The organism is Acinetobacter sp. GQ146, from assembly GCF_059758585.1.
Genome location: NZ_JCAXDV010000011.1, coordinates 1 through 85,965 on the forward strand (window position 1 = coordinate 1; position 85,965 = coordinate 85,965).

General features: G+C 43.7%; 77 protein-coding genes, 4 tRNA genes, 1 pseudogene and 1 riboswitch. Of the genes and pseudogenes, 53 read left to right on the forward strand and 29 right to left on the reverse strand.

The annotated features are described in order from the left end of the window. The first annotated feature begins 490 nt into the window (after nt 1-490). Together AC6CHI_RS15035 and AC6CHI_RS15040 are read left to right on the forward strand one after the other, a co-directional pair. Nucleotides 491-1,840 carry an MFS transporter gene (locus AC6CHI_RS15035; protein ID WP_498122257.1) on the forward strand — a complete coding sequence of 450 codons (1,350 nt, stop codon included), beginning with the start codon at nt 491-493 and terminating at the stop codon, nt 1,838-1,840. Nucleotides 1,841-2,101: 261 nt separating this feature from the next. Then, entirely contained in the window at nt 2,102-2,686 is a 585-nt protein-coding gene (locus AC6CHI_RS15040; protein WP_498122258.1) for a hypothetical protein, read from the forward strand. 897 nt (nt 2,687-3,583) lie between these two features. Here the strand turns inward: AC6CHI_RS15040 and AC6CHI_RS15045 are convergent. Beyond that, nucleotides 3,584-4,128: pseudogene (locus tag AC6CHI_RS15045) on the reverse strand (NADPH-dependent FMN reductase). Between the two features lie 244 nt (nt 4,129-4,372). Between AC6CHI_RS15045 and AC6CHI_RS15050 the strand changes: the two are divergent. The 3 genes from AC6CHI_RS15050 (at nt 4,373) to AC6CHI_RS15060 (ending at nt 9,274) form a co-directional block, all read left to right on the forward strand. Beyond that, the gene (locus tag AC6CHI_RS15050; protein WP_498122260.1) at nt 4,373-5,740 is read left to right on the forward strand and encodes an MFS transporter; all 1,368 of its coding nucleotides are present in this window, start codon (nt 4,373-4,375) and stop codon (nt 5,738-5,740) included. 268 nt (nt 5,741-6,008) lie between these two features. Beyond that, complete coding sequence (locus AC6CHI_RS15055) at nt 6,009-8,408, forward strand: YgiQ family radical SAM protein (protein ID WP_498122261.1); 2,400 nt, start codon at nt 6,009-6,011, stop codon at nt 8,406-8,408. Between the two features lie 326 nt (nt 8,409-8,734). After that, complete coding sequence (locus AC6CHI_RS15060; RefSeq protein ID WP_498122263.1) at nt 8,735-9,274, forward strand: DUF2726 domain-containing protein; 540 nt, start codon at nt 8,735-8,737, stop codon at nt 9,272-9,274. A 39-nt stretch (nt 9,275-9,313) separates the two neighbouring features. Here the strand turns inward: AC6CHI_RS15060 and AC6CHI_RS15065 are convergent, their stop codons facing one another. The 4 genes from AC6CHI_RS15065 to mdtD form a co-directional block, all read right to left on the reverse strand. Beyond that, the gene (locus AC6CHI_RS15065; protein ID WP_100242609.1) at nt 9,314-9,670 is read right to left on the reverse strand and encodes a RidA family protein; all 357 of its coding nucleotides are present in this window, start codon (nt 9,668-9,670) and stop codon (nt 9,314-9,316) included. A gap of 401 nt (nt 9,671-10,071) precedes the next feature. Continuing rightward, nucleotides 10,072-11,127 carry a DNA polymerase IV gene (gene dinB, locus AC6CHI_RS15070; RefSeq protein ID WP_498122265.1) on the reverse strand — a complete coding sequence of 352 codons (1,056 nt, stop codon included), beginning with the start codon at nt 11,125-11,127 and terminating at the stop codon, nt 10,072-10,074. Nucleotides 11,128-11,250: 123 nt separating this feature from the next. After that, a complete protein-coding gene (locus tag AC6CHI_RS15075; protein ID WP_498122267.1) occupies nt 11,251-12,021 on the reverse strand; it encodes a glycoside hydrolase family 25 protein in 771 nt (256 codons plus the stop codon). Nucleotides 12,022-12,097: 76 nt separating this feature from the next. Then, on the reverse strand, nt 12,098-13,489 hold the full coding sequence (mdtD, locus tag AC6CHI_RS15080) for a multidrug transporter subunit MdtD (protein WP_498122268.1): 1,392 nt from the start codon (nt 13,487-13,489) through the stop codon (nt 12,098-12,100). A gap of 330 nt (nt 13,490-13,819) precedes the next feature. On the opposite strand from mdtD, the gene AC6CHI_RS15085 reads away from it, so the two are divergent. Next, nucleotides 13,820-14,785 carry a hypothetical protein gene (locus tag AC6CHI_RS15085; RefSeq protein WP_498122270.1) on the forward strand — a complete coding sequence of 322 codons (966 nt, stop codon included), beginning with the start codon at nt 13,820-13,822 and terminating at the stop codon, nt 14,783-14,785. Between the two features lie 66 nt (nt 14,786-14,851). On the opposite strand, the gene AC6CHI_RS15090 is transcribed toward AC6CHI_RS15085, so the two are convergent. Further along, nucleotides 14,852-15,472 carry an LOG family protein gene (locus tag AC6CHI_RS15090; RefSeq protein WP_498122344.1) on the reverse strand — a complete coding sequence of 207 codons (621 nt, stop codon included), beginning with the start codon at nt 15,470-15,472 and terminating at the stop codon, nt 14,852-14,854. Nucleotides 15,473-15,805: 333 nt separating this feature from the next. On the opposite strand from AC6CHI_RS15090, the gene AC6CHI_RS15095 reads away from it, so the two are divergent. The 6 genes from AC6CHI_RS15095 to AC6CHI_RS15120 all read left to right on the forward strand — a co-directional run bounded on the left by AC6CHI_RS15095 (nt 15,806) and on the right by AC6CHI_RS15120 (nt 24,481). Then, a complete protein-coding gene (locus AC6CHI_RS15095) occupies nt 15,806-17,389 on the forward strand; it encodes a TerC family protein (protein ID WP_498122271.1) in 1,584 nt (527 codons plus the stop codon). Between the two features lie 71 nt (nt 17,390-17,460). Then, nucleotides 17,461-17,928 (forward strand): YchJ family protein, encoded by a 468-nt coding sequence (locus AC6CHI_RS15100; RefSeq protein ID WP_498122272.1) that lies wholly within the window; start codon nt 17,461-17,463, stop codon nt 17,926-17,928. A gap of 63 nt (nt 17,929-17,991) precedes the next feature. Further along, nucleotides 17,992-18,636, forward strand: a complete 645-nt coding sequence (locus tag AC6CHI_RS15105; RefSeq protein WP_458893325.1) for a trimeric intracellular cation channel family protein — start codon at nt 17,992-17,994, stop codon at nt 18,634-18,636. 216 nt (nt 18,637-18,852) lie between these two features. Further along, nucleotides 18,853-20,172 carry a niacin transporter NiaP gene (gene niaP, locus AC6CHI_RS15110; protein ID WP_498122273.1) on the forward strand — a complete coding sequence of 440 codons (1,320 nt, stop codon included), beginning with the start codon at nt 18,853-18,855 and terminating at the stop codon, nt 20,170-20,172. A gap of 261 nt (nt 20,173-20,433) precedes the next feature. Then, nucleotides 20,434-22,653, forward strand: coding sequence for a DNA topoisomerase IV subunit A (gene parC / locus AC6CHI_RS15115; RefSeq protein WP_498122274.1), 2,220 nt, complete (start codon nt 20,434-20,436; stop codon nt 22,651-22,653). 151 nt (nt 22,654-22,804) lie between these two features. Next, on the forward strand, nt 22,805-24,481 hold the full coding sequence (locus tag AC6CHI_RS15120; RefSeq protein WP_498122275.1) for a long-chain-fatty-acid--CoA ligase: 1,677 nt from the start codon (nt 22,805-22,807) through the stop codon (nt 24,479-24,481). A gap of 49 nt (nt 24,482-24,530) precedes the next feature. Here the strand turns inward: AC6CHI_RS15120 and AC6CHI_RS15125 are convergent, their stop codons facing one another. Then, nucleotides 24,531-24,917 (reverse strand): hypothetical protein, encoded by a 387-nt coding sequence (locus tag AC6CHI_RS15125; RefSeq protein ID WP_498122276.1) that lies wholly within the window; start codon nt 24,915-24,917, stop codon nt 24,531-24,533. A gap of 107 nt (nt 24,918-25,024) precedes the next feature. On the opposite strand from AC6CHI_RS15125, the gene AC6CHI_RS15130 reads away from it, so the two are divergent. Both AC6CHI_RS15130 and ppa read left to right on the forward strand, forming a co-directional pair. Then, nucleotides 25,025-25,423, forward strand: a complete 399-nt coding sequence (locus AC6CHI_RS15130; RefSeq protein WP_458893330.1) for an MAPEG family protein — start codon at nt 25,025-25,027, stop codon at nt 25,421-25,423. Nucleotides 25,424-25,534: 111 nt separating this feature from the next. Next, nucleotides 25,535-26,059 (forward strand): inorganic diphosphatase, encoded by a 525-nt coding sequence (gene ppa / locus AC6CHI_RS15135; protein WP_498122278.1) that lies wholly within the window; start codon nt 25,535-25,537, stop codon nt 26,057-26,059. Between the two features lie 104 nt (nt 26,060-26,163). Here ppa and AC6CHI_RS15140 read toward each other — a convergent pair whose 3' ends face one another. Next, entirely contained in the window at nt 26,164-27,459 is a 1,296-nt protein-coding gene (locus AC6CHI_RS15140) for an OprD family outer membrane porin (protein ID WP_498122280.1), read from the reverse strand. 849 nt (nt 27,460-28,308) lie between these two features. On the opposite strand from AC6CHI_RS15140, the gene AC6CHI_RS15145 reads away from it, so the two are divergent. Further along, nucleotides 28,309-29,055, forward strand: coding sequence for a TorF family putative porin (locus AC6CHI_RS15145; protein ID WP_458893333.1), 747 nt, complete (start codon nt 28,309-28,311; stop codon nt 29,053-29,055). 38 nt (nt 29,056-29,093) lie between these two features. Here the strand turns inward: AC6CHI_RS15145 and AC6CHI_RS15150 are convergent, their stop codons facing one another. Then, entirely contained in the window at nt 29,094-30,578 is a 1,485-nt protein-coding gene (locus tag AC6CHI_RS15150; protein ID WP_498122281.1) for a YifB family Mg chelatase-like AAA ATPase, read from the reverse strand. Nucleotides 30,579-30,644: 66 nt separating this feature from the next. After that, entirely contained in the window at nt 30,645-30,872 is a 228-nt protein-coding gene (locus AC6CHI_RS15155; RefSeq protein ID WP_498122283.1) for an accessory factor UbiK family protein, read from the reverse strand. A gap of 278 nt (nt 30,873-31,150) precedes the next feature. Here AC6CHI_RS15155 and glnK point away from each other — a divergent pair, with 278 nt between their 5' ends. From glnK to AC6CHI_RS15190, 7 genes are all read left to right on the forward strand, one after another. Next, a complete protein-coding gene (gene glnK, locus AC6CHI_RS15160) occupies nt 31,151-31,489 on the forward strand; it encodes a P-II family nitrogen regulator (RefSeq protein ID WP_016168502.1) in 339 nt (112 codons plus the stop codon). A 58-nt stretch (nt 31,490-31,547) separates the two neighbouring features. Then, nucleotides 31,548-32,951, forward strand: coding sequence for an ammonium transporter (locus AC6CHI_RS15165; protein ID WP_498122285.1), 1,404 nt, complete (start codon nt 31,548-31,550; stop codon nt 32,949-32,951). Nucleotides 32,952-33,091: 140 nt separating this feature from the next. Continuing rightward, on the forward strand, nt 33,092-33,553 hold the full coding sequence (gene nrdR, locus AC6CHI_RS15170) for a transcriptional regulator NrdR (protein WP_116762406.1): 462 nt from the start codon (nt 33,092-33,094) through the stop codon (nt 33,551-33,553). An 8-nt stretch (nt 33,554-33,561) separates the two neighbouring features. Further along, a complete protein-coding gene (gene ribD / locus AC6CHI_RS15175; protein WP_498122287.1) occupies nt 33,562-34,647 on the forward strand; it encodes a bifunctional diaminohydroxyphosphoribosylaminopyrimidine deaminase/5-amino-6-(5-phosphoribosylamino)uracil reductase RibD in 1,086 nt (361 codons plus the stop codon). After that, a complete protein-coding gene (locus tag AC6CHI_RS15180; protein ID WP_458893338.1) occupies nt 34,644-35,933 on the forward strand; it encodes a DNA adenine methylase in 1,290 nt (429 codons plus the stop codon). Before ribD ends, AC6CHI_RS15180 begins: the two co-directional genes overlap by 4 nt. Nucleotides 35,934-35,959: 26 nt before the next feature. Then, a complete protein-coding gene (locus AC6CHI_RS15185) occupies nt 35,960-36,619 on the forward strand; it encodes a riboflavin synthase (protein WP_458893339.1) in 660 nt (219 codons plus the stop codon). Nucleotides 36,620-36,728: 109 nt separating this feature from the next. Beyond that, entirely contained in the window at nt 36,729-37,277 is a 549-nt protein-coding gene (locus AC6CHI_RS15190; protein WP_498122289.1) for a VTT domain-containing protein, read from the forward strand. 43 nt (nt 37,278-37,320) lie between these two features. Here the strand turns inward: AC6CHI_RS15190 and AC6CHI_RS15195 are convergent, their stop codons facing one another. The 4 genes from AC6CHI_RS15195 to AC6CHI_RS15210 all read right to left on the reverse strand — a co-directional run bounded on the left by AC6CHI_RS15195 (nt 37,321) and on the right by AC6CHI_RS15210 (nt 40,174). Next, nucleotides 37,321-37,539 (reverse strand): hypothetical protein, encoded by a 219-nt coding sequence (locus AC6CHI_RS15195; protein ID WP_458893341.1) that lies wholly within the window; start codon nt 37,537-37,539, stop codon nt 37,321-37,323. A gap of 130 nt (nt 37,540-37,669) precedes the next feature. Beyond that, nucleotides 37,670-38,302 (reverse strand): cell division protein BlhA, encoded by a 633-nt coding sequence (blhA, locus tag AC6CHI_RS15200; RefSeq protein ID WP_498122291.1) that lies wholly within the window; start codon nt 38,300-38,302, stop codon nt 37,670-37,672. A 23-nt stretch (nt 38,303-38,325) separates the two neighbouring features. Continuing rightward, nucleotides 38,326-38,733, reverse strand: coding sequence for a DNA polymerase III subunit chi (locus tag AC6CHI_RS15205; RefSeq protein ID WP_458893343.1), 408 nt, complete (start codon nt 38,731-38,733; stop codon nt 38,326-38,328). Then, a complete protein-coding gene (locus AC6CHI_RS15210) occupies nt 38,726-40,174 on the reverse strand; it encodes a leucyl aminopeptidase (protein ID WP_498122293.1) in 1,449 nt (482 codons plus the stop codon). The genes AC6CHI_RS15205 and AC6CHI_RS15210 overlap by 8 nt, the downstream gene beginning before the upstream one ends. A 159-nt stretch (nt 40,175-40,333) precedes the next feature. Between AC6CHI_RS15210 and lptF the strand changes: the two genes are divergently transcribed. The 4 genes from lptF to AC6CHI_RS15230 all read left to right on the forward strand — a co-directional run bounded on the left by lptF (nt 40,334) and on the right by AC6CHI_RS15230 (nt 45,367). Further along, a complete protein-coding gene (gene lptF, locus AC6CHI_RS15215; protein ID WP_498122295.1) occupies nt 40,334-41,434 on the forward strand; it encodes an LPS export ABC transporter permease LptF in 1,101 nt (366 codons plus the stop codon). Between the two features lie 2 nt (nt 41,435-41,436). Further along, nucleotides 41,437-42,507 carry an LPS export ABC transporter permease LptG gene (gene lptG, locus AC6CHI_RS15220; protein WP_498122296.1) on the forward strand — a complete coding sequence of 357 codons (1,071 nt, stop codon included), beginning with the start codon at nt 41,437-41,439 and terminating at the stop codon, nt 42,505-42,507. 122 nt (nt 42,508-42,629) lie between these two features. After that, nucleotides 42,630-44,177, forward strand: a complete 1,548-nt coding sequence (gene gpmI / locus AC6CHI_RS15225) for a 2,3-bisphosphoglycerate-independent phosphoglycerate mutase (RefSeq protein WP_498122298.1) — start codon at nt 42,630-42,632, stop codon at nt 44,175-44,177. Between the two features lie 23 nt (nt 44,178-44,200). Beyond that, complete coding sequence (locus AC6CHI_RS15230) at nt 44,201-45,367, forward strand: S41 family peptidase (RefSeq protein ID WP_458893348.1); 1,167 nt, start codon at nt 44,201-44,203, stop codon at nt 45,365-45,367. Here the strand turns inward: AC6CHI_RS15230 and AC6CHI_RS15235 are convergent, their stop codons facing one another. The 3 genes from AC6CHI_RS15235 to gacA are packed head-to-tail and all read right to left on the reverse strand — an operon-like array spanning nt 45,368 to nt 49,038. Further along, entirely contained in the window at nt 45,368-46,774 is a 1,407-nt protein-coding gene (locus AC6CHI_RS15235; protein ID WP_498122300.1) for a sigma-54-dependent transcriptional regulator, read from the reverse strand. A 22-nt stretch (nt 46,775-46,796) separates the two neighbouring features. Further along, complete coding sequence (locus tag AC6CHI_RS15240) at nt 46,797-48,359, reverse strand: sensor histidine kinase (protein ID WP_498122302.1); 1,563 nt, start codon at nt 48,357-48,359, stop codon at nt 46,797-46,799. 43 nt (nt 48,360-48,402) lie between these two features. After that, complete coding sequence (gene gacA, locus AC6CHI_RS15245) at nt 48,403-49,038, reverse strand: response regulator transcription factor GacA (protein WP_016168485.1); 636 nt, start codon at nt 49,036-49,038, stop codon at nt 48,403-48,405. 214 nt (nt 49,039-49,252) lie between these two features. On the opposite strand from gacA, the gene pbpG reads away from it, so the two are divergent. Further along, nucleotides 49,253-50,311 carry a D-alanyl-D-alanine endopeptidase PBP7/8 gene (gene pbpG / locus AC6CHI_RS15250; protein WP_458893351.1) on the forward strand — a complete coding sequence of 353 codons (1,059 nt, stop codon included), beginning with the start codon at nt 49,253-49,255 and terminating at the stop codon, nt 50,309-50,311. A gap of 148 nt (nt 50,312-50,459) precedes the next feature. Here the strand turns inward: pbpG and thrC are convergent, their stop codons facing one another. The 4 genes from thrC to xerD form a co-directional block, all read right to left on the reverse strand. Then, nucleotides 50,460-51,599, reverse strand: coding sequence for a threonine synthase (thrC, locus tag AC6CHI_RS15255; RefSeq protein WP_498122304.1), 1,140 nt, complete (start codon nt 51,597-51,599; stop codon nt 50,460-50,462). A gap of 57 nt (nt 51,600-51,656) precedes the next feature. Continuing rightward, nucleotides 51,657-52,961 carry a homoserine dehydrogenase gene (locus AC6CHI_RS15260; RefSeq protein ID WP_458893353.1) on the reverse strand — a complete coding sequence of 435 codons (1,305 nt, stop codon included), beginning with the start codon at nt 52,959-52,961 and terminating at the stop codon, nt 51,657-51,659. Between the two features lie 124 nt (nt 52,962-53,085). Beyond that, a complete protein-coding gene (locus AC6CHI_RS15265) occupies nt 53,086-53,901 on the reverse strand; it encodes a DsbC family protein (protein ID WP_498122306.1) in 816 nt (271 codons plus the stop codon). A gap of 115 nt (nt 53,902-54,016) precedes the next feature. Next, nucleotides 54,017-54,934 (reverse strand): site-specific tyrosine recombinase XerD, encoded by a 918-nt coding sequence (gene xerD / locus AC6CHI_RS15270; RefSeq protein ID WP_498122308.1) that lies wholly within the window; start codon nt 54,932-54,934, stop codon nt 54,017-54,019. Nucleotides 54,935-55,105: 171 nt separating this feature from the next. Between xerD and AC6CHI_RS15275 the strand changes: the two genes are divergently transcribed. From AC6CHI_RS15275 to ftsW, 5 genes are all read left to right on the forward strand, one after another. Next, on the forward strand, nt 55,106-55,369 hold the full coding sequence (locus AC6CHI_RS15275) for a FeoA family protein (RefSeq protein ID WP_498122346.1): 264 nt from the start codon (nt 55,106-55,108) through the stop codon (nt 55,367-55,369). Beyond that, a complete protein-coding gene (feoB, locus tag AC6CHI_RS15280; protein WP_458893356.1) occupies nt 55,366-57,222 on the forward strand; it encodes a ferrous iron transporter B in 1,857 nt (618 codons plus the stop codon). The genes AC6CHI_RS15275 and feoB overlap by 4 nt, the downstream gene beginning before the upstream one ends. 20 nt (nt 57,223-57,242) lie before the next feature. Next, nucleotides 57,243-57,497 carry a DUF6587 family protein gene (locus AC6CHI_RS15285; protein ID WP_498122310.1) on the forward strand — a complete coding sequence of 85 codons (255 nt, stop codon included), beginning with the start codon at nt 57,243-57,245 and terminating at the stop codon, nt 57,495-57,497. Between the two features lie 159 nt (nt 57,498-57,656). Continuing rightward, nucleotides 57,657-59,003 (forward strand): UDP-N-acetylmuramoyl-L-alanine--D-glutamate ligase, encoded by a 1,347-nt coding sequence (murD, locus tag AC6CHI_RS15290; RefSeq protein WP_498122312.1) that lies wholly within the window; start codon nt 57,657-57,659, stop codon nt 59,001-59,003. A 24-nt stretch (nt 59,004-59,027) separates the two neighbouring features. After that, on the forward strand, nt 59,028-60,224 hold the full coding sequence (gene ftsW, locus AC6CHI_RS15295) for a putative lipid II flippase FtsW (RefSeq protein ID WP_498122313.1): 1,197 nt from the start codon (nt 59,028-59,030) through the stop codon (nt 60,222-60,224). Nucleotides 60,225-60,327: 103 nt separating this feature from the next. On the opposite strand, the gene gluQRS is transcribed toward ftsW, so the two are convergent. The 6 genes from gluQRS to AC6CHI_RS15325 all read right to left on the reverse strand — a co-directional run bounded on the left by gluQRS (nt 60,328) and on the right by AC6CHI_RS15325 (nt 66,801). Beyond that, nucleotides 60,328-61,248, reverse strand: a complete 921-nt coding sequence (gluQRS, locus tag AC6CHI_RS15300; protein ID WP_498122315.1) for a tRNA glutamyl-Q(34) synthetase GluQRS — start codon at nt 61,246-61,248, stop codon at nt 60,328-60,330. A gap of 2 nt (nt 61,249-61,250) precedes the next feature. Next, entirely contained in the window at nt 61,251-61,778 is a 528-nt protein-coding gene (dksA, locus tag AC6CHI_RS15305; protein ID WP_016168471.1) for an RNA polymerase-binding protein DksA, read from the reverse strand. A gap of 211 nt (nt 61,779-61,989) precedes the next feature. Further along, the gene (gene cpdA / locus AC6CHI_RS15310; protein ID WP_498122317.1) at nt 61,990-62,796 is read right to left on the reverse strand and encodes a 3',5'-cyclic-AMP phosphodiesterase; all 807 of its coding nucleotides are present in this window, start codon (nt 62,794-62,796) and stop codon (nt 61,990-61,992) included. A 10-nt stretch (nt 62,797-62,806) separates the two neighbouring features. Continuing rightward, nucleotides 62,807-63,427: an NUDIX domain-containing protein gene (locus AC6CHI_RS15315; RefSeq protein ID WP_498122319.1), complete on the reverse strand. Its 621-nt coding sequence runs from the start codon at nt 63,425-63,427 to the stop codon at nt 62,807-62,809. 76 nt (nt 63,428-63,503) lie between these two features. Continuing rightward, the gene (gene thiC / locus AC6CHI_RS15320; RefSeq protein WP_498122321.1) at nt 63,504-65,399 is read right to left on the reverse strand and encodes a phosphomethylpyrimidine synthase ThiC; all 1,896 of its coding nucleotides are present in this window, start codon (nt 65,397-65,399) and stop codon (nt 63,504-63,506) included. A gap of 107 nt (nt 65,400-65,506) precedes the next feature. Next, a riboswitch (TPP riboswitch) is annotated at nt 65,507-65,625 on the reverse strand. Between the two features lie 117 nt (nt 65,626-65,742). Then, entirely contained in the window at nt 65,743-66,801 is a 1,059-nt protein-coding gene (locus AC6CHI_RS15325; protein WP_498122323.1) for a hypothetical protein, read from the reverse strand. 249 nt (nt 66,802-67,050) lie between these two features. Here AC6CHI_RS15325 and abuO point away from each other — a divergent pair, with 249 nt between their 5' ends. Together abuO and phoU are read left to right on the forward strand one after the other, a co-directional pair. After that, the gene (gene abuO / locus AC6CHI_RS15330) at nt 67,051-68,373 is read left to right on the forward strand and encodes a multidrug efflux outer membrane protein AbuO (RefSeq protein ID WP_498122325.1); all 1,323 of its coding nucleotides are present in this window, start codon (nt 67,051-67,053) and stop codon (nt 68,371-68,373) included. A gap of 112 nt (nt 68,374-68,485) precedes the next feature. Continuing rightward, nucleotides 68,486-69,208 carry a phosphate signaling complex protein PhoU gene (gene phoU / locus AC6CHI_RS15335; protein ID WP_016168465.1) on the forward strand — a complete coding sequence of 241 codons (723 nt, stop codon included), beginning with the start codon at nt 68,486-68,488 and terminating at the stop codon, nt 69,206-69,208. 439 nt (nt 69,209-69,647) lie between these two features. On the opposite strand, the gene AC6CHI_RS15340 is transcribed toward phoU, so the two are convergent. Continuing rightward, nucleotides 69,648-69,920, reverse strand: a complete 273-nt coding sequence (locus tag AC6CHI_RS15340; protein WP_458893367.1) for an oxidative damage protection protein — start codon at nt 69,918-69,920, stop codon at nt 69,648-69,650. 11 nt (nt 69,921-69,931) lie between these two features. Beyond that, nucleotides 69,932-71,362, reverse strand: a complete 1,431-nt coding sequence (gene argH, locus AC6CHI_RS15345; protein WP_498122327.1) for an argininosuccinate lyase — start codon at nt 71,360-71,362, stop codon at nt 69,932-69,934. On the opposite strand from argH, the gene AC6CHI_RS15350 reads away from it, so the two are divergent. The 19 genes from AC6CHI_RS15350 to AC6CHI_RS15440 form a co-directional block, all read left to right on the forward strand. Next, entirely contained in the window at nt 71,353-72,507 is a 1,155-nt protein-coding gene (locus AC6CHI_RS15350; RefSeq protein WP_498122329.1) for a sensor histidine kinase, read from the forward strand. The genes argH and AC6CHI_RS15350 overlap by 10 nt on opposite strands. A 56-nt stretch (nt 72,508-72,563) precedes the next feature. Beyond that, on the forward strand, nt 72,564-73,301 hold the full coding sequence (locus tag AC6CHI_RS15355; protein WP_458893370.1) for a LytR/AlgR family response regulator transcription factor: 738 nt from the start codon (nt 72,564-72,566) through the stop codon (nt 73,299-73,301). Nucleotides 73,302-73,406: 105 nt separating this feature from the next. Next, nucleotides 73,407-74,324 carry a hydroxymethylbilane synthase gene (gene hemC / locus AC6CHI_RS15360; protein ID WP_498122330.1) on the forward strand — a complete coding sequence of 306 codons (918 nt, stop codon included), beginning with the start codon at nt 73,407-73,409 and terminating at the stop codon, nt 74,322-74,324. Between the two features lie 3 nt (nt 74,325-74,327). Next, on the forward strand, nt 74,328-75,104 hold the full coding sequence (locus AC6CHI_RS15365; protein WP_498122331.1) for a uroporphyrinogen-III synthase: 777 nt from the start codon (nt 74,328-74,330) through the stop codon (nt 75,102-75,104). Continuing rightward, nucleotides 75,101-75,949 (forward strand): hypothetical protein, encoded by an 849-nt coding sequence (locus tag AC6CHI_RS15370; protein ID WP_498122333.1) that lies wholly within the window; start codon nt 75,101-75,103, stop codon nt 75,947-75,949. The genes AC6CHI_RS15365 and AC6CHI_RS15370 overlap by 4 nt, the downstream gene beginning before the upstream one ends. A 1-nt stretch (nt 75,950) precedes the next feature. Beyond that, nucleotides 75,951-77,144 (forward strand): heme biosynthesis protein HemY, encoded by a 1,194-nt coding sequence (locus AC6CHI_RS15375; protein WP_498122334.1) that lies wholly within the window; start codon nt 75,951-75,953, stop codon nt 77,142-77,144. 10 nt (nt 77,145-77,154) lie between these two features. Beyond that, the gene (locus AC6CHI_RS15380; RefSeq protein WP_498122335.1) at nt 77,155-77,583 is read left to right on the forward strand and encodes an acyl-CoA thioesterase; all 429 of its coding nucleotides are present in this window, start codon (nt 77,155-77,157) and stop codon (nt 77,581-77,583) included. Nucleotides 77,584-77,735: 152 nt separating this feature from the next. Next, entirely contained in the window at nt 77,736-78,062 is a 327-nt protein-coding gene (locus AC6CHI_RS15385; RefSeq protein ID WP_116763490.1) for an H-NS histone family protein, read from the forward strand. A gap of 165 nt (nt 78,063-78,227) precedes the next feature. Then, entirely contained in the window at nt 78,228-78,971 is a 744-nt protein-coding gene (gene gspN / locus AC6CHI_RS15390) for a type II secretion system protein N (RefSeq protein ID WP_498122336.1), read from the forward strand. After that, complete coding sequence (locus AC6CHI_RS15395) at nt 78,971-79,798, forward strand: type II secretion system protein N (protein WP_498122337.1); 828 nt, start codon at nt 78,971-78,973, stop codon at nt 79,796-79,798. The genes gspN and AC6CHI_RS15395 overlap by 1 nt, the downstream gene beginning before the upstream one ends. 43 nt (nt 79,799-79,841) lie before the next feature. Next, the gene (gspD, locus tag AC6CHI_RS15400) at nt 79,842-82,100 is read left to right on the forward strand and encodes a type II secretion system secretin GspD (protein WP_498122338.1); all 2,259 of its coding nucleotides are present in this window, start codon (nt 79,842-79,844) and stop codon (nt 82,098-82,100) included. A gap of 71 nt (nt 82,101-82,171) precedes the next feature. After that, nucleotides 82,172-82,849: an FHA domain-containing protein gene (locus AC6CHI_RS15405; protein WP_498122340.1), complete on the forward strand. Its 678-nt coding sequence runs from the start codon at nt 82,172-82,174 to the stop codon at nt 82,847-82,849. A gap of 72 nt (nt 82,850-82,921) precedes the next feature. Next, nucleotides 82,922-83,593 carry a phosphoglycolate phosphatase gene (locus AC6CHI_RS15410; protein WP_498122341.1) on the forward strand — a complete coding sequence of 224 codons (672 nt, stop codon included), beginning with the start codon at nt 82,922-82,924 and terminating at the stop codon, nt 83,591-83,593. Nucleotides 83,594-83,708: 115 nt separating this feature from the next. Continuing rightward, nucleotides 83,709-85,202 carry an anthranilate synthase component I gene (gene trpE, locus AC6CHI_RS15415; protein ID WP_498122343.1) on the forward strand — a complete coding sequence of 498 codons (1,494 nt, stop codon included), beginning with the start codon at nt 83,709-83,711 and terminating at the stop codon, nt 85,200-85,202. 98 nt (nt 85,203-85,300) lie between these two features. Next, a tRNA-Thr gene (locus tag AC6CHI_RS15420) sits at nt 85,301-85,376 on the forward strand. Between the two features lie 54 nt (nt 85,377-85,430). Then, a tRNA-Tyr gene (locus AC6CHI_RS15425) sits at nt 85,431-85,514 on the forward strand. A 36-nt stretch (nt 85,515-85,550) separates the two neighbouring features. Then, nucleotides 85,551-85,626, forward strand: a tRNA-Gly gene (locus AC6CHI_RS15430). Between the two features lie 12 nt (nt 85,627-85,638). Beyond that, nucleotides 85,639-85,713 (forward strand) — tRNA-Thr (locus tag AC6CHI_RS15435). 147 nt (nt 85,714-85,860) lie between these two features. Continuing rightward, nucleotides 85,861-85,965: GTP-binding protein (locus tag AC6CHI_RS15440; protein WP_017396788.1), on the forward strand; the 105-nt coding region annotated here is incomplete at its 3' end.

The following is an 85,965-nucleotide window of genomic DNA, read 5'->3' on the forward strand; positions in this document are numbered from 1 at the left end:
AGCGGAAATTAATAAATATAAGAAGGAATCGAATCAATATAAATAAAAAGCTCGGTTTTAAATAAAATAAGAACTTTAATTTGGTTATTATTCTTTTAAAAATTGATTATGTGGTTAGGTTCTAGCATATTTTAAGCATGTCTTGATTTATGGGTTTATCTTATTAATTTTTGGGTTTAATTTTTTTAAATTTTTATTTAAGTACTATTAAAATAATAGATTTAAATATCGTAAGTGGTGGATTATTTTTAAATAATTAAAATTTATTAAATCATTAAATATCAATATCTTAATAAAATGTATATTTCGTGGCTTATATTTATTTACGTTAATTAGACTAATGTTGAATTTTTATACTGGTATAAATTATGTGAATATTGCTTAAATTACTTTAGTGAATGACTTCTGTTTAAACTGGATTTTCAGATTATAAAAACCGAAGGGCGCTAGTTAAAGTGCAATGAAACAATCGATTCACAGGGGGTGGGTAATGTCAGCTAAAGCAGTTAATGTAAATGATATTATTGATCACGCAAAATTTAAGCCATTTCATTTTAATGTCGTAGCATGGTGTTTACTGATTATTTTATTTGATGGCTATGATTTAGCGATTAATGGGGTGGTTTTACCCTTATTGATGGATGAGTGGGGTTTAAGTGCTGTACAAGCAGGTATGCTCGCCAGTACTGCACTAGCAGGCATGATGTTTGGTGCAATGACCTTCGGTTCTTTGGCCGATAAAATTGGTCGTAAGAAAGTCATCATGATTTGTATCGTACTTTTTAGTGGTTTAACTTTTGCTGGCGGTTTTGCCTCGAATCCTACTGAATTTGCAATTTTACGCTTTTTAGCAGGCTTAGGGATTGGCGGGGTCATGCCTAACCTGGTTGCACTCACTTCAGAATATGCTCCAAAAACCATGCGTAGTACTCTGGTAACTACGATGTTCAGTGGTTATGCCGTTGGTGGGGTGATGGCAGCATTATTGGGAGCTGCTTTTACGCCAACTTTTGGCTGGGAGATTATGTTCTTTATCGCGGGGATTCCTTTATTCTTGCTGCCTGTGATCTGGAAATTCTTACCAGAATCTTTAACTTTTATTGTGAAAGAAAATAAGCAAGAACAAGCCCGCCCAATCGTGGCCCGTTTAGCACCAGAATTAACAATCACGAACGATACAATTTTTGCATTACATCAAACCAGTGAGCCAGAAGCGGCGAATGTGGTGAGCCTGTTTAAACGTGGTCGAGCGATGAACACGTTGTTGTTCTGGTTGGCGTTCTTTACCTGTTTACTCACCATGTATGCCCTAAGCAGTTGGTTGCCAAAACTGATGATGGCTGCGGGTTATTCTATGAGTAATAGCTTAATGTTCATGATGACGATGAATGTTGGTGCTGTAGTTGGCATTATTGGTGGTGGTGTACTGGCGGATCGTTTCCACTTAAAACCTGTGCTGATGTGTTTAGGCATTATGGGGGCGATTGTTATGAGCTTGATGGGCTTTCAAACAAATCAGTTCTTGCTCTACATGCTGGTATTTTTGGCGGGTGCAGCGTCGATTGGTTCGCAAATGTTGTTATATAGCTATGTGGCGCAATATTATCCATTGGCGGTACGCTCGACAGGCATCGGTTGGTCATCAGCGATTGGTCGTATGGGGGCAATTGTCGGTCCGATTTTAATTGGGGCTTTGCTTGGTATGAATTTGCCAGCTCATTTCAATTTCATGGCAGTTGGTTTACCAGTCTTGATTACTGCAATTGCTGTGGCATTGATTATGGATGAAACTGACATCGAGAAGATCAAAAATAGTGCTTCTGTGGCGGCGAAAGCTTAAGCCGTGCATTTGAATATGGATTCTGCCAAATTTGGTCTGGAGGTAAATAGAGCTTAGAGCACTAGAGCCTTTAGTTTGCGCCCTTAAGAATCCAGCAAAAAAGCACCCAAATCAAAAGATTTGGGTGTTTTTTTTTTGCAGTTGCCCATATGGGTGATATGCTGAATCAGATTGTTTTGGCTTGGAATATGGGCTAAGTTAAAGTTGTTAAAGAAGAAAAATAAGTGTTCATATAATTAAAGATATTTGGAGATTTTGCACGTGGAACTACAGTCCGCTGAATCTGCTTTTCGTGCCGTTTGGGTTGCCCCATCCATTATTTTGAGTTTGGGGATCACCCGGCTTTGTTCTGATACAACCCTATTGGTGAGATCACGACGGGATTCTTCCTTAGATTGGATACCACTCACTTGGGCTGCCTGTATTTTCATTTGGCAGATTCAATATTTGTGGGCCATTATTGAGCTTCCAAATTTAATTCGGATCTGGACTTTGCCCGAGTTTCTCGGTTTGCTTATTTTGTCATTGACGCTTTTTTTCGCTGGTTCCTTGGTTATTCCACATCAGGAGGGGGAAATCGGTGCACGTTATGACGAGCATCAGGGCTGGCATGGTCGTGGCGCACTAATTGCTGTAGCGATTTGGGGCTGGGTTGCAGTATTAATCGATTTATGGATGTTTTCTGAATCGTTATTATCTCAGGGGATTCTGTTAATGATGCTGGTGGGGATAGTGCCTTTAATTTTTTTAATGACAGTGAATAAGCGTAAGCGTGCGGTCATTACGCTGTTTAATTTAATATTAACGCTTTGGGCTGCTTGGGTTCAATCACCGAAATCGTATTGAAACCTCTTGCCGTTTGCCTATTGAAAGGTATCGGACTTTAATTTAGCTGGTGGCATCGTTTTATGCTGGTGCTTTACGCAAGCCTCAATCTGGGAGTTCGAGTTATTTTTTTCCAGACATGGTTCATTTCTTATTTAAACGGATCAAAGTGTAAACAAAGATATCAGCTTGCGCTTTAGAAGTTCATCTCAGTTCATACTTGCAGATGAAACCGGAAAATACGGCACACTCTGTCTCAAAATGTAGCAATTGTCTACGCTTGATTGTTGCTTGAGTCAGGCTTATATTGAGTGAAATTTATACAAAAATAGGGGTGTTGATATAGACGAATGCCTTGTTTTTTTCTTATTTCTATTTCATTCACCTCAGGAGATTTAACTGATTAAGCATGAATAATTCACGCAATTTAAGCGTGAAAAGGAGCGACAAGAGGATATCCTCATGGGAACAACAATAACCCTCAATTCACGACGGCTTTCCATCATTTGGCGAAGAATTCCAGCAATTTATAATGTCGTTATTCCTCATTATGATTGTCCACCAGCCCATCCATGGAAAATCAATCGATATTATTTATTGAACGGGTTTAAATCTACAATCGCCTCTACCACAAGTGTGGGGAAGGCTGCCTACATATAAATGGAGACGACGGGCATGATTAGCGTCAATTCAAAGCAGCAAGAGGGAGGACATTTTAACTGAAACATTCAATCGATTAAGCAAGGAGATCCAGCCCTAAACCTCAGGTATTGAGTGATCAATATCAGATTTTAGATCGAGATAGTAACAATAGGTCATTAGAGTCGAGTTAACAATTTTGCCAATAAGCATCAAATCAAGATAAGAAACGCTGTGGCACAGGGTTTCTTATCTTTAAAAGCATTAATACTCTGTGATTTAGCCTCGTGATGCATATTGAAGCAGCTTATCTAGCAGAGATGCCAGTGTTTGCACTTCAAATTCATTTGCTTCAAAACTTTGTTGTTCATTACATTTAACATATCGCGTATTGCTAATACGGCATTCGGATCAATCATGCCGAAGCTGGAAGTGATTGGACGGATTTGACTGACTGAGCGAGAACCATACATCGCACCATCACTGGTGAATGCAGCAGGCTTCGCTTGCCATTCTTTCCCTCCACATAGTCCAAAGCATTTTTCAGTACCAAGCTATAACCATGTTTATATTCAGGACTGATAAAAATATAGCCATCAACTAAGGCAATTTTATCTGCCTATTGTTGTTGTTTCGGTTGATCATAAGGGCCTGTCGCAGGCCGATGTGAACCTACAAAAAAGGGTAAGTCCGATGGTTTTAGATCCATTAACTTAATTAAGCTCATTGCATGCCAAGCGCGGGATACAGTCATTGACCCAGCTGGCTACTTTAATCGCAGTTCGGCCTTCATGAACACGGCCAACAATCATGCAAATAAGCATACGTATTCCAATCTTTTTCTTGTTGTTAAATTAAGCAGATGCAGCAGGTTTTCCGAGTGTAACTGGGTGAAGCATACCTAAGCATCGTATGCTTCATATCTTGAACATGATAAAAACGTGAATAATTAAGTAATTGCATACCTTTGCAGCATATCTATATATGTAATCGGTTTTGGACAATAAAGCAGCTTTACCGCATTGTGGAGGTCTAATTTTGGACGATTTCACAGCTTGGAGGTGAAGCATGGGTACGCAAAACTTGAATATCAATACGGTGGTTGATGAAGCCAAATTTACACCCTTTCATTGGAGTGTTTTGATTTGGTGTTTACTGATTATTATTTTTGATGGTTATGACTTGGTCATTTATGGCGTGGCCTTGCCTTTACTGATGCAGGAGTGGGGGCTGAGCTCGGTACAGGCGGGTTTACTTGCCAGTACGGCATTGTTTGGGATGATGTTTGGCGCCATGAGTTTCGGGACCCTGTCGGATAAATTGGGGCGGAAGAAAACCATTATGATCTGTGTCGCGATCTTTAGTGGTTTTACTTTTTTAGGGGCCTTTGCTTCATCGCCTGTTGAATTTGGCATCTTAAGATTTCTGGCTGGTTTAGGTATTGGCGGGGTGATGCCGAATGTAGTGGCCTTGATGACTGAATATGCGCCGAAACGTATTCGTAGTACTTTGGTGGCAGTGATGTTTAGTGGTTATGCGATTGGTGGCATGGCCTCAGCCTTATTGGGAGCATGGTTGGTCACAGATTATGGCTGGAAAATCATGTTCATCATTGCGGGCGTGCCTTTTTTAGCCTTACCTATCATTTGGAAATTTTTACCAGAATCCTTAATGTTCTTAACCAAAAAAGGTGCAACAGAACAAGTTCGTCACATTGTGCAAAAAATCAGCCCTGAACAAACAATCCATGCAGACACCCAGTTTGTGTTAAATGATGTGATTGCGGGCGATGAAGCCCCTTTACGTGCCTTGTTCCAGCAAGGTCGCCTGTTCAGTACCTTGATGTTTTGGGTGGCTTTCTTTATGTGCCTATTGATGGTGTATGCATTGGGTAGCTGGTTGCCAAAATTAATGATTCAGGCGGGTTATTCACTGGGTGCCAGTATGTTGTTCCTGTTTGCCTTGAATATTGGCGGTATGGTCGGTGCAATTGGCGGTGGGGCTTTGGCGGATCGTTTTCATCTTAAACCAGTGCTTAGCATTATGTTTACCGTAGGTGCTTTAGCCTTGATCCTACTGGGTTTTAATAGCCCGCAAGCGGTGTTGTATAGCTTGATTGCGATTGCTGGCGCTGCCACCATTGGTTCACAAATTTTACTGTATACCTTTGTGGCTCAGTTTTACCCAACAGCAGTTCGCTCTACAGGTATGGGCTGGGCATCGGGCATTGGCCGTATCGGTGCGATTGTCGGTCCCATCTTGACGGGTGCTTTGCTGACGTTACAGTTGCCGCATCAAATGAATTTTCTGGTGATTGCAATTCCAGGCGTGATTGCTGCATTGGCGGTGTTTATGGTGAATCTAAAAGCATCGGTGGATGGGGCTTCCCAAGAACAGGCTGCAATACAGACCTCTAAACGTTCAGTCGTGAATTAATCACACATTCTAGACTTACTCGAAAAAACAGACCACCTGCTAGATGCTTCGGCAATTGAAAGGGTGGTTTTTGTATGTGGATTAATCGTCAAGCGTGCTATGCATTGAATGCACAGGGCTTTAATTTTCAAAGTATGATTAATTTTTAGATGCTTGTTTTTGTATATATTTTAATCAAGCAAGATGAGTGGAATTCATGGTAAAATGATCGGCTTTCATCTTTGATCTATTTTTGGATCTTCCATCTGCCAGCCGAGAATTGCTAGCCATGTCTACTGCTTATACCATGCAGACTGCGCCAAAAGCGTTGTTTGATTACGACAAATATTGGGCGTCATGTTTTGAACCCGCACCATTTTTGCCGATGTCACGCGAGGAAATGGATCAACTCGGTTGGGATAGTTGCGACTTTATTTTGGTCTGTGGTGATGCCTATATTGATCACCCGTCATTCTGTTCCGGCATTATTGGCCGTACTTTAGAAGCACAAGGTTTCCGTGTCGGGATTATTGCACAACCCGACTGGACCAATGCGGATGCATTCCGTGTTTTGGGTAAACCGAATATTGCTTGGGGGGTGACGGCAGGCAACATGGACTCGATGATTAACCGTTACACGGCTGATCGTAAGATTCGTTCCGATGATGCCTATTCACCAGACAATGTTCCCAACAAGCGTCCAGACCGTGCCGCAACAGTCTATTGCCAACGTGTGCGTGAAGCGTTCCCGGATGTGCCTGTGTTACTCGGCGGGATTGAAGGCTCATTGCGTCGTATTGCGCACTATGACTACTGGTCAGATAAAGTTCGTCGTTCAATTTTGATGGATTCGAAAGCCGATTTATTGATGTATGGCAATGGTGAACGTTCAATTGTTGAAGTGATGCACCGTTTAGCCCGAGGTGAAAAAATCCACGAAATTACCGATGTTCGTGGGACTGCTTTTATTGTGAATAAACATAATCGTGCCTCTAAAGCGCAGTTTGTTGAAATTGCTTCAAATGATGTCGATGCGATTGGTCGTGTTGACCCGATCATCAACCCTTATGTGATGACCGAAGATATTGATGGCTGTGAAGTTGAAAAAGAAAAAGGCAACTCTTTAGCACAATATCAAGATTTTCAAAAAGAAATTGTCGCCAATCCGATCGTGCGTGAAGGCGACCAACTGGATGCCGATACGCAAATCGTCCAGCTCAGAGCGGCACCTTCGAAAGCAATTAAACACAAATTACCACCGCGTGAACTTGCAGTGATTCGTTTGCCATCGTTTGAAGAGGTGGCAAATGATCAGGTGTTGTATGCGCATGCCAACCGTATTTTGCATTTGGAAACCAACCCGGGTAATGCACGTGCCTTGGTTCAGCGTCATGGTGAGCGAGATGTCTGGATTAATCCACCGCCGATTCCGTTAACCACGGAAGAAATGGACTATGTGTTTGATTTACCGTATGCCCGTTTACCGCATCCTGCTTATGGCAATGCGCGTTTCCCTGCATTTGATATGATCAAATTCTCAGTCAACATTATGCGTGGCTGTTTTGGTGGCTGTACCTTCTGTTCAATTACCGAACATGAAGGGCGTATTATTCAGAACCGTTCGGAAGAATCGATTCTGCGCGAAATTGAAAAAATTCGCGATACTGCGCCGAACTTTACAGGGATTATTTCGGATTTGGGTGGTCCAACGGCCAACATGTATCGCCTGCATTGTAAAGACCCAGAAATTGAAAAGAACTGTCGTAAGCCGTCTTGTGTTTATCCAGGCGTATGTCAGAACTTACATACCGACCATGCACCTTTAGTCCAGTTGTATCGTAAAGCTCGTGAAATTAAAGGCGTGAAAAAGATTCTGATTGGTTCGGGTCTACGTTATGACTTGGCTGTACTTAACCCTGAATATGTGAAAGAACTGGTTCAGCATCACGTCGGTGGCTATCTCAAAATTGCGCCTGAGCATACCGAGAAAGGTCCATTGTCCAAGATGATGAAACCGGGAATCGGGACTTATGACCGTTTCAAACAGATGTTTGATCGTTTCAGTAAAGAAGCCGGTAAAGAGCAATATCTGATCCCTTACTTTATTGCAGCGCACCCAGGCACCACCGATTACGACATGATGAACCTTGCGGTGTGGTTAAAGAAAAATGGTTTCCGTGCCGATCAGGTTCAGACCTTCTATCCATCGCCAATGGCAACGGCAACCACCATGTATCATACGGGTAAAAACCCATTGGCCAAGGTGGCTCGCTACACCGAAGATGTTGACATTGTGAAAGGTGAAAAACGTCGTCGCTTGCATAAAGCCTTCTTACGTTACCATGATCCAAACAACTGGCCATTACTCCGTGAAGCATTGAAGGAGATGGGGCGTGCTGACCTAATTGGTAATTCAAAACAGCATTTGATTCCAACCTATCAACCACAGGGAACCGAGGGTGAATATAAATCGGCACGTAAGAAAAACTCTACGGTTGCGGGTGATTCACAGAAACGAACCAGCACGGTTGCGACACGCAATTCGAACTCTCAAGGTCAAAATAACCGTCCGAAAAAAGGACAAGTCTTGACCCAACATACGGGTTTACCGCCACGTGAAACAGGCGAGAAACGTCCGTTTAATGCCAATGCAGCCAAGAAAAGAAAAAATCCGAAAGCGAAAGCTTAAGATGGATTAAAAAAGACGCTTCGGCGTCTTTTTTTTTGGCTTCTATTCGTCGGAATTATTTAACCCAAGACTTAAGATGAATTGCATCTGGCAGGAAAATTAGGCTAAAGTGATTGGACTGAGGCTAGATGTGTCTAAACAGCATCTCCATAAGATATCTCTCGTCAAGTGATGTGTAGTCAGTTTTTTATAATAATTTCGTCAAGATGAATGTATTTTTTTCACTTGAACGTTTAAATAACAAAAGCGGCGTTATAATCGATGACTGGCAAAAAAAATCGATATAAAGCCACAGGATTATAAGAAAAGATTAAAGGAATAAATGTATGAGTATGTATTTACTGATTGGTCTCCTATTGTTGTTTAGTTTTATGGTGTTTAAAGGTCTGAATAACCAGTCAAAACAACAGGATAGTGTGCTTAAGCGGCGTGCAGTGTTCAGTTTGAATGAACAGCTGGCGTTTGCTCGTCTAAAAGAAACCTTGCCGACGCATACTATTTTGGCGCAGGTTTCCTATGATGCTTTAATCACCACTAAATACAGCCGTACTCGCAATAAGTATCGGAATTTATTGGCGGATTTTGTGGTGCTTGATGCATCACATCAAATTGTGGCGATTATTGGTTTGAATGACCCCAATGTTTTAAAGCGTTTGCAGCAGAAACAGTATAAAGATGCGTTGCTGGCCATGGCGGGTTATCGTGTGATTCGTTATGATGAAGTGCCAACGTATCAGCAAATTCGACGCGATTTTTTTGGTGAATTACGTAAAGACTGGCATGAGACAGAGGCACAAGAATTAGATACCTCATTAAAAAAATATAATTTTTATCATGAAAAGCGTAAGTTAAAAGTCTGGGGTTAAAACAAACGCGAATATCAATTCGCGTTTGTCGGTATCAGATTATTCGGGGCGTACAGCGACCACGGTCATTTCGACCAATACATCAGGCGTATACATTTTTGCTTCTACACAGGTTCGTGGTAGGGCTTGCATATCGGCACACCAAGCATCCCAGACTTCATTCATGCCTGCATAGTCATTTTCAATGTCTTTTAGAAAAATCATGACAGACAGAATATGACGTTTGTCTGTACCTGCATCGGCCAGAAAACGGTCAATAATGTCTAAAGTTTGTTGAGTCTGACCTTTAATATCCAGACTTGTATCTGCAGCCAATTGCCCTGCGAGATGAACCAAGTTGCCTGAAATAGCAATTTCAGAAAAACGCTTTTCGACATGTAAACGTTGAACCGTCATGTGATTTCCATGATGTAAAGAGAACAAGCAGTTTACGTGATTCGATCTCATCTGCAAATGGGGATTTATGGTCACAACCTAGCGGACATATTGATGTTTAGCGGGTTCTAAGCAAGAATTTCGAGTTTTAATGGGAAAAAAGAGCGGGATTTAAATGCGAGGAAGTTATCGGGGGAATAGACATAACCCATGTTGATGTTCAGAGTTGTCCTGTAATACGGGGATTGGATCGTCGCACTCATCACAGGACAATATGCTAAAAGTAAAGGTGATTTTCAGCATCTCAGCGTTTACATGGATAATGTATCGCGTGAACTAGGTTAACCTAAAAATAAAAAAAGTGTAGAGCTAATTGTTGTATTTTTATCCTTTTGCCTAAAAAAACAACAAAAATGCAGTGCCTACCACAGGCTCAATTGCGGTTGTGCATCATCAGGACTTAATTGATAGACCCCGACACCAATCAATCGGAACTCATAGTTGCTGGGAATATGCATTTCATTCAGTAACTTTACCAACACTTGCAGCAAGTCTTCCAAACGCTGTAAGGGGGTTTTAAAGCTCTTACTGTGCTGTAGAACCTGAAAATTTTTTAATTTCAATTTGACGGTCACGCCGCGTGCGAGTAGGTGTTTTTTATTCAAACTTTCCCAAACTTGTTGCGCCAGCTTAGCCCAATAAGGCTGGCACTGTGCCAAGCTAAAATCTTGATCGAAGGTGGTTTCTTTAGAAATTTGTTGCCGTTCACGTTCGGTCTGTACGGGACGCTCATCAATTCCTTGCGCATATAAAAACAGTTGTCGTCCATATTTGCCAAAGTGGTGAATCAGGGTATTTTCATCAATCTGTTGTAAATCTCCCAATGTTTTCAGTTGCATCTGCTTTAATTTTTCTTGGGTGACTTTACCGACGCCTGGAATTTTTTTTAAGGCTAGATTTTGAATAAAACTTTGTACTTGGCTGGGCTTGATCACACAGAGGCCATCAGGTTTGTTCCAGTCCGAGGCGATTTTCGCCAGAAACTTATTCGGTGCAACCCCAGCAGAAGCAGTCAAACCGGTCACCTGAAAAATTTCAGCACGAATCCGCTGCGCCACTTCGGTGGCACTGGGAAGCTGATATAGATTTTCTGTGACATCTAAATAGGCTTCATCTAAGGAGAGTGGCTCAATCAGCGTGGTATAGCGTTGAAAGATGGTGTGAATCTGAGCCGAAACGTCGCGATATTTATTAAAGTTGGGTTCGATGACCACGACCTGAGGACACAGCTTTTTGGCTTGGCTCATGGACATGGCGGAGCGCAGCCCAAATTGGCGGGCAGGGTAAGAGGCTGCAGCGATCACAGCGCGCGGATGATGTGATGAAATAACGACAGGCAAATGCTGGAGTTCGGGACGATCTCTTAACTCCACCGATGCAAAAAAGGCATCCATATCAATATGTATGATTTTTCTCATATCGTTTCAATCATGCTACCTCAGTCTGTGAGTATGCCATGATCTTCTGCGGCAGAATAGCTTAGGGCACAGCTGTACGACAGACGATGACGTCTAGAACGCAAGACGCCGTATTGGCCGTCATTATGGTGTAGTTGGGCGAACAGGTTGCAGTCCGTTTTTCTGTAAGAAGATGTCCCAGTCATAGACTGAACCATGAAAGACGTTCAGGTCGACTGGTTTAGTGATTCCCTGAATTTTGCCTTGATTGCTATGTTGCCAGAAGGTCCATTGGGGATTGCCTTTGAGTTCGGGTTGACCTTGATATTCACGAACCCAAAGTGGCGTATGTTTAAATTCACCTGCCAACACAATGTTATAGAACGTTTTGGAAATATAGAAAATCGGTTGTTTGCCATAATGCTGCTGCAACTGGTCATGCATGACCTGAATTTCAGCCAGTAGTTGCTCTTTGGTATAGGTATTAATACAGGCACTGTCATATTCCAGATCAATCACAGGCGGCAGTGCATCGGGTTTGTTGGGCACGGTTTCAATAAAATTTTGAGCTTGAATGTTGCCATCGCGACAGAGCCGATAAAAATGGTAAGCACCCACTAAAAATCCTTGCTCGCGGGCTTGCAGCCAATTGTCCTGAAATTTGCGGTCTTTAAAATCGCCCCCTTCTGTGGCTTTTAAATAAATAAACTGGAATTTTTTTCGTGGAATTTGTTTCCAGTTAATTTCGCCCTGATGATGTGAGACATCAAAGCCTTGGACTGGAAATTCTTGAGCAGAGGCAGGATTTTGATGAAAAATAAAAACATAAAGTACAACGGCAAGACCAAATGTAGCCAGTCCTAGGCAGGATGCAATCAAGGAGTTGGATTTTTTGCTGCGTGTCGGTTTACTCATATGTCTATTGATCTGATTCAGTGTTGCTATGATAACCCGATGCTTAGCACGACGATATCCCGATTTTAGTAAGGCATCATCCGTGATGATGTTTTGGAATTTGCCAGAAAATCGCTGCGGTAATGATATTGATGGCTCCCAAACAGATTAAGGTCAGATGGAATGCGCTGGTAACCTGTGCAACGCCATAGTGAGCCGTAAACAGATTTACCAAGGTTCCAGCCAGTGCAACGCCAATGGTCATCGAGAGCATCATAATCATAGACAGAAAGCTGTTGCCGCTGCTGGCATTTTGTGCTGAAAGATCTTTGAGTGTAAAGGTATTCATGGCAACGAATTGAGTCGAATTCAGTAAGCCAAACACAAAGAAATGTAGCGTGCGCAGCCACAATGGCGTGTCAGCGGTGGTGAGTGCAAAGCTGGCAATACAGCTCCCCACCAGCAGAGTATTGATAATCAGCACCCGCCGATAGCCCAATGTTTGAATCAGGGGGCGAACCAGAGGTTTAGAGGCTAAAGAACCGAGCACTGTAGGAATCATCAATAGACCTGTGATGAAAGGCTCAAACTGAAAGGCCACTTGCAGCATTAAGGGCATGAGAAAGGGTAAGGCATTGCCACCCAGACGGGCAAAGAAGTTGCCTAAGATCCCAATCGCATACATGCGATTTTGAAAGAGTTGACTGCGGAACAGGGCATTGCGATGGCTATGGGCATGATAGGCATAAATCAGGGTGCTGATGAGCCCCAGTCCGACCAGCCCCAGTCCTTGCCAATGTCCATGTGCTGTATTGGCGAAACTTTCAATGCCTAAGGAGAGTCCAACCATGGCCAGCACTAACCAAAGAAAACCACTAAAATCGAAAGCTTGTACACTCGGCTCAGTGGCATTCGGTAGTGCTTTTAAGGTCACCACAATACCTAATAGCCCCATGGGTAAATTAATCAGGAAAATCCAGTGCCAAGTGGTCACCTCGACGAGCCAACCGCCAAGAGTTGGTCCGATTAAGGGACCAATCAATCCTGCCAAACTCATGAGACTCATGGCCGATAAAAACTGTTCTCTGGGAATCAGTTTGAGCATGGCTAAACGCCCGACAGGGAGTAATAAGGCACCACCTATGCCTTGCAGAATGCGAAATCCGATCAGTTGATTGAGACTTTGCGAAAGCCCGCAACCCAGTGAAGCCAGAGTAAAGATGATAATTGCCGCCAGATAGGTATGGCGCACCCCAAAACGATCGGCCAACCAGCCACTGAGTGGAATACAGGCTGCGACGGCCAAGACATAAGCCACCACCACGCTGTGCATATTTAGCGGATCTTCTTGCAAATTGGCCGCCATCGCAGGAATGGCCGTATTCACAATGGTGGTGTCGAGGGCTTGCATGAAAAAGCCAATCGAGACCAACAGAACCAGCAAGCGGTATTCAGGTTGTAAGGCTTGATGTGCAGGTGACTGGCTCATAGATTGGATATGTGATTAATCAATGAAATTTGGAAGATCATCATAGCAAAGAGCGGTTTAAAAATGCTCAAAAAATCGCAGAGAACTTGGGTCAGGTCGCAGATTTGGTACTGAAGTTTGCGCTAATTCTTAGGTGGGTTGGCAATTGCTTCGCAATTTTATGGGCTTTAGATTAAAGACTAACAATATGAAAATTAAGGATAAAAAAATTCATATTGGTGGTGGTGATACGCTGGTCATGATAATGTCATTAAAATGAAATAAAAATGTCATAATTTATGAGCCTTCCCCATCAGGGGGCCTTTTTTTACTGACAAGGGTTAAGGTTTTATGACAATCGAGATTTTGATGATTGTAGGCTTCTGTTTAGCAGCTTACTCAATTGTCGGAAATGATGTGCCACAAACTTTGGGGACCTTTATTTCCTCCAATGCACACCGCCCTTGGTGGGTTCTTTGGTTATATACCAGCAGTATTCTGATCGTTGTATTGTTATATGGTTGGTATGCTTCAGGTACAGGGGATGCGTCTTATGGACGTTTGGAAACCATTCCATTCCCAGAAACCGGCATTACGTGGCTGTATATTGTCCCACCGATTTTATTGATTTTACTGACCCGTTATGGGATTCCAGTCAGTACCACTTTTTTAGTGCTGACGATCTTTTCTCCAAGCAGCTTAAGTTCAATGCTGACCAAATCCATGATGGGTTATGCGGTTGCCTTTATGGCTGCGATTGTGGTTTATCGCTTTGTTATAAAAGGGATTACCATTTATCTCAATAAAACCCGTCATAAGGAACCTTCAAATATTTGGGTGGGGTTACAGTGGGTATCGACTGCCTTTTTATGGAGTCAGTGGCTGATTCAAGATTTAGCCAACATTTTTGTCTATGTACCCCGTCAGGTTTCATTTGAATTCCTAATTTTCGGTATTCTGGTTTTTGTGGTGTTGCTGGGCTGGATTTTTTACCGCCGTGGTGGAGCCATTCAAAACATCATCGATACCAAAACTGGGGTTGCGGATATTCGTTCAGCTACGATTATCGACTTCATGTACGCTTTAATCTTGTTGGTCTTCAAAGAGTGGAGCAATATTCCAATGAGTACCACTTGGGTCTTCCTCGGTTTGCTCGCTGGTCGTGAATTTGCGATGTCGATGCATCTGGCTGAAGTCAATAAATACCGTACTTCGCGTAATGTCAGCAAAGACGCCATGAAGTTGATGTTTGGTTTGGCTGTCAGTGTGTTGTTGGCGACTGGTTTGCCGTGGCTGTATCAACAGATCTCGGGTTAAGCTTACAAAGCCTGTTTCATGTAAAAAGCGAGCAAGATGCTCGCTTTTTTTGTGGCTGGAATGAGTTTAAATTACGAAGTGCGCAGGGGATTTTAGGTTCTTTAAAGCATTTAAAATCTGGTCGGCATGGTTGCAGACAATCAGTTTGGCACGGTGTTGAGGGGGCAAAAAGCCTTCTTGTACTGCATGATCGAGCTGGGCAATCAAGGCATCATAAAAGCCATTGACATTATACAGCATCATGGGTTTTTGATGCTGATTGAGTTGACCCCATGTGGCAACTTCCAAAATTTCTTCAAAAGTGCCTAAGCCACCAGGTAGGGCAATAAAGGCACTGGCACGTTCCGCCATCATGGCTTTACGCTCATGCATGGTTCGAACCACATGTAATTCGGTCAGTTGATTATGTGCAATTTCATAGTCCAGCATAAATTCTGGAATTACCCCCACGGCTTCACCCCCGTGTGTAATCACGCTGTCTGCGACTTGCCCCATTAAACCAATACTGGCGCCACCATAGACCAGACCAAAGCCCTGTTCTGCAATGGCAGCAGCCAGTGCAATGGCTTTTTCCTTATAAATAGGCCGATTACCAGAACGTGAACCACAATAAAGCGCAATTAAGGGTTGAGTTGTTTTCACAGTTAATTTTTCATGTTCTACAGTCATTTTTAATACGCTATTCATCATTCTCTGTTTCACCTTATCACTTTCTTGTTGGCTGCTCTAGCTTATGCAAGAAATATGACACTGCGATGTTGCATCGGGTGTCTGATGCAGTGTTTCTGTTGCTGCTGAGTGAACGGGTCCTATAGGCGGCTGAAAAAAAGATGAATTTATGCTTGATCTTGCCTATACTGAGTTTCTGTTTTACAACAAATGAATCAACATGAGTCGTGGTTGTTGTCGCTCGAAACGGACACACATTTTTGCCCTAATAACAGAGAATCGCTTACTGGTTGCATCGCTTATGCAGCCTTCGCATTTTTACCTTGACCTGTCTTGGAAGGAGAACATTCAATGATTTTTGAGTGGATGTCTGATCCTTCAGCTTGGGTGGGGCTCGCCACCCTAGTGGTACTTGAAATTGTGTTGGGGATTGATAACCTCGTCTTTATTGCAATTTTGGCTGAAAAATTACCGCCTGAACAACGCAATACTGCGCGTGTTCTCGGTCTGGTTCTGGCGCTGGGGATGCGTTTAATTCTGTTGGCTTCCATCGCTTGGGTCGTCACGTTAACCACGCCATTGTTCCATATTTTCGATCATCCATTTTCTGGGCGCGATTTAATTCTGCTGTTGGGTGGGGTGTTTTTGCTATTTAAAGGCACCATGGAATTGCGTGAGCGCATTGAAGGCAAGCCTTTATTAAAAGAAGAAAACCCGGTACATGCCACCTTTTGGATGGTGATTGTACAGATTGTGGTTTTAGATGCCGTGTTCTCTTTAGACAGCGTGATTACCGCGGTGGGCATGGTCAAACATCTTTCGGTGATGATGATTGCCGTGATTATTGCCATTGGTATTATGCTGTGGGCATCGAAACCGCTCATGGACTTTGTCAATAAGCATCCAACGGTTGTGATTCTGTGTCTGTGTTTCTTGATGATGATTGGTTTCTCTTTGGTGGTGGAAGGCTTTGGCTACCATATTCCGAAAGGCTACTTATACGCTGCGATTGGTTTCTCAGTCTTGATTGAATTCCTGAATCAAACGGTGAAGAAAAATCAGGAAAAAATGGTCACCACCACCGATTTACGCTATCGCACCGCCTCTGCCGTGTTGCGCATGTTGGGTGGAAAGAATCCTAGCGATGCGCCTGAACATCAAAATGAAGATGTACTGGCGACGCGTGCTTTTGCCGATGAAGTCTTTAATCAGGAAAATGGGGTCTATCACAGTGTGATGGTGCAGGGGGTGCTAGGTTTGGCTGAGCGTCCTGTGAAATCGGTGATGACGCCGCGTCCAGAGCTAGAATGGCTGGATCTGGATGAAGACGAAGCCGCGATTAAAGAGCAATTACTGAGTATGACCCATTCGCGTTTAATTGTGGCGCATGGTGAGTTGGACAATATTGCTGGGGTGGTGCTTACGCATAAAGTCATGAATGAATACATCGAAACTGGGGTGTTGAATTTTGAGAAGCATCTCCGTGATCCAGTGATTGTGCATGAAAATGCTCAGGTCTTGATGGTGATGGAGCAGTTACGCCAAGCCCCATTACAGTTGGCAATTGTATTGAATGAATATGGTTCGATTGAAGGGATTGCCACCCCGATTGATGTGCTCGAAGCCATTGCTGGAGAGTTCCCGGATGAAGATGAGCTGGAAACGGCAGCAGAGAGTCTGGAAGATGGTAGCTTGATCTTAGAAGGGTCGACGGATATCCGACATGTATCGCTATTGTTAGGCAAGGATCTGGTAGATGAGTCTGAACAGTATTCAACTTTGTCGGGCTATCTACTGTTCCATTTGGGGCGTTTGCCTGAAAATGGTTCGAGTATCGAAGCGGATGGTTGTATATTTGAAGTCGTGACCATGGATGGACATAAAATCGAGAAAGTACATGTCATTCCGCAGAATGTGGCTGAGAAAGACGATTAATTCAACCCAAAGTCTTGCTGCAACTTCAGTTAAAATAGCCTGCTAGAGCAGGCTTTTTTTTTGGAAATTTTATGTCAGAACAACAATGTCCCTGTGGCTTAGGGTTGTATGCCGATTGTTGCCAACCTTTGCATTTCGGCCAGCGTCACGCGGCATCGGCTGAACAGTTGATGCGTTCACGGTATAGTGCTTTTGCCAAACAGCAGATCAATTATATTGTGCAGACCACAGCACTGGGGCAGCAGTCAGCCTTAGATATTCCGGCAATTCAAGCTTGGAGTGAATCCAATCAATGGCTGGGGTTGGAAGTGGTGCAAGCACAGGAAAAACTGGACAAAACCCATGCGCAGGTCGAATTTAAAGCGCATTATCATGATGGTCAGCAGGCACAGACGCATCATGAAATTTCACATTTTGTAAAACATGCCCAGCAATGGTATTTCCTAGATCCGACCACGGAACAAGTCATCACCATGAAACAGCCCTGTATTTGTGGCTCAGGCAAGAAATTTAAGCAATGTTGCGCACAATTTTTATAACCTTCTGTCCAGAATTGGCTTAGAATAAGCCGCATCTTAACCCTTCAATGGAAGAGCAGGGCGATGTTACTGACCATAATTTATATTATTGCGATTACGGCTGAGGCCATGACTGGAGCATTGTCTGCGGGTCGACGTAGTATGGATTGGTTTGGGGTCATTCTGATTGCTTGTGTGACCGCACTCGGTGGTGGTTCGGTACGTGATGTATTGCTGGGGCATTATCCTTTGACGTGGGTTAAACATCCTGAATATTTAGTGCTGACCTGCTGTGCCGCGTTGTTTACTATTCTGATTGCTAAATGGATGCGTCATTTACGCAATATCTTCCTGATTCTCGATGCTTTGGGCCTGATTGGTTTTACCATTATTGGTTGTCAAATTGCCTTGTCGATGGGGCATGGTTTTGTGGTTTCTGCTGTTGCAGGGATTATGACAGGCGTGTCGGGCGGTATTCTGCGTGACATTCTGTGTAATGATGTACCTTTGGTGTTCCGCCGTGAACTGTATGCCAGTATTTCCTTTGTGGCCGTGATTTGTTACTGGTTTTGTCAGGAAATCGGACTGTCACTGGAACTGACGGTGATCTCTACCTTAATTTTTGGTTTTTCTTTACGTCTGATTGCGATTTATTTTGGTCTAGAAATGCCGAAATTTATCTATAAAGAAGATGATGGTGATTCCGCCTCTTCAACCGATGCGCATTGATGCATTTGGATTCGTGTTGATCGTTCTGCAACGACACTAGCCCATCATGACTTTGGGTTAGTGGGTTTATCGTATAAAAAGTAATTTCCTGCCCCATTGGTCTGCATAATTTATTAAAATAAGCGGATCTGCACTTCTTTTCTTTGAATCACAGTGGCACGAAATAGTACTTTCAGTAGTGTGCTGTGGTTTTCACTTTTTGCTTGAGTCATCACTATGGATTTAGTTTCACGTGTACAACGCTTACCTGTTGGAAAGTTCCACTATACCTTGCTGTGGGTGATTGGCTTGGGCTGGATGTTTGATGCCATGGATACAGGACTGATTTCCTTTATCCTGACCCAAATGGCCACCGAGTGGAATATGAGTCCGGCTGAAAAAGGCTGGGTGGTGTCGATTGGTTTTGTTGGTATGGCAATTGGTGCGGTGTGTTCAGGCGCTCTGGCCGATCGCTGGGGACGTCGTAATGTGTTTGCGGCAACTTTGGTAACGTATAGTATTGCCACGGCCCTGTGTGCATTTGCGCCCAATCTGACGTGGTTGTTAGTATTCCGCTTTATTGTTGGCTTGGGACTGGGCGGACAGCTCCCTGTTGCGGTGACGTTGGTTAGTGAATATATTCCGGCCCAAGTGCGTGGGCGCTTTATTGTATTGCTAGAAAGTTTTTGGGGACTGGGCTGGCTAGTGGCTGCTTTGGTGTCTTATTTCGTGATCCCGAATTATGGCTGGCATGTGGCATTTCTGATTGGTGGTTTGCCAGCCTTGTATGTGTTTATGATTTTAAAGAAGGTGCCAGAGTCGGTTCCGTATTTAATTAACCGTGGCCGGATTGAAGAAGCGCATGCCTTGGTACAAAAATTAGAGCGTGAATGTGGGGTGGAGGTTATTCAGCAGATTGAAGTTCAACCCGTTGCTACTAAGCAAACAGTCTCTTTTTCCCAACTCTGGTCAAATCCTTTTGCCAAACGGACCTTAATGCTGTGGTTAATCTGGTTCGGGATTGTCTATTCCTACTATGGCATTTTCACTTGGCTACCAAGTCTGTTGGTCAAACAAGGCTATAGCATCGTGCAGTCGTTTGAATATGTGCTGGTGATGATTCTGGCACAATTACCAGGCTATATTGCTGCGGCTTGGTTAGTAGAAAAGCTGGGACGCAAATTGACTCTGGCGGGTTTTATTGGTTTTTGTGCGCTATCGGCTTACTTTTTTGGGCAGGCGAATACCGTCACCTTGATTATGTTCTGGGGCTGTCTGATGTCGTTCTTTAATTTAGGCGCATGGGGCGTATTGTATACTTATACCCCCGAGCAATATCCAACCAATATTCGAGCTTTTGGTTCAGGTTGGGCGTCGGCAATTGGACGTATGGGGGGTATTGTGGCCCCGCTAGTTGTGACGCAGATGATGGTGCAGCAGAACGGATTTAATCATGTGTTTATGATGTTTACCGCAGTCTTGCTTGCTGTAGCATTGGTCATTTTAGTGCTAGGCGAAGAGACCAAAGGCAAAACACTAGAATCAATCGGCATGTAAAATCGGTCGGCTAAAATGGTGATGCATGGCTCACCATTTGGCTTTTTTCAGATGCGGTCGCTCGTTATCCAACTGCATTCTGGAGAAAATAAAAATTATAAGTTGATCATTTATTTAAAAGTGGATAATTTTACGACATCAGAGACCCATAAAGACACAATTTGTCGTGGTAGTGGATGGCATACCCTTGTGTAGTCACAGTCTGAGACTTAGCATAAGAACTTAGATAAAAAAATGATTTGATTAGGATGAAAGGTTGTTATGACGAACCTTGCGCATCACGCAACTGAAAACCGCTCCGTTGCAGAATTTACAGAACGTGCTTATCTCAATTATGCCATGTACGTGATTATGGATCGTGCTTTGCCTCACATCAGTGATGGTTTAAAGCCGGTGCAACGTCGGATTGTGTATGCCATGAGTGAGCTCGGCTTAAAGCCAAGTGGTAAACCAAAAAAATCTGCACGTACTGTGGGTGATGTGTTGGGTAAATACCATCCGCATGGGGATTCAGCCTGTTACGAAGCCATGGTGTTAATGGCACAACCCTTTAGCTATCGCTATCCCTTTATTGAAGGTCAGGGCAACTGGGGTTCACCCGATGATCCCAAGTCTTTTGCCGCCATGCGTTATACCGAAGCCAAACTTTCACCATATAGTGAAGTGCTGTTAGCCGAGTTGGGACAGGGCACGTGTGACTGGCAAGACAACTTTGATGGTTCAATGAAAGAACCAGTCAATTTGCCTGCTCGTGTGCCGAATATTCTGTTAAATGGTACCACAGGTATTGCGGTCGGTATGGCCACTGACATTCCACCGCATAACTTGCGTGAAGTGATCAAGGGCACCATTGCTCTGATTCGCAATCCCAATTTAAGCGATGAAAAAGTCGCAGAATATATTCCTGCCCCTGATTTACCGACTAAAGCAGAAATTATTACCCCACCCGATGAATTACTCAAAATTCAGACCACTGGTCGGGGTAGCTACCGTATGCGTGCTGTGTATACGATAGAAAAAAATGAAATCGTGATCACCGATTTGCCGTATCAGGTTTCGGGTTCTAAAGTCATTACCCAAATTGCCGATCAAATGCAGGCGAAAAAATTGCCTCTGGTCAGTGATGTTCGGGATGAATCGGATCATCAGAATCCGACCCGTTTGGTGGTGGTGTTACGCTCGAACCGGATTGATGCAGAAGCGGTGATGAGCCATTTATTTGCCACCACTGACCTAGAATCCAGCTATCGCGTCAATATGAATATGATTGGTGCCGATGGTCGTCCGCAAGTCAAATCAATCCGTCGCATCTTGCTAGAATGGATTGAAATTCGTAAAGATACGGTGACCCGTCGTCTGCAATATCATTTAAATAAAATTGAAAAACGCCTGCATATTTTAGCGGGTCTTTTGATTGCTTATCTCGACATTGATACCGTGATTCGCATTATTCGCGAAGAAGATCAGCCGAAAGCCGAACTGATCTCGCATTTTGGTATTGATGAAATTCAAGCCGAAGCCATTTTAGAGTTGAAATTACGCCATTTGGCGAAATTAGAAGAAATGGAAATTCGCCGTGAACAGGAAGAGCTAGAAGCCAAAGCGGCCATTATTCGGGAACAATTAGCCAATCCAGAATCATTAAAGTCGTTAATTATTAATGAATTGAAAGAGGATGCTAAACGTTTTGGCGATGACCGCCGTTCTCCAATTGTACAGCGTGCTGAAGCCACTGCAATTAGTGAACAGGACTTAATGCCTGCCGAACCAGTGACCGTGGTTCTTTCCGAAGCGGGCTGGATCCGAAGTGCCAAAGGGCATGATGTGGACGCGGAAAATCTGAATTTCCGTGCAGGGGATCAATATTTAAGTCATGCGCAGGGCAAGTCCAATCAAAAAGTCTATATTTTGGATCAGACTGGACGCAGTTATGCCTTAGCCATTAACAGCCTACCTTCGGCACGGGGGTTGGGTGAGCCATTAAGTTCTAAACTTGCCCCTGTAAGCGGTGTAGGCTTCTTGCAAGTCTTGATTGAGGATGATGAGTCCGAAATTTTGGCGATGAGCACTAAGGGGTATGGCTTTAAAACTCAAGCCAAACAGCTCGATACCAGCGCTAAGGCGGGTAAAGCCTTTCTGACCTTGTCTGATGATGCCAAACCTTTACCGTTGTATCCTTTACAGCAAGCCACACATTTGGCACTGTTGAGTTCGGCCGGTCGCTTATTAATTATTGATTTGTCAGAATTGCCAAGTCTAAATAAAGGTAAAGGTAATAAATTGATACAACTTGAAGAGAAAGATCAAGTGATCGCTATGACAACTTTGAATTTAGATGAAATAATTCAAGTGGTTGCAGGACAACAACAACTCAAAATCAAAGGTGATGATTTACAAAAATATATGGGCAAGCGTGCGACAAAAGGGCAACTGTTACCACGTGGATATCAAAAAGCAAATAGACTGTTGGTTCAGAGATAAAACTAGCATGTGGCTGTTGAAATAAGTTATATATGTGGCTGTGTTCGTGAAAATGGATACGGGTGTGTGCTTTAAGAAGGTAAATAATCATGCACATCCCCGAAAAAAAAGCTGCATATTTTAAGGACTATTGATTGGAGAGATTGGGAATATGGAAAAGATTTGGTTCGCTGAATACCGCAAGACAGGCATTCCTGAAACTGTAGAATTGCCAGCAGAAAACACATCTTTGGTTGATGTATTTGAGCGTAATTTCCAAAAGTTTGGTTCACGTGATGCCTTTATTTTCATGGATAAAGCACTTACTTTTAGTGAACTTGATGAGGCGAGCCGTAAATTTGCAACTTATTTGCAAAGTTTGGGTCTAGCAAAAGGTTCACGTGTTGCCGTCATGATGCCAAACGTTCTCCAATATCCAGTGGTTGCCCTTGGTGTATTGCGTGCAGGTCTGGTGCTGGTCAATGTCAATCCACTCTATACGGCACGTGAGCTTGAGCATCAATTGAATGATTCAGGTTCTGAAGTGTTGGTGATTATTGAAAACTTTGCCTCAGTTTATCAGAGCATTATCGGTAAAACGCCAGTAAAACATGTTGTGGTTGCTTCGGTTGGCGACATGTTAGGGACTTTAAAAGGTACGCTCGTGAACTTTGTCTTGCGCTCAGTCCGTAAGCAAATTCCAGCATGGAATATTTCAGGCCATATCCGTTTTAATGCGGCCATGTCGAAAGTTAATCCAGGCAACTATAAGCGTCCAAACTTGACGCTTAGTGATACTGCAGTATTGCAATACACTGGTGGGACCACAGGGGTATCTAAGGGTGCAGAGTTAACACACCGTAACCTGGTGGCCAACTTATTACAGTGCGATGGTATTTTCCAAAGTAAATTTGGGGTGCAAGATGGTTCAAGTTCAGACCGAATTTTCTGTGCTTTACCGCTGTATCACATTTTTGCATTTATGGTTTGCGCGATGTATGGCATGTATAAAGGTCAAGCCAACGTCCTGATTCCAAACCCACGTGATTTACCTGCGGTAATGAAAGAATTACGTAAATATCAGCCAACCTTCTTCCCTGCGGTGAATACCTTATTCAATGCTTTAGTCAATAATGAAGAATTTAAACAGCTCGACCACAGCAAGCTAAAAATGGCGATGGGCGGTGGTATGGCTGTACTGCCTTCGACGGCTGAAGCGTGGAAGAAAGTCACAGGAACCAACATTATTGAAGGTTACGGTTTGTCTGAAACATCTCCAGTGGCAACCGCAAACCCACCTGCTTCAGATGAGTTTAGTGGCACGATTGGTATTCCATTACCACTCACAGAAATTGCCATCTTGGATGATGATGGCAACGAAGTCCCACTGGGTGAACAAGGTGAAATCTGTATTCGCGGCCCTCAGGTCATGAAAGGCTATTGGAACCGCCCAGATGAAACGGCAAAAGTCATGGTTAATGGTTTCTTCCGTACTGGTGACATTGGCGTGATGGATGAGCGTGGCTATACCAAAATTGTAGACCGTAAGAAAGACATGATTTTGGTGTCTGGCTTTAACGTTTATCCTTCGGAAATTGAAGAAGTGATTGCCAAACATCCAAAAGTGCTAGAAGTGGCAGCGATTGGTGTGCCGGATGAAAAATCAGGTGAAGTGCCGAAATTGTTTGTTGTGAAGAAAGATTCCTCTTTAACCACTGAAGAAGTCCTTAATTTTGCAAAAGAAAACTTAACGGGTTACAAACGTCCGCGTTATGTCGAGTTTATGGAAGAATTACCAAAATCAAATGTTGGTAAAATTTTACGTAAAGATTTACGTAAATCTGCATAAGATTTACAAACAAAAAAGCGCCTTTGGGCGCTTTTTTTATTGGATTTCATTATTTTTTCTTCATCAGCCAGCGATCAAAATAGGGGCGACCTACACCGGCAATGCCAATAAAAATAAAGATGGTACCAAATTGACGGCTAAAGCCTGCACGGTTAAAACTGCCATAACTAAGAAAATTATCTGCCAAACAATAGATTAGGCTTATCAAGACCCAGTGCCACAAAGGTAGGCGACGTATGCCGACTGCCCAAAACGCGACCCAAAGCAGAATAAAAGTACAAACAGTCGACCCAATGTTCATATTGGCGCAAATGACAGTCAGTAAAAATGCCACAATCGGGAAGACAATCGTAAGTACACGATCCATTTGCCGTTGATGTTGATGCTGTTTTTCCAGTTCATCAAACAATTTGTGCTGATCAGCATTGAATGGCATAGTCATTCCCTAAAGGTTTGGTTATAAAAACACTATATTTAACAAAAAATATTCTCGAATTGCCATGCTATGATAAGTCTTATTTATCCATCACGAGAACAAAATTGATGCAAAGCATTAGTGGTATTGTTTATCTCATTTTAATTGCGTGCTTATTCCCCTATGTGTTTACCATCATTGCAAAAATGGCAGGGGGATTTCAGGGCAGAGATAATCAACATCCGCGAGAGTTTTTAGCACAAACAACAGGTCTAGCTGCGCGTGCCAATGCGGCACAGCAGAATAGTTTTGAAGGGCTGCCTTTGTTTATTGCTGCTATTTTGATGGCAGAATATATGGTGCTCTCCCAAACGGTGATAATGACCTTTGGTATCGCCTATTTGGTCTTACGTGTCGTCTATGGGGTGTGTTACTTGGCCAATTGGGCAACGTTGCGCTCAATTGTATGGCTATTGTCTTTATTATGTCCAATTTCTCTATTGATTTTGGTCATCAAACTCAGCTAATGAACGTGCATATTCCCTATTTTTACAGGGCAGATGTATAATCGCTGCGTGATCAAATCGAATACGATGATTTCGATTTCAATATAATTTAATTTGTTCAAGAGTGATGCTATGAGCTACAGCAATATCCCAGCGGGTAAAGATGCGCCAAATGACATTTATGTCATCATTGAAATTCCTGCAAATGCAGCGCCAATCAAATACGAAATTGATAAAGACTCGGATGCGTTATTTGTAGACCGTTTTATGGGTACAGCAATGTTCTACCCAGCGAACTACGGCTATGTACCAAATACATTGTCAGAAGATGGTGACCCATTAGACGTACTTGTCGTAACTCCACATCCTGTACAACCAGGTTCAGTGATTCGTTGCCGTCCAGTAGGCAAATTGAACATGGAAGATGACGGTGGTATTGATGCGAAATTAATCGCGGTTCCACATGAAAAATTAACGCCATTGTACAAAGATGTTCAGGAATATACAGATCTTCCTCCACTTTTAATTCAGCAAGTAGAGCACTTCTTTGCGCACTACAAAGACTTAGAACCTGGTAAATGGGTTAAGTTAACAGGTTGGGAAGGTGCAGATGTTGCGAAAGCTGAAGTACTGAAAGCCATCGAAGCTGCAAAATAATCCTGTTAACAGGATGGTGGTTTAGCTTTAGTTTTTGAAGTTAAACCTATTAAAAAACCTGCACAATGTGCAGGTTTTTTTAGATCTCTGAAAAAGACTTCAAATTAGAAGAATTTTACAGGAATATCTAACCAAATACGCCATTCGTTAGTGTCACCGATGTAAGCAGATTGGTAATCATCGCTTGCACGGTAGTAAGAGTGACGTAAACGTAGGCTTGCATCTTTCGCGAAACCAGATTGAACAGTATATTTCACTTGGTTAAAGAATTCACGTTCTTGAGCGTTGTCAGTTACGTCTTTAACTTTGATATCCCAACCGTAAACAAATGCAGTTGTCCACGTTAAACCCGGAACATTTAAACCAGCGAAGTTATAGGTATATTGTAAGCCTACTGATTTTTCATCGTTACCAATGAAGTCAGAAAGGTAAGAGTTTGGCAGGTAGATACTTTGACCACCATCAGCATTCTCACCATAGTCATAACCTGTATTACCAGCATTTTGTTGGTAAGCCAACATCATGTTGTGGTTGCCAGTGTTGTATGTACCAGAAATTGCGAAGATATCGTTTTTGCGATCAGAAAGATCATCAGTAGTTTGTGAATAAGTGCTCGCTTCTTCATCCCATTCAGTGTGATAACCACTAAAATCAAATGTTAAGCTGCTGTTGTTTGCAAGTGGGTGAGCATAGTTTGCATTGATGTAATGACGCTCAAGTGCATTTTTACTGTCTAAGCCATAGTAAGAAGCATTGATTTGGTCATTAAACTTGTATTTAGCACCCCAAACGATTGCGCGGTCTAAATGACGGCCATCAGTTTCTACTTGATCAGAATATTGGTCTTTAGTGAATTTACCAGCAGTTAATTCTAAACCGTTAATTTCACGGCTGGTTGCTAAGACACCTTCAAAGTATTCAGGAACTAAACGTGCCGTGTTACTTGCAAGTACAGGTATATCAAGTACTTGAGTACCATAGCGTACTTCGGTATTTGAAATGCGTGCTTTTACGATACCGCCACCACGACCCCAGTGATCGTAAGCATCAACGTGACCGTTTGCATCTTTTGCACCATCATTATGTAATGGAATCATTTGGTTGCCAGCGTGGTTATTTTCACCCAGTTTGAATGAACCATCACCAATCACGCCTACACCAAAACCAACGATACCTTTGGTATAACCAGATTCAATTTTAACCATAGCAGTTTGAGCAGCTGAGCTCGTATCTGCTACGCCATTTTTTTTGTCGCGAGTAAGATAACCAGTGCGGAACAATACTGATCCTTCAGCATCTTCTACAAATCCTTTTGCTTCACTTTGTTCGCTTGCATAAGCGGTAGTAATAAGGGCAGCCTGAATTAATACTGCTAATGTAAGTTTTTGCGCCTTTGGCATAAGAAACAACCTCAAAAAAAGATAGATTCAGAATTTCGTTTTTTGGCATAACTCGAAATTTTCATAAATTGTATAATTAATCTATAAAAAAGATAGATTTTTATTAATTTTATTTCATTCTTGTTACTGCCTACTTGACGAAATTGGTTTCTTGTAAACTGTGAGTGCTTAGTTATTTTTTAGGCTTAAATCATTCATTCATAATAAGAATATATTTTACTAAAAGGAAAAATTTAAGCATTTTAAGCCCCATTTAAGCTTAAAAAAAAACAGGTTCTTTTGTTTATTTTTTCTTCATTATATGTTTATTTGGCGGTTTTTTATTCTGATTTGGGCTTGCATTTTTGTTTTTGGCGGAATTTCTAATTGAAAATGAGAAATGTTTCATTTAGGTGCAGTGGAAAAATTGCTGCATAACACACATGACAGAATGCCATTGCATTTTTCTTTTAAGGAGGTTTACGCGACCCTGAGAACTTTTTTGGTGCGTAATTTTTATTCAATTTAAGGCGTGAGATGTTTAAATTGAACTTCAATGACGCATTTTTGATCGGCATCAGTGCATAGGATCGCGCTCGGATGTAAGCTGATGCATATACAAGGCGAGATCGAGATGATGCATGTGTTTAAAATTGATCGCCTAATATGCATGTTAAAAGTGATATGGGTTCTGATTTAGCACGAACACATTATTTATATATGTTTAAATTATTGAAAAATAAAAATAATATTTAAAAGTAAGAACGTTTAAAAACAAAAATAATAAAGTTGGCATAACGCTTGCTAATACATCTCTGAGTTTATTAATTACAGTAAAAACGTCGTCATGCGATGTGGGGGAACCTCAGAATGAAATTTACTTTAAAAATGTTATCTATGGCCGTAGTTGCAGCAGCGTCGACTTTTACATTTGCTGATGAAGCGACTTCAGCCCATAGTGTCTCAGGAAATATTGGGGTATTTTCGAGCTATAACTTACGTGGTATTACCAATGTGCCTGAAAACAGTGGTGCAACTGTACAAGGTGGATTGGATTATAGTCATTCATCAGGTTTCTATGCGGGTTGGTGGGGTTCAACCTTGGATTACAATGCCGAAACACCAACGGGTAGTAGCGATACTTTTGAAAATGACTTTTATGCAGGCTATAAAGGCAGTATTACGCAAGACCTCGGTTTTACCTTAGGTGGAACCTATTATCTTTACTACCCAGCAGATGATTCTAACGTATTTGAAACCTTAGTCGGTCTAAACTACAAGAGCTTTGGTTTTACTGCACAAACCTTAACGGATGATGTGAAATGGGGGAATGCGGGAGATACTTATTTCCTTGCGACTTATAGCCACGCTTTACCCCGTGACTTTAGTGCGAACTTTGCTTTAGGTGCTTATCTTTATTCAGATAGCGGTGAATTTGAAGGTGATACTTTAGATACCACGGAAGACTTTAATTTCCGTCACTTTACCGCGGGTTTAAGCCATCCATTGGGGGATACAGGTGCAAGCGTCAACATGGACTATATTGTGGGTGGCTATGACCGTTCAGACGTAAAGCAAAAGAACAAAGTGGTTTTTGGTCTGAAATACACGTTCTAAAGTTAAAAAATGCAAAGGCGACTAAGGTCGCCTTTTTTTTATGACTGATGTCGATACGACAACGCTTCGCTGAGATGTGCGCTTTGAATCTCTGCGGACTGCGCCAAATCTGCAATGGTTCTGGCTACACGCAAAACACGATGATAGCCTCGCGCAGACAGGTTTAAGCGTTGTTGAGCCAATTCCAACATGGGTTTTGTTTGTGGATTTAAACAGGCATATTGTTCCAATTGTTGTGGACTCAAGGCGTGATTCAAGCAATTTTGCCGTTGCAGTTGTTGTTCATACGCTTGAATGACTCGATGACGGACACTTTCGGAATTTTCAGTAGGCGCATGATCCTGTAATTCTTGTACGCTCAGAGGCGGTACATCAATATGCAAATCAATACGATCAAGCAGTGGGCCTGAAATGCGGTTTTGGTAGCGTTTAATGGCTTCAGCCGAACATTGACAGCGTTGATCCTGATTAAAAGCATAACCACACGGACAGGGATTCATTGCTGCAATCAATTGGAAATTGGCAGGATAGGTAATTTGACGGGATGCTCTTGAGATAACAATCTCTTTAGATTCCAAAGGTTGCCGAAGCACCTCAAGCACTTTACGGTCGAACTCAGGCAATTCATCTAAAAAAAGCACGCCTAAATGTGACAAGGTGATTTCACCCGGTTTTGGTTGTGATCCACCACCGACGAGTGCAATCGCAGACGCCGTATGATGTGGTGCCCGAAATGGGCGTTGACCAAAAGTGTGCGGTGTATTGGCAATCGAGTAGATGCTGGCGACCTGTAAATTTTCTTGTGAATCTAAGGGTGGCAAAATACTCGGTAAGCGCGAGGCGAGGAGGGTTTTTCCTGTGCCAGGGGGGCCGCGAAATAGCAAGGAATGTCCACCTGCAGCTGCAATTTCAAGACCACGGCGTGGTCGAAGTTGTCCCTTTACATCGGCCAGATCAAATTTATAGCTGTGAGATGCTGCTTGAGTTGTAGTCTGGACGGGTGTGAGTGGTTGATTCTGGGTTAAATGTGCACAGACATCTTTCAGATGTTTGGCAGCATAGACTTCAAAATGGGGCAATTGTGCTGCCTCATATGCATTTTGTTCGGGCAAAACCAGACGATGCTGTGCTTGCTGACAGGCAATTGCAATGCTCAAAGTACCTGTGGTCGGGCGTAATTGGCCATCCAAAGCCAATTCTCCAATAAATTCAAGCTGATCGATACCTTGTTCAGGGATTTGCCCTGATGCAATCAAAATCCCTAACGCAATCGGTAAATCTAGGCGTGAACCATCTTTGGGCAGATCCGCAGGCGCAAGATTGATGGTGAGGCGTTTACTGGGGAATTGAAACCCACTATTAATAATGGCTGATCGGACCCGATCTTTACTTTCTCGAACGGCCGCTTCAGCCAGACCGACAATGGTAAGTGAGGGTAATCCTTGACTTAAATGAACTTCAACTTCAATTAAAGGGGCGTGCAGACCCAATAGCCCCCGCGTATTGATCTTGGCAAAAGACATATTATTGTTCCGTTTTGGTGCGTTATTTTTGATCGTTTATTGTCTTTTATTGCACTATTAATGTGCTTATTTTTTGTTCTGAATTTTTGCTTCGAGTACTTCAACTTGTTTTAGTAACTCCGTTAGACGGAGGTTCGCATTCGCTAGCGCTGTTTTTTGACGTTCGATTTCATCACGTGAGACTAAATCCATTTTCGTCACAGCCTCATTCAGTAAGGCTCTTAAGTTATGTTCTAGGTCACTTTTCGGTTGTTGTACTTGTTCTAAAATGGCCTGTAATAAAGTTTCAATCATTGTTTTATCCATAGTGATGGAGAAGAGCGGGTGCAGTTTATCACTGCTCAGGCAGAGACTATAGTGCTTTATTAATAATCCTAAAATTTATCCACAAAAATCTCTATTTTTCGGCGAAAAATCTCGAATATTAAGGCACTAAGCTTCGATTAAATGCCAAAAATAGGGTATAAATAGAGACGTGTATAAGGTTTTTTATTTCCCTCAACCTTAAAAATCTTGGCACGAAAATTGAACATAAAACCTTACTGGTGAAAAAAGCCGAAGGAAAAACAAACATGAAGCTTGTAACTGCAATTGTAAAACCCTTTAAACTGGATGATGTGCGTGAAGCACTTTCTGAAATTGGTGTTCAAGGGATCACTGTAACCGAAGTCAAAGGTTTTGGTCGTCAAAAAGGTCACACTGAACTGTATCGTGGTGCAGAGTATGTTGTTGATTTTCTACCAAAAGTTAAAATTGAAATCGCAATCAGCGATGAAATGGTTGATGCAGTGATTGAATCTGTCACTCGTGTGGCGAGCACAGGAAAAATTGGTGACGGAAAAATCTTTGTGACTAACTTAGAGCAAGTTATCCGTATTCGTACAGGTGAAACAGGTCCAGATGCTGTTTAATTTGGCACAAAGTTTGCAGAGTATCGAATAACTCGCAAAATTAGGTTGGGGGACACGAATGAAAAAAATGCTACTTGCGCTGAGTCTATCAGGCGCGCTTTTAGGAGGTTCTGTTGCTTGGGCTGAAGAAGTAACAGCATCTGCTCCATCAGAAGAAATCACAACAACGACAGTGGATACTGCAGCCGCACTACCTGATACACAAGCGGTCGCTGCACCGGCTCCAACTGAAGCAGTTGCTGCACCAGCAGCTGAAGAACCAACCTTAGATACTGGCGACACAGCGTGGATTTTAGTGTCAACAGCATTGGTTCTTTTAATGACAATCCCAGGTTTGGCATTGTTCTATGGCGGTATGGTCCGTAAGAAAAACGTACTTAGCACGATGGCACACAGTTTCGTAGCTGCGGCAGTGGTCAGTCTTGCATGGGTGATTGTCGGTTATACCTTGGCCTTCTCAGAAGGCAATGCCTTCATTGGTGGTTTTGATAAAGTCATGCTGTCAGGCATCACCACTAGCGCTTTGAGTGGCACAATTCCAGAAATTCTATTTGTTATTTTCCAAATGACCTTTGCCATTATCACGGTTGCGATTATCAGTGGTTCTGTTGCTGAGCGTATGAAGTTTGGAGCTTTTGTTGCATTCATTGCCATTTGGGTGATTGTGGTTTACGCGCCTATTACCCATTGGGTTTGGGGGGGTGGTTGGTTATTCAACGATGGTGCGCTCGATTTCGCAGGCGGTACAGTTGTTCATATTAACTCAGGTGTAGCAGGTCTTGTTGCGGCATATATGCTAGGTAAACGAATGGGCTTGGGCCGTGAATCAATGGCACCCCATAACCTGACCTTAACCGTATTGGGTGCAAGCCTGCTATGGGTCGGTTGGTTCGGTTTCAATGGCGGGTCTGCCCTCGGTGCAAATGGTTCTGCCAGCTATGCCTTGGTGACGACTCAAGTTGCAGCAGCGGCAGCAGCAATTGCTTGGTTGGTTACAGAAAAAGTGGTTCGCGGTAAAGCTTCTGTCTTAGGCGGTGCTTCTGGTGCGATTGCAGGTTTGGTGGTAATTACCCCAGCAGCAGGTTTTGTGACTGTCGGTGGTGCTTTGGCCATGGGTCTGATCGGTGGTGTAGTCTGCTTCTGGGGGATTACAGGTCTGAAGCGTGCTCTTAAAGCGGATGATTCCTTGGATGCCTTTGGCTTACATGGTGTTGGCGGTATTGTTGGTGCAATTTTAACAGCTTTCTTTGCCAGCGAATTCATTATGGGCGACAAAGCTCCAGCCAATGTCATGAGTCAATTATGGGTGCAAGTTGAAGGTGTACTTGCAACGATTGCATACTCGGCAGTACTCACCTTCGTGATCTTAAAAGTGATTGATGTCGTGATTGGTATTCGTGTTGAAGCGGACGATGAACGCATGGGTCTCGATTTAAGTCAGCATGGCGAACGTATTGAGTAATTCAATCCTGCAATAATCAATATATTGTGTAAAACAGCCCGAAAGGGCTGTTTTTTTTCCATATCTAGCGTAATGCTCTACAAAAACCAGAATTTTTGCTACACTCTAAATTCGAAAATATTTTGTTTAATTCAACCGCCATGCATTGTCCTTTTTGCAACGCTGCAGACAGTAAAGTGATTGACTCGCGTTTGGCTGCAGAAGGCTGCCAAATCCGACGTCGCCGTGAATGTATTAGTTGCGGTGAACGCTTCACTACATTTGAAAGTTATGAAGTGGTGATGCCACGTGTGATTAAATCGGATGGTAAAAATGAACCATTTGATGAAGCGAAATTACGCCGTTCCTTAATGCACGCCTTGCAGAAACGCCCTGTAACACAAGAGCAAATCGAGGCTGTTTTAAGTGATATCCAACTGCATATTCGCCGTTTAGGTGAGCGTGATGTTAAATCTCGCACCATTGGTGAAATTGTGATGCAGGCGTTATTTGCGCTAGATCATGTTGCTTATGTGCGTTTTGCTTCGGTGTATCAAGATTTTCAGGATGTTGAAGCGTTTCGTCGCCAAATTGAACAAATGCAACAACGTGAACATGAATGAGTGGACACATGGCTGAATTAAACCAAGATCAAGTCTGGATGCAACGGGCGATTCAACTTGCACAACGCGGACAGTATTCGACCAAACCCAATCCGAATGTAGGCTGTGTCATTGTTCAAAATGGTCAATGGGTGGGAGAAGGATTTCATCCACGTGCAGGTCAGCCGCATGCTGAAGTCTTTGCCATGCGTCAAGCTGGAGCTTTGACGCAAGGTGCAACGGCTTATGTGACCCTAGAACCTTGTGCGCATTATGGGCGTACCCCGCCTTGTGCCAAAGGTTTAGTGGAAGCTGGCATTGCCAAGGTGGTGGTTGCTTGTCCTGATCCCAATCCGTTGGTGGCAGGCAAAGGCTTACAAATTTTACAAGCGGCGGGTATTGCCGTCTCGACAGGTGTCTGTGAAGCTGAAGCTGCAGAGCTGAATCGTGGTTTTTTAAAAGCGATGGCCACTGGACTGCCTTATGTACGTTTAAAAGTCGCCTCAAGCTTGGACGGTCGTACAGCCATGGCATCTGGGGAATCGAAATGGATTACCGGACCTGAGGCACGTTTGGACGTGCAGCATTGGCGTGCGATTTCAGGCGCGGTGATAACCGGTATTGAGACGGTTTTGGCGGATGATTGTTTATTGAATGTGCGTCAACTGGCCAATGTCGAAGATATTGCAGAGATTGTGCAGCCCAAGCGGGTTATTTTAGACCGTCAGGGGCGTTTGCCGTTAACGGCCAAGATCTTACAACAGCCTGACACGGTCATGGTGATGGGACCTTTTAGAGCTGAATTGGCACAACTGGGGGTAATCCAGTTAGAAATTCAGTCTTTAGAGAGTTTATTACGTGCGTTAAAAGATTTTCAAATTTATGATGTGTTGGTTGAAGCAGGTGCAACGCTGTCCAGTGCTTTTTTAAAGCAAGGATTGGTTGATGAACTCATCAGCTATGTTGCACCTACCTTATTGGGTCAATCAGCGCGGGCTATGTTTAATGCAGAATATACGCATTTGGCAGAGCAACTTCGCTTTGAGCTAAAAGAAGTTTCCCAAGTCGGAAATGATGTGCGCTTAAGGCTAACTCCCATTCAAGAGTCTATATGAATCAAGAGTCTACGGTTTATCATAAACGACGTCACGCGGCACGGACCACAGACGAATATTTATTCCATCAGCTTGTACCTTATTTAGGGAATAAGCGTCGTTTATTGCATCTGATTTTAGAAGCACTTGAACAGACAGGTACCTTGAATGCCAAGGGACGTGCGCCGATTTTTGCCGACTTTTTTGCAGGCAGCGGTGTGGTGTCGCGCTTAGCACGTCAAAATGGTTATCGTGTGATTGCCAATGACTGGGAACCCTACAGCCATGCCTTGAATCATGCCATTTTGGCCTGTGTAGATGCGCCCGCATTTAAAGAGCTGGGCGGCTATCAAAAAGCGATTGACTACTTGAATCGCCTGCCTGAAGTAAAGGGCTGGGTCACGCATAATCTATGTCCACGCAATGATGAAATCTACGACCCTGCCCGTGACCGTTTGTTCTTCAAACGCCGTAATGGGATGCGTATTGATGCGATTCGCCAACAAATTGCCACTTGGCAAGCCCAAGGCGCGATTGATGATGTCGAGATGAGTGCCTTGCTGGCACCACTGCTGTATTCCGCCAGTTTCGTGAGTAATACCAGTGGCGTCTTTAAAAGTTTCCATCATGGTTGGGGGGGTAAAACCCAAACCGCCTTAGAACGCATTGAATCCTTGCTTTGGCTTACCCCAAGTCGTTTTTGTGAAGTGGGGGATCCGAAACGTCCTGCTGCTGAAATGTGGTGTGTGGATGCGCAGCACTTGGCCAATCAAATGAGCGGTTTTGAAGTGGATGTGGCGTATTTGGATCCACCGTATAACCAGCATGCCTATAGCAGTAATTACCATGTGTTGAATGCATTGACCTTATGGGATCAGGTGGATTTACCCAGTCCCGACACCAAAGGCTTCAAGAGTGGGATTGATCGTGCTTGGCGTAAAGAACGTCCGAGTCCGTACAACTCTTCTAAATATGCTCAAGAAGCTTATGAAAAGTTACTCTCAACCATTAATGCACGCTATATTCTGACCAGTTATTCGACCGATGGTAATATTGAAGCGGCTGATTTACTCAAAGCCAATTTGGAACGTGGTCGAGTGACGTTATTAACCCAAGATGTACCGCGTTATCGCGTCAGTAAGCAGCGTCAGTCTGAGCGCGCACGGGTGTTGGAGTTCATTGTGATTACCGATACGCATGCCAAACCGGGTCCGCCATTACGTCAGTTGCTGGGTCAACTGTATCATTTTGCCGAACTCGGCGGGGTGGATACTTCTGGGGTGAGTACCCAATTGGCCTTGTGGTAAGTCCAAATTCAGGAAAGAGAAAGATTATGTTTACAGGAATTATTGAAAGCCTTGGTCGAGTAGAAAGCTTACAAAGCGTCGGTGGTGATGTGCGTTTACGTATTCAAACTGATTTGGACATGTCGGATGTGCATTTGGGCGACTCGATTGCGACCAATGGCATCTGTCTGACCGTGATTGAATGGGGTGAGAACTGGTACGCGGCCGATGTTTCGCGGGAAAGTTTAAATCGTACCACTTTAGTCCACTGGAAAGTTGGGCAGCCGGTGAATGTAGAAAAAGCCATGTTGCCGACCACGCGTTTTGGTGGGCATATTGTGAGTGGCCATGTCGATGCTGTGGGTGAAATCACGCTGGTACGCCAAGATGCCCGCTCATTATATTTTGAAGTGACTGCGCCTGCTGAAATTGCTAAATATTTGGCAGAGAAGGGCTCGGTGACTGTCGATGGTATTAGCCTGACCATTAACCATTTACGTGGTAATGTCCTGAGTTTGAATTTGATTCCGCATACGGCTGAAAGAACCAATATTGGTACGTGGAAAGTCGGTTCTAAAGTCAATCTGGAAGTCGATGTATTGGCACGTTATATCGAGCGTTTATTGCTGGGGGATAAAGCCGCAGAGACCACCGAGCAGTCAAAAATCAGCATGGATTTCTTGGCAGAAAATGGTTTTTTAAAATAAAACTTGCTTATTACCGCCTAAAACAGCCTAGAATACTAGGCTGTTTTCATTTTTATGACAGGCAAAATGAAGCAGCAATGACCTGAGTTTATAGCAGTAGATTGATGTAATGCTTGATTTTTTTCTAAATCTCGAACAAATGTTACCGATGCTGTTGGCACAGTATGGAACATGGATCTATGCCATTTTGTTTCTGATTATTTTTGCAGAAACAGGCTTTGTATTTATGTTTTTTTTACCGGGTGACAGTTTGCTGATCGCGGTCGGGGCATTATGTTCATCATCTGCCATCATTCAGCTGCACAGCATGGGCATATTGCTGATCATTGCGGCAATTTTGGGTTATACCGTGAATTATTATACTGGACAGAAATTAGGGTTTAAGTATTTGCATCGTCATTCACGTTGGATAAAACCTGAATATTTAAGCAAAACCAATCATTACTTTATGAAGCATGGTGGCAAAACTATCGTCTTGGCTCGTTTTATTCCTTTTGTGCGTTCCTTTGCGCCTTTTGCTGCGGGAGCCGGACACATGAAAGCTTCGAGTTTTATGTACTATAACGTGATTGGCAGTCTGATTTGGATTGGTGTCTTGCTCAGTATTGGCTATGGTGCGGGCAATATCTTTTTTGCTGCATTAGAGTGGCTGGAGTGATCGCTAGCGACCACTCCTAGATTTTACAGTTTCGACGGAAAGATTAATGCTTAATCACCGTGACTTCAGGCTCATTGTGCCAAGTGAAGGGGATGCTGTGTGGAGCCAGGCTGAAATGGCCTTTTTCAGATTCACGTGATAAAAATACCGAAAGTGATTGAAAATCAGCACGACTAATCAGTAATTGTTGTGCTGAAACTATCCATTGTTCGCCTGAATCGAGGGAGGCGATGCGGCGTGAAACGTGGTTCAACAGGTCCATTTTTTCTTCCTAATCTATTGCAATGTCAATCTCTGGAGTCATGACTTTAAAAGTAATTGTTTTAAAGTGATGACTATCATGTGACATTTATGTGTCAGTTTCATGACATTGTTTCAATCAGGTTAAAAAATTAAACTATTGGTTTTACATCAGAAAAATTAGAATTTTTTAATATATAGTCAATTTCTTCTTGTGCGGCTGCACGCAGCTTATTCCGGAATTGATGGACGGCTTGTTCAATTTGGGCTTCAGCTTCGAGCTCCAAACGCAAACGCACGCTTTCGAGTTCAGAGTGAATCTGTTGATCGAAATGGCCTAAACCTGGTGCAAAGTCCAAGGTTTGACTGCTGTCATTTTGATGGTAGCGCTCCGTATAGTGAAGCGTTTCTGTTTCAATCTGTTGGCGTAAATGAGCTAAAGTTTGGATTTGTTCGGCAAACTGTCTGCGCTCATCGGCAAACAATTGTTCGGCATACTGAGCAGCACTTGCGCGCTTGTCTGCCAGAGATTTTTCTAAAGCCAGTTGACGACGGATGCGTGCTTCTTCAATCAAGCGGGCTTTTAGATCGGCATAGGCCTGTTCAATGCGTTGTTGCGCATGCAGTTGAGCCTTTTGATCCGCAGCCAACCAAAGTTGTATTTCGGTTTCGGGCTGTAATAAATCACAAATATGATTGAGGTCATCCATAAATGTCTGACGTACAGCTTCAGGCGCATCTAACCAGCGCTGTTTAAAATCTGGACCGACATTTAATGCCACCATGCATCTCCCTAAAGGTTAAACAATTAAAGCTTGAAAGTTTGAGGTTCAATGCCGAAGCGTCGATATTGTTTAAATTTTTCACGACCGAGCTGTTTGGCAGCATCATTATTCTCAATAATTTCTATAATTTGGCTAAAATCATTGAATTGATCAAGTGCCTGATTGTTAAAATTAAAGACAATCCAATCTTTTTCTTTCGGTAACTGTGCCGAGATGCAGACTCGTGCCTGTGCTTGGTCAATCCCATGTCCGATAAAGCTGCTGGCGTCAAACGTCCATAAGCGTTCATCCAGTTGTTGCTGTAGAGCCGCATCCGGGCAGTATAGCCAAACTCGTTTGGGTTGACGCAGGATTTTACGGCACAGACGGCAAGTGCTATCGACTTGCCGTTCTGGACTTTTTTCAAACAGATAAAAGCTAACTTTAGCCATTCGTGCTCACACGATTCGCTAAGAATTGCATTAAAAGTGGAACTGGACGTCCAGTTGCACCTTTGCTATTGCCTGAAAGCCAAGCGGTACCTGCAATATCTAAATGTGCCCAGCGATATTCACGGGTAAAGCGTTGCAAGAAACACGCTGCCGTGACCGAACCTGCTTTGGGTCCACCAATATTGGCAATATCCGCAAAAGGCGAATCCAGTTGTTCCTGATAGTCATCAATCACCGGCATGCGCCATACGCGGTCAAATGCGGTCTGACCTGCAGCATTCAATTCAGCAGCCAGTTCATCGTCAGGGGTAAACATACCGGTTAACACGGAACCTAATGCCACCACACAGGCCCCAGTTAAGGTCGCAATATCAATCACCAATTCAGGGTTGAAACGCTTGATATAAGTCAAGGTGTCGCACAGCACCAAGCGTCCTTCTGCATCGGTGTTTAAAATTTCGACGGTTTGACCACTCATACTGGTGACAATATCCCCTGGGCGGGTTGCGTGACCCGACGGCATATTTTCAGCAGCGGCAATCGCACCCACCACATGAATGGGCAATTTTGCTTCACATAAGGCGCGTAAGGTACCTAGTACAGACGCTGCACCACACATGTCGAATTTCATTTCATCCATGCCCAGGCCTGGCTTGAGTGAAATACCACCTGTATCAAAGGTTACCCCTTTACCGACCAAAACAATTGGCGCTTGTTCAGGCTGACCAGTGTACTCAAGGGTAATGATTCGTCCCGGACGCTCTGAGCCACGACTCACCGCTAAGAAAGCAAACATGCCCATGTCTGCCATCTCTTGTTCATTGATGACCGTGACTTTGAGTTGTTCAGGAAATTGCTGTGCCAAAGCCAGTGCTTGCTCAGCCAGATATTCTGGGAAGCAGATATTGCCCGGGCGATTGCCCAAGTCACGGGTATAATTTTGCCCCGATTGAATGGCTTGAATTAGGCTTAATTGTTGGCTGTTTAATGGACTTTGAGCGGCAATTAGCCCAACTTCATTCAGCAAAAATTCATTCTTTTTCGATTTGAATTCATCATAACCATAGGCTGCCTGAGTCAGGCTCAAGGCAAATACGTAGTGCAAGGCTTCAGGCAAAGCATTCAAATCAACTTGAATCTGCTGATATTTTTTTTGTGAAGATTTGATAATGGTTTGTGCAATTTTTGCTAATTTAGCAGGCTGTAATTCTTCAGCTTTATCCAGTCCAATCAGCACCGTATGTGCATAGCCTGGAATCTTGGCCAATAATGGCAAGCTTTCATTGAAACCGGCTTTAAATTGAGTCGCTTGAGCAATCTGTTCTAAGTCATTGATTTGATATGTGGCTGCGATTTGAGCGAGTTGAGAAAGCGGGGCTAAAATGAATAAAGCCTGATCGGAAGCGGGAGCTGGTAGAGCGGTATTCAAGCTGAGTTTCATAGGGGGTCTTCACGCCTTTGAGAGTTTTAAGTCATTCAGCCATTGAAACATTTTTATCGATAGAGTTTCAATGCAGAAGCAGGGGAATAGGTTTTATATTTTTAACATTCGGGTAAACTAACGATAGTTTTTACTCTTTTTGAAATTGGAAGAATCAATTTGATTATTCGGCGTTATTTAGTCAAGCAAGTGGTCTCTACCTCATTGGTTGTTATTGCCTTATTGACCTTAATTATGATGGGTGGCCGATTAATCAAATATTTCGGTGTCGCTGCCCAAGGCCGTCTAGATGCCAGTATTTTATTTAGCATCATTGGCTATCGTATGCCGGAATTTTTAACCCTGATTCTTCCTTTGGGTTTCTTTATTGGCTTGATGCTGGTTTTTGGTCGCTTATATGTGGACCATGAAATGGCGGTAATGAACGGAAGTGGCATCAGTCGTCATCAACTGGCGCGGTTACTTATTCCGATGACCTTAGTTTTCATGTTGGTTCAAGCCGGCTTAATGCTGTGGATGTCGCCATGGGGGTTACGTCAGTTCGAACAGCTCACTACCAGTCAAGCGGTGCGTACCGGTTTTGATCTGGTGCGACCCAAAGAGTTTATTTCATCGGGTCCCTATACCATTTATGCTGGGGATTTATCCGAAGACCGTCGTAATCTGAAGGATATTTTCTTCTATCAGCGCGCGGAAAAAGAAGGTAAACCCGATGTGATGATTTTGGCCAAAGAGGCCACCCGGGTTGAAGTGGCGAATGACACCGCCAATGTGGTGGATCTAGTGCAAGGACGGCGTTATGAAATCTACCCAGGACATCCCAAATATACTCAAGCCGAGTTCCAAAGTTATCGTTTACGTTTAGAGAATGATGCCGAAGCCAAATTTGAAAGTGCTGAAGTTGAAGCACTCACAACAGGCAAGTTATGGCAGAACCGCAATGATCCAGTGGTGGCCAGCGAGTTGGGCTGGCGTATTTTTGTGCCTTTGGTCATGATTGTGGCATTAGGCTTGGCGGTGGCTTTATCTGAAGTCAGTCCGCGTCAGGGGCGTTATTTAAAACTATTTCCGGCATTGTTGATTTTTGCCAGCTTGATTGTGGCGATGATGGCGATTAAAACCCGCGTCAGTAAACAGGAAATTGGAATTTGGGCTTATCCAATGGTGCTGTTTGTGTATGCCATTGCTGCAGCGATTTTCTCGCGTAAGCAGAAACTAGCCCCAAAAATTAAGAAACAGATTCAGCGAGTGAGGTCTTAAAAATGTTTGCACGTCGTATTGTCGCGAAACATGTGACTAAGACCACCGCCTATGCCATGTTGGGGGCAACGGCGGTCTTGTCTGTCTTACAGGTGTTATTTACTTATTTAGGTGAGCTGAGTGATCTGAATGACACCTATACCGCTTGGCAAGCACTGATTTATGTATTGTGGGGAGCCCCACGCTATTTATATGAAATTTTACCCATCGCTGCCCTAATAGGTGCGGTATTGGGCTTGGGTACCATGGCCTCCAACAGTGAGCTGATTGTGATGCGCTCCATCGGCATCAGCCTATGGCGTATTGTGGGCTGGGTAATTCGTTCCGCTTTAATTCTGGTGGTCCTTTCCTTCGTGTTGAGCGAATGGGTCATTCCCTATACCAATGAACAAGCCAAAAGCGTGAAAAGCCATCGCAGTGTGGCGGCTTTAGGTGAAGTCAAAGGTTATTGGACGCGTGAGGGGCAGCGCTTTATCTATATTGATTATGCCAACTCGCAGGGTCAACTCCGTGATATTCAAGTGGTCGATTTTGACCAAGAGTATCGTCTGAATAGTGTGCTCAATGCCGAGCAAGGGCAGTTTGTGCAAGATGGGCAATGGAATTTAAAAGATACCCAACAAGTCGAAATTCAGAATGCGGGCAATTCCATTCAACGTGAGGCAGCACAGCAACCCTTGGCTTTAGCCTTACAACCGAAATATGTGCATATGGTCACCATTGACCCTGAGGATTTATCTCCAAGTCAGTTGGTCAGCTTTATGCGTTATATGAATGAATATAGCCAAGTGCCTAAAACCTATCAGCTGGCATTCTGGCAAAAAGTCGGGTCACCATTTGCATTGATTGCTTTAGTTTTAATTGCGTGTTCTTTTATTTTTGGTCCATTACGTCAGCAGTCTATGGGTTTCCGTTTGGTGATTGCGCTATTTATTGGTCTGACTTTCTTCTATTTGCAGGACTTCCTCGGTTATGCCAGCTTGGTCTATTCCCCATCACCTGCATGGTTTGTGTTTGTGCCAATTGTGTTGATGTTTATCGTTGGTGGTTATTTATTGCGCCGCGCACGCTAAAATTTCGTGCAGATTGGAGAAAACGATCTGCACAAGCGGGTTTAACCCTGTTGCATACATGGAGTCTTGAGCGAAAATTCGGTAAGATAGTGCGACCAATTTATAGACAAAGAGTGTAAATCATGACGGATGCAACTGCTGGCAAAGTTCCGCACGTATTGGTAATTATGGATGGTATTGGACATCGTGAAGCGGTGCAAGATAATGCCTTCCTGGCTGCACAAACACCAAACTTGACGGCTATGCAACAAAAGCATCCGCATGGATTGATTTCAGGTTCTGGTGAAGATGTGGGTCTTCCAGATGGTCAAATGGGAAACTCAGAAGTTGGACATATGAACCTCGGCGCAGGTCGTGTGCTGTATCAAGACTTTACCCGTATTACCAAAGATATTCGTACAGGCGCTTTTTTCGAGCATCAAGTTTTGATTGATGCGGTTGAAAAAGCCAAAGCCGCACAAGGTGTTGTGCACATTATGGGCTTGCTGTCTGAGGGTGGGGTGCACTCGCATGAAGACCATATTGTGGCCATGGCTGAATTGGCCTTGAAACGCGGTGCGAAAGTCTACCTGCATGCCTTCTTGGATGGTCGTGATACACCGCCCAAAAGCGCACAACCTTCTTTAGAAAAATTAGATGCCTTATTTGCGCAATATCCGAATCAAGGGCGTATTGCAACGCTGATTGGTCGTTACTTTGCCATGGATCGTGACAATCGTTGGGATCGTGTAGAACAAGCTTATCGCTTATTGACTGAAGGTGAAGCTGTACGTGTTGCAGCAACGGCAGTAGAAGGCCTAGAAATGGCTTATGCTGCAGATGAATCTGATGAATTTGTCAAAGCCACCCGTATTGGTGATGTTGCTAAAGTTGAAGATGGTGACAGCATTGTCTTTATGAATTTCCGTGCGGATCGTGCGCGTGAAATCACCAAAGCTTTTGTGGAAAAAGACTTCGCAGGCTTTGAGCGTAAAGTGGTGCCGAATCTTGCGATGTTTGTAATGTTGACCCGTTATCAAGCCACCATTGATGCACCTGTAGCCTATATGCCTGAAGCATTGCACAATTCACTGGGTGAATACTTGTCAAACTTGGGTAAAACCCAGTTGCGTATTGCTGAAACGGAGAAATATGCACACGTCACTTTCTTCTTCAGTGGTGGTCGTGAAGATGAATACCCAGGTGAAAAGCGTATTCTCATTCCATCACCGAATGTCGCGACCTATGATTTAAAACCAGAAATGAGCGCGTATGAAGTGACAGATGAATTGGTTGCTGCAATCAATTCGGGTGAATATGACCTGTTGGTGGTGAACTATGCCAATGGTGATATGGTTGGACACACAGGGGTGTTCCAAGCAGCCGTCAAAGCGGTTGAAGCAGTGGATACCTGTTTAGGTCGAGTCTATGAGGCAGTTATGGCGCAAAAAGGCCATATGCTGATTACTGCCGATCATGGTAATGTGGAGCAAATGCAGGACTATGCAAGTGGTCAGGTACATACGCAACATACCACGGAATTGGTGCCGTTTATTTATGTTGGCCCAACGCAAGCCAGCATTGCTGAAGGTGGTGTGTTGGCCGATGTGGCACCAACCTTATTAAGTTTGATGCAACTTCCAATTCCAACAGAAATGCAAGGCCGTAATTTAATTACCCTTCAAGCCTAAGCAGGCAGTTAACAGGTGAATCAATGACCCAACACTTGAAATTTGTTATTCCATTAACAGCTTTATTCATGTGTTGTGCTCATGCCACTGGGGCAGTTGAGGACACTCAGGCTGCTCCAGAGTTTGATGAAATTGAACAAAGTTATCCCGAAGTGCCTGTTGAATCGATTCAGCAATTTGTGCAAATTTATGGCATTGTGAAAGATAACTATGTCGATAATAAAAATGATGAACAACTCTTCCAACAAGCCATTCAAGGCTTAGTTAGCGGTCTAGACCGTTATTCACGTTATTTATCTCCAGAAGATTATAAGCAGTTGGTGCAATATACCGATGGGGATTTGGCTTCGGTCGATTTCAATTTAAGTTATGACAATCAGCGTCAATGGACAATTCAAGGGCTAAAGCCAGAAGCAGATGCCTATAAGTTGGGGCTACGCAATGGTCTGTCGGTAGTGAAAATTGAAGATCAGGAACTGAAAAAGCTCAATCGGGAGCAGGTGAATGCCTTATTATTCGGTTCGATTGGTTCTACCTTGAGTATCCAACTCAGCCAAAATTCCGCGCCTATCAGTGTGGTGCGCACCAAAAAGATTGAAACCGATATTGAAGCACAAATGTTGCATAATCAGGTTTTGCTGCTGAAAGTTCGTGTCTTTCAGCAAGATACCGCCAATGAAATTAAGCGTTTGATTGAAGAAAACAGTAACCCACGTTTAAAAGCGGTACTGATTGATTTACGGAATAACCCTGGTGGTTTACTTTCTGCAGCGGTTGAAACGGCAGACTTATTTTTAAATCAGGGCATTATTGTGACGACCAAGAGTCGTTCGGAAGGTAATCAGCAATTTCAGGCTTTACCGAGCTCTGAATTTCAGAATTTAAAAGTCGGGGTTTTAATTAATGCCCGATCGGCTTCCGCTGCGGAAGTCTTTACTGCTGCCATGAAAGAGCATCGTCGTGCTTGGGTGGTGGGGGAAAAGAGTTATGGCAAGGGTGTGGTACAGAAACTGTTCCCATTATCCAATGGTGCCGCCTTGCAAATGACCGTGTCGCATTATTACACCCCTACCGGCAAGATGATTGAAGGTATTGGCATTCAACCGGATCAAGCCTATCCCTTGCAACATGATATGAAAGAAGAAACCTATCTAGAGCATGTTGCAGAGATGTTGGCAAATCGTCGCTAATTACTCATCGGTATCGAGTCCAAACTTCTTCAGACGATAACGCAATGAGCGGAAAGACATCCCAAGCTTTTTGGCAGCCAAGGTGCGATTCCAATGCGTCATATTCAGGGCATTGAGCAAAATATCTTTTTCAATATTCTCTAAATACAGCTCTAAGCCTTCTTCTGGCAACTTCTTCGGCCCTAAGGTCACTTCTGAAGTATTGGTCATTTGATCTAAGCTCGGTACTTGAGGGCTGAGACTACGACGTAGCGGTGCGCTTTGCAGGTGCTGCACATCAATATAATCTTCATCACTTAAAGTAATCGCCCGTTCAATGATGTTACGCAATTCACGCACATTACCAGGATAATACTGCGCCAAGAGAAAGTCTTTGGCGCGTGGCGTCAGGGCTTTACTGTCAATTTCCCATTCGCGGCATACTTTTTGAATAAAGTGATGGGCGAGCAAGAGAATGTCTTGACCCCGCTCTCTCAATGGGGGGAGTACCAGATCCATGACATGAATACGGAAGAACAGGTCTTGTCGGAATTTACCCTGTTGTACCAGAGACTCTAGATCTTGGTGGCTGGCACTAATCACACGAAAATCGACATCAATTTCCGTCTCTGAGCCAATTGGGCGAATCGATTTTTCTTGGACTGCACGTAGCAGTTTCACCTGCATATTCAGCGGGAGTTCTGCAATTTCATCCAGAAATAGACTGCCGCCATGCGCAGACTGAATCAGCCCTTGCTTGTCTTGCGTGGCACCCGTGAAACTGCCTTTCTTATGACCGAAGAGCTCACTTTCCAGTAAGTCTGAAGGAATGGCACCGCAGTTGATGGCAATAAATGGCCCTTCATTACGATTACTGAGACGATGTACCAGATTGGCCACCACTTCTTTGCCCGTCCCTGACTCACCCGTAATAAAGACCGGTGCTTGAGAGCGTGCAATCTTCTTTAACGTGACACGCAGTTGCTGGATCGGTAAAGACTGCCCAATTAACATGCGTTGTTCGAGGGCATCTTCCTGTGCAGTCTGTTGATGTAAGGGCTTATTGAGGGCTTTTTGTAGCAGCTGTTCCAGATGGGTTTGTTTGATCGGCTTGCTGACGAAGTCAAATGCCCCAGCTTTCAGTGCGGCAATGGCGATATCCATATTGCCATAGGCTGTTAAGACCGCAACTGGTAATTGCGGATAATGCTGGGAAATTTCCTCAACCAGCTCCAAACCGCTGCCATCTGGGAGATTTAAGTCGGTAAAACAGACATCATATTGTTGTTCCATCAACATTTTTCGTGCTTGTGACAAACGATAGGCCACATGCGTTTCTATCCCCATACGGCTGAGCATCATTTGCATCAGTGTACATAAATCTTCTTCGTCATCTACAAATAAAACGAGTGGTTGTTTCGCCACCATAACACCCCAGTAAAAATTGAAATCATGAAGTGAGCTGTCTGCATTCAATCCGAAAGCATGCTCCCTGTTGTTTTTCTACATAGCTTAAGTTGGCTTGATTGGCCTCACAAAAGCTATGGGACAGGTATAATCCTAAACCAGTTCCAGTAATTTCGGTACTAAAAAAAGGCTGAAACAGGTGGGCCTGATCATGAACCGCAACACCTTCCCCAAAATCACACACATCAATGTGAATGTTGTTATCCTGCGCATAGCAATGCAACTCTATTGTACTGCGTTCAGGGGCATTATGTCGGATGGCATTGCGAATTAAATTAATTAACACTTGACGAAACTGGGCTTCATCAAAACTCAGTTTTAACTGTGGTGCGATATGACAGTCGATCTTATGTTGAATATCAGCCAGATCTTCTCGAATAAAGCGCGGAATAAAATCATTTAAAAGTAGCTCAATCGGTTGAGTCCCTTTATTGCGCACCATGCTCAGCGTATCTTGTATGATCTTATCAATCCGCTTGGTCTGCTTACTGATCATCTGACTTAAGGCTTGCTGTTGTGGCTCGCTACTGCCTGGAAGTAGTTCATTGGCCTGTACAATTGCGGCTAAGGGATTGCGAATTTCATGCGCAATACTGGCAGACAATTGACCTAGCGCGGCCAGCTTTAATTGTTGAACCTGTTGGTTAATTCGTTGTCCATCCTGAAGTACCAATAGAGTGAGTACTTGTTGAGGGACGATTAACTTCTGAACTTCAATATGCAAGTGATAGCGACTCAGTTGGGATTCGAACTGAAATTTTTCGCCATTTTGCAGTTGATCGAAATTCAGGAGTTCAAATAGGTCTGGCTGTAATTTGTATAAAGGATATTTGTCAAAGGCATAAAAAGGTGCGATCCCTAACAGCGCACAGGCAGCAGGATTGCTTAAAACAATATGACAGTTTTCATCTAGCACCAGATAGCCGGTATCAATCTGTTCTAAAATATAGCGATTAATATTCTGTAAGCGTTTTAATTCTTGGGATTGTGAGAAATTGACATGATCCAGCAGTTTAAAGCGACGGACAGCCAGTTGGCCGCAGGCATAAAATACAAAAAACAGTACGGCCAGAATGACACTGTTACTAATATTTTTAAGAGAGTTCAGGGTCCAGAAGCTGATAAAAAATTGTTGATAGATGACCGCGATGACGGCAATCAGAGTAATGATAAGTGCTTTTTGGGTGTTGAGTAGTAATGAGGCTGCAAAGATTGTGGTTAAGAACAGTACACTGATACTGAAGCTGGGACCATTGGTCGCCACAGTCAGCAAGCTGAGTGCAATGACATCGACAATAAAGATAAAGGCAAATTGTTGCGGGATATGCTGTTTAAAATGTCTCAGATTAAACAGTTGCACACAGTTAATAAAAAAGTAGCCCCAGAGCACATAAAAGTACAATTGCGGAAATTCATAATTATTGGCCAACTGTTCTTGAGTCAGAATAAATATGACCACCAAACAACTGGTAATGAGTAAGCGGTAAGCAGTATACCACAACCCAAAAAAGTATTGATTTAATTCGAAATATTGGGAGTGTTGCATGCTGCAAACCGATTATTATTAGATAATGAAGGTGCTGGGTATTTTAAGGTTTGATCAGACCGTAACGAATGGCTAAGTGAGTCAGTTTAACATCACTATCAATATTCAGTTTTTCAAAAATACGGTAACGATAGGTATTGACGGTTTTGACACTGACAAACAGTTTGTCGGCAATTTCTTGAGCACTGATACAATTCACCACCATCATGGCGACTTGCATTTCACGTTCCGACAGGGCATCAAAAGGCGACTGTTGCGTGTCAGATAAATAAGAACTGGCCAGCTGCTCGGCAATGTCGGCACTGAAATATTTGCCGCCTTGCATCACCTTATTGATGGCACGCACCATTTCACTCACAGGAGCGCCTTTGGTGATATAACCTTTAGCCCCTGCTTTTAATAACAAAGAAGGATAGGGTTCTTCTGCTAAGCCGCTGACAGCCAAAACTTTGGTTTCAGGTGCGGTTTGTAACAGACGACGCGTGGTTTCTACACCACCAATCCCAGGCATATTCACATCGAGTAAAACAACATTGGGGTGATGCTGACGGACCAGATTAATGGCTTCTTCGCCAGATTCCGCCTGACCAATGACCTGAACATCTGCATGGTCTTCTAGCATACGACAAATACCAGTACGGACTAATTCATGGTCATCCACCACTAAAACTGTAATCACCGATTTCTCCCTCTGGCTAAAAATTACATAATTTTTGTTACATAAAGCAAAATAAGCTTGCAATGAAACGACAAAATTAGCAATCCTATTCTTATTCCGAAATTAAAAGTTTTGCACAATAGCGTGAACGAAATTTCCCGTTGCTGTGTAAATGTAAGGCATATTTGAGGTAATACGCAAATGTATCTTACCTCCCTGAGTTGAGTAAACGATTGTGAAAAATTCTAAGAAGTCATTCATGCATGTGTTGAGTATGTCTATTCTACTCAGCCTGAGTTCAACAAGCTTTGCTGAACTCGTCATTAATCCTTCCTCGGGGAGTACAGGTCAGGCTTCAATGAGCTGGTCTTCAGAGGAAGCAAGTCAATTATTAAATAGTGATGTTTCTGCGCTCGGCGAGGAAATATCTCCGCAAGGTTCAACCAAGGTGACCACGACGGTTCGCAGTTCAAATGGGGTTCCTACCACATCTGCACCGAAAACGGTTCATATTATTGATACCTCTGCTGGCTATAGCAGTCAACCGTCTGTCAATGCCCGTGCCGCGCTGGTCATGGATGCACAAACAGGTGAGGTGCTCTATAGTAAAAATACCAATACGGCTTTACCGATTGCTTCAATTACCAAATTAATGACAGCTGTTGTAATTGCTGATGCACGTTTAGATATGTCAGAAGAAATTACTTTGCAGTCGATTGATTTTGCAGGGGCAGGTGGTAAAAACTCCAGTTCAACCTTACGTGCGGGCGATACCATGAACCGTGCCGAGGCGTTACTTTTTGCTTTAATGAAATCAGAAAATCCAGCGGCAGCCGCGTTAGCGCGAACGTATCCAGGAGGACGTAGTGCTTTCATTGCTGCGATGAATGCTAAAGCGCGGGCTTTGGGCATGAATTCAACCCGTTATGTTGAGTCAACGGGCTTGGATCCACATAATGTTGCATCAGCACGTGATTTGGGAATTTTAGTCAGTACCGCATCGCAATATGGCTTAATCCGTCAGTTTTCAACCACGGCCAGTTATGATTTTAATTTGGGATATCGAGTACTCAAATCGAATAATACCAATGCCTTAGTTCGTAACGGTGGTTGGAATATTAACTTGTCTAAAACAGGTTATATTAATGAGGCAGGGCGTTGTGTGGTGATGCATACGACCTTAAATTCTCGCCCTGCGGTTGTCGTCATTCTAGGGGCAAGTTCATCTCAAAGTCGAACTGAAGATGCAACCCGCCTGATGACGTGGGTAAGTCAGTTACCAAAACGTATTTAATTGAAAAAAATAAAAAAACTCTTCTTCGTGAAGAGTTTTTTTATAGGTAGTGATTGGTATTCACCCTAAGCATTTCAGTTGCGTTATGGTTTGATTAAGGTATAAAAAAACCAGTTGCAAGCAACTGGTTTTTTCGTAAGTTCAAAACTTACATATTTGAAAGAATCGAATCTTTGACTTGCGCCATGGTTGCATCGATAGAGAGCATGACAGCATCAGCACATTGCTTAATGGCAGTGTCAGGATCTTTCAGACCATTACCTGTCACGGTGCAGACAATTACAGAACCTTCAGCAATTTTACCTGCTTTAATGTCACGAATTGCACCACCAATTGAAGCTGCAGAAGCTGGTTCAACAAACACACCTTCATACATAGAAAGTAGACGTTGCGCTTCTAGGATTTCAGCATCTTGGAGTTCATCGAACCAACCTTTAGAATCGCGTACTACGGCTTTGGCATGGTTCCAGCTTTGTGGGTTACCAATACGAATGGCAGTTGCAACGGTTTCAGGATGTTCTACTGGTGCACCACGTAAGAATGGCGCAGCACCTGCCGCTTGATAACCAACCATGGTTGGTAAGCCTTCAGGCTTAGGACCCGTGAATTGGTCTGTCGCAGCATCATAAGTCACGTATTCAAACTGATCCGCAGGTTGGTTTGCTACGGCTTCGGTATAACCCATCCAGTGCGCCGTAATGTTGCCCGCGTTACCGACAGGTAAGCAGTGATAGTCTGGCGCACGACCCAACGCTTCTACGATTTCGTAAGCAATGGTTTTTTGACCTTGTAAACGGTACGGGTTGATTGAGTTTACAATCGTTACCGGAGCTTGATCAGCCACTTCTTTCACAAGGCGCATGCCATCGTCAAAGTTACCGCGAATTTGCATGGTAATCGCACCATACATCATTGCTTGTGCCATTTTACCCATGGCAATTTTGCCTTCAGGGATTAACACGAATGCTTTAATGCCCGCACGTGCTGCATAAGCAGCCGCAGCTGCTGAAGTGTTACCTGTTGACGCACAGATAATGGCTTTGGAACCATCTTCAACGGCTTTGGTCACGGCCATGGTCATGCCACGGTCTTTGAATGAGCCAGTCGGGTTCAAGCCTTCATATTTCACATAAATTTCAACATCTTTACCAATAATGCGTGGAATATTCTCTAATTTAATCAGCGGGGTATTCCCTTCGCCTAAAGAGATTCCACGAGTAGTAGCAGACACTGGTAAACGGTCACGATAACGGTCAACTAAACCAGTATAACGATTGGCATTCGACATGATGATGTTCCAATTATGGGTAGAGCTTGGCAAGGGGGAATCGCCCCCTTGACCCGATTAATTATCAAGCGATTCTAAACGAATTCGCACAATTTCGCCATGAATAGCTGGCAAGGCTTGAATTTGCTGTAGAGCTTCATCCATTTTTGACTCCACCACAGGATCGGTCAGAATCACGATTGGAATCAGGTCTTTTAAGCGAGACTGCTGCATGATGGCATCAATACTAATGCCTGCGCGGCTTAAGATTGAGGTGACATCTGCCAGTACACCCGTTTGATCTTCGGCATTGAGGCGAATGTAGTAGCCAGTGGTCATTTCTTCACGGCTCAAGATTGGCATGTCGGTTAATGCTTCAAATGCCAATTGAGGAATCGTGCCTGCACCATCTTCGGTATAGGAAATATCACGTACGATATCAATCACATCGGCAACAACCGCAGATGCTGTTGGGCCTGCACCTGCTCCCGCACCGTAATACAGTGTTGGACCGACGGCATTGGCCTGTACCAAGACCGCATTTTTTACGCCATTTACATTGGCAATCAATTCTTCCGCAGGAATCAGGGTAGGGTGAACGCGAAGTTCAATGCCTTTATCCGTACGACGCGCAATCCCTAAATGCTTGATGCGGAAACCAAGTTCTTCCGCATACTTGACATCTTGAGCCGTCACTTTACTGATGCCCTCGGTATAGACTTTGTCAAACTGTAAAGGAATACCAAATGCGCAGGACGCCAAAATTGTCAGTTTATGCGCAGCATCAATGCCTTCTACATCAAAAGTCGGGTCAGCTTCAGCATAGCCCAACTCTTGTGCTTCTTGTAGGACATCTTCAAAGGTACGACCTTTATCGCGCATTTCGGTCAGGATGAAATTTCCTGTGCCGTTAATAATGCCAGCCAGCCAGTCAATTTTATTGGCTGCCAGACCTTCACGAATCACTTTAATAATCGGAATGCCACCCGCGACTGCCGCTTCATAGGCAATCTGTACAGCATTGTCTTCTGCTGCTTTAAATAACTCATTGCCGTGTTCAGCCAAGAGTGCTTTGTTGGCTGTAACCACTTGTTTGCCATGCTTGATGGCTTCCATGATGACGTCATAAGCCGGGTGAATCCCTCCCATAACTTCAACTACAACATCTACATCAGGTTGACGTACGATGTCCATGAGGTCGGCACTTTGTTTAACCGATGCTGGAAGATCAAGGTCTGGACGCGGACGACGAGTACCCACATGGGTAATTTCAATGCCTCGACCGGTGCGACGTTTAATCTCAGCAGCGTTTTCTTTTAGTAGTTTAAGGGCACCACCACCCACAGTACCAAGACCGAGGATTGCCAGACGAACTGGTTTCACGTCACACTCCATATATTTCTTCAATTTTACGCGAGTCTAGATCATAGCTAAAAAAACGTTCAGACTCTAGGGTGGAGAGAAGATAATCTCCACCTATAACTAATAGTAAAATAACAAATAAAAATTAGTTATTTAAGCGCTTGTCTAATTCTTCAGGGCTGAGGTATCCACCTAAGTAAACCCCTTCGGTGCTGTAGATGGCAGGTGTTCCATTCACGCCCATATTGAGCCCCAATTGATACTGCTCACGCACAGGATTTTTACAGGTGGCTGTTGGTAGTTGTACCCCTGCAATGGCTTGATCAAATGCGGCTTGACGATCTGCACTACACCACACGCTTTCCATGGCTGGCATGAACTGTTCACCACGTGGCCATGCAATATAACGAACTTCAATGCCTTTGGCAGTGATTTCAGGGATATGTTCATGCAGTTTGTGACAGTATGGGCAGCTGGCATCGGTAAATACATAAATCACATGCTTGGTTTTGCCTTGTGCTGGATAGACCAAGAGATCTTCTATTTTTAGGCTCGCCAAATGCTTTTTGTTCGCAGAGGCTTGTAAATTCTCGCTGACATTATGTAATTGTTTATCGCCTAGACGAATGACATCGCCCTGAATCAAGAATTTACCATCACTTGTGGCATAGACCGAGCTCATGCCTTCCAAGTTGACCCAATATAAATTTGGCACTTCAGTCGGTTTGACATCGATGATTTTGGCATTGATACCCGCAGTTTTGAAATGTTGTGCCAAAGTTTTGATTAAACGTTGTTGCGCATTACGTTCCGACAGATTGGATGCTTCACCCGTTGCAGGCGTGCTGGCAGTCAATGTGTTTTGCTTTTTGTCATCATTATTTGAATTGGAACATGCGGTGAGAGCAAAACTGCTTGCCAAAGTACATGCAATCAATAATTTTGTGCGGGTAAATGACATATAAAACCCTTTCTTTTAGGTATAAAAACAGGAAGCTAGCATAGCAAAAAAAAATTCACTCAGGCGTATTTCTTGGTGTGAACTCTGTGAAGCAGATCGCAATCTGCTTGTTGCTTTAAGCTCGGGGATGAAATTCTGCATGCAGTTGCTGCATCCGTACTTGTGCCACATGGGTATAAATTTGTGTAGTGGATAAGTCGCTATGCCCTAACAGCACCTGTACCACACGTAAATCTGCACCATGATTGAGAAGGTGGGTGGCAAAAGCATGTCTGAGCGTATGGGGGGAGAGTTCAGCTTGAATCCCTGCTTGTAAGGCGTAGCGTTTAATCGCATACCAAAAGTTTTGCCGACTCATAATGCCGCCTTGTAGCGTCAGGAAGACATAGTCGGTGGCCGATTTATACAGTTGTGGGCGGGATTGTGCCAAATAGCGCTCAATCCATTCACAGGCTACTTGGCCTAAAGGCACAAGACGTTCTTTATTGCCTTTACCCACAATGCGTAAATAGCCTTGTTTGAGATTAATCAGCTCCAAACGTAAATTTAACAATTCTGATACACGTAAACCGCAAGCATACAGAACTTCAAACATGGCGCGGTCGCGTAAGCCCAATGCCGTATTGGTATCTGGTGCAAGAATCAGAGCCTCCACATCGTGTTCAGATAGATCTTTGGGGAGCGCTCGGCCTATTTTAGGGGTGCGATGACTGGCGACAGGATTGTCACTGCGAAGCTTTTGTTCGCGCAGAAATTTGAAAAATGACCGTAAGGCGGAAAGGCTGCGTGCAATGGAGCGCGGGCTTTTGCCCTGTTTGGTTAAGCTCAGTAAGACATCGGCAATGTCTTCACTGTGCCAATCAATCATGGCTTTATCATGACATTCACTGCATTGAATCAGGTCGGACAGATAGGCATTACGGGTATGCGGGCTTACTGTTTGAGCAATTAAATAATCACGAAAACCGTGTAGAAAGCTGAGTTTTTCAGGGATCTGTACAGGTGTAGGAATTCTGGGTTTTTTATTTAACATTGCAGGTTCAAATTCAGGAAACCGATTTAGAACCCTCATCTTAACTAATTTTACAACATTTTTCTGGATTGACCTTGTGGTATAAAGTGAATGCGAATTGGAATCAAACCTTACTTGGTAATTATTCTCATTTGCTTGTATACTACAGAAAATATTAAAGGGTTTAGTGCGGTGCTTTTATCTGATTTGAAAGTCAAGCAAACAGCCATCATACGTAATGTAAAACGCAATACGGATGATGATGCGGCTCAGACCGACCTTGTTGCTAGTCGTTTGGAAACTTTAGGCTTTGTGCCAGGTACTTCCGTTCAGGTGGTGACCAAAGGTGTTTTTGGTGGTGATCCGATTTTAATTCAGGTCGGCTTTACCCGTTTTGCACTCAGAAAAATAGAAGCAGCCAAAATTGAAGTTGAGATGGAAGGAGCACCTGCATGAGTGATGCGTTGCGTATTGCCCTTGTCGGGAATCCAAACTGTGGTAAAACCTCTTTATTTAACCATTTAACTGGGACTCGTCAAAAAGTTGCGAACTATGCAGGTGTGACGGTAGAACGCAAAATGGGACAGTTTTCTTTGCCTTCGGGTAAAGCGGTGCGTGTGCTGGATTTACCGGGCACCTATAGTCTTGATGCGACCAGTCCTGATGAAGCGATTACCCGGGATGTGGTGCAAGGCAAAATTGCAGAAGAAGGGCATCAAGATGCATTTTTATGTGTGGTGGATGCCACCAACTTGAAACTGCATTTGGGCTTGGTGCTGGAAATGATCGAATTGGGCCGTCCAATTCTGTTGGTTCTGAACATGATGGACGAAGCACGTCGTCGTGGAATGCAGATCAATACCCAGAAATTGTCTGAACGTTTGGGTATTCCTGTAGCAGAAACCGTGGCGGTGCGTAATGCCGGGATTGAAAATTTACTCAATGCCTTAGATCAAGCCAAATATACCGTACCGCATACCGAACTCAGTGGTCTCAAAGGCTCACATCACCAGAAAATTGCCACAATTTTGCATGACGTGGTGCAGTATGCCGATCAGGAAGATAAACGTTCTGATTTTCTGGATCGCATATTCTTACATCCAGTACTCGGTTTGGTCACCCTTGCGGTGATGATGTTTGTGATTTTCCAAGCCGTTTTTGCTTGGGCCGCGCCATTTATGGATGGCATTGAAAGTCTGTTTGGCTGGCTGGGTGAAGTGGTCGGGGCTTATATTTCCCATCCTTTACTCAACAGCTTAGTGGTTGATGGCATTATCGCGGGTGCGGGCGGTGTTGTGGTGTTCTTACCACAGATTATTATCCTATTCTTCTTTATTTTGGTGTTGGAAGAGTCGGGTTATTTACCCCGAGCAGCCTTTTTGCTCGACAAACTCATGTTTAAAGCGGGGCTGAGTGGTCGTGCGTTTATTCCCCTATTGTCGAGTTTCGCGTGTGCGGTTCCTGGCATTATGGCAACCCGAAGTATCAGTGATCCGCGTGACCGCTTGACCACGATTTTTGTCGCACCACTGATGACCTGTTCAGCCCGTTTACCCGTATATGCCTTGTTGATTGCCGCATTTATTCCGGCGCAAACCGTGTGGGGGATTTTCAACTTACAAGGTTTGGTGCTGTTTGCCCTCTATATGGCGGGTATCGTCAGTGCACTGCTGGTTTCTTTTGTCCTGAAGTTTTTCGAGAAAGATAAGTCACAACACGCGTTGCTGATGGAATTGCCAAGTTACCGTTTTCCGGATTTAAAAAGTGTTGGCATTGGTTTGTTGGACCGTACCAAAATTTTTATGAAGCGCGTCGGTGGCATTATCTTTGCGTTGTCCGTTTTGCTTTGGTTCTTGTGTACTTTCCCGCAACCCCCTGTGGGTGCCAGCATGCCCGATATCGATTATTCCTTTGCGGGGATGTTGGGGCATGTGATGCAACCGATTTTTGCGCCATTAGGTTTTAACTGGCAGATCTGTATTGCGCTGATTCCAGCCATGGCGGCACGGGAAGTGGTGGTTGCTGCACTAGGCACAGTCTATGCCTTATCCGCTGTCGATGATGATGCGATGTCGCAAGGCTTGGCTGCGATTATTGGTGGTAATAGTGATTTAGGCTGGTCATTAGCAACTGGTTTATCTCTACTGGTTTGGTTTGTGTATGCGCCGCATTGTTTGGCGACCTTGGCAACGGTGCGCCGTGAAACGGGTTCATGGAAAACGGTGAGCTTTATGACTGCGTATCTGTTTGGCTTGGCTTATTTGATGTCATTCCTGACCTATCAAATTGCATCGCACTATTTCGGTTAATCTGAGAGGAGATTCTGCACATGGTTGAAATGATAATTGTTGCGGCATTAGTGCTGTGGAGCACCGTGGTGGTGTTTAAGAAAGTTTTTCCGAAAACTGCCAATAAAACATTCGGAGCGCTAGCAGAATTGACGCGAAAGCAGGGTTGGAACACGGTATCGAACTGGCTTAAACCAGCTCCTATTGCAGGTTGTGGTGGTGGTTGCGGCTGTAGCCAAGACGATGCACCCAGCTCGAATAAAAACCCTGAGATTCAAGCGGTGAAGTGGAAATAAGCAATTTTTCCTTTATCTTGCCCAAGCCGTCAAATTTGACGGCTTTTTTACGCGCTGACACAAAAAAACAGAGAGAAAGTCAAAACATAAAAAGCATTCAAAACAGCAAAGTGCTAACATTTTGTCAGTTTTACCAATCAACCAAAACATGGGGCAAAAATGTTAATACAGCGTGGTGGATTAAAAGTCGTTGCAGGGCTGGGAATTTCAGGTGTTGCAGCAGTAAATTTTTTACATGAAAATGGCTACCGCGTTGCAGTAACAGATTCACGAGAAACCCCTCCCGGACATGATCAGATTCCTGCTGAGGTACAAACCAGTTTTGGTCAATTGGATCAAGAATTACTCTTACAAGCCGAAGAAATTATTGTCAGTCCAGGTTTAGATCTCAAGCTTCCAGAACTGCAAGCCGCTGTGGCACAGCAAATTCCTGTGGTCAGTGAAATTCAAATTTTACGTCGTGCTACGGATAAGCCAATTGTGGCGATTACAGGTTCTAATGCCAAAAGTACCGTTACAACTTTAATGGGGTTGATGGCGCAAGAAGCAGGCAAAAAGGTCGCAGTTGGCGGAAATTTAGGACGCCCAGCACTGGATTTAACCAAGGATGATCCTGAACTTTATATTCTGGAACTTTCCAGCTTCCAACTCGAAACCACCTCGAACTTGAATGCTGCTGTTGCGGTGGTCTTGAACATGAGTGAAGATCATTTAGACCGCCATGGCGATATGTGGGGGTATCATCAAGCTAAACACCGTATTTTCCAAGGTGTAAAAAAAGTGGTGTATAACCGTGATGACTCATTGACGCGTCCTTTGGTACCAGATGTAACCCCAATGCAAAGTTTTGGTTTGAATGCCCCAGACCTGAATCAATACGGAATTCTAAGAGATAGTGATGGCAGCATTTGGTTGGCTCGCGGGCGTGAGCGTCTATTGAAGAGTTCGGAGATGTATATTCAAGGCACGCATAATGTGGCGAATGCTTTAGCATGTTTGGCTTTGGGTGAAGCGATCGGTTTGCCCCTCGAGTCGATGTTGAACACCTTGAAACATTTTAAAGGCTTGGAACATCGCTGTGAGTTTGTGAAAGAGGTCAATCAAGTCCGTTATTACAATGATTCTAAAGGCACCAATATTGGCGCAACCTTGGCTGCAATTGATGGCTTAGGTGCCGCGATTGAAGCACAGCAAGGCAAAGTGGCGATTATTTTAGGTGGACAAGGCAAGGGGCAAGATTTTACTGCCTTGAAAGATTCGCTCGCAAAATATGCCAAACTGGCGGTGCTGATTGGTGAAGATGCCCACCTCATTGAACAGGCAATTACAGGAACCACAACCATCTTACATGCTGCTACATTAAAGCAAGCTGTAGAATTATGCCAAGCACAGACACAGGCGCATGATGTGGTGTTATTGTCTCCTGCCTGTGCAAGTTTCGATATGTTTAAAAGTTATGGTGATCGTGGTCATCAGTTTGTCGATTGTGTGAATGCTCTAAATTAAGAAGAATCATAAGGAGAGAGTTGTATGGCGAGTTTAGCGCAGACAACGATCAATAAAGTTCAGCAAGTTTATGACCGCGTCAGCCCGAGAATTCCTGCTGAATTCTCGGCGCGGAATGTTCTCATTTTTTGTGTGATTGCTTTGCTGTGTTTAGGTTCCATCATGGTGGCTTCAGCTTCAATGCCCTATGCAGAACGTATGCATGAAAATGCTTTCCATTACGTGGTGCGCCATGCGATTTCAATTGGTGTTGCGTCAGTAGCTGCCTTTTTGGCGTATCGTGTGTCTTTGAATGTTTGGTTTAACAACACTTTTCCACTGTGGTTGATCACCATTGTGTTGTTGGCCGCGGTCTTGGTCATTGGGACAGAAGTTAACGGTTCCACACGTTGGATTCGTATTGCTGGCTTTACCCTGCAAGCCACGGAAGTGGCCAAAGTCATGATGGCGATCTTTACGGCGGACTATGTGGTGCGTCGAGCTGCAGAAGTGCGGAATACTGTCAAAGGCTTGGTGCGTCTTGCGGCGATCATGATCTTGACGGTCGGTTTGATTATTGCCGAACCCGATTTGGGTGCAACGGTGGTGATTGTACTGATGATGTTGGGGGTGTTCTTTTTGGCAGGGGCGCCCGTGATTCAGTTTGGTATCGCGCTGGGTGCGATTCTAATCGCCTTCTTCTTCCTGATTGTATTTGAGCCTTACCGTTTTGAGCGTTTGATGTCGTTCTCGAATCCATGGAATGATCCTTTGGGGGCTGGTTATCAGCTCTCGAATGCTCTGATGGCATTTGGTCGTGGGGAATGGACGGGCGTCGGTTTGGGGCACAGTATCCAGAAAATGTCATATTTGCCTGAAGCACATACCGACTTTATGTTGGCAGTATTGGGTGAAGAGTTTGGTTTTCTTGGGATTACCGCAGTACTGTTGCTGTCTTTTGGTATGCTGGTTTGCTGTATCAAAATTGGGCATCGTGCGCTACGTAATCAATATCTCCGCGCAGGCTATTTAGCCTACGGTATTAGTATTATTTTCTTGCTGCAAATTCTGGTGAATGCGGGCATGAATATGGGCATGTTACCGACCAAGGGCTTAACCTTGCCGTTTATTAGTTATGGTGGCTCTTCTTTAATTATGTGTGCGGTGATGATTAGCTTGATTCTGAAAATTGATGCCACTACACAAGACATCAACCCAAGTAAAGAAGAATCCAGCTTCTAATCGAGTGTTGTTGCTTGAGGGATTGAGCATCACGCTACATATAGTTTTCAATAGAGAAAAACCTCTTGTCTGCTGAGATGAGAGGTTTTTTATTGAGCTTGAATCAGAGGTAGTGTCCTTCCAATTCGATACAGTGAGGAATGAGATCGGTATTCCACTGCGCCACAGCTTGTTGCAACATGAGCTCAGGTTGGTCTAAGTCCACCTTGGGTTGATGCAAAGCGTGTAGGGCTTGCTGCAAAAGCTCAGGGGCTTGGCTGGGGTCTAAGGCTTGTGCCAGATTCTGTTTCGAGAGTTTTTGACCCTGATCATTCATAGCAAGAGGAAGGTGCATGTAGTTTAGAATCGGATAGCCCAACAGCTGTGCCAGCCAAATTTGACGTTCGGTATTGTCGAGCAGGTCGGCACCGCGCACCACATGGGTAATGCCCTGCAAATAATCATCCACCACCACAGCCAGTTGATAATTAATAATGCCGTCGCGTCGCTTCAGCACAAAATCACCTAAATCATGTTTTAAATTGGAGCAGTGTTGGCCTTGTAGCCGATCTTGAAAGCAAATGCGCTGGTCTTCGACTTTTACGCGAATGGCCTGATGCTCAAAAGGTAAGGCTAAATCACGGCAAGTCCCAGCATAGATATGATTGGAGCCGAGCATTTTACGGGTACAGGCACAGGCATACACTTGATGGGCTGCTTTTAATTGCTCAAGTACCGCTTCATAGAGATCTAAGCGATTTTTCTGAAAGATAATCTCGGCATCTGGATACAGCTGGAAAGCTTCGAGGCATTTTAAAATATGCTGTTCACTGCCAGGATAAATTCGTGGAATATCGGTGTCTTCGACCCGAACCAACCACTGGCCTTGATGTGCCTTAGCATCACAATAACTGGCGACTGCGGTGAGCAGGGAGCCAAAATGCAAAGGGCCGGTTGGCGATGGCGCAAACCGACCCACATAAGCCATCCTGTTGTCCCCCTTCTGAGGTAAAGAAGGGGTTAGGGGAGGATTATTCAATAACATGCTTAACCGTTATTTTGTTTCTCTTTGATTTCAGCCAAAGTTTTGCAATCAATACAAAGGGTCGCAGTTGGACGTGCTTCTAAACGGCGTAAACCAATTTCGATACCGCAAGTTTCACAGAAACCGTAGTCATCATTTTTGATGGCTTCAATGGATTGTTCAATTTTACGAATCAATTTACGTTCGCGGTCACGCGTTCTTAATTCAATTGCAAATTCTTCTTCTTGCGTTGCGCGGTCATTCACGTCAGGCAAAGCAGTGTTTTCGTCTTGCATGGTGTTGAGGGTACGATCCACTTCAGACATGAGCTCAGCTTTCCATGCCAGTAAAATCTGACGGAAGTGCTCAAGCTGCCCTTCAGACATGTATTCTTCATTCTTTTTTGGCTGATAAGGTTCAATACCAAATAAGCTCGCAGTAGAACCACCTTCTGTTGCCTTCGGCTTTGCTTTACGTACGCGCTTGGTAGATTTGTCATCTACAACATCTGTATGTTCATCCAAGACTTGGGTTTGGTTGTCATTCGCCATATAGGGCATTCCTCATCATATACGTACATCTATACGCAAAAAATATGGTGATATGCAAGTGTTTTTATCTACCGCCCATGCGGAGATTGTTCCACAGGGGTCGTCATCATATAGACTTTTTTCAATTCTGGATAGTCTTTGATGTTTCGATTTAAGCTATCACCTTTTATTTAGCAGCCATAACATAATGGAAATAAAATGAAATGAAAAGTTAGTACCCTGTAATTTCAATATTTATTTTTTTCTGTATGGGCTGTGTACGATGAATTTGTGTGCTGAACTCTCCATTGGCTTTTAAATGTACAACCCGATAGCCAGGCGCTTCATCATCCAGCGCAAAATCATCGCTATGCGGTTTGAACTGTACACATGTGGAAGGCGTCGATAAAAAGTGAATGCCATGCCATTGATTTTCCGAAGTTTGATGCACATGACCGCAAAGCACTAACTTGACATTCTGATGCTTGGCCAAAACATCGGTGAGATGTTCCGTATTCTTCAGAATATGTTGATCAATCCAACGCGACCGCATTTCAAAAGGATGATGATGGCAGGCAATTAAGATATGTTGCTCGGCATGTTGCTTGAGCAACTGATCTAACTGTTTTAATTGTTCGCTCTCAATCCAGCCATCAATTTTTCCTTTCACCGCACTATTCAACAGCATCAGACACCAATTCCCCATCGGAATGGCGTGAACTTTGTTTTGTTGGTCATGAAAAGGAAAGAATTCCGCACTATCATGGTTGCCAGGCACCTGATAATGCGCAAATCCTGTACTTTGCATAAACGACAGATAACGCTGATAGGTTTCAGGTACAGGCACTTGTGCCAAATCACCCGTATGAATCAATGCGTGAGCCTCTGGATATTCTTGTTGAATTTGAGCCATCACACGATGAAAACTTTGTTCAGGATTCATATGCACAAATTCTAAATCGTCCTGATTCATTAGATGTGTGTCTGAAATCTGTATGATGGTCCAGCTTTGTGGCTGTTCATGTTGTTTAGAAGTCATGTCTGTCCCCTTAGACATTCCTTATTGTTTTAATATGCTGTGCCAGCCATTGTAATGCCATGATGACAGGTGCATTTCTGAGTCGACCATTGCTCAACAAGCGGTCAATATCCGAATAGTGCAGTATATGCAATTGGATATTTTCACCTTCATCCGCGACACCAAAAACACCACCATGCTCAGGCAATTCAGCTTCTGCACTATATAAATGAAATAATTCTGCACACGCACCAGCAGATGGATAAAAGCTAAAAAGATGCTGTAACTGTTGTAATTCACAGCCCGATTCTTCCAGGCTTTCTCTGCGAATACAGCTTTCTGGTGATTCATCACCATCCAAAACACCCGCAATCACTTCCAGTTGCCAAGGTGAGTCTTGATCATCCATGGCGCCAATTCGAAATTGTTCGATTAAGGCAAACTTTTGTTGCTGATCATTATAAATTAAAACCCCAGCCGCTTCGGGACGTTGAATTAATTCCCGATGAATGACCGAGGTATATTGGCTTTGTTGAAATAAACGATGACGCAGGCTGACTTTTTCAACCTGAATAAAGCCGCGAAATAAATATTCTCGAGAAAGAATGTCTACTTCGTCACTGCTATACGTGGCTCGTTTAATAATATTCATAAAGCTCGGTCAGGATGAAAATGACTATTTCATCCTAACGGAGTTTTTTATGAACACAAATCTTTTTTTTAGCCAATTACACCTTGTGGTATAATTTTTGACCATGTTCGTGATAGGCATTTTTCATTGCTTCTAGACCAGATTCAACTTCTGAATCGATGGCTTCTGAAATGGACGCATTTTTTTGATTTTGCGCATAATCTCGCACATTCTGAGTGATTTTCATCGAACAGAATTTTGGTCCGCACATGGAGCAGAAGTGAGCCGATTTATGTGCTTCTTTCGGCATGGTTTCATCATGCATGCTACGCGCCGTGTCTGGATCTAGAGCCAAGTTAAATTGATCTTCCCAGCGGAATTCAAACCGAGCTTTAGACAGCGCATTATCACGTGCCTGAGCACCTGGGTGGCCTTTTGCCAAATCTGCGGCATGCGCTGCAATTTTATAGGTGATAATGCCATCTTTAACGTCTTTTTTGTTCGGTAAGCCCAGATGTTCCTTTGGCGTTACATAACACAGCATGGCGGTGCCATACCAGCCAATCATGGCTGCACCAATGGCAGAGGTAATATGGTCATAACCTGGTGCAATATCCGTCGTTAGTGGGCCTAAGGTATAAAATGGCGCTTCTTTACAGACTTCTAATTGTAGATCCATATTTTCTTTAATCATGTGCATAGGCACATGACCCGGACCTTCAATCATCACCTGTACATCATGTTCCCATGCGCGGTGCGTGAGTTCACCTAGCGTTTTCAGTTCGCTAAATTGCGCTTCATCGTTGGCATCTTGTACACAACCTGGACGCAAGCCATCACCCAAACTGAAGGATACATCATAGGCTTTCATAATCTCGCAGATTTCATCGAAATGCGTATACAAGAAGTTTTCCTGATGATGTGCTAAACACCACTGTGCCATGATCGAACCACCACGTGACACGATGCCAGTTAAACGGTTGGCGGTCATTGGGACATAGCGCAATAACACGCCTGCATGAATGGTGAAGTAATCCACACCTTGTTCGGCTTGTTCAATCAGGGTGTCTTTAAAGATTTCCCAAGTGAGGTCTTCAGCCACACCATTGACTTTTTCCAGCGCTTGGTAGATCGGTACAGTACCAATCGGTACTGGAGAATTGCGGATAATCCATTCACGAGTTTCATGAATATTTTTGCCCGTAGAGAGATCCATAATGGTATCTGCCCCCCAACGGGTTGCCCAAGTCATTTTTGCCACTTCTTCATCAATGCTCGAACCCAATGCAGAGTTACCAATGTTGGCATTGATTTTGACCAAGAAATTGCGCCCAATAATCATCGGTTCAATTTCAGGGTGGTTAATGTTGGCGGGAATGATGGCACGACCTGCTGCGATTTCTTGACGTACAAATTCTGGGGTGATTTCACGTAAATTCTGTGCCCCGAAATTTTGTCCAGCATGCTGACGCATATCCACGCCTTCACGTTGGCGCTGATTCTCGCGAATCGCAATATATTCCATTTCCGGGGTGATAATGCCTTGCTTGGCATAATGCATTTGCGTGACATTTTTGCCTGCTTTGGCACGACGTGGGTTTTGAATGTGAGCAAAACGAATGTCCGCGGTGCGAATGTCTTTGAGGCGTTCTTGACCAAACTTAGAGCTTAGGTTTGCTAAAATTTCGGTATCTTGACGTTCTTCGATCCAGTTTTGACGGACCCAAGGCAGCCCTTGGTTGAGGTCAATCGTTACATTCGGGTCAGTATAGACGCCAGAAGTATCATAGACCCGTAACGGCAGATTTTTTTCGCCCCCTAAACCGGTTGGGGTGTCGGTTAGGCTGATTTCACGAAAAGGCACACGAATATCAGGGCGTGAACCTTGAATATAGACTTTATTTGACGCGGGTAAAATTCGAGTTAAATCTTTTGCATCTTGCTCATGTTGAGCTGAAACTTCAGCAGGGGAAAGATTCGTTAATTGGTTCATAGCATGATCCTTATGAATGACATCAACGAATCAAGCACGACCAAAACTTGGCAGTTTATCTGGGTGAATGAGAGTAATGATTACACCAGATAGACTTAGGGCGAGAGTTTTAGAGAGCGCTTGATTCCTACGCAGGTGTTAACCTGATCAGGTTCAACGGTACTTGTGCTCATGTTTTAAACTGCACAATCTCAGCGAGGTATTACTCGCGCTCCGTCAAGCTAGGTCAAATGGTAGCATGCAATCTAGTAAATGCCCATGTATATTTCATGACAATCGCGAATGCAAAAAATGTTTTGACGGTTTGAATTGGGTGGGCTGAAACGGATAAAAAGACAGCAGTTTATGGCGCAGGGGGAAGACAAATTGCATCGCGGAAACAGTCGCGAGGGGAATGGGTATTGAGTTCAGGCAGAGCCAAAAATTGATCCAGCTGTTTTAACGTGAGTAAATTGCTTTGACCCATCTGTTTTTGTTGAGCATTTAACTGGATGGGAATGTTGGTTTTACGCTGTTGCTCAGAGAGTTCGAGAAATGCCAAAAAGCGTCGTGCTTGCCAGGCTAAATGTGAGTGCTGCAATTTCGCCAACTTTTCAATTTCAAACAGATGACTACTGCGAATTGCGCTTGGATCGCTATAACTTTCTGACACCAGCGAGTTATTCATACCCTTAAATAAAAAATGGGTATACATCTGCAATAAGTAATTCGCATCACGACGATAACTGCTGTTTGGGTATTGCTGTAGATAGTTTTCCCAGAATAAGGCGCGGGCAACCATCTCTTGTGGCTCAATGGTTAAGGCGCCATCCTTAAAAGGAAGCTGCATGTTTTGCTGTGCCAGTTCAGTGATAAATACTTTCTCTGCTTCAGGCATGTAAGGTGCAAACACAATCGCCAGATACTGAGGGCTACGGCGATAATTCAGTAAACCTTCACCTTGATCAATCAGCTCGATATAAGCCTGACCTTGATGTTTAATCAGATACTGGTCACGTAAGGCAAATTGCTCAAAATGGCTTTGCTGAATGGTTGGATGCTGTGCCATATCAAAGGCATATTGCTCGAACGCCAATTGCTGTTGCGGGCTACGTTCGACTTGCAAGAAGTTGTCGTACATCAGGGTTGAGAGTTTGAGTAACTCTTGCTGTTCATGCAATTTTAGCAGGGGAAGGCAAACTTTGAGATCCTGATTAATTTCTTCTAGGGCAAAAGTGGTGCGCTGATTGTTGATTTCAGCCATATTCTTTTTCAGGTCTTTACACATTTCGGTCAAGTCGACGGCGATATCTTGCTGCTGTTGTTTGGGAGGTTGTTCCTGAACCGCCTGAGATTCAGGTTGTTGACAGCCCACAAATAACAGGCCGCATAGCAAGACTAAGCAGGGTTTTATAGAAGGCATAAACTTGAATTTCACAACCGTTAGAATGTCGACCTAAAGAGGAGTAGCAGGAGATGTTTTATTCTAAACGCAATTGTGGCTTGGGATTTGTACTCTTCTGAGGGATTTTGGTTACCAAGTCGTAGCTTTTTAATCCTGTATCTAGGATTGAAAAGCCGTGCAAAATAAAATTGATCACGTTAATTTATCAGGACTTGTTTGGGTGCCGTGCTGTCCAAGCAGGCTGCAATAATTCACTTAGGGATAAAAATGAAGAAACACTGGTTGTTGGGGCTGGCGTTATGTGTCTGTGGGCTGCATGCTCAGGCACTCGATTTGGTTGAAGCCTATGCAAGGGCTCAACAAACCGATCCAACTTGGCAAGCCAACCAATTGCAGTACGAAGCAGATCAGTTGAATCTCGGCATTGCCAAAGGCAATTTATTGCCGACCATCAGTATTTCTGGCACTAGTTTGCGTAAAACACAAGAGCAATCCAAGAACAGCTCTTCAGCCTTATTGATTCCCTCTGCAAGCACGACCCATCAATTGGCGCTGACTGCACGACAGCCGCTATTCCGTTGGGATGCATGGCAAGGCTTTAAACAGGTGGAAACCTCGGTCAGTTTGAGTGCAGTGACGTTAAAGCTTCAGCAGCAACAGCACATTTTAACCGTGGCGGAAAGTTATTTTGATGTGCTGCGTCAGCAAAGTTTGACTCAAGCCTACCTGCAAGAAGAACAGGCTTTATTGCAACAATTGAAGATGATGAATGCCAAGCTAAAAGAAGGTTTGGTGGCTCGAAGTGAGGTGAGTGAAGCGCAGGCACAGTATCAAAATGCCCGTGCCAATCGTATTGCGACACAGGTGCAATTGTTGTTGGCGCAAGAGCAGTTACAACAGTTGATTGGAACTTATCGCGAAAATTTGGCGGTAATAAGTGATGACTTTGCTTATCAGAAGCCGAATCCTGCTGAGCTGTCAGCTTGGGAAGCTTTAGCACGTACACATAATTTAGAAATACAACAAGCACGGTTACAGCAGCAGTATGCTGAAGACCAGAAACGCGTTGAGAAAGCGGCACTGTATCCGCAACTCGAAGCCGTCGGTACTTATGGGTATACCCAACAGCAACCTTCGAATGTCCTTTCCAATGAGGGGCAGTTTGATCAGGTGGGGATTGAGCTGAGCTGGAATGCATTTACTGGTGGCAGAACCCAGCGTTCTATTGAAAAAGCTGCGGTCAATGTGCGTAAGTCGCAAGCACAATTAGAGGCAGTCATCCGCAAGACCCAGACAGAGGTGAAAAAAGCCTATTATCAGGTGGAAACCGATCAAGCCAAAATTGAAGCACGTCAGGCCGCCATGCAATCTTCTCAAGTGGTGTCTGAGGCTTCGCAAGCACAGTATCAAGAGGGGCTGAAAACCATGGTTGATGTACTGTTGGCGCAGCGCAATGCATTCTCCACCAAACAGGAGTATCTGAATGCAAAATATGATTACATTTTGAATGTGCTGAGATTGAAGGCGGTGGTCGGGCAATTAAATGAGCAGACTTTGGCACAAATGAATGTTTGGCTGGTCGAAAAATAGAGATAACAAATTTTATCCAGATCCTGATTGTCATCAAATGTTCATAATCAGTATGCTTTAATATCAAGCGAAAGCGTTTGCCTTTAACCGCTGCTGTTGTGGAGTATGCACTTTGAGTCCAAGTAATCCTGTTTTAAATCATCACATCTCTTCGCAATTTAACGAAGATTTGCAGGCTGTAAATACTAAATTTATGACCATGGGTGGTTTAGTTGAACAACAAGTGGCAAATGCAATCCACGCACTTTTAGATACGGATGCCAATCTCGCGATTGATGTGCAATATCAAGATAACACCGTGAATCGCTATGAACGTGAAATTGATGAAGCTTTAACTTTAATTTTAGCGCGCCGCCATCCTGCAGCGATTGATTTACGTATGGTGATTGCTATGAGTAAAGCCAATACCGATTTAGAACGTATTGGTGATGAAGCTGCGAAAATAGCCCGCATTGCTCAAAGTTTATGTGAGGAAGGGGGCTCGCCGCGTGGTTATATGGAAACCCGTCATATTGGCAATCAGGTACGAGTGATGATTCATGATGCCTTGGATGCATTTGCCCGTTTAGATGTCGATCAAGCGCTACGTGTAATGCTGGCAGATGCCGATATTGACCGTGAATATCAGTCGGCTACGCGTACGCTCATGACCTATATGATTGAAGATCCACGTCATATTTCGCGTGTGATTAATGTCATGTGGGTGTTACGTTCACTGGAGCGTATTGGTGATCATGCCCGTAATATTTCTGAGCAAGTCATTTATATGGTGAAAGGGCTGGATGTACGTCATACCAGTGTCGCTGAAATTGAAGAAAAAGTTCAAGAACGTTAATTTTTGCGGCTTTAGGTTGCAGACTTAAAGCAGTATATCTTCTTCGAAAAGCTCATCCTTTAAGGGATGAGCTTTTTTTATGGGCATTCATGCCATTCGAAGCGTGTTAGGGCCGAAGTACAAGTTAAAAAAAATCCCAGACTTTGGGGGAAATCTGGGAAGAAAATAAATTGGGGGATATTTTTCTAGTATTCAGAGATGTCTCCATCTCCTTAATTGCCATTATAGTGAGAGGATGCACATGACTCATGTAGGATATTGTGTGCAAATGTAGCCTTATTTATGAATATGTAGCTTTTTATATATTCTCACTTGAAATCAAGAAGGCCACCCCAAAGCTTGATGCATAGGTGTTTTTAGACTTTAAAATTCAATTTTATAGCCATAAAAAAAACCAGCACCTTAATGCTGGTTTTTTACCGTAGAAACCCGCTGAAGCTTAAGCTTCAGGTTTCCAGCCTTCGGCAGTTTCAATGCTGCTGTCATTGCTGAAAAATTTCTCGCGTTGTTCTTCCAAAAACTTTTTCGCTTCAGGTTCAAACACGTTTAAACGCTTTTCATTAATTAGCGTGGTTTGGTGTTTTAACCATTCTTGCCACGCCTGTTTGGAGATATGGTTAAACAGTTCTTCACCTTTGGCACCTGGAAAAGGTGCAAAGTCTAAACCTTCCATTTCTTTTTGATATTTACGGCAGAATACTTGTCGAGACATCTCAAGACCTCTTAAGCGTAAAGCTTTTCTAAACGAAGATGGGCACGTGCAATCGCTGCTTCAACTTGCGCAGGCGCCGTACCACCAATGTGATTACGTGCATTCACGGATGCTTCAAGCGTTAAAGCTTTTTCAAAGACATCGGCTTGAATCAGGTCAGAGAACTGCTGAAGCTGTTCCAGGGTTAATTCTGATAAGTCTTTGCCTTCTTGTACACCCAGCGCGACTGCTTTACCGACAATTTCATGTGCATCACGGAAAGCAACCCCGTTTTTCACCAGATAATCCGCCAAGTCAGTTGCAGTTGAGAAACCACGCAATGCTGCTTCACGCATAATTTCAATATTCGGTACTAACGCAGGAATCATGTCAGCAAATGCCATGAGCGAACCACGAACGGTGTCGATCGCGTCAAATAAAGGTTCTTTGTCTTCTTGGTTGTCTTTGTTGTACGCCAAAGGCTGACCTTTCATCAGGGTCAGTAAGCTCATCAAATCACCGTAAACACGCCCCGTTTTACCACGTACCAATTCTGGCACATCCGGGTTTTTCTTCTGCGGCATAATTGAAGAGCCTGTGCAGAAACGGTCTGGAATGTTGACAAACTTAAACTGTGCCGAAGTCCACAGAATGAGTTCTTCAGACATACGCGATAAATGCATCATGATTAAAGATGCCGCGGCATTAAATTCAATCCCGAAATCACGATCTGATACAGCATCCAGCGAGTTTTCAGAAACGGCTTCAAAGCCTAATAATTCAGCGGTAAACGCACGGTCAATCGGGTAAGTCGTGCCTGCAAGTGCAGCAGAACCTAAAGGCATGCGATTGACACGTTTACGGCAGTCAATTAAACGCTCTGAATCACGTACCAGCATTTCAAACCAAGCCAGCAAGTGATGCCCGAAAGTCACGGGTTGCGCCGTTTGTAGATGGGTAAAGCCAGGCATAATGGTATCGGTATTTTTGGCTGCCAATGACAGAATGCCTTTTTGCAGTTTGGCCAATAATGCTAAGATGGCGTCGATTTCATCACGCACATACAGGCGAATATCGGTTGCCACTTGGTCGTTACGACTACGTCCGGTGTGTAATTTTTTTCCAGTGATGCCGATACGCTGAGTCAAACGTGACTCAATATTCATGTGTACATCTTCTAAATCAATGCGCCATTCAAAATTACCTGCTTCAATTTCAGCCTGAATGGTGCTTAAACCTTGAATAATGTCATCACGTTCAGATTCAGTCAGTACCCCAACTTTTGCTAACATAGTGGCGTGGGCAATAGAACCTGCAATATCTTGTTTATAAAAGCGTTGGTCAAATTGAACAGATGCGGTAAATTCAGCTACAAAAGCATCCGTCGCTTCAGTAAAACGACCGCCCCACATGCCAGAAGTCTGGGCTTGTGACGGATTAGAGGAATTAGAAGATGTGGTCATGTCGGCTCAGTAAAATAAAAAAACGGCAAATCAAACAGAGTATAGCAAATTCAAAAGCAGTTGCCGAAGCCAAAGCATCGCAATCTTTGTCAGATAATCGTGTGCAATCCTCCTATTCCTATTTTTTTAATAGTGCAGGGCGTTGGCAAAATTTGCTGGAACTCTGTGTTGCAGGCAATCTCTTGGCAATTTTACTGGCCTTAGCAGAAGCAGGCTCGTGGCAGGCATTGAGTGCAACTCACGTGCTTTTATTCATGCTGTATATTAATTGGGTACTGCTGTGTTTTAGCGCCATTCAGGAACGTCTACAACCTCGATTGAGGCGTTGGGGGTTGAGCTCAACTTTAATCTTCGGTTTTGTGCTATTGCAAAGCATCATTTTCGTTACCACGATGACGTTGAATATCTTTCTCTTTTTTGGAAAAAATTTCACTTTTACTGGCTTAACTTTAGCCACGGCATTAGAGGGCGTGCTGTTACATTTAAGTTATGGCGGTTTGTTGGGGGCTTTTTGCTTTCGCTATTTATATATTCGTGAACAATGGACGCGTCAGCAGCACAGTGAACTGAATGCTCGTATTCAGGCCATGCAAGCGCGTATTCACCCTCATTTTCTGTTTAATAGTTTAAACAGCGCGATTAGCTTAATTGCGATTGACCCCGACAAAGCCGAACAGATGCTGTTGGACTTGTCGCGGTTATTTCGTGCCAGTTTTCAGGAATTAAAGCTGGTCAAGTTGCAAGATGAAATTGAACTCTGCCAACGTTATTTGGCCATTGAGCAGATTCGCCTAGGCAATCGCTTAAAACTGGATTGGAAATTGCTGCATCCAGAATTATTTTCACAGGTACAAATTCCGTTGCTGACTTTGCAACCTTTGCTAGAAAATAGTATTTTTCATGGGGTTGAGAAAAATTTATCAACCAGTACAGTCAGTGTATTGGTCGAAATTACACAAAATCAAGTCAATATCGTCATTACAAACCCGTACACACAGGATAAAATAAATTTACGACAAGGACACGGTATTGCCATTGATAATGTAAAACAACGCCTGATGGCATATTATGGGCGAGCGGTCATCTTTCGAACCTTTGCAGGGGATGGGATGTATACCACTGTGGTGCAATATCCGTATAAGTAGAACAGTGGCAGTTAACTTATAAAAATAAACCACGTTAACTGAACAAAGGAGGACTAATGGACATCCTGATTTGTGATGATGAACCTCTTGCAGTAGAGCGTTTATCGCGATTGGTCACACAAATGGGGCATCATGTGATTGCAACAGCGGCTTATGGTCAGCAAGCAATTGAAATGGTGCAATTTTATCAACCCGATGTGGTGTTGCTTGATATTCAAATGCCTGAAATGGATGGTTTGACCTGTGCGCAATATTTGCGACAGTTAGACCCTTCACCAGCCATTGTATTTTGTACTGCCTATGATCAGCATGCACTAGATGCATTTAAATCCCATGCCGAAGGCTATTTGCTAAAACCAATCATGCAACAGGAATTGCAGCAGGTTTTGGATCAACTGACTAAACTCACGCAAGCGCAAATGAGTAACCTAAAACAAAAAGAAAATATGGACGATAAATCACACCGTCACCAAATCGCTGCGAAAACTTATCGTGGTGTTGAATTGGTGCCCATAGAAAATATTTATTATTTTTTAGCCGATCAAAAATATGTCACGGTTCGTCATAAACATGGCAGCGTATTGATTGATGAAACTTTAAAAGATTTAGAACTGGAGTTTGGCGAACAGTTTATTCGCATTCATCGTAATGCGCTGGTTTCGGTACATTACCTCGATGGTCTGGAGGTGATTAATTCTGGACAATATCAAGTACGTTGCCGTGAATTGGATGATCGTTTGTCGGTGAGCCGACGACATTTACCCAATTTGCGTGAGCGAATTCAGAAGCTTTGAACCTAAATCTGTGATTTACAGAGTGGAATTGGTAATTCTACTTGCATTTTAAAGTTTGCAGGTTAAGTTTAGAATAACTGACTTCATTCAATGTATCTAAAATTTATGAAAACTTTGAAGATTGCGACTCGCCAAAGCCCACTTGCATTATGGCAGGCAGAATATATTCGTTCTTGTTTAGAGGAACGCTATACCGACCTCAAGGTGGAGTTGGTGACATTTGTGACCCAAGGCGACAAAATTTTAGATACGCCACTGGCAAAAATTGGTGGTAAAGGTTTGTTTGTGAAAGAACTGGAAGCGGCCTTACTGGATGGTCGAGCAGACTTGGCGGTACATTCCATGAAAGATGTACCCATGGCCCTGCCGGAAGGTTTGAGTCTGGCGGTCATTTGTGAGCGTGAAGACCCGTTTGATGCTTTTGTTTCTAACCACTATGCCCATTTTCATGATTTGCCACAGGGTGCAAAAGTTGGAACGTCCAGTCTGCGCCGTAAATGTCAGATTTTAAAACATCGCCCAGATTTGGAAATTATTGATTTACGCGGCAACGTGGGAACACGGTTGTCTAAGCTGGATCAGGGCTTGTATGACGCGATTATTCTTGCCAGTGCTGGGTTAAAACGCTTAGGACTGGAAGAGCGGATTCGTCATGCCCTGCCTGCACAGGTGAGTTTGCCTGCAGTAGGGCAAGGTGCCTTAGGACTTGAGTGCCGTACAGATGATCAGCAGGTGCTCGATTTAATTCAGCCCTTATTACATGCCGAAACCTCGGCTTGTGTTCGCGCTGAACGCGCTTTTAATGCTTATCTTGAAGGCGGGTGTCAGGTTCCGATTGCGGGTTATGCAACCCTACAAGCAGACGTGTTGCATCTTGAAGGGCGAGTGGGAAGTGTCGATGGCAGCCAACTTTTGGTCGCAAGTTTACAAGGTGCTGTCACGGATGCGGAACAACTGGGTGAAACACTGGCGCAACGTTTGCTTGATCAAGGCGCTGGAGAGCTTTTACGAGCTTTACATTAAGCTATGCTATTTATTAATACCCGACCTGAGGAGCGCGCAACCGCGCTGACCCAGGATTTGCAACAAGCTGGGATTCAAGTCGCAGAATTGCCTTTATTGGAACTGAACGGTTGTCCTTGGACGGCAAGTTTACAGGACTTATATCGGCTTTTGCCAAGTGCGAATTGTATTGTGGTGGTGAGTCCTGCTGCGGTCGAATTTGGCATGGCTGGTCTGCAGCAGAGTGGTTTATCCCTCCAAGATTTAGCAGCAGTGCGCTGGGTGGCTGTAGGCGAGCAAACTGCGCAGGCTCTGGCCAAATATGGCATTACAAGTGAAGTTCCTGAAGTAGAAACGTCTGAGGGGATGCTGCAAATTCCTTTATTAAGGAATTTGACCTCAGCATCCTGTGTTGCATTTTGGCGTGGTCAAGGTGGGCGTCAGTTTATGATGGAAACCTTGCAGCAACAGGGTATACAGGTTTTAAACTTTGTGTTGTATCAGCGGCAGTGCCCTAAACAGACCATTCAAAATTTTGAGCAGCTTGTCGTACAATTGCAACAACAGCACTATAGTGTGCTCATCAGCAGTGAAGCCAGTTGGTTGAATTGGTTGGCTTTGATTCAGGATCGCACGACTTTACTTGAACATGGGCATTTCATGGTTTTGGGTGATCGATTGTATCAATTGCTGTTAAATGCTCAGTCAGCGCAGCATTTAAAATTTCATCTTTATCCATTATTCGATTTACGCTCCGAGACCATAATGCAATGCCTGAGGGCGATGCCGAGAGACGCATGAAAAAGTTTTTAATTTTTTTGATTTTGCTTTGTGTGGCATGGATTGCCAAATTGAGTTATGACCTCTTGCAGTTTCAGCAGGCGCAAACTGAAATGCAGCAAACCTTACAACAATTGGAAAAAAATAGTGCGAACCTGAATGACCAGTTGGTGGCCTTGCAACGACAAAACCCGACACAGGGTTCAAGTGCCTCTTCAGCGGCTTCAACTCAGCCAGATGGCACAGCATCGGCTAATCTATTGTCCATCGACCCAATAGTGCTGATCCGACAGCAATTGGATTTGGTCGATTTTGCATTACAACAGCAACAATATCATTTTGCTTTAGAAAAACTCTCGCAGTTGAATCTGAAGATTGAAGAATATGCTTTGGCACCTGCACTGAAACAAAGTCTGCATCAAGTGATAGCCAAAGATCAGCAGTTAATTCAACAGGCTGTTCAAGCTCGTAATGACCAACAGCAGCAGATTAACCAGCTGTTGCAACAATTGGATCAGGCCTTAATACAGGAAGGGCAACAGTCACAAATGAAGCCAGCTACGGCTGAGGATCGTTCATTTTGGCAGCGTTGGTTAGTTGTGGAACCTGCAACGGCTCCTGCGACCGACTTAATGCAGCGTGCGGTAATTTTAAAGGAAGTGCAGTTCAGGCTGTTACTGGCTCGACAGGCATTGAATCAAGGACAGTATCTGGAATATCAGAAAGATCTGACTGAGATTATGAAAATCTTGGCTCAGCTCCCCGATGCCCAAGCCCAAAAATTGCGTAAGCAGGTGGAAAAAATTAAGGGACTAAGCGTCGTTCCAATGCCAATTTTAAATACTCGTGCATTGTTAGGGGCTTAATATGAAACAGATCCTGTGGGCATATGCATTTATCTGTCTGATTTTTATTGCGGTAATGAGTGTGCTGAGCTATGGCTTTGGCGCGGGTTATGTCTATATTTTTTGGCGTGATTGGCAGTTACAAAGTAATGTCTGGTTCATGTTCGTGTTCTTGGCGGTATTGGGTTTTGTGTTTCAGTTGCTATGGCTGCTGTTGAAACGCTATTTTACCCGAGTGCAGAGAAAGCAAACAGAAGTCTTTGATTTTAAAACGTTGCACCCGTATGAACAGCTTGCGGTGATTTGGCTGTTAGATGCGGGCCGCGAGCAGCAGCAATTTATTCAGAATGCCTTTACTCAATCGGGCTTATTGCGAGGGGTGATTGACTCGCGCTTATATTTAATGCAACAACAATATGCACAGGCACTGTCAGTATTAACACGAAGTCATGCTATGGCTTTTGAGTTAGCAGAATTTCAACGTATTCAGGTTTTTCTGGCACAGCAAGATGGTGAGCAAGCCCTAACGCATTTAGAGTTTTTAACCCAGCATGAGTTGTCGCCTTGGCTGAAAGATGTCCAAACTGCGTATGAGCATCGACTGGCAGAGCTTTGGGGATTGTTTGCAGTGCAGTTTCCGTGGTTGTATTTGCGTTCAATGCGTTACGGGCATTTGGATGAGGCCATGAAGCAGGCCTGGCTAGAGCAACTTTTGGTGCAGTTTGATCAAGCCAGTGCAGAAAATTTGCAAGATTTACAACAACGCTATTTGGATTTATCGGTAGAAATTGAAACCCGAAGTTATAGCATTAAAACCTTGTGGCTGAAATTACTCTCCCGCTTACCCGATTTAAGTGTGCAACAAGAGAATTTGGCCTTGCATTTGCTTGATCAGCAATTTAATGCGGAAGTGTTTCATTTATGGTTTCAACAGCAATTGTTAAAACAGGTGCCCAATTATAACGAGGTTGAACAGCATATTTATGCTTGGGAATTAAAATATCCTTCCTTACCAGTTCTGACGTTTGCCAAGTGGCATGTACTTGACGCGACTGGTCGGTTCACAGAAGCAGATGCATTATTAACGCTATATCCTGATAATGTGCTGATGAATTATTTAAGGATTAAATCGACTTTGAAAAATCGTGAAGATTTGATTCAACAGTTAAATTTTATCTTTGAAAATAATGCGAATTTTGTGAAAATTAAGATTTAGGGAAAATATAATGACATTATTAAATGAATATCCAGTTGTGCATGAACAAAATGTGGCATGGGGGGATATGGATGCTTTTGGTCATGTAAATAATGTCATGTATTATCGATATATTGAAAGTGCTCGTATTCAATATTTTGATGCTTTAAATATATTTGAACAAAGTGTATTGACGGTTGTTGCATCAAATCAGTGCAAATATATGCGTCCGGTATTTTATCCGGACCAACTCAAAATCGCGACGCGCGTAGAAGAATTAAGAAATAGTGCCATGCGTATGAGTTATCTGCTTTGGAGCACGGCACAAAATGCTGTTGTTGCAAGCGCAGAGGCGGTTATTGTTTGTGTGGATAATAAAAACATGCAAAAAACCGCAATTCCTGAACATATTCGTGAAAAAATCCGCACAATGGAGCAGCACGTCGGTCATATTGTTTAAGCTATTTATTTTTATTTTAATATAAACAGCTAAAAAATGATTTTAACTGTGTGAATATTGTTGTGAATTTAAATATAAGTGTTGAATATTGGGGTTAATAAAAATATGATAATCCAGTGTGAATAAATTAAATCGTATTTAATGGAGTTAATATGATGCCAGACATTAGTAATTTATCTGTAGAAGAGTTAAAACGTTTACAAGTTGAAGCGGAAGCTTTAATCGTTTCTAAAAAAGATCAAGCGATTGAAGATGCTTATACTCAGATTATGGATATTGCTGATAAAGTAGGTTTGAGTATTGAGCAAATCTTAGAGTTTGGCGCAACTAAACGTAAGAAAAGTACTCGTAAATCTGTAGAACCACGTTATCGCAATAAATCAGATGCTTCAGAAACTTGGACAGGCCGTGGTAAACAACCGCGCTGGTTAGTGGCTGAATTAGAAAAAGGCGCAAAACTTGAAGATTTTCTGATCTAAGCTTCATTAGATTGTCATTCAATCTTGTTAGATTATTCAAACCAAGCAAACCTGCTTGGTTTTTTTATAACGATGAATTGGCGATGTGAAAAAAGTGTGCATAATGGGTGACAAAGATAAAATACAGATTCAAGGAATAAAAATAGTGATGTTGGTTGTGGTGGGATGACGAAAAAAAATAAACACCTGACATGGTGGATCTTTACCCTAAGTAGCTTTTTAATTTTTGTCGTGCTGCAAATTCCTGCGGCATGGTTAATTTCTAAATTTTATAAAAATAATACGGTGTTGCAAAATGTCAGTGGCAATATTTGGCAAGGGCAAGCAGATTGGCACCAAGGTAGTGTAAAAGGCTCTCTAAGCTGGAAAATTCGTCCACTGGATTTATTGCTGTTGCGTTTAGGTGCACAGGTCGATGTCCATAGTGGTCGAACGCAATTACAAGCTGTGGTTGCTTATGGCTTTTCTCAACGCTGGAGCGTGAGCGGGCTGACAGGTGAAATTGCACCAGAAACATTAAAGCGAATTGCAGACTGGCAGTGGCCTAGTAACCCGATTCAATTACAGGATGTTCAATTTAAATATCAGAAAGAACAAGGCTTTCATCAGGTCGATGGTGCTGTGCAGTGGGGTGGTGGAGAGTTGGTCTATACGTTTGCCCAACGTCAGGAACAAATGAATATTCCTTCACTAAAAGGTCAATTGCGTGATCGTGATCAAGTCTTGAGTGTAGATGTGCGTGATCAGCGCGACCAGAAAATGCTGAACTTGTTACTAGATAAAAATCTGATGCTGGATGTGCAGATCACCCAGCGCATGTTGATGAATGTTCCTTCCTATCAAGGCAAGGCAGGTTTAGATACCTATGTGGTCAGTTCGCGCCAACCTCTATTGGAAGGAGGGATGTAATGCGTTCATTTAAGGATCAACTGCAACAGTTTCATTTCACTCAACTTGACCGTGGTGCACCGTGGCTATTGGCGGTGTTATTGGTTTGTTTAAGCTGGAAATTGGCCAGTATATTTTGGTTGTGGATTGCACCGCCAATGCCTATGCAACTAGAACGTGTAGAGTTAGGTTCACAACAACCACAAGTTCCAAACATTACAGCTTTTGCTTTATTCCAAGAAAATGCGGCAACCAACAGTGCCAATTTGGCGAATTTGCTTTTGCAGGGTGTGGTGGTGTCTTATCCAAATCAGTATTCCTCAGCAGTTATTAAAGTGAATGAGGTTTCAGACCGCTATCGTGTTGGGGAAATGCTGGATGGAACCAATTATCAATTGGCCGAAGTGGACTGGGATCATGTGGTATTACGTGATGCTGCGGGGCAAACTCAGGAACTGACTTTTAAGCGGATTGCCAATGGGCTGAATCAGCCGATAGTACCCCCCGTGAATCCGAGTGGGGTGCCGAATCAAGCTGGATCTCAAAACACCCAAAATGCATTGGGCCAGGCGGTACAGCAGATGCAACAAAACCGCGACCAGTTTCTCGCAGACATGGGGGTTGGTGCAGCGACAGGTGACGGGTATGAAGTGAGCAGTAAGACACCTGCCGCATTGCGTAATACCTTAGGATTACAGCCTGGAGACCGTATTTTGTCCTTAAATGGACAGCGTGTAGGGCAAGGGCAAAATGATGCACAATTGCTTGAGCAAGCCAAACAGGCTGGGCAAGTGAAAATAGAAATAAAACGTGGTGATCAGGTGATGACCATACAACAAAATTTTTAAATGATGAGAAATCGCCCGTATGGGTTAGGAAATACAGAAGTATATGGCTTTATTTCATAATAATCGTCCAGTTTGGGCTTTGTTTGCAAGCGCACCTTTAATTGCCATGATGAGCACCAGTGTCTATGCGCAAACATGGAAAATTAACTTACGTGATGCAGATTTAACGGCGTTTATTAATGAAGTAGCCGATATTACAGGTAAAAATTTTGCAGTGGATCCTCGTGTGCGCGGCAATGTCACGGTCATTTCAAATAAACCGTTAAATAAAAGTGAAGTTTACGATCTGTTCCTTGGAGTCTTGAATGTCAATGGCGTGGTCGCGATTCCATCTGGCAATACCATTAAAATTGTGCCTGACAGTAATGTGAAGAGTTCGGGGATTCCCTATGATGCGCGCAATCGAGCCAGCGGGGATCAAATTGTGACTCGGGTGATTTGGTTGGAAAATACCAATGCCAATGACCTGATTCCGGCATTACGCCCATTGATGCCGCAGTTTGCACACTTGTCTGCTGTTGCGGGAACCAATGCCCTGATTGTTTCTGATCGTGCCAGCAATATTTATCAATTGGAAACCATCATTCGTAATCTGGATGGAACCGATCAGCATGATATCGAAGCAATTACGCTGCAATCCAGCCAAGCTGAGGAGATGATTGGTTTATTAGACTCCATGACCGCCACGGGTGCCGCGAAAGATTTGCGAGGGGCTCGGGTTCGCGTGATTGCGGATAATCGTACCAATCGGATTCTGATTAAAGGGGATACCACCACGCGTAAGCGCTTGCGCCAACTGATTGAAATGCTGGATGTCCCCGCGGCAGATCGTTTGGGTGGGTTGAAGGTTTTCCGCCTGAAATATGCCAGTGCTAAAAATCTGGCGGAAATTCTTCAGGGTTTGGTGACTGGGCAGGCAGTTTCGGGATCAGATGGTCGTGCGAATAGCTCTAGTAACGCGAACAGCAGCATGCTGGGAGCGAATAACACCACCTCAGCAAGTAGTTCATCTTCGGGTATTTCCACACCAGCGATTAATTTGGGTGGCAGTAATTCAAGCGCTAATCAGAATAACATCACCAGTTTTAATGCCAATGGCATTAGCATTATTGCCGATAGCTCACAAAATGCCTTGGTGGTGAAAGCCGATCCGCAATTGATGCGCGAGATTGAGTCGGCGATTCAGCAGTTGGATGTACGTCGTCAACAAGTGTTGATTGAAGCGGCCATTATTGAAGTAGAAGGCAGCGATGCAGATCAGCTAGGGGTGCAGTGGGCTCTCGGAGATATCAGTAGTGGAGTCGGCTTAATCAGTTTTGATAACGTTGGCTCCAGTTTGGCCAGTTTAGCAGCGGGTTATTTGACTGGGGGCGCTTCAGGATTGGGGCAGGCGCTCACGGGTGCGGGAAGCTCATTGGTGCTAGGTGACTATAAAGAAGGCAGTAATGGTTCCCGTCAACTTTATGGGGCACTGATTCAGGCACTCAAAGAAAATACCAAATCTAATCTACTGTCCACGCCTTCAATTGTCACCATGGATAATGAAGAAGCCTATATTGTGGTGGGTGAGAACGTCCCATTTGTGACGGGTTCGGTCAGTACGGGAACAGGTGGGACGGTCAATCCTTATACCACCATCGAGCGTAAGGATGTCGGGGTTACCCTGAAAGTCATTCCTCATATTGGTGAAGATGGCACAGTCCGTTTGGAGGTTGAGCAAGAGGTTTCTGGGGTTAAAAACAGTAAAGGTCAAGCCTCTGATCTGGTCACCAGTAAGCGCGCCATTAAAACCTCGATATTGGCAGAGCATGGGCAAACCGTGGTGCTGGGGGGGCTGATTTCGGATAACTCCATCTATAGCCGCCAATCGGTGCCAGGATTGGGTGCAATTCCAGGGGTCGGGCGGTTATTCAGGTCCGATTCAAAATCAAACCAGAAGCGTAATCTTTTGGTGTTTATCCATCCGACGATTGTGGGAAGTGGGGATGATGTACGCCGCTTATCGCAGCAGCGTTATAGTCAGCTCTATAGCTTGCAGTTGGCACTGGATAAAGATGGGAGCTTTGCCAAGTTGCCTGAGCAGGTAGATGATGTTTATTTACAACGTTTACCTGTGAAACCTGGTGCGCCACGGACCAGTCCTTATCAAGCGATTCCATCAGGAGCACAGCCCTCCAATGCTGCTGCAGTGACAACACCAGTTGCCATCGAACCGCCTGTAACCAGTACTCCTGTTGCCAAATCAGCCGTGGAAAAAACCAAGAACACCGTAACCACCATTAGCGTTCGTCCAGCTTCATGAGGCGAGATGGGCAAAATTGAAAAGTCTAAGTTGCATGGTATGATGAAGCAAAATCATAAAGAGATTGTGTGATGACTTGGAAGATACAGGCAATTACTGGTGAGTTTACGGGGCAGGAAATCAGCATTGATCGCGATATGTTGGTTGGGCGTCATCAAGAAGCAGATGTGCTGTTGCAGTCAGCAGAAGTGTCACGTAAGCATGCGGCTTTGCTGTTGAAAGAACAGAACTTATGGGTGCAAGACTTAAACTCATCCAATGGCACTTTTGTGAATGACTTGAGAATTGAGCAAGAAAGCCAATTGCAGGATGGGGATATTGTACAATTTGCCAGCTTTAAGTTTTCGGTATTGGCACCTGCTGTACCTAAAGACGTTGTTGAGGTGGAAGCACCTGAAATGCAACAGCCTGCAGAGGCTGTTGCACCTGCTGAAATTCCAGCCGCAGTAGAGAAAAATGCAGCACAGCAAATGAATGAGCAAGGGATGCCAAGTTTGACGGAGCGCGATAACAATGTTCAGCTGAGTCGTGATGGCATGCCGCAGAATGTGTCGATTCCAAAACCAGCACCTATTCCAGAGGGTGTGGATGTGTCTAAGGCCACACCAAATCCAGAGCCTATTCCTGTCGAGCAGCCTGTTTCTCGTGTAGAGGAAGAGCGCACAGAGCAGAAGAATGCCTCTTTGGGTTTAATGACCCTGATTATTTTGGTTATTTTGGCAATCATCGCTTGGGTGATGTTTAAATAATCTGTGAATTCCCTACAATAAAGGCATGCGAAAGCATGCCTTTATTTTTTAACAGGATAATTGGGGTCGTATATGAGCATCGCGCAATTAGACCGCCGTGAATTAATTTTATTTGATTTAGACGGTACATTAGTAGATTCGGCTTCAGATTTATATCGTGCCATGAATATGAGTCTCAATGTGCTGCAATTACCCTTAGTCACGGAGCAACAAGTCCGTGTTTGGGTCGGCAAGGGAACTTCAATTTTTTGTCACAGTACCTTGCAGTATCTGACGGGTGAGGTTGATCCTGCACAGCATAAACAGTTACTGGATACTTTTTTGCAAATTTATAATGCAGATCCTTGTGTTGATACACGGCCCTTTCAAGGCATTATTGAATTTTTAGAATGGGGTATGCAGCAGAATAAGACCATGATCTGTGTGACCAATAAACCGGAGCAGCCAGCACGTAAAATTGTCGAAGCGCTCGGAATGTCTAAATATTTTGCCGATGTCATTGGTGGGGATCGTTTTGAAGAACGCAAACCGCATCCACGCCAATTGTTGCATTGTGTCGATGCTTATCAGGTCGATAAATCACAAACCCTTATGGTGGGAGATTCGAGTAATGATGTTGAAGCAGCACGCCGTGCGGGTATTGATTGTATTGTCGTAAGCTATGGTTATAATCATGGAGAAGATATACATGATTGCCAACCACAACAAGTGGTGGATGATTTACGAGAATTAATCACAGCATAATTTGTAGATAAGGAATAATGACACATGAGTCGTTGTAAAGCTTTTCGATGGCGTCGCTCAGTCTGATGTAACGAAAAATTGAATTGACCCTAATCGAAAATTTAAAGAGAACCTTATGACGACTCAAGTGCAATACGAACAATTAAAAACACAAGGCTACAACCTGATTCCAGTTTACCGTCAGCGTTTGGCTGATACCGAAACCCCATTATCTGTTTTTGCTCGTCTAAAGGGACATCAGCAAGCCTACTTATTCGAGTCGGTTGAGGGAGGGGAAAACTGGGCACGCTATTCGATTATTGGTTTGGGTGAATCGACCGTGTTTTCCTGTAATGCGGGTCAACTCACCATTAAACATGTCAATGGTTCACATGAAAAGCAAGCCTGTGCCGATCCTTTCGAATACATTCGTGATTTTCTATCGCAGTTTAAAGTGCCTACACAAGCAGATTTACCTGCTTTGCCAAACTTTACAGGTGGTTTGGTGGGCTATTTCGGCTATGACGCAGTCCGTTATATTGAACCACGCCTCAAAAATGTACCTGAAGCCGATCCAGTTGGGTTACCTGATATCTGGATGATGCTGTCTAAAACCGTAATCGTGTTTGATAACCTCAAAGACACCCTGTTTTTGATTGTGCATGCCGATGTGAATGAACCAGAAGCTTACTTTAAAGCGCAAACTCAGCTCGATATATTAGAAAGGTTGCTAGCAACCCCTGTGAGTTTGCAAGCCAAGAAACATACCGCACCGCATTTTGAATCGTTGACGGGCAAAGACAAGTTCCTTGAGTCGATTGAGACAGTCAAGGAATATATCCGTGCAGGGGATGTGATGCAGGTGGTACCAGGGCATCGCATGGTGTCGGATTTTGATGGTGAACCGTTGCAGGTTTATCGTGCCTTACGTCATCTTAATCCGTCGCCTTATTTGTTCTTGGTGCAAGGTCGAACTTTGGAAGATCACAAACCGTTCCATATTGTCGGTTCATCACCTGAAATTTTGTCGCGTTTGGAAAATGGCATAGCGACGGTGCGTCCTCTAGCAGGCACACGTCCACGTGGCAAAACCAAAGAAGAAGATTTAGCGCTGGAAAAAGATTTACTTTCCGATGAAAAAGAAATTGCAGAGCACTTAATGCTGATTGATTTGGGGCGTAATGATGTTGGGCGCGTATCAAAAATTGGTAAAGTCCAAGTCACTGATCGAATGGTGATCGAACGCTATTCGCATGTCATGCATATTGTCTCCAATGTACAAGGCGAAGTACGTGATGATGTTGATGCCTTGGATGTTTTTAAGGCAACTTTCCCTGCGGGCACACTTTCTGGAGCACCAAAAATTCGTGCCATGGAAATTATTGACGAAGTAGAGCCAGTAAAACGCGGAATTTTTGGTGGTGCTGTGGGTTATTTAGGCTGGCACGGTGAAATGGACATGTCGATCGCGATTCGAACCTGTGTTATTCGTGAAAATAAGGTCTTTGTTCAGGCTGGAGCAGGGCTGGTTGCGGACTCAAATCCTGAATCTGAGTGGAATGAAACCCAAATAAAAGCTCGCGCAGTGATCAAAGCGGTTGAATTATCATCAAATGGATTGATTTTGTGAGTTTTTGACGTTTTTTTTGAAAAAAACACTTGCAAGGATTTCAAGTTTTGCTAAACTGCACACCGTTCCGATACGAAACGTACGAAACACTAAGAAGCGCCGGCATAGCTCAGTTGGTAGAGCAACTGACTTGTAATCAGTAGGTCCACAGTTCGAATCCGTGTGCCGGCACCATCTTAAAGGTGTGTAGTAGTGAAGTAAAGAACGAACACTGAGTAAGTGTGAAATGGTGAGATTCCCGAGCGGTCAAAGGGGGCGGACTGTAACTCCGCTACGAAAGTTTCGAAGGTTCGAATCCTTCTCTCACCACCATTAACTTCGATTGAAGTGGTTAAGTACCAACATTAAGCGGGAGTAGCTCAGTTGGTAGAGCGGTAGCCTTCCAAGCTACATGTCGCGAGTTCGACCCTCGTCTCCCGCTCCATCGAAGAAGATTGCTCTTATAGCTCAGTGGTAGAGCACTCCCTTGGTAAGGGAGAGGTCTCGAGTTCAAATCTCGATAAGAGCTCCAGATACAGTTTAGTAGATATTCTACAAAGATTTTAAAAAGCAGGCTTATTAGTCTGCTTTTCAAGTATTGGGTGTCTGCTTTTTTAGGCGATATGTCGATGCTGAGCTTTTCTCAGAAGTGTGTTCGACGTAAACGAGGAATATAAACATGGCTAAGGCTAAGTTTGAACGTAATAAGCCACACGTAAACGTGGGCACAATCGGTCACGTTGACCATGGTAAAACTACTTTAACTGCTGCGATTGCAACAATT

What these genes read in the sequence shown, in the direction of transcription:
- niaP (WP_498122273.1), top strand. Translation starts at nt 18,853, where the DNA reads ATGGATTTAGTTTCACGTGTACAACGCTTACCTGTTGGAAAGTTCCAC.
- thiC (WP_498122321.1), bottom strand. Translation starts at nt 65,399, where the DNA reads ATGAACCAATTAACGAATCTTTCCCCTGCTGAAGTTTCAGCTCAACAT.
- ftsW (WP_498122313.1), top strand. Translation starts at nt 59,028, where the DNA reads ATGGCGAGTTTAGCGCAGACAACGATCAATAAAGTTCAGCAAGTTTAT.
- AC6CHI_RS15240 (WP_498122302.1), bottom strand. Translation starts at nt 48,359, where the DNA reads ATGCAACACTCCCAATATTTCGAATTAAATCAATACTTTTTTGGGTTG.
- AC6CHI_RS15130 (WP_458893330.1), top strand. Translation starts at nt 25,025, where the DNA reads ATGCAAAGCATTAGTGGTATTGTTTATCTCATTTTAATTGCGTGCTTA.
- trpE (WP_498122343.1), top strand. Translation starts at nt 83,709, where the DNA reads ATGACGACTCAAGTGCAATACGAACAATTAAAAACACAAGGCTACAAC.
- AC6CHI_RS15285 (WP_498122310.1), top strand. Translation starts at nt 57,243, where the DNA reads ATGGTTGAAATGATAATTGTTGCGGCATTAGTGCTGTGGAGCACCGTG.
- gpmI (WP_498122298.1), top strand. Translation starts at nt 42,630, where the DNA reads ATGACGGATGCAACTGCTGGCAAAGTTCCGCACGTATTGGTAATTATG.
- xerD (WP_498122308.1), bottom strand. Translation starts at nt 54,934, where the DNA reads ATGTTAAATAAAAAACCCAGAATTCCTACACCTGTACAGATCCCTGAA.
- AC6CHI_RS15105 (WP_458893325.1), top strand. Translation starts at nt 17,992, where the DNA reads ATGTTACTGACCATAATTTATATTATTGCGATTACGGCTGAGGCCATG.
- AC6CHI_RS15180 (WP_458893338.1), top strand. Translation starts at nt 34,644, where the DNA reads ATGAATCAAGAGTCTACGGTTTATCATAAACGACGTCACGCGGCACGG.
- gspN (WP_498122336.1), top strand. Translation starts at nt 78,228, where the DNA reads ATGACGAAAAAAAATAAACACCTGACATGGTGGATCTTTACCCTAAGT.
- AC6CHI_RS15230 (WP_458893348.1), top strand. Translation starts at nt 44,201, where the DNA reads ATGACCCAACACTTGAAATTTGTTATTCCATTAACAGCTTTATTCATG.
- AC6CHI_RS15095 (WP_498122271.1), top strand. Translation starts at nt 15,806, where the DNA reads ATGATTTTTGAGTGGATGTCTGATCCTTCAGCTTGGGTGGGGCTCGCC.
- gspD (WP_498122338.1), top strand. Translation starts at nt 79,842, where the DNA reads ATGGCTTTATTTCATAATAATCGTCCAGTTTGGGCTTTGTTTGCAAGC.
- abuO (WP_498122325.1), top strand. Translation starts at nt 67,051, where the DNA reads ATGAAGAAACACTGGTTGTTGGGGCTGGCGTTATGTGTCTGTGGGCTG.
- thrC (WP_498122304.1), bottom strand. Translation starts at nt 51,599, where the DNA reads ATGTCGAATGCCAATCGTTATACTGGTTTAGTTGACCGTTATCGTGAC.
- AC6CHI_RS15090 (WP_498122344.1), bottom strand. Translation starts at nt 15,472, where the DNA reads ATGAATAGCGTATTAAAAATGACTGTAGAACATGAAAAATTAACTGTG.
- AC6CHI_RS15145 (WP_458893333.1), top strand. Translation starts at nt 28,309, where the DNA reads ATGAAATTTACTTTAAAAATGTTATCTATGGCCGTAGTTGCAGCAGCG.
- mdtD (WP_498122268.1), bottom strand. Translation starts at nt 13,489, where the DNA reads ATGAGCCAGTCACCTGCACATCAAGCCTTACAACCTGAATACCGCTTG.
- feoB (WP_458893356.1), top strand. Translation starts at nt 55,366, where the DNA reads ATGAGTGATGCGTTGCGTATTGCCCTTGTCGGGAATCCAAACTGTGGT.
- AC6CHI_RS15100 (WP_498122272.1), top strand. Translation starts at nt 17,461, where the DNA reads ATGTCAGAACAACAATGTCCCTGTGGCTTAGGGTTGTATGCCGATTGT.
- AC6CHI_RS15355 (WP_458893370.1), top strand. Translation starts at nt 72,564, where the DNA reads ATGGACATCCTGATTTGTGATGATGAACCTCTTGCAGTAGAGCGTTTA.
- AC6CHI_RS15350 (WP_498122329.1), top strand. Translation starts at nt 71,353, where the DNA reads ATGTGGTCATGTCGGCTCAGTAAAATAAAAAAACGGCAAATCAAACAG.
- AC6CHI_RS15190 (WP_498122289.1), top strand. Translation starts at nt 36,729, where the DNA reads ATGCTTGATTTTTTTCTAAATCTCGAACAAATGTTACCGATGCTGTTG.
- AC6CHI_RS15165 (WP_498122285.1), top strand. Translation starts at nt 31,548, where the DNA reads ATGAAAAAAATGCTACTTGCGCTGAGTCTATCAGGCGCGCTTTTAGGA.
- ribD (WP_498122287.1), top strand. Translation starts at nt 33,562, where the DNA reads ATGGCTGAATTAAACCAAGATCAAGTCTGGATGCAACGGGCGATTCAA.
- AC6CHI_RS15060 (WP_498122263.1), top strand. Translation starts at nt 8,735, where the DNA reads ATGAGTATGTATTTACTGATTGGTCTCCTATTGTTGTTTAGTTTTATG.
- AC6CHI_RS15075 (WP_498122267.1), bottom strand. Translation starts at nt 12,021, where the DNA reads ATGAGTAAACCGACACGCAGCAAAAAATCCAACTCCTTGATTGCATCC.
- AC6CHI_RS15380 (WP_498122335.1), top strand. Translation starts at nt 77,155, where the DNA reads ATGACATTATTAAATGAATATCCAGTTGTGCATGAACAAAATGTGGCA.
- AC6CHI_RS15370 (WP_498122333.1), top strand. Translation starts at nt 75,101, where the DNA reads ATGAAAAAGTTTTTAATTTTTTTGATTTTGCTTTGTGTGGCATGGATT.
- argH (WP_498122327.1), bottom strand. Translation starts at nt 71,362, where the DNA reads ATGACCACATCTTCTAATTCCTCTAATCCGTCACAAGCCCAGACTTCT.
- AC6CHI_RS15125 (WP_498122276.1), bottom strand. Translation starts at nt 24,917, where the DNA reads ATGCCATTCAATGCTGATCAGCACAAATTGTTTGATGAACTGGAAAAA.
- AC6CHI_RS15265 (WP_498122306.1), bottom strand. Translation starts at nt 53,901, where the DNA reads ATGTCATTTACCCGCACAAAATTATTGATTGCATGTACTTTGGCAAGC.
- AC6CHI_RS15035 (WP_498122257.1), top strand. Translation starts at nt 491, where the DNA reads ATGTCAGCTAAAGCAGTTAATGTAAATGATATTATTGATCACGCAAAA.
- AC6CHI_RS15410 (WP_498122341.1), top strand. Translation starts at nt 82,922, where the DNA reads ATGAGCATCGCGCAATTAGACCGCCGTGAATTAATTTTATTTGATTTA.
- AC6CHI_RS15375 (WP_498122334.1), top strand. Translation starts at nt 75,951, where the DNA reads ATGAAACAGATCCTGTGGGCATATGCATTTATCTGTCTGATTTTTATT.
- dksA (WP_016168471.1), bottom strand. Translation starts at nt 61,778, where the DNA reads ATGGCGAATGACAACCAAACCCAAGTCTTGGATGAACATACAGATGTT.
- lptG (WP_498122296.1), top strand. Translation starts at nt 41,437, where the DNA reads ATGTTTGCACGTCGTATTGTCGCGAAACATGTGACTAAGACCACCGCC.
- AC6CHI_RS15315 (WP_498122319.1), bottom strand. Translation starts at nt 63,427, where the DNA reads ATGAATATTATTAAACGAGCCACGTATAGCAGTGACGAAGTAGACATT.
- AC6CHI_RS15210 (WP_498122293.1), bottom strand. Translation starts at nt 40,174, where the DNA reads ATGAAACTCAGCTTGAATACCGCTCTACCAGCTCCCGCTTCCGATCAG.
- AC6CHI_RS15155 (WP_498122283.1), bottom strand. Translation starts at nt 30,872, where the DNA reads ATGATTGAAACTTTATTACAGGCCATTTTAGAACAAGTACAACAACCG.
- parC (WP_498122274.1), top strand. Translation starts at nt 20,434, where the DNA reads ATGACGAACCTTGCGCATCACGCAACTGAAAACCGCTCCGTTGCAGAA.
- murD (WP_498122312.1), top strand. Translation starts at nt 57,657, where the DNA reads ATGTTAATACAGCGTGGTGGATTAAAAGTCGTTGCAGGGCTGGGAATT.
- AC6CHI_RS15085 (WP_498122270.1), top strand. Translation starts at nt 13,820, where the DNA reads ATGACAATCGAGATTTTGATGATTGTAGGCTTCTGTTTAGCAGCTTAC.
- nrdR (WP_116762406.1), top strand. Translation starts at nt 33,092, where the DNA reads ATGCATTGTCCTTTTTGCAACGCTGCAGACAGTAAAGTGATTGACTCG.
- AC6CHI_RS15065 (WP_100242609.1), bottom strand. Translation starts at nt 9,670, where the DNA reads ATGACGGTTCAACGTTTACATGTCGAAAAGCGTTTTTCTGAAATTGCT.
- AC6CHI_RS15050 (WP_498122260.1), top strand. Translation starts at nt 4,373, where the DNA reads ATGGGTACGCAAAACTTGAATATCAATACGGTGGTTGATGAAGCCAAA.
- AC6CHI_RS15120 (WP_498122275.1), top strand. Translation starts at nt 22,805, where the DNA reads ATGGAAAAGATTTGGTTCGCTGAATACCGCAAGACAGGCATTCCTGAA.
- hemC (WP_498122330.1), top strand. Translation starts at nt 73,407, where the DNA reads ATGAAAACTTTGAAGATTGCGACTCGCCAAAGCCCACTTGCATTATGG.
- AC6CHI_RS15150 (WP_498122281.1), bottom strand. Translation starts at nt 30,578, where the DNA reads ATGTCTTTTGCCAAGATCAATACGCGGGGGCTATTGGGTCTGCACGCC.
- AC6CHI_RS15195 (WP_458893341.1), bottom strand. Translation starts at nt 37,539, where the DNA reads ATGGACCTGTTGAACCACGTTTCACGCCGCATCGCCTCCCTCGATTCA.
- blhA (WP_498122291.1), bottom strand. Translation starts at nt 38,302, where the DNA reads ATGGTGGCATTAAATGTCGGTCCAGATTTTAAACAGCGCTGGTTAGAT.
- dinB (WP_498122265.1), bottom strand. Translation starts at nt 11,127, where the DNA reads ATGAGAAAAATCATACATATTGATATGGATGCCTTTTTTGCATCGGTG.
- AC6CHI_RS15055 (WP_498122261.1), top strand. Translation starts at nt 6,009, where the DNA reads ATGTCTACTGCTTATACCATGCAGACTGCGCCAAAAGCGTTGTTTGAT.
- AC6CHI_RS15185 (WP_458893339.1), top strand. Translation starts at nt 35,960, where the DNA reads ATGTTTACAGGAATTATTGAAAGCCTTGGTCGAGTAGAAAGCTTACAA.
- cpdA (WP_498122317.1), bottom strand. Translation starts at nt 62,796, where the DNA reads ATGACTTCTAAACAACATGAACAGCCACAAAGCTGGACCATCATACAG.
- AC6CHI_RS15405 (WP_498122340.1), top strand. Translation starts at nt 82,172, where the DNA reads ATGACTTGGAAGATACAGGCAATTACTGGTGAGTTTACGGGGCAGGAA.
- AC6CHI_RS15395 (WP_498122337.1), top strand. Translation starts at nt 78,971, where the DNA reads ATGCGTTCATTTAAGGATCAACTGCAACAGTTTCATTTCACTCAACTT.
- AC6CHI_RS15365 (WP_498122331.1), top strand. Translation starts at nt 74,328, where the DNA reads ATGCTATTTATTAATACCCGACCTGAGGAGCGCGCAACCGCGCTGACC.
- AC6CHI_RS15205 (WP_458893343.1), bottom strand. Translation starts at nt 38,733, where the DNA reads ATGGCTAAAGTTAGCTTTTATCTGTTTGAAAAAAGTCCAGAACGGCAA.
- AC6CHI_RS15140 (WP_498122280.1), bottom strand. Translation starts at nt 27,459, where the DNA reads ATGCCAAAGGCGCAAAAACTTACATTAGCAGTATTAATTCAGGCTGCC.
- AC6CHI_RS15385 (WP_116763490.1), top strand. Translation starts at nt 77,736, where the DNA reads ATGATGCCAGACATTAGTAATTTATCTGTAGAAGAGTTAAAACGTTTA.
- AC6CHI_RS15235 (WP_498122300.1), bottom strand. Translation starts at nt 46,774, where the DNA reads ATGGTGGCGAAACAACCACTCGTTTTATTTGTAGATGACGAAGAAGAT.
- gluQRS (WP_498122315.1), bottom strand. Translation starts at nt 61,248, where the DNA reads ATGTTATTGAATAATCCTCCCCTAACCCCTTCTTTACCTCAGAAGGGG.
- ppa (WP_498122278.1), top strand. Translation starts at nt 25,535, where the DNA reads ATGAGCTACAGCAATATCCCAGCGGGTAAAGATGCGCCAAATGACATT.
- AC6CHI_RS15325 (WP_498122323.1), bottom strand. Translation starts at nt 66,801, where the DNA reads ATGCCTTCTATAAAACCCTGCTTAGTCTTGCTATGCGGCCTGTTATTT.
- AC6CHI_RS15340 (WP_458893367.1), bottom strand. Translation starts at nt 69,920, where the DNA reads ATGTCTCGACAAGTATTCTGCCGTAAATATCAAAAAGAAATGGAAGGT.
- glnK (WP_016168502.1), top strand. Translation starts at nt 31,151, where the DNA reads ATGAAGCTTGTAACTGCAATTGTAAAACCCTTTAAACTGGATGATGTG.